104 protein-coding genes and 2 pseudogenes (1 of these 106 running past the window's edge) are annotated in these 115343 nt (G+C 34.9%); 59 read left to right on the top strand and 47 right to left on the bottom strand.

The genetic code is table 11. From position 1 onward, the window contains the following. The 8 genes from ASE21_RS07630 to ASE21_RS07595 form a co-directional block, all read left to right on the top strand. Positions 1-463 carry the 3' portion of a DMT family transporter gene (locus ASE21_RS07630; protein WP_057122006.1) on the top strand. 425 nt of this gene lie to the left of the window's left edge, so the window shows 463 of its 888 coding nt (coding positions 426-888); the start codon falls outside the window, past its left edge; its stop codon occupies positions 461-463. A gap of 181 nt (positions 464-644) precedes the next feature. Further along, on the top strand, positions 645-1352 hold the full coding sequence (locus ASE21_RS07625; RefSeq protein WP_057122005.1) for an HAD family hydrolase: 708 nt from the start codon (positions 645-647) through the stop codon (positions 1350-1352). Further along, the gene (locus tag ASE21_RS07620) at positions 1352-1984 is read left to right on the top strand and encodes a chloramphenicol acetyltransferase (RefSeq protein ID WP_057122004.1); all 633 of its coding nucleotides are present in this window, start codon (positions 1352-1354) and stop codon (positions 1982-1984) included. Before ASE21_RS07625 ends, ASE21_RS07620 begins: the two co-directional genes overlap by 1 nt. Before the next feature lie 108 nt (positions 1985-2092). Beyond that, positions 2093-3223, top strand: a complete 1131-nt coding sequence (locus tag ASE21_RS07615; RefSeq protein WP_057122003.1) for an OmpA family protein — start codon at positions 2093-2095, stop codon at positions 3221-3223. A 160-nt stretch (positions 3224-3383) separates the two neighbouring features. Continuing rightward, a complete protein-coding gene (locus ASE21_RS07610; RefSeq protein ID WP_057122002.1) occupies positions 3384-4847 on the top strand; it encodes a hypothetical protein in 1464 nt (487 codons plus the stop codon). 94 nt (positions 4848-4941) lie between these two features. Then, entirely contained in the window at positions 4942-5460 is a 519-nt protein-coding gene (locus tag ASE21_RS07605; protein WP_057122001.1) for a ferritin, read from the top strand. Between the two features lie 84 nt (positions 5461-5544). Beyond that, positions 5545-5730 (top strand): hypothetical protein, encoded by a 186-nt coding sequence (locus ASE21_RS21925; RefSeq protein WP_029271150.1) that lies wholly within the window; start codon positions 5545-5547, stop codon positions 5728-5730. Positions 5731-5815: 85 nt separating this feature from the next. Further along, positions 5816-6508: a DUF2461 domain-containing protein gene (locus tag ASE21_RS07595; RefSeq protein WP_057122000.1), complete on the top strand. Its 693-nt coding sequence runs from the start codon at positions 5816-5818 to the stop codon at positions 6506-6508. An 81-nt stretch (positions 6509-6589) separates the two neighbouring features. Here ASE21_RS07595 and ASE21_RS07590 read toward each other — a convergent pair whose 3' ends face one another. After that, positions 6590-6922, bottom strand: a complete 333-nt coding sequence (locus ASE21_RS07590; RefSeq protein WP_057121999.1) for a single-stranded DNA-binding protein — start codon at positions 6920-6922, stop codon at positions 6590-6592. A gap of 176 nt (positions 6923-7098) precedes the next feature. Between ASE21_RS07590 and ASE21_RS07585 the strand changes: the two genes are divergently transcribed. From ASE21_RS07585 to ASE21_RS07565, 5 genes are read left to right on the top strand one after another with little or no spacing between them, the layout of a single operon-like run. Then, entirely contained in the window at positions 7099-8622 is a 1524-nt protein-coding gene (locus ASE21_RS07585) for a carbon-nitrogen hydrolase family protein (RefSeq protein ID WP_057121998.1), read from the top strand. Positions 8623-8652: 30 nt separating this feature from the next. After that, positions 8653-8955 carry a hypothetical protein gene (locus ASE21_RS07580; protein WP_057121997.1) on the top strand — a complete coding sequence of 101 codons (303 nt, stop codon included), beginning with the start codon at positions 8653-8655 and terminating at the stop codon, positions 8953-8955. 34 nt (positions 8956-8989) lie between these two features. Further along, complete coding sequence (locus ASE21_RS07575; RefSeq protein WP_053473094.1) at positions 8990-9337, top strand: hypothetical protein; 348 nt, start codon at positions 8990-8992, stop codon at positions 9335-9337. A 9-nt stretch (positions 9338-9346) separates the two neighbouring features. Then, the gene (locus ASE21_RS07570) at positions 9347-11740 is read left to right on the top strand and encodes a M28 family peptidase (protein ID WP_082603447.1); all 2394 of its coding nucleotides are present in this window, start codon (positions 9347-9349) and stop codon (positions 11738-11740) included. A 22-nt stretch (positions 11741-11762) separates the two neighbouring features. Further along, positions 11763-12182 (top strand): SRPBCC family protein, encoded by a 420-nt coding sequence (locus tag ASE21_RS07565; protein ID WP_057121995.1) that lies wholly within the window; start codon positions 11763-11765, stop codon positions 12180-12182. A 41-nt stretch (positions 12183-12223) separates the two neighbouring features. Here the strand turns inward: ASE21_RS07565 and ASE21_RS07560 are convergent, their stop codons facing one another. Then, the gene (locus ASE21_RS07560; RefSeq protein ID WP_057122359.1) at positions 12224-12619 is read right to left on the bottom strand and encodes a rhodanese-like domain-containing protein; all 396 of its coding nucleotides are present in this window, start codon (positions 12617-12619) and stop codon (positions 12224-12226) included. 132 nt (positions 12620-12751) lie between these two features. On the opposite strand from ASE21_RS07560, the gene ASE21_RS07555 reads away from it, so the two are divergent. From ASE21_RS07555 to ASE21_RS07510, 9 genes are all read left to right on the top strand, one after another. Next, positions 12752-13651: a LysR family transcriptional regulator gene (locus ASE21_RS07555; protein WP_057121994.1), complete on the top strand. Its 900-nt coding sequence runs from the start codon at positions 12752-12754 to the stop codon at positions 13649-13651. Then, the gene (locus ASE21_RS07550) at positions 13639-14088 is read left to right on the top strand and encodes a GNAT family N-acetyltransferase (RefSeq protein WP_057121993.1); all 450 of its coding nucleotides are present in this window, start codon (positions 13639-13641) and stop codon (positions 14086-14088) included. The genes ASE21_RS07555 and ASE21_RS07550 overlap by 13 nt, the downstream gene beginning before the upstream one ends. 150 nt (positions 14089-14238) lie before the next feature. Further along, positions 14239-15081 carry an NAD-dependent epimerase/dehydratase family protein gene (locus ASE21_RS07545; protein ID WP_057121992.1) on the top strand — a complete coding sequence of 281 codons (843 nt, stop codon included), beginning with the start codon at positions 14239-14241 and terminating at the stop codon, positions 15079-15081. Between the two features lie 159 nt (positions 15082-15240). Then, positions 15241-15714 (top strand): methylated-DNA--[protein]-cysteine S-methyltransferase, encoded by a 474-nt coding sequence (locus tag ASE21_RS07540; RefSeq protein WP_057121991.1) that lies wholly within the window; start codon positions 15241-15243, stop codon positions 15712-15714. Positions 15715-16006: 292 nt separating this feature from the next. Then, entirely contained in the window at positions 16007-16720 is a 714-nt protein-coding gene (locus ASE21_RS07535; RefSeq protein WP_057121990.1) for a 3'-5' exonuclease, read from the top strand. A 63-nt stretch (positions 16721-16783) separates the two neighbouring features. After that, positions 16784-17857, top strand: a complete 1074-nt coding sequence (locus ASE21_RS07530; RefSeq protein ID WP_057121989.1) for a winged helix DNA-binding domain-containing protein — start codon at positions 16784-16786, stop codon at positions 17855-17857. 110 nt (positions 17858-17967) lie between these two features. Next, complete coding sequence (locus tag ASE21_RS07525) at positions 17968-19407, top strand: nucleoside recognition domain-containing protein (protein ID WP_057121988.1); 1440 nt, start codon at positions 17968-17970, stop codon at positions 19405-19407. Positions 19408-19585: 178 nt separating this feature from the next. Then, positions 19586-20047 carry an IS200/IS605 family transposase gene (tnpA, locus tag ASE21_RS07520; protein ID WP_057121987.1) on the top strand — a complete coding sequence of 154 codons (462 nt, stop codon included), beginning with the start codon at positions 19586-19588 and terminating at the stop codon, positions 20045-20047. A gap of 258 nt (positions 20048-20305) precedes the next feature. Further along, positions 20306-21910: a fumarate hydratase gene (locus ASE21_RS07510; protein WP_057121985.1), complete on the top strand. Its 1605-nt coding sequence runs from the start codon at positions 20306-20308 to the stop codon at positions 21908-21910. Positions 21911-22053: 143 nt separating this feature from the next. Here ASE21_RS07510 and ASE21_RS07505 read toward each other — a convergent pair whose 3' ends face one another. Together ASE21_RS07505 and dinB are read right to left on the bottom strand one after the other, a co-directional pair. Then, positions 22054-22554 carry a PAS domain-containing protein gene (locus ASE21_RS07505; RefSeq protein WP_057121984.1) on the bottom strand — a complete coding sequence of 167 codons (501 nt, stop codon included), beginning with the start codon at positions 22552-22554 and terminating at the stop codon, positions 22054-22056. Positions 22555-22658: 104 nt separating this feature from the next. Beyond that, complete coding sequence (gene dinB, locus ASE21_RS07500; protein ID WP_057121983.1) at positions 22659-23741, bottom strand: DNA polymerase IV; 1083 nt, start codon at positions 23739-23741, stop codon at positions 22659-22661. 140 nt (positions 23742-23881) lie between these two features. On the opposite strand from dinB, the gene ASE21_RS07495 reads away from it, so the two are divergent. The 3 genes from ASE21_RS07495 (at position 23882) to ASE21_RS07485 (ending at position 26078) form a co-directional block, all read left to right on the top strand. Next, entirely contained in the window at positions 23882-24616 is a 735-nt protein-coding gene (locus tag ASE21_RS07495; RefSeq protein WP_057121982.1) for a metallophosphoesterase family protein, read from the top strand. A 49-nt stretch (positions 24617-24665) separates the two neighbouring features. Then, positions 24666-25193: a DUF6646 family protein gene (locus ASE21_RS07490; protein ID WP_057121981.1), complete on the top strand. Its 528-nt coding sequence runs from the start codon at positions 24666-24668 to the stop codon at positions 25191-25193. A gap of 108 nt (positions 25194-25301) precedes the next feature. Next, positions 25302-26078, top strand: coding sequence for a hypothetical protein (locus ASE21_RS07485; RefSeq protein ID WP_057121980.1), 777 nt, complete (start codon positions 25302-25304; stop codon positions 26076-26078). A gap of 52 nt (positions 26079-26130) precedes the next feature. Here ASE21_RS07485 and ASE21_RS07480 read toward each other — a convergent pair whose 3' ends face one another. The 6 genes from ASE21_RS07480 to ASE21_RS07455 form a co-directional block, all read right to left on the bottom strand. Beyond that, a complete protein-coding gene (locus tag ASE21_RS07480; protein WP_057121979.1) occupies positions 26131-28908 on the bottom strand; it encodes a M4 family metallopeptidase in 2778 nt (925 codons plus the stop codon). Positions 28909-29255: 347 nt separating this feature from the next. Further along, positions 29256-29912: a 3-oxoacid CoA-transferase subunit B gene (locus ASE21_RS07475; protein WP_057121978.1), complete on the bottom strand. Its 657-nt coding sequence runs from the start codon at positions 29910-29912 to the stop codon at positions 29256-29258. A 77-nt stretch (positions 29913-29989) separates the two neighbouring features. Continuing rightward, complete coding sequence (locus ASE21_RS07470) at positions 29990-30691, bottom strand: CoA transferase subunit A (RefSeq protein ID WP_057121977.1); 702 nt, start codon at positions 30689-30691, stop codon at positions 29990-29992. A gap of 214 nt (positions 30692-30905) precedes the next feature. Beyond that, complete coding sequence (locus tag ASE21_RS07465; RefSeq protein WP_057121976.1) at positions 30906-33212, bottom strand: penicillin-binding protein 1A; 2307 nt, start codon at positions 33210-33212, stop codon at positions 30906-30908. A gap of 10 nt (positions 33213-33222) precedes the next feature. Further along, positions 33223-33702 carry a gliding motility lipoprotein GldH gene (locus tag ASE21_RS07460; protein ID WP_057121975.1) on the bottom strand — a complete coding sequence of 160 codons (480 nt, stop codon included), beginning with the start codon at positions 33700-33702 and terminating at the stop codon, positions 33223-33225. Beyond that, the gene (locus tag ASE21_RS07455; protein ID WP_057121974.1) at positions 33686-35053 is read right to left on the bottom strand and encodes a stage 0 sporulation family protein; all 1368 of its coding nucleotides are present in this window, start codon (positions 35051-35053) and stop codon (positions 33686-33688) included. The genes ASE21_RS07460 and ASE21_RS07455 overlap by 17 nt, the downstream gene beginning before the upstream one ends. Before the next feature lie 491 nt (positions 35054-35544). Between ASE21_RS07455 and ASE21_RS07450 the strand changes: the two genes are divergently transcribed. Both ASE21_RS07450 and ASE21_RS07445 read left to right on the top strand, forming a co-directional pair. Continuing rightward, positions 35545-35901 carry a hypothetical protein gene (locus tag ASE21_RS07450; protein ID WP_057121973.1) on the top strand — a complete coding sequence of 119 codons (357 nt, stop codon included), beginning with the start codon at positions 35545-35547 and terminating at the stop codon, positions 35899-35901. Positions 35902-36077: 176 nt separating this feature from the next. Further along, positions 36078-36620 (top strand): hypothetical protein, encoded by a 543-nt coding sequence (locus tag ASE21_RS07445; protein WP_057121972.1) that lies wholly within the window; start codon positions 36078-36080, stop codon positions 36618-36620. Between the two features lie 75 nt (positions 36621-36695). On the opposite strand, the gene ASE21_RS07440 is transcribed toward ASE21_RS07445, so the two are convergent. From ASE21_RS07440 to ASE21_RS07395, 10 genes are all read right to left on the bottom strand, one after another. After that, on the bottom strand, positions 36696-36926 hold the full coding sequence (locus ASE21_RS07440) for a ferredoxin (protein ID WP_057121971.1): 231 nt from the start codon (positions 36924-36926) through the stop codon (positions 36696-36698). Further along, positions 36926-38167: a peptidase U32 family protein gene (locus ASE21_RS07435; protein WP_057121970.1), complete on the bottom strand. Its 1242-nt coding sequence runs from the start codon at positions 38165-38167 to the stop codon at positions 36926-36928. The genes ASE21_RS07440 and ASE21_RS07435 overlap by 1 nt, the downstream gene beginning before the upstream one ends. A 441-nt stretch (positions 38168-38608) precedes the next feature. Then, a complete protein-coding gene (tnpA, locus tag ASE21_RS07430; RefSeq protein ID WP_057121969.1) occupies positions 38609-39046 on the bottom strand; it encodes an IS200/IS605 family transposase in 438 nt (145 codons plus the stop codon). Between the two features lie 23 nt (positions 39047-39069). Next, the gene (locus tag ASE21_RS07425; RefSeq protein ID WP_057121968.1) at positions 39070-40428 is read right to left on the bottom strand and encodes a rhodanese-related sulfurtransferase; all 1359 of its coding nucleotides are present in this window, start codon (positions 40426-40428) and stop codon (positions 39070-39072) included. A 214-nt stretch (positions 40429-40642) separates the two neighbouring features. After that, positions 40643-41053: a BrxA/BrxB family bacilliredoxin gene (locus tag ASE21_RS07420; protein ID WP_057121967.1), complete on the bottom strand. Its 411-nt coding sequence runs from the start codon at positions 41051-41053 to the stop codon at positions 40643-40645. A gap of 165 nt (positions 41054-41218) precedes the next feature. Next, positions 41219-42391, bottom strand: a complete 1173-nt coding sequence (locus ASE21_RS07415; protein ID WP_057121966.1) for a lycopene cyclase family protein — start codon at positions 42389-42391, stop codon at positions 41219-41221. An 18-nt stretch (positions 42392-42409) separates the two neighbouring features. Then, the gene (locus ASE21_RS07410) at positions 42410-42874 is read right to left on the bottom strand and encodes a thioredoxin family protein (RefSeq protein WP_057121965.1); all 465 of its coding nucleotides are present in this window, start codon (positions 42872-42874) and stop codon (positions 42410-42412) included. A gap of 257 nt (positions 42875-43131) precedes the next feature. Next, positions 43132-45393, bottom strand: a complete 2262-nt coding sequence (locus ASE21_RS07405) for a TonB-dependent receptor domain-containing protein (RefSeq protein WP_057121964.1) — start codon at positions 45391-45393, stop codon at positions 43132-43134. Between the two features lie 200 nt (positions 45394-45593). Continuing rightward, on the bottom strand, positions 45594-46502 hold the full coding sequence (locus ASE21_RS07400; protein WP_057121963.1) for an NAD(P)/FAD-dependent oxidoreductase: 909 nt from the start codon (positions 46500-46502) through the stop codon (positions 45594-45596). A gap of 11 nt (positions 46503-46513) precedes the next feature. Then, positions 46514-46867 carry a MerC domain-containing protein gene (locus ASE21_RS07395; protein WP_057121962.1) on the bottom strand — a complete coding sequence of 118 codons (354 nt, stop codon included), beginning with the start codon at positions 46865-46867 and terminating at the stop codon, positions 46514-46516. Positions 46868-46961: 94 nt separating this feature from the next. Here ASE21_RS07395 and ASE21_RS07390 point away from each other — a divergent pair, with 94 nt between their 5' ends. The 3 genes from ASE21_RS07390 (at position 46962) to ASE21_RS07380 (ending at position 50045) form a co-directional block, all read left to right on the top strand. Beyond that, complete coding sequence (locus ASE21_RS07390; RefSeq protein ID WP_057121961.1) at positions 46962-47354, top strand: Fur family transcriptional regulator; 393 nt, start codon at positions 46962-46964, stop codon at positions 47352-47354. A gap of 74 nt (positions 47355-47428) precedes the next feature. Next, positions 47429-49297, top strand: coding sequence for an Nramp family divalent metal transporter (locus ASE21_RS07385; protein ID WP_057121960.1), 1869 nt, complete (start codon positions 47429-47431; stop codon positions 49295-49297). 94 nt (positions 49298-49391) lie between these two features. Then, positions 49392-50045 (top strand): metal-dependent transcriptional regulator, encoded by a 654-nt coding sequence (locus ASE21_RS07380; RefSeq protein ID WP_057121959.1) that lies wholly within the window; start codon positions 49392-49394, stop codon positions 50043-50045. A gap of 11 nt (positions 50046-50056) precedes the next feature. On the opposite strand, the gene ASE21_RS07375 is transcribed toward ASE21_RS07380, so the two are convergent. The 7 genes from ASE21_RS07375 to ASE21_RS07345 all read right to left on the bottom strand — a co-directional run bounded on the left by ASE21_RS07375 (position 50057) and on the right by ASE21_RS07345 (position 56295). Next, the gene (locus tag ASE21_RS07375) at positions 50057-50518 is read right to left on the bottom strand and encodes a hypothetical protein (protein WP_057121958.1); all 462 of its coding nucleotides are present in this window, start codon (positions 50516-50518) and stop codon (positions 50057-50059) included. Positions 50519-50600: 82 nt separating this feature from the next. Continuing rightward, a complete protein-coding gene (locus tag ASE21_RS07370; protein WP_057121957.1) occupies positions 50601-50999 on the bottom strand; it encodes a hypothetical protein in 399 nt (132 codons plus the stop codon). A gap of 100 nt (positions 51000-51099) precedes the next feature. Next, on the bottom strand, positions 51100-51882 hold the full coding sequence (locus ASE21_RS07365; protein ID WP_057121956.1) for an enoyl-CoA hydratase/isomerase family protein: 783 nt from the start codon (positions 51880-51882) through the stop codon (positions 51100-51102). A 10-nt stretch (positions 51883-51892) separates the two neighbouring features. Continuing rightward, entirely contained in the window at positions 51893-53308 is a 1416-nt protein-coding gene (locus ASE21_RS07360; RefSeq protein WP_057121955.1) for an ATP-binding protein, read from the bottom strand. A 235-nt stretch (positions 53309-53543) separates the two neighbouring features. Beyond that, the gene (locus tag ASE21_RS07355; protein ID WP_057121954.1) at positions 53544-54092 is read right to left on the bottom strand and encodes a CopD family protein; all 549 of its coding nucleotides are present in this window, start codon (positions 54090-54092) and stop codon (positions 53544-53546) included. A gap of 118 nt (positions 54093-54210) precedes the next feature. Continuing rightward, on the bottom strand, positions 54211-55224 hold the full coding sequence (gene hemH, locus ASE21_RS07350) for a ferrochelatase (protein ID WP_057121953.1): 1014 nt from the start codon (positions 55222-55224) through the stop codon (positions 54211-54213). Between the two features lie 198 nt (positions 55225-55422). Next, positions 55423-56295 (bottom strand): AraC family transcriptional regulator, encoded by an 873-nt coding sequence (locus tag ASE21_RS07345; protein ID WP_057121952.1) that lies wholly within the window; start codon positions 56293-56295, stop codon positions 55423-55425. A gap of 227 nt (positions 56296-56522) precedes the next feature. On the opposite strand from ASE21_RS07345, the gene hemA reads away from it, so the two are divergent. The 14 genes from hemA (at position 56523) to ASE21_RS07270 (ending at position 67760) form a co-directional block, all read left to right on the top strand. Beyond that, entirely contained in the window at positions 56523-57773 is a 1251-nt protein-coding gene (gene hemA / locus ASE21_RS07340) for a glutamyl-tRNA reductase (RefSeq protein WP_057121951.1), read from the top strand. A 164-nt stretch (positions 57774-57937) separates the two neighbouring features. Continuing rightward, positions 57938-58342, top strand: coding sequence for a GxxExxY protein (locus ASE21_RS07335; RefSeq protein ID WP_057121950.1), 405 nt, complete (start codon positions 57938-57940; stop codon positions 58340-58342). Positions 58343-58489: 147 nt separating this feature from the next. After that, positions 58490-59413 carry a hydroxymethylbilane synthase gene (gene hemC / locus ASE21_RS07330; protein WP_057121949.1) on the top strand — a complete coding sequence of 308 codons (924 nt, stop codon included), beginning with the start codon at positions 58490-58492 and terminating at the stop codon, positions 59411-59413. Further along, positions 59413-60078 (top strand): uroporphyrinogen-III synthase, encoded by a 666-nt coding sequence (locus ASE21_RS07325; RefSeq protein WP_057121948.1) that lies wholly within the window; start codon positions 59413-59415, stop codon positions 60076-60078. Before hemC ends, ASE21_RS07325 begins: the two co-directional genes overlap by 1 nt. Before the next feature lie 104 nt (positions 60079-60182). Further along, positions 60183-61211, top strand: a complete 1029-nt coding sequence (gene hemE / locus ASE21_RS07320; RefSeq protein WP_057121947.1) for a uroporphyrinogen decarboxylase — start codon at positions 60183-60185, stop codon at positions 61209-61211. A 6-nt stretch (positions 61212-61217) separates the two neighbouring features. Then, positions 61218-61643, top strand: a complete 426-nt coding sequence (locus ASE21_RS07315) for a hypothetical protein (RefSeq protein WP_128414668.1) — start codon at positions 61218-61220, stop codon at positions 61641-61643. 11 nt (positions 61644-61654) lie between these two features. Beyond that, positions 61655-62032 (top strand): hypothetical protein, encoded by a 378-nt coding sequence (locus ASE21_RS07310; RefSeq protein ID WP_057121945.1) that lies wholly within the window; start codon positions 61655-61657, stop codon positions 62030-62032. 1 nt (position 62033) lies between these two features. After that, a complete protein-coding gene (locus tag ASE21_RS07305) occupies positions 62034-62579 on the top strand; it encodes a GNAT family N-acetyltransferase (RefSeq protein WP_057121944.1) in 546 nt (181 codons plus the stop codon). Positions 62580-62939: 360 nt separating this feature from the next. Further along, complete coding sequence (hemF, locus tag ASE21_RS07295; RefSeq protein ID WP_057121942.1) at positions 62940-63842, top strand: oxygen-dependent coproporphyrinogen oxidase; 903 nt, start codon at positions 62940-62942, stop codon at positions 63840-63842. Continuing rightward, positions 63833-64771, top strand: a complete 939-nt coding sequence (locus ASE21_RS07290) for a DUF4421 family protein (protein ID WP_057121941.1) — start codon at positions 63833-63835, stop codon at positions 64769-64771. The genes hemF and ASE21_RS07290 overlap by 10 nt, the downstream gene beginning before the upstream one ends. A 91-nt stretch (positions 64772-64862) precedes the next feature. Further along, positions 64863-65750 (top strand): fructose bisphosphate aldolase, encoded by an 888-nt coding sequence (locus ASE21_RS07285; RefSeq protein ID WP_057122358.1) that lies wholly within the window; start codon positions 64863-64865, stop codon positions 65748-65750. An 88-nt stretch (positions 65751-65838) separates the two neighbouring features. Then, positions 65839-66834 (top strand): porphobilinogen synthase, encoded by a 996-nt coding sequence (gene hemB, locus ASE21_RS07280; RefSeq protein ID WP_057121940.1) that lies wholly within the window; start codon positions 65839-65841, stop codon positions 66832-66834. Between the two features lies 1 nt (position 66835). Beyond that, entirely contained in the window at positions 66836-67237 is a 402-nt protein-coding gene (locus ASE21_RS07275) for a c-type cytochrome (RefSeq protein ID WP_057121939.1), read from the top strand. Between the two features lie 73 nt (positions 67238-67310). Next, entirely contained in the window at positions 67311-67760 is a 450-nt protein-coding gene (locus ASE21_RS07270; protein ID WP_057121938.1) for a GyrI-like domain-containing protein, read from the top strand. A gap of 47 nt (positions 67761-67807) precedes the next feature. Here ASE21_RS07270 and ASE21_RS07265 read toward each other — a convergent pair whose 3' ends face one another. After that, on the bottom strand, positions 67808-69865 hold the full coding sequence (locus ASE21_RS07265) for a M13 family metallopeptidase (protein WP_057121937.1): 2058 nt from the start codon (positions 69863-69865) through the stop codon (positions 67808-67810). Between the two features lie 268 nt (positions 69866-70133). Here ASE21_RS07265 and ASE21_RS07260 point away from each other — a divergent pair, with 268 nt between their 5' ends. The 5 genes from ASE21_RS07260 (at position 70134) to ASE21_RS07245 (ending at position 74788) form a co-directional block, all read left to right on the top strand. Beyond that, a complete protein-coding gene (locus ASE21_RS07260) occupies positions 70134-70799 on the top strand; it encodes an SCO family protein (RefSeq protein ID WP_057121936.1) in 666 nt (221 codons plus the stop codon). 102 nt (positions 70800-70901) lie between these two features. Beyond that, positions 70902-71141 (top strand): ferrous iron transport protein A, encoded by a 240-nt coding sequence (locus ASE21_RS07255; protein ID WP_057121935.1) that lies wholly within the window; start codon positions 70902-70904, stop codon positions 71139-71141. Beyond that, positions 71141-73240, top strand: coding sequence for a ferrous iron transport protein B (gene feoB, locus ASE21_RS07250; protein WP_057121934.1), 2100 nt, complete (start codon positions 71141-71143; stop codon positions 73238-73240). The genes ASE21_RS07255 and feoB overlap by 1 nt, the downstream gene beginning before the upstream one ends. A gap of 5 nt (positions 73241-73245) precedes the next feature. Next, positions 73246-73368 carry a FeoB-associated Cys-rich membrane protein gene (locus ASE21_RS21735; protein ID WP_128414667.1) on the top strand — a complete coding sequence of 41 codons (123 nt, stop codon included), beginning with the start codon at positions 73246-73248 and terminating at the stop codon, positions 73366-73368. A 262-nt stretch (positions 73369-73630) separates the two neighbouring features. After that, positions 73631-74788, top strand: coding sequence for a hypothetical protein (locus ASE21_RS07245; RefSeq protein ID WP_057121933.1), 1158 nt, complete (start codon positions 73631-73633; stop codon positions 74786-74788). A 290-nt stretch (positions 74789-75078) separates the two neighbouring features. On the opposite strand, the gene ASE21_RS07240 is transcribed toward ASE21_RS07245, so the two are convergent. The 4 genes from ASE21_RS07240 to ASE21_RS07220 form a co-directional block, all read right to left on the bottom strand. Continuing rightward, positions 75079-75645 carry a hypothetical protein gene (locus ASE21_RS07240; RefSeq protein WP_057121932.1) on the bottom strand — a complete coding sequence of 189 codons (567 nt, stop codon included), beginning with the start codon at positions 75643-75645 and terminating at the stop codon, positions 75079-75081. Between the two features lie 380 nt (positions 75646-76025). Continuing rightward, on the bottom strand, positions 76026-76679 hold the full coding sequence (locus tag ASE21_RS07235) for an HD domain-containing protein (RefSeq protein ID WP_057121931.1): 654 nt from the start codon (positions 76677-76679) through the stop codon (positions 76026-76028). 200 nt (positions 76680-76879) lie between these two features. After that, complete coding sequence (locus ASE21_RS07225; RefSeq protein ID WP_057121929.1) at positions 76880-77872, bottom strand: acyl-ACP desaturase; 993 nt, start codon at positions 77870-77872, stop codon at positions 76880-76882. A 45-nt stretch (positions 77873-77917) separates the two neighbouring features. Then, entirely contained in the window at positions 77918-78664 is a 747-nt protein-coding gene (locus ASE21_RS07220; protein WP_057121928.1) for a lysophospholipid acyltransferase family protein, read from the bottom strand. A gap of 126 nt (positions 78665-78790) precedes the next feature. On the opposite strand from ASE21_RS07220, the gene rnpA reads away from it, so the two are divergent. The 4 genes from rnpA to ASE21_RS07200 all read left to right on the top strand — a co-directional run bounded on the left by rnpA (position 78791) and on the right by ASE21_RS07200 (position 82533). Next, on the top strand, positions 78791-79195 hold the full coding sequence (gene rnpA, locus ASE21_RS07215; protein WP_057121927.1) for a ribonuclease P protein component: 405 nt from the start codon (positions 78791-78793) through the stop codon (positions 79193-79195). Positions 79196-79347: 152 nt separating this feature from the next. Next, a complete protein-coding gene (locus ASE21_RS07210; protein ID WP_242410236.1) occupies positions 79348-80091 on the top strand; it encodes a DUF4349 domain-containing protein in 744 nt (247 codons plus the stop codon). Further along, positions 80088-81725: a S41 family peptidase gene (locus ASE21_RS07205; protein ID WP_057121925.1), complete on the top strand. Its 1638-nt coding sequence runs from the start codon at positions 80088-80090 to the stop codon at positions 81723-81725. The genes ASE21_RS07210 and ASE21_RS07205 overlap by 4 nt, the downstream gene beginning before the upstream one ends. A 4-nt stretch (positions 81726-81729) precedes the next feature. Beyond that, positions 81730-82533 (top strand): OmpA family protein, encoded by an 804-nt coding sequence (locus ASE21_RS07200; RefSeq protein WP_057121924.1) that lies wholly within the window; start codon positions 81730-81732, stop codon positions 82531-82533. A gap of 169 nt (positions 82534-82702) precedes the next feature. Here ASE21_RS07200 and ASE21_RS07195 read toward each other — a convergent pair whose 3' ends face one another. The 7 genes from ASE21_RS07195 to ASE21_RS07165 all read right to left on the bottom strand — a co-directional run bounded on the left by ASE21_RS07195 (position 82703) and on the right by ASE21_RS07165 (position 89562). Beyond that, positions 82703-83149, bottom strand: a complete 447-nt coding sequence (locus tag ASE21_RS07195; protein ID WP_057122357.1) for a GNAT family N-acetyltransferase — start codon at positions 83147-83149, stop codon at positions 82703-82705. Positions 83150-83352: 203 nt separating this feature from the next. Continuing rightward, positions 83353-83958: a DUF6915 family protein gene (locus ASE21_RS07190; RefSeq protein ID WP_057121923.1), complete on the bottom strand. Its 606-nt coding sequence runs from the start codon at positions 83956-83958 to the stop codon at positions 83353-83355. Between the two features lies 1 nt (position 83959). Further along, positions 83960-84382 (bottom strand): hypothetical protein, encoded by a 423-nt coding sequence (locus tag ASE21_RS07185; protein ID WP_057121922.1) that lies wholly within the window; start codon positions 84380-84382, stop codon positions 83960-83962. Positions 84383-84609: 227 nt separating this feature from the next. Further along, entirely contained in the window at positions 84610-85266 is a 657-nt protein-coding gene (locus ASE21_RS07180) for a DUF1579 domain-containing protein (RefSeq protein WP_057121921.1), read from the bottom strand. Positions 85267-85401: 135 nt separating this feature from the next. Further along, positions 85402-86370: a DUF4837 family protein gene (locus ASE21_RS07175; protein ID WP_057121920.1), complete on the bottom strand. Its 969-nt coding sequence runs from the start codon at positions 86368-86370 to the stop codon at positions 85402-85404. 46 nt (positions 86371-86416) lie between these two features. Beyond that, positions 86417-88264 (bottom strand): LysM peptidoglycan-binding domain-containing protein, encoded by a 1848-nt coding sequence (locus ASE21_RS07170; protein WP_057121919.1) that lies wholly within the window; start codon positions 88262-88264, stop codon positions 86417-86419. Positions 88265-88374: 110 nt separating this feature from the next. Further along, entirely contained in the window at positions 88375-89562 is a 1188-nt protein-coding gene (locus tag ASE21_RS07165; RefSeq protein WP_057121918.1) for a phosphoglycerate kinase, read from the bottom strand. Positions 89563-90194: 632 nt separating this feature from the next. Between ASE21_RS07165 and ASE21_RS07160 the strand changes: the two genes are divergently transcribed. From ASE21_RS07160 to ASE21_RS07135, 6 genes and pseudogenes are all read left to right on the top strand, one after another. Then, positions 90195-93689, top strand: coding sequence for a hypothetical protein (locus ASE21_RS07160; RefSeq protein WP_057121917.1), 3495 nt, complete (start codon positions 90195-90197; stop codon positions 93687-93689). A 12-nt stretch (positions 93690-93701) separates the two neighbouring features. Beyond that, a pseudogene (locus ASE21_RS22250) lies at positions 93702-94075 on the top strand (DUF6443 domain-containing protein); the annotation flags it as partial. A gap of 26 nt (positions 94076-94101) precedes the next feature. Then, positions 94102-95196 carry a DUF6443 domain-containing protein gene (locus tag ASE21_RS22245; RefSeq protein WP_057121915.1) on the top strand — a complete coding sequence of 365 codons (1095 nt, stop codon included), beginning with the start codon at positions 94102-94104 and terminating at the stop codon, positions 95194-95196. Between the two features lie 70 nt (positions 95197-95266). Next, positions 95267-97198 carry an RHS repeat domain-containing protein gene (locus tag ASE21_RS22240; RefSeq protein WP_057121914.1) on the top strand — a complete coding sequence of 644 codons (1932 nt, stop codon included), beginning with the start codon at positions 95267-95269 and terminating at the stop codon, positions 97196-97198. Between the two features lie 5 nt (positions 97199-97203). After that, positions 97204-97698 carry a hypothetical protein gene (locus ASE21_RS07140; protein WP_057121913.1) on the top strand — a complete coding sequence of 165 codons (495 nt, stop codon included), beginning with the start codon at positions 97204-97206 and terminating at the stop codon, positions 97696-97698. Between the two features lie 242 nt (positions 97699-97940). Further along, positions 97941-98617, top strand: a pseudogene (locus tag ASE21_RS07135) (IS1 family transposase). Positions 98618-98925: 308 nt separating this feature from the next. On the opposite strand, the gene ASE21_RS07130 reads toward ASE21_RS07135, so the two are convergent. From ASE21_RS07130 to ASE21_RS21560, 8 genes are all read right to left on the bottom strand, one after another. After that, positions 98926-99900: a type IX secretion system membrane protein PorP/SprF gene (locus ASE21_RS07130; protein WP_057122356.1), complete on the bottom strand. Its 975-nt coding sequence runs from the start codon at positions 99898-99900 to the stop codon at positions 98926-98928. 43 nt (positions 99901-99943) lie between these two features. Beyond that, positions 99944-105040, bottom strand: a complete 5097-nt coding sequence (locus tag ASE21_RS22445) for a T9SS type B sorting domain-containing protein (protein ID WP_410503561.1) — start codon at positions 105038-105040, stop codon at positions 99944-99946. A 124-nt stretch (positions 105041-105164) separates the two neighbouring features. Next, a partial coding sequence (locus ASE21_RS07120) for a hypothetical protein (protein ID WP_206779249.1) occupies positions 105165-106259 on the bottom strand: 1095 nt, incomplete at its 3' end. Further along, positions 106202-107914: a SprB repeat-containing protein gene (locus ASE21_RS07115; RefSeq protein WP_082603446.1), complete on the bottom strand. Its 1713-nt coding sequence runs from the start codon at positions 107912-107914 to the stop codon at positions 106202-106204. The genes ASE21_RS07115 and ASE21_RS07120, both read right to left, overlap by 58 nt. Continuing rightward, positions 107869-108462 carry a SprB repeat-containing protein gene (locus tag ASE21_RS07110; RefSeq protein WP_262487408.1) on the bottom strand — a complete coding sequence of 198 codons (594 nt, stop codon included), beginning with the start codon at positions 108460-108462 and terminating at the stop codon, positions 107869-107871. The genes ASE21_RS07115 and ASE21_RS07110 overlap by 46 nt, the downstream gene beginning before the upstream one ends. Next, positions 108462-113297, bottom strand: a complete 4836-nt coding sequence (locus ASE21_RS07105) for a beta strand repeat-containing protein (RefSeq protein ID WP_057121908.1) — start codon at positions 113295-113297, stop codon at positions 108462-108464. Before ASE21_RS07105 ends, ASE21_RS07110 begins: the two co-directional genes overlap by 1 nt. 434 nt (positions 113298-113731) lie before the next feature. Continuing rightward, positions 113732-114182: hypothetical protein (locus ASE21_RS22440; protein WP_410503560.1), on the bottom strand; the 451-nt coding region annotated here is incomplete at its 3' end. Positions 114183-114568: 386 nt separating this feature from the next. Then, positions 114569-115343: SprB repeat-containing protein (locus tag ASE21_RS21560; RefSeq protein WP_206779248.1), on the bottom strand; the 775-nt coding region annotated here is incomplete at both ends.

The raw sequence follows: 115343 nt of genomic DNA, 5'->3' as shown, positions 1-115343 counted from the left end.
ATTGAATTTTGATAAAGCTTTTCTTTTTGCGGTTCTTTCTGGAATTTTATATTCGATTTATCTTCTAGTCAGCAAAAATGTTTTATCGCAAGTTGATGTTTTAACTTTTATGACAATTAGTTTAACCGCTTCAAGCATTTATTTAGGAATTATTTGTTATTGTCTGGATCAGCCTTTCGGCGGATTTTCAAATACCGGTTGGTTTGTGTTGTTGCTTCAAGCTGTAATTTGTCAACTATGTGCTTGGTTATCTATCAGTTATGCGACACAACACATGCGTGCGACAAGGGTTTCACTGAGTTTATTAAGTCAGGCTGTAATTACTTCAATATTAGCTTGGTTGTTTTTAGAAGAACAAATAACTTTACAAATGGTTTTCGGAGGCATTATTTTACTTTTTGGAATCAGAATTACTTTTTATGATAAAACGATTTCATTAAAGAGATTATTTACTGCTAAATAATTTGCTCGCAGATTTGACAGATTGAGCAGATTTAAACTGATTCTTTTATCTAAGCAAACTTTATTTCAGTGAAAATCTTTTTGATCATTTTAATCTGCGGCAAAAAAATCGCGGAAATTAGTGTAATTCGTGGCAAAAAAACCTGAAACCTGAAACAAAACAAACTTGAAACAAAAAACTTATGTTACATAAAAGCAAAATTCCAAACCTAAAAGTAATCGCATTTGATGCCGATGATACATTATTTGTAAACGAACCTTATTTTCAGGAAACTGAGCATAAATTTTGTGCTTTAATGGAAGATTATCTTTCGCATCAGGGCATTTCGCAGGAATTATTTAAAATAGAAATTGCCAATCTGCCTTTGTACGGATACGGAATTAAAGGTTATATCCTTTCGATGATTGAAGCCGCAATGAACATTTCTAACAATACTATTCCGGTTGAAGTTATCGAAAAGATAATTCAGTACGGAAAAGAACTATTGGAAAAGCCAATCGAACTTCTTGACGGAATCGAAGAAACACTGCAGGCTTTGCAGGGAAAATACAAATTGGTTGTTGCCACAAAAGGTGATTTAAAAGATCAGCATAGTAAACTGCACCGTTCTGGTTTAGGACATTATTTTCACCATATCGAAGTAATGTCAGACAAACAGGAAATCGATTATCAAAAATTATTAGGTCGATTAGATATTGAGGCAAATGAATTTTTAATGATTGGAAACTCCTTAAAATCAGATATTCTTCCGGTTTTAGGAATTGGCGGATATGCTGTTCACATTCCGTTTCATACGACCTGGGAGCATGAAAAAATAAATCACAAAGTCGAACATCAACATTTTAGTTCATTCGAAAAGATTACAGAAGTAGTCCATAATTTATTATAATGAAAACACTTTTAGACCTCGAAAACTGGAACAGAAAAGAACATTTTGCTCATTTCAGCAGAATGGAAGAACCCTTTTTTGGCGCAACGGTTGAAATTGACTGTACAAAAGCTTATGAAACCGCCAAAGAATTAAAAGTTTCTTTTTTCATTTTCTATTTACATAAAACCTTAATGGCAGTAAATGCTATAGAAAATTTTAAATACAGAATAGACGAAGGTAAAATATACATTTACGATCGTATTGATGCATCTGCCACTATCGGGCGTGAAGACGGGACTTTTGGATTCTCATTTATGGAATACAATTCAGATTTAGAGATTTTCAACCAAACGGCTTTAGCAGAAATTGAACGCATTCAAAATACAGCCGGGCTTTTTACAAGATCTTTTGAGAAAGACAATCTGATTCACTTTTCCGCTATTCCCTGGCTGAATTTTACGTCGCTTTCGCACGCCAGAAGTTTTACATTTCCGGACAGCTGTCCAAAAATATCCTTTGGAAAGATGGTAAATTCCGAAAACGGAAAACGTACAATTGCTTTATCTGTTCATGTACATCATGGTCTAATGGATGGTTTACATGTTGGGAAATTTGTAGATTTCTTTCAGGAAGAAATGAACAAAAAATAATCCTTATCTTACTTTTTGTCTTATCTTGATACTTTAATGGCTTATAGTGGATAAGTCGGGGAGCATTAAATTCGTTGGTTTGGGAAAAATTTTAAAACTCAAATTACAATGAAAAAATCTGTAATTATTCTGGCATTTGCTTTAGGCTTAACAGCTATGAATGCACAAACAGAAGCGAATTCATCAAACAATTACAATAAGTGGTCGATAGAATTTGCTGGTGGTGTTAACAAGCCTCAAAAACCATTCTCTGAAGGTTATTTTACAAGTACGCCAAGTCCTTGGGTTGGAGATCTTGGAGTTCGTTACATGTTCAATAACAAATTTGGTTTAAAAGCTGATTTTGGTTATAACAGTTTTACTGATAAAAGCAACTCTTTAAATTTTGATTCAAAATATTACAGAGTAGACTTACAGGCTGTTGCTAATTTAGGTCGTATCATGAATTTTGAAACATGGACTAATACAATTGGTTTATTAGGACATGCAGGTTTTGGTTATGCTCAGCTAAGAAACGACAGCTACAGAGGAGCTGATGAAATGGGTAACTTTATTGCTGGTGTAACTGGTCAGATAAGATTATCAAACAGAATTGCTTTAACCGGAGATTTCTCTACCATCTTTAATGCATCTCAGGATCATTCTTTTGATGGTGCTTACCTTCCGGAAAACAGAGGGTATTCAGGATTAATTTTCAACGGTACAGTTGGATTAAACATTTACTTGGGCAAAAATGCTAAGCATGCAGACTGGACAGTAATCTCTCAGGATGTTGACCTTACAGCGTATGACAACAAAATTGCTGATCTTGAAAATCAAATCAAGAACATTCCGCAAAAACAGGTTATCGTAGAAAAACCTATTCAAAACAATGTTGCTAATGACAAAGATGTTGTTAAAGATTTGATTAATGACAAGTATTATAGTGTTTACTTCGATTTCAACAAAGCAACTCCAATCGAAAATTCAACAGCTGCAATTGATGTTGTATTAACGTATTTAAGAAAAAACCCATCCGCTTCTGTAGATATTATTGGATATGCTGACCAGGTTGGAAAAGCAGAATACAACGAGAAACTATCGAATGCAAGAGCAGAGAATGTTAAAAAGATTCTGACTCAGGCTGGAATTTCTTCTTCAAGATTAAATGTTGTGCCTGCAGGTGCAGATACATCTATCGAAAAGAATTCAGATGAAGCAAGAAGATTAGCAAGAAGAGTTACTTTTAAAATAAAATAATGTTTTAAAAAGTAATGCATAAAGCCCGGAGGAGAAATTCTTCGGGCTTTTTCATTTTTAGAATATTGTAAAAAGTAACAGATTTAATTTGAACTATTAAATCCAAAAGAGATACGGTTTATTTCATTAAATTTGGAATAATATTTGCCCGTAAAAACGTATGAAAAAACTTTTACTCCTTTTGGTTTTACTGTCTAAATCAGTATTGTCAGGTCAAACGGTATTGAATTCATTTCCATTAAACTTGAATAATCCTCTTGAAGAAGGACAAATTTTAAATGTGGAAGATGTAAAAACACATGATATTTATGTTTTTGCTGCAGATAATAAAAACATCAATATTTTAAAATACAATAAATCGTTTTTTCTAACCAATCAATTTACTGATTCGATTAGAAATGCTGAAGACAGATCGTTAATAGGTCACAGTATTGGCGAAGATGGAAATCCTATATTATACTGGAATTCGCAAAACTCCAAAAATATAAGAATCATAAAATACTTCTTAGAAACAAAAACGTCAAGAGCTTTAAATTTTGATTTTCCTGAAAACAATGAATATATCATAAGCACTTTTCAGAAAAATAATATTTTTTATGTTCTGGCAAAAGAAAAAAATCAGCCGCATTTATTACTTTATGAATTTAAAAACGGAAACTGTGAAATAAAAATGTTCGATTTTTCAGACTTTAAATTCCAAACTGAAAAAGGGCAAAATATAGCTTTCAGCGCACTAATTCGGTATTATCCTATTCAAAAAATGGAATTAAATGATTTTAATTCCCTCGACAATGCATCAAACTTAAATAAAATGTATGTTCTGGATGATCATATCATTTTAACAATGGATTACAATGTAAAAAAGACACAGGTTTTTGATTTAAACATGCAAACCCTTGAGGTTACAGAGAAAAACTTTGACCTTCCGGTTTCCCAAAAATCTTCTAAGTCTTCAAATTCATTTTATAACCAAAACAAAATTTTTCAAATTAAAACCAGCAGTGATGAGCTTTTGTTTGACATAAAAGACTTTGATTCGGGAAAAACAATCAAAAGTATTGTGGTATCAAAAAATGACACCATCCGATTTAAAAATTCTCCAATATTCCTTCAGACAAACAATAATAAACCTCAGGAATTAAAGACTACAAGCAAATTTTTAAAACAACTCTCCTATCTAAGTGCCGGGATTTCTGTTTTAGAGAACAAAAAAAACAGCTACATAACATTTGGCGGTTTTGCAGAATATGTTGATTTTGATTATGCATATGGTGCAAATGAAATTTTCAATGAATCTGGTGTTCCTCAGGCCTATACACAAAGTAAAATGGTTTTCTTTGATGCCGTAATGAATGAAAACAATGATTTCATAACCACCAAAAAATCAGAGCCATTAGCAATCGACAATGTTTTTTATTATGTAAGTACCAATAAAAACATATCGCTCCAGAATATCTTAAAACTAAAAGATTATTATATTTTAAGTTACTATGATATAGTGCTAAAACAATTTATAGTACGAAAATTTACCGATGGTTTTATCAGAGAAGACAACGGAAATCCAATTAGGAATAAATCTGTATTTTCAAAACCGGCTTCTTTTGATAAAATAAAATCTTATTAAATTTATTGAGAATTAATCCAAATGTCTTAAGGTTTTCAAGGTTTGAAAAAATGGTTTGAATAATTTTTTTTAATTTTACAAAAAAGACATCATTATGCTATCACAAAATATTGAAACAGCTTTAAACAAGCAAATCCGCATAGAAGCAGAATCTTCGCAAACTTATCTTTCTATGGCTTGCTGGGCTGAAGTACATGGGCTGGAAGGAATCGCTCAATTTATGTACACACAATCAGATGAAGAGCGTGCACACATGCTTAAATTAGTTAAGTATGTTAACGAACGCGGAGGACACGCTCAGGTTACAGATCTTAAAGCGCCAAAAACAACTTATTCTACATTTAAAGAAATGTTTGAAGAGCTTTACAATCACGAACTTTTTGTTTCGAAATCTATCAACGAATTGGTACACATTACTTTTGAAGACAGAGATTATGCAACACATAATTTCTTGCAATGGTATGTTTCTGAACAAATCGAAGAAGAAGCTACAGCTAAATCTATCTTAGATAAAATCAACTTAATTGGGGATGATAAAGGCGGACTTTACCTGTTTGATCGTGATATTCAGCAATTAACAGTTACAAGTTCAATTGCAATTAATCCAAAATAAAAAAGTTAAAGTTTATTTAGAATATATAAAAATAACTTTTTTGATTTATATTTGTCTCTGTTTTTACTATAATACAGAGGAAAATTGAGCAAGAAAGAAAAAGACAAGGACAAAAAAAAGGATAAAAAGAAAAAAAAGAATAAAGATATCCTTGATAAAATTAAGAAGATTGAAAACTGTAAGTCTTCTTGCTGTGAGAAATATAAAAAGAGCGAAAAGAAACGCTGCTCACGATGTCCTATGTTTGATTTATTCAAAAAAACGGCTTAACGATATAGAAAACCCACCAGGAAATCCGGTGGGTTTTTAATTTTAATTACATTCGTATCCTGATTTTTTAAATCTTAATCTAATTATGAAAAACAGCGTTGTTATACCTCAATCCAGTCTCGATTTTTTACTTCAGCTTAAAGAAAACAATAATAAACCGTGGTTTGATGAGCGTAAATCAGAATATTTGGTCGAGTTAAATCATATCCAAAATTTTGCTGATGCCCTTCTTAAAGAACTATCCAAAACAGATGTTCTTGAAACACAATCGGGTAAAAAAAGTGTTTACAGAATTTATCGTGATATTCGTTTTTCTAAAGATAAAACTCCTTTTAAAACTTTCTGGGGAGGAAGTTATACCCGCGCTACTAGTGCAAGACGCGGCGGCTATTATTTTCATATCGAAAAAGGAAACACTTTTCTGGCAGGCGGTTTTTGGGGACCAAATGCTGCCGACTTAAAACGCATTCGAAGTGAGTTTGCACATGATCATGAATCTTTTAGAGCAATACTGAATTCAAAAACCTTTAAAAATACTTTTGGAACCCTGCAGGGCGAACAGCTCAAAACAACTCCAAAAGGGTTTGATCCGGATCACGAAGCCATCGATTTACTTCGTTACAAACAATTTTTAATTATTAAACGTTTTAGCGATGATAAAGTTTTAAGTCCGCTTTTTTTAGAACAGGCTTTAGAAGCATTCAAAAACATGAGGCCTTTTTTTGATTATATGAGTGGAGTTCTTTCTACTGATATAAATGGTGCTTCGGTTTTATAGATTTTTAGAATTATAATTTATTGCAAAAATAAACCCGACAGATTTTAAAAACCTGTCGGGTTTGGTATTATTAATCAATAATTATTTGCTAAGCAATAAAATCTCGTTTACAACAACTTCAGTAATATATCTCTTTTCTCCGTTTTTGCTATCGTAGCTTCTGTGGGTTAACTTTCCGTCAACGGCCACTTCTTTTCCCTTTACTACAAACTTTTCGATTATTTCAGCTGTTTTGCCCCAGGCTGTTATTCGGTGCCATTCTGTTTGTTCTACTTTTTCGCCTTTGTCATTTCTGTAAATTTCTTTTGTTGCAATGGTTAAATGGGCCAGTTTTTTACCATTTTCCAATGTTTTAATTTCCGGATCGTTTCCTACGTTACCAATTAGTTGTACTCTGTTTTTCATTGCATTCATGGCGTATACTATTTAAATGTTCATATAAAAAATTGCTGATTAATTTCAACAATGCAAAGGTGCGCCGGCATTGGTAACTTAATCGGTTACAAACTATTTACTTTCGGTTGTAAATATTTGTAAGCGTTTGTAAATGGAAATTATTTTTGGTACATTTGAGATAAATCGTACAATATATGCAGACAGAAATTAAAAAAGTAGAGTTACGAAACCTTGCATTTGAAGATTACAAACAATTGAAAAATTCAATGGTAGAATCGTATCCTGAAATGGCCAACTCCTATTGGAGATCAAATGATATAAAAAAATTACTCTCTATATTTCCGGAAGGACAACTGGTAATTTTGGTTGACGGCGTTGTGGTAGGCTCAGCGTTATCACTAATTGTTGATGAAAAACTTGTTGATAAAAGACACAATTACAGACAAATTGTTGGTGATTATTCTTTTTCAACTCATAATCCAGATGGGGAAATTTTATACGGAATTGATGTTTTCATTCATCCGAATTATCGCGGTCTGCGTTTGGGCCGACGCCTTTATGATGCCCGAAAAGAACTTTGTGAACAGCTGAATTTAAAAGCGATTGTCTTTGCAGGCAGGATTCCCAATTACAATCAATATGCTAAAAAGTTTTCGCCAAGAACTTATATTGAAAAAGTAAAAGACAAAGAACTTCATGATCCGGTTCTTTCTTTTCAGCTGAGCAATGATTTTCACGTACTCCGCATCATCAAAAATTATTTGGAAGGAGACGAAGAATCTAAAGAATTTGCAGTTTTGCTGGAATGGAATAATGTTTATTATGATGAAAGTCCAAAATTGATTAATTCTGAAAAGAGTATTATTCGTTTGGGATTGATTCAATGGCAGATGCGTCAGCTTAATAATGTTGAAGCCCTTTTTGAGCAGGCAGAATTTTTTATTGATGTCGTTTCTGGTTACGGAAGTGATTTTGCACTGTTTCCGGAACTTTTTACCGCACCGTTAATGGCCGATTTTAATCATTTATCAGAAGCCGAAGCAATTCGTGAACTTGCACGACATTCAGAACCAATTAGAAAGCGTTTTCAGGAATTTGCCATTTCATACAATATCAATATCATAACAGGAAGTATGCCGCATCTCGAAAATGGTGTTTTGTACAATGTTGGATTTTTATGCAAAAGAGACGGAACTTCTGAAATGTATTATAAGATCCATATTACGCCAAACGAAGTACATCATTGGGGAATGAAAGGCGGATCTGAGTTTAAAACTTACGACACAGACTGCGGTAAAATTGGAATTTTAATTTGTTATGATGTCGAATTCCCTGAACTTTCCAGATTACTGGCAGATGAAGGAATGAACATTCTTTTTGTTCCTTTTTTAACGGATACGCAAAATGCTTATACCCGTGTAAAACACTGCTCGCAGGCGCGTGCGATAGAAAATGAATGTTATGTGGCTATTGCCGGCTGCGTTGGAAATCTCCCAAAAGTAAATAATATGGATATCCAATATGCACAGGCTTCGGTTTTTACACCTTCAGATTTTGCTTTTCCGAGTAACGGGATTAAGGCAGAAGCAACGCCAAATACCGAAATGACGCTTATTGTCGATGTTGATTTAAACTTATTAAAAAATCTTCATGAACACGGAAGTGTCCGAATTTTAAAAGACAGAAGAACTGATTTGTATCAAATAAAAAAAATGTAATAATAAAAACTATTTCACAATTTATTATTAATGACAGAAAACACAAAAAAGCCATTAACTGAAATCTATGTTAAAAACAATTATTTAGTGATTAACAACAGTGAAACATTTGAAATTGAAAAAATTCTTAGTTTGGAATTAATTCGGAATTTATCTTTTTTAAATAAAATAATCCAAGTCACATTTGGTTTAATTGTCCCTGCGAAATCTAATAAACTTAGAATTAAGCTAAAAAATGGATTCAAAGATATTATGTTAGCGGATTACAATATTGAAAAAGTAGAAATTTTAATCTATGAGGTTAATCAACTTATTCTCAAAAAACAAAATTAAGAAAGCCTATTTTGAATAAATTAAAAATAAAATAATGAGAACATGTCTTGAATGCTCGGAGAAACTTGTGGGCCGGGAAGATAAAAAGTTTTGTTCAGACAATTGTCGAAATGCCTACAACAATAAAATAAATAAAGACAGCAACAATTTCATGCGAAATGTAAACAACAAATTACGAAAAAATTACCGTATTTTGTCAGAGCTAAATGTTGATGGAAAATCAAAAGCAACAAGGGAGAAAATGATTAATAAAGGTTTTGATTTTGATTTCTTTACTAATATCTTGCAAACCAAAACAGGAAATACCTACTATTTTCTGTATGACCAGGGATACAGATCTTTGGACAATGATTATTATATGCTTGTTAAAAAAGAAATTTAGTTATTCATCATGAGAAAAAACCCCACATCGATTCTGGCAATAGTCTTAATTCTAGCCATTTTAGGTATCATTTATGCCACAATGATGCCGCAGTATATTTCTAAAAATGATGAAGCACTTGCTGATTTTTCTACTGAACGGGCTTTAAACCAAGTTGAAATTATTGCACAGAAACCACATTATGTGGGTTCTACTAATCATGAATTAGTGGCTAATTATCTAAAACTGGAACTTAACAGAATTGGATTGGAAACCAGCGTACAGGAAGGTTTTACTCTTAATGATAAAGGACTTTTAGTAAAATCTAAAAATATTCTTGCCCGAATTAAAGGAACCAACAGCTCAAAAGCACTTTTATTACTTTCTCATTATGACAGTGCACCGCATTCTTTTTCCAAAGGTGCAAGCGACGATGCATCTGGGGTTGCCACGATACTTGAAGGAATCAGAGCATTTTTATATGCAAAAGAACCGCAGAAAAATGATATCATTATCCTATTTTCTGATGCTGAAGAATTAGGATTAAATGGTGCGGCACTTTTTGTAAACAAACATCCCTGGGCAAAAGATGTCGGCCTGGTTTTAAACTTTGAAGCAAGGGGAACTTCAGGACCGAGTTACATGCTGATGGAAACCAATAAAGGAAATCAGGGTCTTGTACAGGAATTTACAAAAGCAAAACCCTCTTATCCGGTATCAAACTCTTTAATGTACAGCATTTATAAAATGCTCCCAAACGATACCGACTTAACTGTTTTTAGGGAACAGGGAAATATTCAGGGACTAAATTTCGCTTTTATAGACGGGCATTACAATTATCACACACAGCAGGACGATGTTCAGCACTTAAACAAAATGACTCTTGCGCATCAGGGTTCTTACCTGATGCCTTTGTTACGATATTTTGCCAATACCGATTTAAATCAAACTTCTTCTACAGAAGATTATGTTTACTTCAGTGCTCCTTTTTCTTTTATCAGTTATCCTTTTTCCTGGGTAATGCCAATGACTTTAATTGCTTTTGGCCTGTTAATCCTTTTTATGTTTATTGGCAAAGCCAAAAGAATGATTTCTTTACGAGAAATATTTAAAGGATTTGTTCCGCTCTTAGGATCTGTTATTATAGCCGGTTTAGTTACTTTCTTAGGCTGGAAAATTATATTAGAAATCTATCCGCAGTATTCTGATCTTTTAAACGGATTTACTTATAATGGTCATGCTTACATTGGCGCCTTTGTAACTTTGAGCATTGCCATTTGTTTTGCTTTTTACCATCATTTTTCTGATGCCAAAATAACGATGAACCATTTTGTGGCGCCTTTGCTGCTTTGGATTATTATAAATGGATTTTTGGCCAATAGTCTGACCGGAGCAGGATTTTTAATTATTCCTGTTTATTTTGGAATCTTTTTGTTTGGAATCTTTGTTTTTACGCAGCATTACAGTTTAGGCGTAAATTTAATTTTCAGTATTCCGGCTTTAGCTATTATTGCACCGTTTATTGTTATGTTTCCGGTTGGTTTAGGATTAAAAATACTTTTTGGAAGTGCCATTTTAACTGTCCTTCTTTTTGGATTGTTATTGCCAATATTTAACACTTTTGCTAAAAAAGGTGCGTGGATTATGGTTTTCTTCGCAGCATCGATTGGCTTTTTTATCTACGCCGGATATCATTCTAATTACGAATACGGAAAAGCAAAATCAAACAGTTTGCTTTACATTTATAACGCCAATACAAACTCAGCGGTCTGGGCAACTTACGATTTAAATCTTGATGACTGGACCAAAACGTATTTAGGCCAAAAAAGTCAAAAAGTGGTTGGCTTAAATAGTCTTCCTATTGCGAGCAAATACAATTCTGTTTTTACATACAGCTCAACTGCTCCTGTAGTTGATGTCCCAAAACCCACTATTTCTTTCCTAAAAGACAGTGTTGTAGGCAATAACAGATATATAAAAATCAAAATAACTCCAAATAGAAAAGTTAATCGTTACGATATTTATGCCAATCCAAAAATGACTTTTTACAATTTTAAAGCAAACGGAGTTTCTGCTTCCGGCGAAAAAACAAATCGTTTCGAAAGAGAAGGAATGCGCGTTTTGTGCTATTATGTTGTTGGTAACGAACCGCTTGTTATGGATTTCTACATTCATAAATCGTCTATTTTTGATATGGATTTAATTGAAAGTTCATTCGATTTAATGACAAATCCGTTATTAAAAGTAAATCCGAGAAACGACTGGATGATGCCAACACCATTTGTTTTAAATGATGCCGTAATGATTCAGCAAAAAATAAAGAGATATACTGCTCCGGTAAATCCGCCTATTGTTCCTGCTCCGTTAAAAGACAGTACAATTGTAATAAAAGACAGTTTAATACCTGTTGTAAAACCTGAGTAAAGCATAATTTAAATTTAATCTTATGGCTATTAACATTTCTACAATTCTTTTAAATGCCTCAACAGAAAATGTCTGGAATGCATTAACAAAACCTGCTCTTGTAAAACAATGGCAATACGGAAGTGATTTAATTACCGACTGGAAAGCAGGAAATGAAATTAGATTTAGAAATGAATGGGAAGGTCAGGTTTTTGAACAATGGGGAACTGTACTTGAAGTTATTCCGAATCAGAAAATTAAATATTCATTGTTTTTTCCAAGACCAGAATTAGAAGACAAACCGGAGAATTATTTCATAATGAGTTATATTTTGTCCGAAGAAAATCAAAAAACAAAACTCGAAATAATTCAGGAAGACAATCGTCCGGGCGCGGTTCAGGAAAAACCTCAGGGAGAAGAAAATCCAATTTTACAAGCTCTCAAGGCTTTAGTAGAATCTTAAAAATAAAAAAGCAGACTTTAATCAAAGTCTGCTTTTTGTTTTTAGCAGGCACATTCGATTTTTAAACCTGTTTTATTTCCTTTTGAGCCTTCAGTCGAATATCCGTCGAACTTCCACCACTCTATTCCGCCAATTAATTCTTTCACTTTAAATCCTAATTTAGTCATATTCAAAGCACCTTTAGTCGAAGCGTTACAGCCAATTCCGTCGCAATACGTTACATACAAAATATCTTTGTCTAAATGTTTTGTAGTGTCTTCGGTCATTTCGCGATGCGGAATATTAATTGCTCCAGGAATATGTTCGGCTTCAAATCCAAAAGCTTTTCTCGCATCAAGCGCCATTACTTTTTCACCATTGTTTAAAGCATCGAACAAATCAGACGGATCCATTTCAAATGCCAGTTTATGCGCATAAAATTTAATTTGATCTTCCATAATTTTATTTTTTTTCCAAAAGTAGCAGAACATGGAATGCCATAAAAACGAAAAGAATTCATGAACGGCATTACTTTTTTTCATGCAAAAGCAAGTCTAAAATTTTGTTCCTTTGTATATAAAATCTAAAAAATGGAAATACGCCACTTAAAATTGATAAAAGCAATTGTCGAAGAAGGAAGCATTACCAAAGCAATCGACAAACTTCATTTGACACAATCGGCTTTAAGTCATCAGCTTAAAGAAGCTGAATATCAATTGGGAACGGCCATTTTTTTAAGAATGAACAAAAAACTGATCCTCACAAAAGCCGGAGAAAAAATCTATGAAACTGCGAGCGAAATTCTGGATAAACTCTCAGAAACCCAATCTCAAATCAAACAAATGGTATTTGGCGAACATGGCGAAATCAGGATTAGTACAGAATGTTTCTCAAGTTATCGCTGGCTGCCCTCGGTTTTAAAGCAATTTCATCTTTTGTATCCAAACGTCGAATTAAAAATTGTAGCCGAGGCAACTCATATTCCTTTACAAAAATTATTAGAAAATGTAATTGACGTTGGTATTGTTACCGATCAGCTAAAGGATAACAATATCAAATACATGGAACTCTTTCAGGACGAAGTTGTAATGGCCGTTTCTGAAAACCATGCGTGGGCCAATAAAAAATACGTAACCGCAGAGGATTTTAGCAACGAACATTTACTGATTCATTCACTCCCAATGGAAACGGTTACAGTGCATCAGTTTTTTCTGGCTCCGGCCAAAGTAACCCCGAAAAAAATAACACCAATGCCTTTGACCGAAGCTTCTCTCGAAATGGTAAAAGCCGATATGGGCGTTATGTCGATGGCAAAATGGGCTTTGCTGCCACATTTAAAAAATAATCCGATTAAAGCGGTAAAAATTGGCAAAAACGGTGTAAAAATAAAACACTTTATCGCGATTCGGGAGAATCAGGAATATCCAAATTATTTTCATCATTTTATTACCTTTTTGCAAAACGAAATTAACATGCAATGGAATATTTAATACGAAACTGCGAACCACATGATTTACCTAAATTGGTCGTTTTGTGCCAAAAACATGCTGAATTCGAAAAAGCTGCTTTTTCTGCTGAAGGAAAAGAAAAAAAATTAAAAGAAGCCATTTTCAACAAAAATCCAAAGCTATTCTGCTTAGTTGTTGCTGCAAATCAAACAATCACAGGCTATGTTTCTTATACTTTTGATTATTCAACCTGGGATGCAGCCGATTTTATGTACATGGATTGTTTGTTTTTGGAAGAAGAAGCCAGAAATTTCGGAATTGGAGAAGTCCTCATTGAGAAACTAAAAGAAATTGCTGCCGAAAAGAATTGTATCAACATTCAATGGCAGACACCACAATTTAATGAAAGAGCCATAAAATTCTACAATAGAATTGGGGCAAAAGGAAAGGATAAAGTTAGATTTACTTTAGCTTTGTAATTATAAATCTCGCAAAGTCGCGAAGACGCAAAGTATCTTTTATTTCAATAAATGACGCTTAAGTTTTTCAAATAGAGAAACTAAAATGACCTTTGCATCTTCGATCTCTAAATCTTTGCATCTTTAAAAAAAACTTTTGAACCTTAAAAAATGACACAAATAAGCATATTGGGCTGCGGCTGGCTGGGATTACCTTTGGCAAAAACTTTAATTGCAAAAGGAAATTCGGTAAACGGCTCAACAACTTCAGAAGATAAACTTTCAATTTTGAAACATTTTGGAATAAATCCATTTTTAGTCACCCTGAGCGAAGTCGAAGGGGCACTTGAAAGCGAAAGTGTCTCTGAAAGCATAAATGATTTTTTAGCAGAAAGCGATATTTTAATTATTGATATTCCACCGAAATTACGAGGAAACCAAAGTTTCCCGACTTTGCTAGAAATGACATTCGTAAAAAAAATTAAAAATCTGATTCCGTTTATAGAAAAATCAAATGTTTCAAAAGTTCTTTTTGTTAGTTCGACTTCTGTTTACGGAGATAAAAACGAATTTATAACTGAAGAAACAATTCCGAATCCCGATACCGAAAGCGGCAGACAATTACTTTTAGCTGAAGCGATTTTGCAAAACAATCCAGACTTCGAAACTACAATTCTCCGTTTCGGCGGATTAATCGGCGAAGATCGTCAGCCTGCAAGACATCTTTCCGGAAAAGAAAATCTCGAAAATCCCGACGCTCCGGTAAATCTAATTCACCTAAATGATTGTATAGATGTAATTCTGGAAATCATCAATCAATCAAAATGGAATGAAATTTTTAACGCCGCCGCACCGTTTCATCCTGCCCGCGAGACATATTATTGCCAAAAAGCGATTGATTTAAATTTACCGCTGCCGAAATTCAGTTCAGAAAAATCGAATATTAAAAAGATTATTTCAAGTGAGAAAGTCGAAACTATTTTAAACTATAAATTTAAATTAGAAAATTACTAAGTGTTTTTGTCTGATCAGCGAAATCTGAGTTTTTAGGTTTCATAAGCCTTCGACTTCGCTTAGGATGACATTCATTTTAACCAGCTAATAATTTATATGTTTCAAAAAATATTTGCGAACTTTGCCTAAACCTTACGCCTTTTTGGTTAATTAAAAAACATGGAACAAACAGTTTACATCAATTCTCCCCTCGGAATTACTACAATTACTGGTGATGAAGATGGTATTTCTGTTATTTCGATAATGAAAGAAGGAGAAGTTTCTGCTGAAATTCCGGAAGTTCTTAAAGAAGCAGTTCTTCAGTTAAATGAATATTTTGAAGGTAAAAGAACCAGCTTCGATTTAAAACTAAATCCAAAAGGAACCGAATTCCAGCAAAAAGTCTGGAAAGCATTACTGGAAATTCCATTTGGAAAAACGGTAAGTTATATGGATCAAACCAAAAAACTTGGTGATGTAAAAGCAATTCGGGCCGTGGCTTCTGCAAATGGTAAAAATCCGCTTTGGATTGTTGTTCCCTGTCACCGCGTTATTGGCACAGACGGATCACTTACAGGATATGCCGGAGAGATATGGCGTAAAAAATGGCTTCTGGAACATGAAAATCCTGTTAAACAGCAAAGTTTGTTTTAAGTTTTAATATTTCAATAATTAAAATAGGCCGAAAGTTATTCTTGAAAGCTGGCGCTATAGGTATAGCTTTTTATAAAGAGATATGTTAGCACTAGGAAAAGAAGCAAACTAATGCTGATAATCTTTTAGATGATATTGAAATTATTCTCTAAATTAATGATGAAAATTTGGCAAATGATTTTTTTGAAAAAGTAGATCAAGTGGATTTTAATTGTAAATTAGTCAAACAACCTTTAAAATAGTAAGAAAATTACGCATATTTGTAAAAATCTAAAAAGTCTAACCAAAAGAAATGATTGAAAAAATAAACCTTAACAACATATTATTTCTTGATATTGAAACCGTTCCGGAAGAGGAAAACTTCAATTCTCTTGACGCAGAAATGCAGTCTTTATGGGACATTAAAACCCAATACCAGCGAAAAGACGATTTTACACCGGAAGAATTCTACGACCGTGCCGGAATCTGGGCAGAATTTGGAAAGATAATTTGTATATCTGTTGGTTATTTTACAATCAAAGGAGATGTGCGAAACTTTAGGGTAACTTCTTTTTTTGGAGAAGAAAAAAAGATCCTAAAAGACTTTAATAATCTGCTGAATAATCATTTTAATCAACCGCAGCATGTTTTATGCGGACATAATGCGAAGGAATTTGATATTCCTTTTTTAGCGCGTCGAATGATCATCAATCAGATTGCTATTCCGGACAAACTGAATTTATTTGGAAAAAAACCTTGGGAAATTCCACATTTAGATACGTTAGAATTATGGAAGTTTGGCGATTATAAGCATTTTACATCTTTAAAACTGTTAACTAAAGTTCTCGGAGTTCCATCACCAAAAGGCGATATCGACGGCAGTCAGGTGGCTCATGTTTATTATGTCGAAAAAGACATCGACAGAATTATTACCTATTGTGAAAAAGATACGATTGCAGTTGCTCAGATTTTTTTACGCCTGCGTCGGGAAGATTTGCTGATCGAAGAGGAAATTATTCATGTCTGATTTGAGGTGTAAAAACTTAAGGGTTAAAACTTATATTCTTATGGTTAAATAAAATTTTTACAGATGACACATTCTGAAATTTCACATCATCGTCTTGTTTCGCAGTTGCTGTATAAAACAGCTAATCTATCTCCACCACAAATTGTACATCATTTTGGTGCAATGCAGGCTCAGGATTATGCAATGGCAAAATGGGCAATTGGTTCAAGATGTGATGCAGCTGAAAAAGAAATTGAAGAAGAGATTAATTCCGGAAAAATAATCCGAACACATATTTTGCGTCCCACCTGGCATTTTGTTTCTCCTGATGATATTTACTGGATGCTCGATGTTTCTGCTCCCCAAGTGAAACGATTTACTGCATCTGCGGCCAAAAAATATGGCTTTGACAGCAAAAAATTAGATCAGCTTAATAATTCAATTGAAAAGCTTTTATCCGGAAATAATCATTTAACCCGTGATGAAATCATGCAGGAACTCGGCATAAAAAAAACTTCTAAAGAAGATTTTCTGAGCGCAGCCATAATGATGAATGCAGAACTGGATGGTTTAGTCTGCAATGGCAGAATGAAAGGCAGACAAATTACTTATGCATTACTTGAAGAAAGAGTTAAAAAGCCAAAAATCAAACTGACAAAAGAAGAAGCTTTAAACAAATTAGCCAAACGTTATTTTGAAAGCCACGGCCCGGCCACTGTACTTGATTTTTCGTGGTGGTCCGGTTTTCCGCCCACTACATGCAAAAAAGCCGTTGATGCAATTATGTTGCAATTAGAATCTGCTGAAATTGAAAATCAAATTTATTATTTTGTAAATCAAAGCATTGATACATCTAACTTAAAGAAAAGCATTTACTTTTTACCGGCATTTGATGAAATTCTAATTTCGTATAAAACCAGAGAAGCTTCTATTTTGCCGGAAAATCATTCTAAGACTTTTACCAACAACGGAATCTTTAAACCCATAATTATTGAAAACGGAAAAGTAATCGGAACGTGGAAAAGAACAATAAAAAAAGATCACGCAAAAGTTGAAACAGCTTTTTTTGATGAAACTGAAAGTTCTAAAAAGCAGATTCTTTTTGAAGGAATTAAATCATTTGAAAACTATCTCGAGACCAAAATTATCATTGAATAATTCAGGATTTCGTTAAAATTTGTCACTTTTTAAGAAATACTTCTCGCTTACAAAGTAAAATCATTGTGCATATTCTGGCTAAATAATTACATTTACAAAAAATTATCATTATGGTATTAAGCAGATTCTGGTTAGTTATTTTTATTTCTTCGATTGTTTTTATTGTAGTCAGTTTATTTACTGCCAACACTTATACTATTGATTCTGTTTTAAATGGGAAGAAAGATGACCCTGTTTTAGTTTCAGAAAAATATATTGAAGAACTTCCTGTTTTCTTAAAAGACAGTATTAAAAAAGCACCGGATCAAACCATGATTATCAATCGTGATACGCTTAATGCCGACACGACTTATGTTTATAAAAACAAAACTGTAAAAATTTACAGCGGGCTCCAAAAATCTGATGGATTACTGCCAACTTGTAAAAGCACTTTGGTTGATTTAATTCTTCCTCTTATTGCTTATTTGGCTTTCTTCTGCGGATTAATGGAACTCCTTATCGTTTCGGGTGCATCTGGAAAGCTGGCAAAAGTATTAAGTCCGGTTTTTGTAAAAGTTTTTCCAAGTATTCCTAAAAATCACCCATCGATCTCTTATATGACGCTGAATTTTGCTGCTAATTTCCTTGGATTAGATTCGGCTGCAACGCCATTTGGTCTTAAAGCAATGGAAAGTTTACAGGAAATAAATCCGGATAAAGACAAAGCGAGCGATGCACAAATTATGTTTATGTGTCTCCATGCTTCGGGTTTAACTCTAATTGCGACTTCAATTATTGGGTACCGCGCCGCTGCAAATGCAAGTAATCCTGCAGATGTTATGCTGCCTTGTATTATTACTTCGTTCATTGGTACTATTGCAGCGTTTTTAATTGTGGGGATTAGACAAAAAATTAATTTTAAGAGTGCTTCGCTTCTTATCGTATTGATGGGATTAATTGCCGCGATTGTTGGTTTGCTGATGTATGTAAACCATTTGGATTTAATTGGAAAAAACTACTTTACTTCTAACCTTTCAGGATTAATATTAATAGCCATTATTGCTTTCACTTTAATTTTTTCATTCAAAAATGAAAAGAAATTCAGCGAAGCTAATACAACTGTTTTCGACACTTTTGTTGTCGGTGCAAATAATGGAGTCAAAACCGGAGTTACGATTTTCCCTTATGTGTTGGGAATGTTAGTTGCCATTTCTTTATTTAGAAACAGTGGGTTATTTGAAATTATTAGTGACGGAATTGCTTTTGTTTTCTCTAATATGGGAGTAAATAAGGAAATCACAAATGCACTGCCTGTTGCAATGCTTCGTCCTTTTAGTTCTGCCGGTTCTCGCGGATTCCTGATTGATTCGATGAATACTTTTGGAGCAGATTCTTTGACAGCCAGACTAAGCAGTATTTTTCAATGCAGCGCCGAAAGTACTTTTTATGTAATCGCGGTTTATTTTGGATCTGTGAATATTAAAAATACGCGCTATGCTTTAGGAACAATGCTTTTGGTTGATTTGATTTGCGTGATTACAGCAATTTTCGTGGCAACTTGGTTTTTTTAAAAAATATAAAAACATAACCCAGACTGGACTGAAGTCCAGCCCTACAATATAATTTTGAGCTCTAAATTCCGCAGGAATAATCATTTTGTAGAGCTGGACTTCAGTCCAGTTTTAATATATGATCGTTTTTTTTGTAGGTTAATTTGTATATTTACACCGGATTATACAAAATTTAAAAATGTCAAACACCTTCCATCAGGTTTATATTCAAGTTGTTTTTGCAGTTAAATACAGAGAAGCATTGATTACAAATGAATGTAAATCTAAAATATTAAGCGTTATAGGAAATTTGATAAATGAAACTGGCTGTAAAACCTTGATAGTAAACGGGACTAAAGATCATGTTCATTGCCTTCTGGGACTTAAACCAACTATTTCAATTTCCAGTTTGATGAAAGTTATAAAAGGTAAATCATCGAAATATATTAATGAACATCAATTAACAAAATACAAATTTGAATGGCAGGAAGGTTATGGTGTATTTTCATATAGCAAATCTCATATCGATGCTGTCTATAAATATATTGCAAATCAGGAAGAACATCATAAAAAACAAAATTTTAAAAATGAATATTCTTCACTTTTAGACAAATACAATGTTAAATTTGATGAAAGATGCCTTTTTGAAAATTTAATATAAATACTTCATATCAAAACTGGACTGAAGTCCAGCCCTACAATATAATTTTAAGTCATTGGCTCTAAATTCCGCAGGAATAACTGATTTTGTAGAGCTGGACTTCAGTCCAGTTCTATAGATAATTGTTATTTTTATATTTACACCGCTGGCGCGAATTTCGCAGGAAGAGCTGGACTTCATTTAATAATGTACCACACACACTCTTATTCAAATTCTTTCTTAGGTAAATAATTTTTAACTTTGTAAAAAAACAAAGAAATGATTGATTTTATATATCAGGATCCTTACCCAATTCTGAAGGATGATACACAGTACCGCAAAATTACTTCTGATTTTGTAAAAGTAGAACAATTTGGAGAACGCGAAGTTTTAACCGTTGATCCAAAAGGTTTAGAATTATTGGCTGAAGAAGCTTTAACCGATGTTTCGTTTATGTTAAGAACGACACATTTACAAAAACTACGAAAAATTCTTGACGATCCGGAAGCTACAGATAACGATCGTTTCGTGGCTTACAATTTACTTCAAAATGCTTCGGTCGCTGCCGAAGGCCAGTTACCTAGCTGTCAGGATACCGGAACTGCGATTGTAATGGCAAAAAAAGGAGAAAGCATCTTTACAGGTGTTGATGATGCAGAATGGTTAAGCCGTGGAATCTTCAACACTTACCAAAAACGTAATTTACGTTATTCTCAAATTGTTCCGATTTCGATGTTTGAAGAAAAAAATTCAGGTTCAAATCTTCCGGCACAAATTGATATCTATGCTAAAAAGGGAACTTCTTATGAGTTTTTATTTATGGCAAAAGGAGGCGGTTCTGCAAATAAAACTTACTTATACCAACAGACCAAATCGCTGTTAAACGATAAATCAATGGATGCTTTTATCCGTTCAAAAATCAAAGATTTAGGAACTTCGGCTTGTCCGCCTTATCATTTGGCTTTAGTAATTGGAGGAACTTCTGCAGAAGCAAACTTAAGCGCTGTAAAAAAAGCATCTGCAGGATATTATGATAATCTTCCAACTTCAGGAAACATGGCTGGTCAGGCTTTTCGTGATCTGGAATGGGAAGAACGTGTCCAGAAAATCTGCCAGGAAAGTGAAATTGGAGCTCAGTTTGGAGGAAAATATTTTACACATGATGTTCGTGTAATTCGTCTGCCGCGCCACGCTGCTTCTTGTCCGGTTGGATTAGGAGTATCTTGTTCTGCTGACAGAAATATCAAAGGAAAAATTACGAAAGACGGAATCTTCGTTGAGCAGTTAGAAGTTAATCCAAAACAATTTTTACCGGAAACCGCTCCGCATTTAGAAGCTCCAGTTGAAATTGATTTAGATCAGCCAATGGCAGACATTTTAGCTAAATTATCTCAATATCCTATCAAAACACGTTTAAAATTAAACGGAACCGTTATTGTAGCCCGAGATATTGCGCATGCCAAAATCAAAGAGTTATTAGACGCCGGAAAACCAATGCCGGAATATTTTAAAAACCACCCGGTTTATTATGCTGGTCCGGCAAAAACTCCGGAAGGAATGGCTTCAGGAAGTTTTGGACCAACTACTGCAGGCCGTATGGATGTTTATGTAGATGAATTTCAAAAACATGGCGGAAGTATGATTATGCTTGCAAAAGGAAACAGAACTAAACAGGTTACAGATGCCTGCAATAAATATGGCGGATTCTACTTAGGTTCTATTGGAGGTCCGGCCGCTATTTTAGCACAAGACAATATTCTTAAAGTTGAAGTTGTTGATTTTGAAGAATTAGGAATGGAAGCTGTACGTAAAATTACTGTAAAAGATTTTCCTGCTTTTATTATAACTGATGATAAAGGAAATGATTTCTTTGAGAATTTATAGTTTTAAGGATTAGAGGTCAAAGGGAAAATGCTTTACAGCCGATTTAATAAAATAAAAAACCGCCAATAAGGCGGTTTTTATTTTATTATGATTTGTATTGTATCAAGTTTGTTACTTAAGCCTCTTGGCCTTTGTCCCTCAAACTAAGCACTTTTATCTTCTTTTTCAAAAGCAATAAAATGTGAGATTTCTCCTTTCAAATTATAAACCGGAGTTGCATCGACACTGCATTTATACGATCTGCCGTCTTTTTTATAATTCTGGATTGTTTTTTTAAACGGAACTTTTAATTCTATTGCCTCTCTTATTTCGTTTAAAACAAATTTACAAGTTTCAGGACCCTGAAAAATTTTAGGTGTTTTTCCCAGAACTTCTTCTTCATAATATCCGGTCATTCTTTTAATTCTGTTTGAAGCAAAGACAATATTTAAATTTAAATCGGTTATTAAGACAACCTCATCTTTGATTCTCTCTTCTATTTTAAGGTTTTCCTGATTCCAGGTAAATTGAGTTGAAATCTTATTTACCTTTTTCATATCGGCAAAAGCAGCTTTCAATTCATTTAAATACTCATAATGAAGATCTAAGGCCAAAATAGGCACCATGGTACGATTTGATATATCTTCAGAGCTATGCTTTTTCATTTTAAATGAATTTTAGGAATCATTTCTCTCAAAGTTAAACTAAAGTTACAAAATAAATTACGGGAAAACCTCATTTAGTAAAATTTTACTAAAATTTACTAAAATTAAAATGCAAACTTCAACTGAACGACGACAGCTTTCTTCTCTTCGGTGTTTAAATTGTTTAATGAAATCCCGAGTAAGCGAACAGAATCTTTCATTTTTTCCTGATATAATAATTCTTTTACAATCTCCATAATCAGACTCTTGTCTGAAATAAAATAAGGCAGGGTTTTACTTCTTGTCTGCTGTGTAAAATCGCTGTATTTAATTTTGAGAGTAACTGTTTTACCCGAAACATTATGTTTTTTTAATCGCTTTTCTAATGAAACTGCAATTCCTTCAAGCTGTTCAAGCATAAAAATTTCTGAAGATAAATTGACATCAAAAGTATGTTCTGCTGCTACGGATTTTGCAATTTTAAATGGTTTTACTTCGCTGTTATGAATGCCTCGAACTACTTTATAATAAAAAGCCCCGGATTTCCCAAAGTGTTTTTCCAGAAATTCCAATGATTTACCTTTAAGATCCAAACCTGTAAAAATCCCCAGCTGATACATTTTTTCGGTTGTTACTTTTCCTACTCCGTAAAATTTCCTGATAGGCAATTCTTCCAGAAAAGGTATTATTTCATCGGGGTTTACGGTTTTTTGTCCGTTGGGTTTATTAATATCGCTGGCAATTTTGGCAACAAATTTATTTACGGATATTCCTGCCGATGCCGTTAATCCAACTTCATTAAAAATCCGAAGTCTGATTTCCTGTGCCAATAAACTCGCACTTGGATTTCCTTTTTTATTTTGGGTAACATCAAGATATGCTTCATCCAGCGAAAGCGGTTCTACCAAATCTGTATATTCATGAAAAATTTTATGAATTTTAGATGAAATCTCTTTATATCTTTCGAATCTTGGACGCACAAAAATAATTTCAGGACAGTATTTTTTGGCCAAAACACCGCTTATGGCACTTCTGACTCCAAATTTTCTTGCTTCATAACTCGCAGCCGCCACTACACCTCTATTTTCTGAACCTCCTACAGCAATTGCCTTTCCGCGCAGAGCAGGATTATCCATCTGCTCTACCGAAGCATAAAAAGCATCCATATCAATATGAATAATTTTGCGATATGTTGGCACATCTGACATTATGCAAATTTAAAAAGGAAAGCAATAAAAAGCCCTTGCTAATAGTTATAAATAGTATCAATTTTTAAAGATTAACAACTAAATGATTCCAAACAAATCATTTTATTTATTTTTGTAGTTACTACCCGAAATATTTAAAAATGCGAACATTTGTTATAGGCGACATACACGGCGGACTACTCGCACTTGAACAGGTATTGAAAAGAGCCGAAGTTACTACACAAGATACTCTTATATTTTTAGGCGATTATGTTGACGGCTGGAGCCAGTCGGCAGAAGTTATTGACTTTTTAATCGATCTTAAAACCAGACAAAACTGCATTTGCATTAGAGGAAATCATGATCAGCTGGCCTTAGACTGGCTTGAAAACAGACATGAAGATCTGGATGAAGAAATGTGGTACAAACATGGCGGAAAAGCTACTGTTGAAGGATATTCTAAAATTTCTCCGGAAAGAAAAAAAGAACATATTTTGTTTTTTGAATCTCTAAAAGATTATTATCTCGATGATAAAAATCGTCTTTTTGTTCATGCCGGATTTACAAATCTAAATGGTGTGGTTTGGGAATACTTTCCAAAATTATTTTACTGGGACAGAACACTTTGGGAATCGGCATTAGCTTTAGACCCAAATTTAAAACCCGATGATTTATACTATCCGAAACGTTTTACTGTTTACAAGGAAATTTATATTGGCCATACTCCTGTTACCAGAATTGGAAAAACGGTTCCAGTAAATAAAGCCTGCGTCTGGAATGTTGATACCGGAGCTGCCTTTAAAGGTCCGTTGACGATTATGAATGTAGATACAAAGGAATTCTGGCAAAGCGAACCTTTAAATGAGTTGTATTCTAATGAAAAAGGTAGGAATTGATATATAAAAATTTAAATTTGCAACAGCAAAATAATTAATATTTAAGTTTATGAAAAAAGTTATCACATTATTGTTTTTAGTATCATTTGGATTTACTCAGGCACAACAGGCTTTTAAAGGAAAAGGCGACATTAAAGTAAACGTAGGTGCTAATCTGCAAGATGGAGGTTCAGGAATTCAGGGTTCTGTAGATTTTGGTTTAGGAGAAAATTTCTCTTTCGGATTTGTTTCTACTTATTTACTTGGAGTAGACAACTTTAATGGTTACTACCACGGAGGCCCAACTTTCTATTCTGATCACAAACCGGAATTTAAGGATCGTTTTGATGCAAAAGCAAGAATTAATGCTAATTTAAGCAGTGTTATTGGTGTAGAGCAATTAGATGTTTATCCAGGTTTAAGTTTAGGTTTACACAACTTTGGCGGACACGTTGGCGGACGTTACTTTTTTACTGACGGATTTGGTGTTTTCACAGAAATTGGTTTCCCAATTGCAAAATACAGCAGCAATAATGATGTATTTGATCATTTAAACAATCAGGCAACTTTTAGTTTAGGAGCTTCTTTTAATTTGTAAAAGATTTTAAACCAAATATATTTAAAAACCATCTGAAATTCCAGATGGTTTTTTTATGCGATAATCTACAATAATGAATTTGTATATTTGTAATAAATTAACTACATTATGGTGAAGTGGTCTGCTTATACTTTTTACGGCTTTACAGCTGTCTTATTAACATCGGCTTTTTTATCCTGCAAAAATTCTAAAGGTGAAACTAAAAAAGAATCATCTGACGCATTTGCAGGCATCTGGATTGCAAAAGAATTTGCTGACAATATAATAACCGGTAATGGTATTAAAACTGTCGACAATGGTGTTACCGAAATAATTGTTCCGTCGAACATTAAAGATAGTATTGTTTTTCTAAATGAAGATTTAGAACGGGATAAACACAAGGCTGCAATTATAAAAGATACATTGATTAATTATTTATATGAAGATGTTACACAAAAAGCATTTCTAAAAAATGGCAGTTTAATACTTCTTCCTCTCGATAATCGTTATCAGACTCAGGAATATAAAAAAGGAGACAGTTCTTTAATAAAAAAAGCTAAAGAGGCGAATGTATCTGTAGTCCGGATTTTAATAAACAGGGTACTTTCTGTAAATACTTATTTTGAAAAATCTCTTAAAAGCGAAATTAAATTTGATGAAGATGGAAAAGTAAACGGTCTGCCAGATTTTAAAAGTTATTATATCAGCATAAATGGAGACGGAGCCTTTGCAGAAGATGTAACCGTAATAACCTTTAAAACTTTAAAAGGATCTGAAAAATCGCTGGGAATTGAATTCGGAAAAGACAAAGTCGAATTGTATGATCTCAAACTAATAACACAGCCAGATGAAAAACCGGCATATCAAAAAGGAAAGTTATTATACAGTTTACTCAAAACCAAATAAAAAAAGCCCCGCAAAATACTGCGGGGCCTTTCTTTTTTACTAATTCAATTCTTTATTTCTTAGCAAATTTCTTCACGATTTTTTTGTCACCGCTATTCAATTCGATAAGATAAATTCCTGTACTCAATTTACTTACATCAATTGCACCCGCAACTTGTCCAGAGCTAAGCTGCTGTCCTAATGCATTTATAATTTTGTATGAATAACCATTTTCTTCTGACAGAGAAACATTTAATTGACTTTCAACCGGATTTGGATATACCGCAAAACCAGCTGGCGCAGTAGTTTCGATTAATCCTGCTGCGATTTCCTGAGCATCAACTGTTCCCGAAGCAGTAATATTTATGGTATAATCTTCTACTTGTCCGTAAGAGAAGCTTTCACAAGCTGTTGGAACTCCATTGTATTTCATAGAAACTCTTAATCTTGTTGTTCCTAAAGCTGCAGTGGCAGGAATTGTAATAGTTCCCGTTACCGGAGTCGTTTTTGAGGCCGTTTTTGTCCATACCGTTTCTCCTGAATCTGAAAAATCTCCATCCTGGTTATAATCAATGAATACTCCGTATCCTTCGTTATAAGTTGTAGACGTCCATGAAGGTGTTATTGTAATTGTATAAGCTGTTCCTCTTGCTGCATTTGTAGAAACAGCCGTATAGTTTTCGTAACCAGTTGTTCCCGTTGAAGTATTATTAATAGTTCCAAAAACAACTTTACCAATTCTTTCATCGGCTGCGCTGTTTGCCTGAGATGAACAATAGCTTACAGAAGTCGATGTTGTTGTTACGTTTACTGTGTTACTTGCTGCAGAAATATTTCCGGCCGCATCTTTAGCTTTTACACTAAAAGTATAAGCAGTTAAAGGAGTTAATCCAGTTACAGTATATGAAGTTGTTGCAGAAGAACCTTTAAGACTTGTTCCCTGATAGATATCATAACCTGTAACAGCAACATTATCCGTAGAAGCTGTCCATGTTAAGTTTGTTGTTGTTCCTGTTGTCCCTGAAGCTGCTAAACCTGTTGGCGCAGATGGCGCAGTTGTATCACTACCTCCTCCGGAATATGCAGCACCAACTCCAACGGCATAAAATGCATTTGTTGTCGCGATAACTTCTGCAGAACCGGCTCCGTATAAATCAATCGCAGATTGTATTCCGTACGTTCTCGCATTTGCATACGTTGAGTTTGCTCCTAAATAAAAATCTTCTAAACGGAAAGCAATTTTTTCTGCTTTATCCAGCGTAATTCCTGTTACGTTATAAACATTTCCAAGATCATTTGTTCCTGATTTACCTACTGATAAAATGTAAAACCAATGGTTTAATACACCAGAATTTGTGTGTACACCACATTGATCGTTACTGTTTGTTGGTGTACAGTTTACGTTTACCCAATAAGTTCCTCCGTAAGTATCCGGCTGTCCTTCGGCATTTGGATCACTCATAGAACGCAAAGCAACGTGTCCGCTTCTTCTTTCAATATCTTCACCAACCAGCCAGATTGATTTTGTTGGCGCTGAATGATATTCAATACAAGCAGCCCAAATATCAGAGAACCCTTCGTTCATTGCTCCGGATTCTTTTTGATATGCCAGGTTTGCTGTGTAAGTACAAACCGCATGACCAATTTCATGTCCTGCAACGTCAAGTGAAGTCAGGATATCGAATCCTCCTGTTCCTGTTCCGTCACCGTATGTCATAACGCTTCCGTTCCAAAAGGCATTGTTATTACTTGAATATCCTGCAGCAACTAAATTGTAATGCACATAACTTTTAATTTTTGCACCTGCATCATCAAAACTGTTTCTCCCATGAACAGATGACCAATAATCATAAGTTTTTTCAGCACCCCAATGTGCATCTAATGCCCCATTGTCTTTATTGGTATTGTTGTATTCTGCTGCTGTCCAGTTATTATCAGCATCTGTAAAATTGGTTGTTGGATAAGACGCTGTTCTTGCAGAATTGTACGTTTGAATTCCTAAACCGCGAGATGTATCTGATAAGATATATGAGGATCCGCTTAAAGTGGTTTGGATAGTCTGTGTTCCGCTGTAACGAGTTGCTGCATTTGCTGCGACAAATGCTGCTTTTGATGCTGTTTCGTTCTTTTTAGCTGCCTCTGAGAACTTACTTCCGTGAACATTATCGCTGAGGTGTTTTATTGTTGCATTGTAAAAAAGTGCTTTACCCGTTTCGGCATCAATATAAAGGTCGCCGCGGCTTAACGGTTTTGTTGCGTAAATGTCAAATTTGTAAGCCAGACGTACTTTATCACCTGCTCTTTTTTGACCTTGCTGCTCCATATCCGGAAGTAAAACCAATTCACCTTTAGGTTTTTCATAACCCAACTCGGCAGCATCCTGTGGTTTATCCCACATATATTCTGAAGCCCGGGTGTAACTCAATGCTTTGTTAAAAGCATCTTGTGCAGAAAGTGCAGGAGAAAGTTTCACATTTTCGATGTTGTAGTATTCACCGTTCATTGAAACTAATTTTCCGTCTTTGGAATGTAAAGTATAATTGGCAAATTCTACTTTAATTCCCTGCTCATACAACTGAAATTTTTCATGCGTGTAACCTTGTTTATCAGATTCTGTTTTAATTTTAGCGAAGGATTGCGAATCTTTTAAACCAAGCTGTTCCTTGAAAACCTTTTGCGATTCTGAACTTTTGTAAGTTGAAAGCTCGTTAAACGTAATTAAGTTTGGCTGTCCGTTTTCTGAAACACTCTTCTGTTCTATGCGTTTGTCTGTTTGGACCTGCGCAAATGCAGAAAAAGAAAAACTAAGAACAATTGTGGTCACAATAATTTTTGGTAATTTTTTTTTCATAATAAGTGGGGGTTTAAGTTTAGTATAAATGATTAAAAATCAAATAAATTAAAGTAAGTAAATACTTAAATTCGAGATAAAAGTATTTTAATTTTGTTAGATAATCGATGAAATTTGCCGTTAATCGATAAAATGCAACATTTTTTACTTAAATTTCACTTTTATTTAACATTAAATAAGAATTAAGCAGCAAAAATGTGCGAAAATTTATATATCGATTATTTTTTAATGTACTGAAATACAGACAAAAGAACAAAAACAGTATACTAAGGGTATTTATAAGTCCACATTATGCCACAAAAAAAGCCAGCTTAATCAGCTGGCTTTTACTTATCATAAAAAAATCATTAAATATCCATTTCCGGAATTTCACCTTCAATTATCAATTCTGCTTCTGTTGACGCAATAATATGTTCGACAGAAACACCTGGCGATCTTTCTAAGAGTTTAAAACCCTTTTCTGTCACTTCCAGAACCGCAAGTTCTGTTACGACCTTTTTAACGCATCCTACGCCTGTTAATGGCAAAGTACATTTTTTTAGGATTTTTGATTCTCCTGCTTTGTTTACGTGCATCATGGCAACGATGATATTTTCGGCAGAAGCCACTAAATCCATTGCACCTCCCATTCCTTTAACCATTTTACCCGGAATTTTCCAGTTCGCAATATCGCCGTTTTCAGAAACTTCCATAGCTCCCAAAATAGTTAAATCTACTTTTTGACTGCGGATCATCCCAAAACTAAAAGCCGAATCAAAAAAACTTGCTCCGGGCAATGTAGTAATTGTTTGCTTTCCCGCATTAATGATATCGGCATCTTCTTCGCCGGCAAAAGGAAAAGGTCCCATTCCCAAAACACCGTTTTCACTTTGAAATTCCACTGCAATATCTTCTCTAACGTAATTAGCAACCAAAGTTGGAATCCCGATTCCAAGATTTACAAAATATCGGTCTTTTACTTCTTTTGCAATTCGTTTTGCTATATCTTCTTTACTAAGTGCCATAATAATGTGTCAATCAGAGAATTTGATAACTAGATAATTTTAAAACTATTATCTAATTGCCGAATTAACTCAATTATCTAATTTTTCGTTCTAACTGTTCGTTGTTCAATTCTTTTTTCAAATTTCTCTCCCTGAAAAATTCGCTGCACCATAATTCCGGGAATATGGATTTGATTAGGATCTAAAGTTCCAACAGGAACCAGCTCTTCAACCTCAGCAATTGTAATTTTACCGGCACCGGCCATACAAGCATTAAAATTTCTGGCTGTTCCCTTAAAGATTAAATTTCCAGCTTCATCGCCTTTCCATGCTTTTACAATAGCAAAGTCGGCTTTAAAAGCTTGTTCCATAATATGCATTTTACCGTTGAACTCGCGGACTTCTTTTCCTTCTGCAACTTCGGTTCCATAACCGGCCGGAGTAAAGAAAGCAGGAATTCCGGCCTGAGCAGCACGACAGCGTTCTGCCAAAGTTCCTTGTGGTGTAAGTTCAACTTCTAATTCTCCCGAAAGCATCTGACGTTCGAACTCTGCATTTTCACCTACATAAGATGAAATCATTTTTTTAATCTGTTTTTTCTGCAAAAGCAATCCTAAACCAAAATCATCAACGCCCGCATTGTTTGAAATACAGGTTAAATCTGAAATTGTTGTATTTACCAATGCTGCAATAGTATTTTCAGGTATTCCGCATAAACCGAATCCGCCAAACATAATTGTCATTCCGCTTTCTATTCCTTGAATTGCGTCCTGAACATTATTAACTTTTTTTGTTATCATAACAAACTGTCTTTATTACCGTATATTTTTGATAAAAATAAGATTTTTAGATTGAATTATAACGATTTCGTAAAAAATAAAATCAACATGAAATTGATTACGCTTTCTTATGGTTAAATCATGTGCTGTAGAATCTTATGCAAAAAAATCCTTTTGCCTTCTTTTCGAATATAGAAGATACAAAAGGATTTTTTTATTTTAAAATTGAATTAAGCTACAGCTCAAATTCGTCTGTATTTTGTTCTGTTTGTGTGGTGTCTTTTACAACTGCCGGCCTTTGGTAACAATCTACTTTTATAGAAAGATTTGCCGGACGTTCAAATTCAGATTTTGAAATTTGAAGGTTTTCATCTTTATAACAAAGTTTCATAAAGTAAGCCCAAACTGGTAAAGCTGCTGTTGCTCCCTGTCCGTAAGTTAAACTTTTGAAACGTGCCGAACGATCCTCACATCCAACCCAGACTCCTGTTACTAAATTTGGAACCATTCCCATGAACCAACCGTCTGACTGGTTTTGTGTTGTTCCTGTTTTACCTGCAATTGGGTTTTTGAACATATACGGATACCCTGTCCAACGGTTATCACCGCTTCCTCCGCCCTGAGTACGTAGACGTGCACCAGAACCGGTTTCGGTTACACCTTCAAGCAATTTAATTACGGCAAAAGCAATATCTTTATTTAAAACGTCATGAGATTCCGGAATTGGTTCGTAAATAACCTCACCGCTCTTATTTTCAATTCGGCTTAAAAACTGTGGTTTTACATACACTCCCTGATTGGCAAATGTGCTGTAAGCGGCAACCATATCTTCAACCGTAATATCAACAGCACCTAATGCAATTGAAGGCTGTACCGGAATTTCAGTTTTAACTCCCAGCTTTCTTGTTAAATCAACAACGGCTTCAGGACCGGTTCTGTCAATTAATTTTGCAGAAACTGTATTAATAGAATTTGCTAATCCCTGCTTTAAAGTTACCATTCCGCGATATCTGTTATCCGAGTTTCTTGGCTCCCAGTCTTCAGTAACGTGATGACGCCCTTTATGAATCATAAATGGTCCATCAAGAATAGAATCGCAAGGAGACATGTTTAATTCTTCAATAGCTGTTGCATAAACGAATGGTTTGAATGTAGAACCCACCTGTCTTGCTCCCTGACCCACGTGATCGTATTGAAAGTATTTGTAGTTAATTCCTCCAACCCAGGCTTTAATGTTACCTGTCTGAGGTTCCATAGCCATTAATCCGGATTGCAAAAAGTGTTTGTAATAACGAATAGAATCCAACGGTGTCATAATTGTATCGCGTTCTCCTTTCCAGGTAAATACACGCATTCTTGTTTTTATTTTGAAAGAAGCGATAATATCATCTTCACTTTTATCCATTTCTTTCATTTGGGCCCAGCGAACAGAATTTTTCATCGCCTGCATCATGATTCTGTCTGTTTCTGCCTGCGTAATATTTACGAAAGGCGCATTTTTATTGGTTTTCATTTCAATAAAAAATTGCTGCTGCAGATTTTTCATGTGTTCAGCAACTGCTTCTTCGGCATATTGCTGCATTCTTGAATCGATGGTAGTGTAAATTTTTAAACCGTCTTTGTAAATATCATAATCCGTTCCGTCTGGTTTTTTATTTTCAGTTACCCATTTTTTCAAATAATCACGAAGATATTCTCTAAAATAAGTAGCCGTCCCTTCGCGGTGGCTTTCTAATTTAAATTTCAATGCAATTGGTAATGCCTGTAATTTTTCTTTTTCAGCTTCGGTAATCATTTTTGCTTTTGCCATTTGCGAAAGCACAACATTACGACGGTTTTTAACTCCTTCCGGATTTCTTACCGGATTGTATAATCCTGAATTTTTAAACATACCTACCAACATTGCCGACTCATCGATTGTTAAATCTTTCGGATCTTTGGAGAAATAGGTTTGGGCGGCAGAGCTTACCCCAACAGAATAGTTTCCAAAATCGTAAACATTGCAGTACATCGCCAAAATTTCATTTTTGGTATATTGCCTTTCCAGACGAATAGCAATAATCCATTCTTTTACCTTTTGTATAATCCTGAAAGGCAGGAAACGGGAACCTTCTCCATGAAATAATTGTTTTGCAAGCTGTTGTGTCAATGTACTTGCTCCACCATTTGTTCCTAAACTAAAAACAGCTCGTAAAGTTCCGCGGCCGTCAATTCCTGAATGTTCATAAAAACGGGCATCTTCTGTAGCCACCAAAGCTTCTACTAAATTTTTAGGAAGATCAGAATATTTCAGCTGTGATCTGTTGGTTTTGAAATATTTACCTAATACAACTCCATCCGAAGAAATAACTTCAGTCGCTAAATTTGAATCGGGGTTTTCTAAATCTTCAAAAGAAGGCATTGATCCGAAAAGTCCCCAGGAAGCAAATAAAAAGAAAGCCAGAACACCTAAAAGTGAATACGCAAATATTCTCCAGAATTTCTTTTTGTAATAATTAATATCCTTAACTGTATTGGTTTGATTGTTTTTTTTAGCAGCCATAACTATTTTTCTAATCTTTTTGTTCTATTCTAAAACCTACGTCTGTAATACCTTCTAAAGCTTCAACTCCGGGAATCTTTCCAGATTCACGAACAGCCTGTTTGATATGAACTTTGTATTTTCCTTTAAACTTCACATTTTCTTTGTAGAAAAGTTTACTTTCTTTGATGTCAGTAAAACCATTTCCCATTAAACTTCCGTCAGGATTTGCCATTTGATATTCTAAAGTATCTACTTTTGTAAAACCGCTTGGCGTTTCAATAGCCACAATTAAAAATAAATTATTGAAAGGATAATTATTGTTATCTCTCACATTTACAAACAAATTGTACTTTTTGGCAGAATCTAAAACGGGCAGGTCAAAGGTTACAATACTGTCTTTGTGCCAGGCACTTCCAACAGATTTATACTCATCGAAGACTCTTTTTTTATCGCATGAAAAAAGAACTATCGCTGCCAAAAAAAGAATCACGCTATTTTTTATTCTCATTTTTTGTGATAATTATAGGTTTTCTGGGTTCAGCTGGTTTATTATCATTTAAATTCTGCTTGTTCGAATTGTTTTTATTCGGATTCTGCTTGTTCTTGTGATTTGAGTTATTTTGTTTATTTTGTTTATTCTGCTGATTTGGATTCTGATTTCCTGCTGCAGATTTGTTGTTATTATTAGCCTGTTTTGGTTTTTCAGGTGCTGTAACAACTGCATTCTCAGCATTTTTACGCTTACGGTTTGGTTTTTTCTTTCTTTTTGGCTGATCAAAACGAGTCAGACTTTCTTGCCCCATTGCATTATTAAAGTCTTTTTCAGGCTCTAAAGTAACTTCGATCGCAAAATCTTCCAATGAAGAAACCTTATTTTTTTGTTTGTTTTCGGCAATAATTTCTTTTACCTGATCAATTTTTAAAACATGCCAGTTTGCAAAATTATTGGTGTAAGCAAACCACATTAATCCTTTAAAAATATCTTGTTTCTGGCATACTGCATCTCCTTTTTCGGTTATTAATTTAGTGTCATAATCCGGAAAATCCTTTAATGCATCCATGTAAGTATCTAACTCATAATTCAGACAGCATTTTAATTTACCACATTGTCCGGCTAATTTTTGCGGATTCAGTGATAATTGCTGATAACGTGCAGCAGAGGTGTTCACACTTCTAAAATCAGTCAGCCATGTTGAGCAGCAAAGTTCACGTCCGCAAGACCCAATTCCGCCCAAACGAGCAGCTTCCTGACGGAAACCAACTTGTTTCATCTCCACTCGGGTACTGAATTCTTTAGCAAAATCTTTAATTAAAAGCCTAAAGTCAACACGGTCATTTGCTGTGTAGTAAAACGTAGCTTTAGATCCATCTCCCTGAAATTCAATATCTGAAATTTTCATTTCCAGTTTATGCTGAATTGCCAGTTCACGCGCACGAACTTTCATTGGTTCTTCACGATCACGGGCTACAGACCAAATATCAATATCTTTTTGAGATGCTTTTCTGTAAATTTTCGGCACTTCATTACTATCCGGATTTACTCCTTTTTTCTTCATTTGAATTTTAACTAATTCGCCTGTCAAAGTAACAATTCCTATGTCGTGTCCCGGCGAAGCAACAGTTGCCACAATATCGCCAATACTTAAACTTAATTTTTCTGTATTTCTAAAAAACTCCTTACGTCCGTTCTTAAAACGAACTTCAACACAATCAAAAACCACTTCGCCATTTGACGGACTCATGTTAGCAAGCCAGTCAAAAACCGTTAATTTATTGCAGCTATCGGTGCCGCAAGTCCCATTATTTTTACAACCTTTTGGCGCGCCGCCATCTGAGGTTGAACAACTTGTACATGCCATAATTATATATGTAGTGTCACACAAGTGCGACTTAAGTTCATAAACGTTTGATCGGTAAAGATAGTATTTTTTTTATTTGCGTATTTATGGATTAAATCTAAAGGGTTTGTTAAATAAAAATGTTTTGATTTACAAAATCAGTGATTTAAATCTCCATTTTAAACACTTTCCCTTGATATTGTAAATCAAATAAGAACTTATTCTGTTTATTTCATGACTTATAGAGGTCATTTTCAATATTTTAATAAATTATTTTTGCCGCAAATTTTTCTTAAATAGAAATGATAGTTGACAGCGTGAAAATAATTGATATTGATTCTGCATATGCAAATGCATAAGAAAAGCGTCAGTTAGAGCTTGAAAAATTTCTTAAGAACATCTCAAAATCAAAATCCCAAAATAAAAAAAGGAAAAACTATAAGTGAGTTACTCATTTTATTTTCAACCAAATGACGTTTAGTATTTAAACCTGACAATAAAAAATATGCACTATGGCAATAAAAGTATCATGGGAAACCGTAAAATTATTCCCTGTAAAAATTAACACACATAAATGTGGCAGTAATGACGCTATTTTAGAAATAAAAATTATTAAAGCAAAACTATTTGGATTTGTTTATTCAGAACGTGCAGGATATGCAGTGCATTGTAAAAAATGCAACGGGTTTATTATAAAAAACAAATGGCCTGAAGATGTAAAAACCTTGGCAGAAAATGAAAAAGCATTACATCAGCCAAGCTATAAAAAACGTATGGGATCTGTTTGGATTATATTGGCAGCTCTTTTTATATTTATGTTATATATAATTTTTTTGGTTATAAAAAACAGTAACAATTTAACCAATTAAAACAATGATATCTGTTTAAATATTCTATTTATTTATAACTACAACTGCCGTATTATTTACTATATTAGAGTTACTCAAAGAAGATGCTATCAAATCCTGGATGCATACTTTTTAGTGTAAAATTGAGAATTTTGAAGAAAGAGAATGAAATCTAAAAAATAATAAACAAAATAAAAATGAGTAAAATATTAAATAAATTAATTGCATTAGTAGTATTAATTTCAGGAAGTATCGCTTTTACGTCTTGTACAAACCTTTCTCCCGATAAAACTTTTGAAATAGCGGTTTTAAATACAAACTTACTTTCTCAATTTGGCAGTAAAGAAATCAATCGTAAACTGGAATCGGAACCTCAGGTTTATGATGAAACCCAGAAAAAAATGATTCCTTCTTCTTATTACGATTATTTTAAATTTGAGATAGCCAATTTAGAAACTAAACTAGAGGATATCAAGGGAATAAATGAAGATGACGATAATAGACAACTTCTTCAGGCTTCAAAAGATTTATTTACCTATGCAATTGCAAAACAAAAAGAAGGTTATCTGCCAATTGCCAAAATGAAAGACGATAAAGCATCATCTGAAGAAATTGAAAAGGCAATGATCGATTTTGATGCTTCAACGCAAAAAGAGATCGATGCTAAATTCACAAAACTGATGAATGTTGCACAAGCATACGCTGCAAAGCATAATATCGATGCCAAATTTGGAATTTAATAATTAACGATTCCAGGTTTTGATTATACCAAAAACCCTATTTGTTACGACACAAATAGGGTTTTTGTTTTTAATCTATGTTTCCTTAACCGTAATGATCTTTACCGGACAGGCTTTTGCTGCCATTTCACAACTCTCCGCAATGGCATGATTCGCCAATTTTAAAGTAAAAAATCCTTTTGCATTTTGCGAATGAATCAAAACTGATTTTCCGTCTTTCTTTGACATTTGAAAATGAATCGGATCCATTTCCACACAATAATTACAGCCAATGCATTTGTCTCTTTGTAAAGTGATGATAACCATTACGCTTCAACAATTTTATATAATTTATCAGACATTCTGATTCTAAACGGAAGTTTAAAAGTACAATCGTCTCCTTTTGTAGCTTTTTCTACAGTAGCATCATTCACAAACATTTCGTCGATAATCATTTCCTGCGCGCCTGTATTTGGACCGGTTACCAAAATTTTATCCCCGATTTTAATATCGTAAGCTTCAATTTTGAATTGCCCTACTTTAGCTTTTGGAAAATAATGGGTTCCTTTTCCAACATACACTTTTTTCTGAGTGGCGGCAGAACCCGGAATATCGCTCCATTCTCCTAATTCCTGCCCCAGATAATAGCCTGACCAAAAACCACGATTGTAAACGGTGTTTAATGCTTCCATCCAAACCTCAATTTTTTCTTTCGAAAAACTACCATCATAATAAGCATCAATCGCTTCACGATAGGTTTTGGTGACTGTCGCTACATATTCCGGCGCTCGGCCTCGTCCTTCGAGTTTTAAAACCTGAATTCCCGAATCGATAACCTGATCTAAAAAATCTAACGTGCATAAGTCTTTTGGCGACATCATGTATTCGTTATCCAATTCGATTTCAAAACCAGTTTCCTGATCAATAACCGTATATTTTTTTCGGCAGTTTTGTTTGCAGGCGCCACGGTTCGCAGATGAATTATGAGAATGCAGACTCAAATAACATTTACCCGAAACCGCCATACATAAAGCGCCGTGTCCAAAAATTTCGATTTCAACTAAATTTCCGTTTGGCCCTTTTATTTGTTCTTTTGCTATCTGAGCCGTTATATTCTTTACCTGACGTAAACTCAATTCTCTGCTTAAAACCATTGTATCGGCAAATAAACTATAGAATTTTATGGTTTCGATATTGGTAATATTCAGCTGTGTAGAAATATGCACTTCCATTGCAATAGATCTTGCCATCGCAATTACAGCCTGATCAGAAGCTATTACTGCTGTGATTCCGGCTTCTTTAGCTTTGTTCAAAAGTGTTTTTACAACCGATAAATCGTGATCGTAAATTATGGTGTTTAAAGTCAGATAACTGCGGACGTTTTTTGCTTCACAACGACTGCCAATTTCTTTTAAATCTTCAATGGTAAAATTTACTGTCGAGCGCGCGCGCATGTTCAGTTGTTCTACACCAAAATAAATAGAATCTGCACCATTATCGAGCGCAGCCTGAAGCGACTCAAAGCTTCCTGCCGGAGCCATGAGTTCAATTTTATTATTAATTGTCATTATTGATTTGTAAGTGTTACAATGGTAGAAGACCATTAGCTATATTCGTTTTTCGGATATAGTAGTTTAACAATGCGCAAAAATAATGTGGAGATAGATTACATTACTATGATTTAAATCATAGTTTATGTTTTAAAAACTATTTGCGGCATTCTCTAAACATAGCCCAAGATTTAAATCATTGGCTATATTTTATATCTTTTTGTGGTATCTTTTTTTTCAAATATAGCCCGTGGTTTTAACCATGGGGACACAAGATTGAAGATTTGCATTACGTCACAATCATTGAAATCATTGGCTATGTTTTTATATCCTTTTGTGGTATATTTTTTCAAATATAGCCCGTGGTTTCAACCATGGGAACTATATTTTGCACGCTATCGTAATATCCTCTTGAAATATTTTACATGACTGAAACAACGGGAATATATAATCTGAAATTTATTCCTTACTCAGTCCATGTAATTTTACAAATTCTTCAAATTCATCCTTTCCATTCTTTTTAAGATGGTGCTTTTTTTGATTTTTTATATAATTGAAAACAACCTCAAGCTGAGATTCGCTCACCGCAAAAGCCGCATAACCCGTTTGCCAGGCAAATTTTTCAACGATAAGATTCGCTCCATTTACAAAATGAGAAGAACTTCCCTTAATTTGTTTAAGAATATCTGAAATAGATTTTTGTGGATTTAAGAGAAAAAGTACATGTACATGATCCGGCATTCCATTTATAATTCGAACGGGACAACCAAGACTAATTAATTCATTATGAATGTAGTTATACACTTTTCTTTCAATAGAATCATTAATTAATTCCCGACGGTTCTTAGTTGCCCAAATAACGTGAACCCATAGTTTGGTAAAGGAATGTTGCGACATTGTAAATTAGGATTAAAAAAATGCTAATTTACAATTTTATACAATTTATCTGACAAACGAATACGAAATGGAACTTCAAAAGTAATCTTATCACCAACTTTTGCAGATTGAGTTTCTGCTCCATTGACGATCATTTTTTCTAAAACCAATTCTTGTTCACCAGTAGTTGGTCCGGAGATTAAGATTTTATCGCCAGCGTTTAGTTCCTGATTTTCAATAGTAAATTGTCCAACTTGAGCTTTTACATAATAATGTTCGGCTTTTCCAAGAAGTACTTTTTTGACTTTTATTTTCTGACGAATGTCTGCTTGTTTTTCGGCAGGAGCCAAAGCAGTATCTGATAACTCACCAGAATGTTTGAATTTTAAATTTTCTGATTTTCCTTTTCTGAAAACCTTATTTCCAACTTGCTTTCCGGTTCTCAATCGAACCTGATCTACCAATGGCATGTGAATAATCTCCAGACATTCTGTAGAACAGCAGTTTTCCATTGCGGCTTTACAATCGTCACATTGAATAAATAACAAATGGCAGCCGTCGTTTTCGCAATTCGTATGATTATCGCAAGGTTTACCGCATTGGTGGCACTGCGAAATAATATCTTCTGTAATTCTTTCCCCCAGACGGTTATCAAATACAAAGTTTTTACCAATAAATTTACTTTCTAAACCTTCCTCTTTAAGCTGTTTAGCATAATTAATAATACCGCCTTCTAGTTGAAACACATTTTTAAAACCCTGATGTTTAAAATAGGCACTTGCTTTTTCGCAGCGAATACCTCCGGTACAATACATTACCAGATTTTTATCGTCTTTATGATCTTTAAGCTGTTCGTTGATAATTGGTAAACTTTCTCTAAAAGTTTCAACATCTGGAGTAATGGCACCTTTAAAATGACCAACTTCACTTTCATAGTGATTTCTAAAATCGACTACAATTGTATTTGGATCATCTAAAATTTCATTAAATTCTTTGGCTTTAAGGTGAACGCCTATATTAGTAACATCAAAAGTATCGTCGTTTAAACCGTCAGCAACAATTTTGTCGCGTACTTTGATGGTTAATTTTAAAAAGGAATGGTCGTCATGTTCTACAGCTTCATTTAAACGAATGCCTTTCATAAAATCATAAACTTCAAGAGTTGCTCTAAAAGCCTCCAAATTTTCTTCCGGAATACTCATTTGAGCATTAATTCCTTCATGGGCAACATAAATTCGGCCAAGAGCATCGAGTGCGTTCCAGGCAATAAATAAATCGTCGCGAAATTTTTTAGGATCTTGAATTTTGGCATACGCATAGAAAGACAACGTTAGTCGTTGTTTACCTGCATCATCGATCATGACGGCTCTTTCTTCTGCGCTCAAAGTGTTGTACAGTTGCATGCTATAAACAGTTTTAAGTGAGAAATATTTTTTTGAAGCTACAAAGGTATAAAAAAAGGTTCTAAGATACTACGGTTCTAAGGTTCTAAGTTTTTTTTTCCTTTTGTCCATAAAAAAAGCACCTTACAGGTGCTTTTTAAATTTTTGTACTTTGTCAGTCTGAAACTAAAATCTCAGAATCTTAGCATCTCACAATCTTAGAAACTAAAAAAAATTAGCAAAACTCATTAAATGCATCTTGCAGATTTTCAGCAATCATTTCGGCTGGACGCCCTTCGATGTGGTGACGCTCTAACATGTGAACCAATTCTCCGTTTTTGAACAAAGCCATTGATGGCGATGATGGAGGAAAAGGAAACATGTGTTGTCTTGCAGCATCAACCGCTTCTTTGTCTACACCAGCAAAAACGGTAACAAGGTGATCTGGTTTTTTAGCTCCTTCTAAACTCATTTTTGCTCCCGGACGTGCATTTCTTGCAGCACAACCGCAAACAGAGTTTACTACAACTAAAGTGGTACCTTCTGCTTTGATAGCATTCTCAACAGCTTCGGCACTATGTAAATCTTGAAACCCAACAGCTGTTAATTCAGCTTCCATAGGTTTTACCATTTCTAGTGGATACATATTCTTGTTCTTTTAAAATTAACTTTTGAGTTGCAAAGTTACAAAGTTTACTCGCAACTAGTTAATTTGAAGTATAAAGTTTTGTTATAGTCCGATATTAAATTTTAGATCAAAGACTTACTAACTGATAAAACTTTTAATTAAAAACTAGCCTTAAAATCTGACTTATTTAAAAATCACCCGAAATAATGCTTTAATAAAAGGCACTTTCGGACATTTTAAAATAACCTGTAGGTCTTCGGTTATGTTAGTTTCTTCATCTAAAAACCTGAAAATTAATTGCGGATTTCCTTTTTTGAATAATGAAGAAAAAACAGAACTTCCAATTTCATTATGACGATACAGAATATCCAGAAGCAATAAATCATAAAACCAAAATCGGCTTTTCTTATGAAATTCTTTCATATTTAAAGAGTTATTATTTTTTTTCTTTTGAAGAAATTCAACCAGTTCGGCAGATTTTTTATCTGAATTTTTAAACGTATAACCTGTGCTTGCTTTTGTCCAGCCGCCGGCAGTACCGATGTTTAAAACACGTTTAGTATTTTTTTCCCAAAACGGATAACATGTCATCGGAATGCTTCCATGCTCTTTGTCTATAATTTGAAATTGAGAAATTCCGAGTTTTTCTAAATAGTTCCCAATCTCATTTTCGTATTCTTCCTTAGGAAGCAGTTTTTCCGAAAACAACGTATATTCGACTAAAGCTTCTGTTTTGGATATTGGCAAAACATACATAAAACGTGTATTCCCTTTCTGTTTTACAGAAAAATCCATAAAAGTTACTTGATCCGGATTAAAAACTTCCTTTTCTGTTTTTAAAAACCATCCCACAAAATGCTGCTGCAAAATGGGATATTTTGTCTGACTTTCGGCGAAAGCCTTAGTATAAATACTGTTGAATAAATAATTGCAGGTATATCTGTTCTCTTCTGTTCCTACGAAAACATGCGTTTCCAATTCGTTAATGTCTGTTACTTTTTCATTTAAAAAAGTAATATTTGAATGTTTAGAAAGCGTCGCAAAAACAAAATTATAAAAATCAATTCCGTTAATTTTATTGTATTGATAAGGCTTTAGTGCCAAATGACGTTTAAAATTTTCATTGGAGAATGAAGCAAAATCCCACTTTTTAGAAATAACAGAATTCCATATTGATTCTTCTTTTTCCCAAAAACACCAGGTTCTGTCATTCGTTTTTTTCGAATCCTGATCTATTAATAAAACAGACATATCAGAGAATTTTCCGGATAAAATCATTTTATAAACGGTCATTAAAGAAGACAGTCCGGTTCCTGTAAAAATATAATCGAAGTGTTTGATTTGCGAAGAATTCATTCTCAAAAATAATAAATTTTATTGTTTCAGTTTTTCTAAAAGAAACTTAAAATCCTTTGCATTTAAATAATTGCTGTATTGCAATATAATTTGATTTTCCTCATTTAAAACACACAAAACCGGATATACAATCTGGCTGTTGATTGTTCCAAGCTGCAAAGCCAATTCATGAACGCCAACATTATTCCCCGAAGGTTTGTATTGAAACAGCTGATTATTAAAAGTAATATCTCTTTTTTCTTCGGCATTAAAATCAATGAAATAGAAATCAGAATTTAGACTTTCGATAATTTCTTTGTTTTTGAAAGTTGTTGTTTTCATGCGCTGGCAGTATTGACACCAATCGGTATGAATAAAAACAATTATCTTCCGATTTTGAATACGCTGCAAACTGTCGATTTCTTCAAAAGAATGACTCTTCAACTGGCAAAATACCGAGGAAGTTATTCCGAAAAAGAAAATAAGAAGAAATAGCTTTTTCATTTTGTTATTGTTTTTGCCACAAATCGCACGGATAAAAGGATTGTATATTTTTTTGTTACAACGACATAAAATTTTCACATCATCAAACTGGACTGAAGTCCAGCTCTACAATATGATATCGAACCTATGGTTCTTAAAGTTCCAAGGGAATGAGCTATTTTGTAGAGCTGGACTTCAGTCCAGTTTGATGATGAATTGGCATATTTCAATTGCATTATATCGATTTATACGGCTAAGTATAATTTGCGGCAAAAAAATCACCTAAATGTATAACGTAATCCAAAAAATCCGCGAATAGTTTGGTTTTGACCATAAACATACGTTGTATCAAAAGTTAATCCGTACGGATTATCTGGTGTAACCAAAACTTTTCCTGCTGAATCATACTGTACATTTTTATCAAAAGGATCATTTGTTCTTGAAATCAAAAACGGATTATTTTGTTTTGGAGTAAAGTTCAGCAAATTTTTGATTCCGCCGTAAAGTTCAAAATTTTTCCAGCCTGTATATGTAAACTGAATATTCTGAATACTATGCCATGGTGAATTTGGATTTCTTGGATCGTATTCGTTCAGTAAAGGCAATTTCATCGGACTGTAAACATTTCCAGTATAATCGAGCAATAAATTCCAAGGTTGTATTTTGTATGAAATACTCCAGGTTGCAGTAAATTTTTCGGTTAAAAAAGGTCTTTCTGAAATTCCGTCCTGAACATTTTTATTGTCCAAAACCGTTGCTCCAAGGATAAATTTTAAACCATTTGTAAAATTGACATCAACATTCGTGCTGATTCCCTGACTGACAGCATAACCGTCAATATTATCATAAATGATTTTATTGGGATCTGTTTCGTAATCTGAAATAATTTTATTGCTGAATCGGGTATAAAAAGCAGTTGTTTCAATTCCTATAAATGTGCCGTTATCCAGGTTTATTTTCTGAATATAATTCAAATTTACATTTACTGACTTTTCCGGTTTTAAATCATTCTGAATCACAACTTCTCTCGAACCCGTAAGTGCGGCGTGGTCTTCGGTAAATAAATTCACCACACGAAATCCGGTTCCGGCATTTAATCGAAAAATTGTGTTTTCATTTGCTTTGAAACGATAGGCAAATCTCGGGGTAAAAATAGAACCATGAATCGAGTTATAATCGTATCGCGCTCCCAGCAAAATCTGACTTTTTGGAGAAAAAGTAATTTCATCCTGAACAAAAATTCCTGGCAGCCAGGTGCTTTCTGCGTCTTTTGTTGCCGGCGTATTATCGTCATAATAGGAATATCGATTCGCAATTCCAGCCAGAAAATCATTACGCCCGATTTTTTTATCCCATGTCAATTGCAGAAAACCAATTTTTTGATTCGCGATATAAGAGGTTGTTCCGTATCGACTATCCTGATAATGAACATTTCCCGAAAAGGAAAGCATTAATTTTTCTTCAAACGGTAATTGATAACTCCCAATTAATTCAGCTCTTTTTGTGTAAATACTTTCGCCGTAAATTTCGTCTCCGCCGCGGTATTTTTTTTCCCATCGAACGTGTCCGCCCCAACGGTCTTCGTACATTCCGCAGGCAGCAATTGTAAAAAGACGATTATCATTTCGCTGAAAGCTCCACTTATTAAAAACCGAAATGCGGTCAGAAAGTGTTACATCTGTAAAATTATCATGGTCTTTGTCAATAATCATATCGTAGTTAAAATAATTAACACCCAAAAGAACCATCGCTTTTTTACCTGCATTAAATTTCATTCCCAAATCAAGATTATTTTCTAAATACGTCGTTGTGAAATAATCTGCAGAAAATACTGGCGCATTTGTTGGGTTTTTAGTGATAATGTTAATTAACCCGCCAACTGCCTCACTTCCATACAAAGACGATGCAGGTCCTTTTACAATCTCTATTCTTTCGACAAGAGAATTTGGAATTCCGGACAAACCATAAACTGTTGAAAGGCTGCTTACAATGGGCATTCCATCAATCAAAACCAGAGTATACGGTCCCTCAAGTCCGTTTATATGAATGTCGCCCGTATTACAAACACCGCAATTAAGCTGAGGCCGGACTCCATTTATATTTTGAAGCGCATCGTAAATACTGGGTGTTGGATTTTTCCTGAAAAAAACGGGTGAATAAACCTCAACGGGAACAGCACTTTCCAAACGCTTTACTGGTTTTAAAGTCCCTGAAACGACAACTTCATTCAGCTGATTTTCATTGTCTTCTAAATCAAAATTAAGAACAAGGTTTTGCCATTTTATAACTGAAAATCTTTGTGTCACAGGTTTGAATCCAGTCGAGGTCACCTGAATTCTTCCATTTTCAATGGAAACATTTTCAAAAGAATAATAACCTAAACTATCTGAAATTGTTTTTTGGTCTGTGCCCAATAATTGCACGTTTGCGGCTTGTAATTTTTGCCCGTTTCCGGAAATGAACCCTGAGATTCTGGCCGATTCCTGAGCAAAAGAAAAGTGTAAATTAAATAATATCAATATCCAAATTGAATTTTTCATTGTTGCAAAATTAAATTTAGACAAATCTAAAAATTAAATTTGACAAATAATTAATTTAATTTTAGAAATTTATAACTCTAGCCGCATCAATATGTTATATTTCTATTTTTGATATAAAAAATTAAATAGCGTCCAGCTTTAGCCTGATGAAAATAGGGATATCGATTGAATTCACATAGAATCTCAGCATCTTAGCAACTTTAAAAAAAATCCTCATCGATAAGTTCCTTATTTATTACAGCTCCCGCAAAAGATCCGGTTGAAACGGCAATTGCTACAGATCGCATTTGTTTCGTACAGTCTCCGCTTGCGTAAACTCCGGTTATATTTGTTTTTTGCATAGCATCTGTTTTTAATAAGCCCTGCTCATTGATCTCACAGCCCAAACCTGCTGGGAGAGAACAATGTTGTTCAAAAGGGACTCTGGCATAAATGGCTTTCACCTCCACTTTTTCCTGATTTTTGAAGATGATGTTTTTGATATATCCATCTGCATGTTCAAAGGAATCGATTTCTTCTTCAAAAATTTGCACATTATGTTTTTCAAGTATTTCTGTTTCCAGTGCAGTCAGGGTTGATTTTCCATTGGTACATAATCTCAAGTCTTTTGTCCAGTTTGAAATCAGTTTTGCAAACTCAAATGCCATTTCTCCATTGGCAATAATGGCTGTTTTTTCATTTTTAACTTCATAACCATGACAGTATGGGCAATGCAAAACTGAAATTCCCCAGCATTCTGCAAAACCTTTTATTTTCGGAAATACATCTTTAACACCGCTGGCAAACAATAGTTTTCTTGCAGTAAAGATTTCACCGGATTCTGTAGAAATTTCAAATCCGGATTCTTTCTTAACAGCTTTTATGGCAAGGCCGTTATAAAAATGAACGGTTTTATAAAGATCAACCTGCAATTTGGCTTTCGCCGAAATAACAGCAGGCTTTTCACCATCCTGTGTAATAAAATTATGAGAATGAGGAGTCTGCCTGTTACAAGGTACACCGCTGTCTATAATCAAAACCTGACGCAGGGCTCGTCCTAAACTCATCGCTGCGGATAATCCGCTGTAGCTTCCGCCAATGATGATTACATCAAAATTATTTTGTTTCATAATTAATAGTTTTAATGATTTTGCTTTCTGTGCAAATAGTAATTAATCAAATGCCCGATAATCATTCCGATTCCACCAAAATAAATCAGATCTAAATGAATCTCCAGAAAAATATCAGTTAAAATACTGATCCAGATTAGACTCATGGAAACAATCAAAATCGACGAAACCAAAAGACTTGATTTTTTCGTAATTTTGAGAATTGCAAATAAGCCTGTCGAAGCAAATAATAAATCGATAAAAGGATTGTGGCTTATGCCTAAAGGAAGAATGGTTAAAAGTGGAAAAATCAAACAATGAACCAGACAAATGGCTGCGCTTGAAATTCCTAAAATATCATAAAAGGATGAGGTAATTCTCTTCATTTGTTATACATTTGTTTAATGCAATTATGTTGCAAATATACACATAAAAATCAATTGCAACATTGTTGCGTTATATTTTTTAATTCAGAATAAAATGAAAACTACACGTAACACTACAGCAAAGACAGCCGTTTTAGAGGTTTTTGAGAAATCGAAAACAGCACTTTCGCATACTGAAATTCAAAAACAATTAAACGATATTTGCGACCGGGTAACCATTTACAGAATTTTAGACCGACTTCTTAATGAAGATATTATTCATAAAATTTCAAATCTGGACGGTACTGTAAAATATGCAAAATGCAATCATTCACATCAACGTGTGCACATTCATAATCATGCTCATTTTAGCTGTGAAAATTGTCACGAAATCACTTGTCTTGAAACTGTAAAACCAAGTTATATTATGCCTCATAATTATAAGATAAACGAGATAAACTTTACTTTATCAGGTTTGTGCCCAAAATGTTTGAATTCTAACATTTAAGTTTTAGACTAGCCTAAAAATATTGTTCAGCGAATGTAATTTTTCTATATATTTGTTAAAACAATACTTTTACAATGACCAAATCTTTAGAAGAAGTAAACCAATCGGTTGCTACAGAGCATAAAAAAACGGGATTCAGGAAAATATTAGCCTTTTTAGGTCCGGCATATTTAGTCAGCGTTGGATATATGGACCCTGGAAACTGGGCGACAGATATTGCCGGCGGAAGCCAATTTGGCTACACTTTAGTCTGGGTTTTATTAATGAGCAACTTAATGGCTTTGCTTTTGCAGAGTTTAAGCGCAAGGCTTGGTATTGTAACGCAGCGGGATCTGGCGCAGGCTTCGAGAGAAACCTATTCGAAATATATCAACTACATTTTATATTTTCTGGCCGAAATTGCCATTGCTGCTTGTGATTTGGCCGAAGTGCTCGGAATGGCAATCGGGATTAACCTGCTTTTTGGAATTCCGCTTTTTGAAGGGGTTCTGATTACCGTTTTAGATACTTTCATTTTATTATTCTTAATCAACAAAGGAATTCGTAAAATGGAAGCTTTTATTATTGCCTTGGTGGCGATTATTGGTTTTTCTTTTATATTCGAAATGATATTTGCAGAACCAGAAGTTTCTAAAATCGTAGCCGGACTTATTCCTTCAATTCCAAACTCAGCTGCTTTATATATTGCAATCGGAATTATTGGCGCAACAGTAATGCCTCACAACCTTTACTTACACTCTTCTTTAGTTCAAACCAGAAAATTCGACAGAAGTCCGGCCGGAATCAAACAGGCTTTAAAATACAATTTTATAGATTCTACAATTGCGCTGAATCTTGCTTTCTTTGTTAATGCTGCTATTTTGATTTTAGCTGCAGCGACTTTTCATAAAAACGGAATGTTTGAAGTGGCCGAAATTCAGGATGCGCATCAATTTCTGGAGCCTTTGCTGGGAACAAAATGGGCGCCAGTACTATTTGCTGTTGCTTTAATCGCTGCCGGACAAAGTTCAACCGTAACGGGAACACTTGCCGGACAAATCGTTATGGAAGGTTATTTACATTTACGCATTCAGCCGTGGGTTCGCAGAATCATAACACGTTTAATTGCTATTGTTCCTGCCTTAATCGTGATTTGGGTTTACGGCGAAGGTATAACGGGAAAACTTCTGATTTTAAGTCAGGTCATTTTGAGCCTTCAATTAGGATTTGCCATTATCCCGCTGATTCACTTTGTGAGCGATAAATCAAAAATGAATGGTTTTCATATCTCCAGAACTACACAGGTTATCTCCTGGATTATTGCTTCTATTATTGTTTCTTTAAATGCCAAATTGGTTTATGATGAAATTACTTCGTGGCTTGAGAGTTCCGGTCATCCCATCATTTTATGGTTTACGGTTGTGCCGCTTGCTTTCGCCTTTGCCGCTTTGCTGCTTTATATTGTATTCAAGCCTTTTATTACAAAAGCCAAATCTAAGATTGTCAATCATTCTCCACATAATTTAAGATTACAATTTTCTCCAAAAGAGCATCAAAGCTTAAAAAACATTGCTATTTCGGTAGATTTTTCCCGTGCAGATGAAACGGCATTAAACAGAGCTTTTGAATTGGGCGGAATCGATACAGAATATACTCTGATTCATATAGTAGAAACTGTGGGCGCTTTAATGTACGGTGTTCATGCCCACGATCATGAAACTACAATTGATGAAAAATTATTATTAGAATATCAGGAAATGCTTTCACAAAAGGGTTTCAGGATTAAAACTGAACTCGGTTTTGGAAAACCAAACAAAGTAATTCCAAAGATTATAAACGAAGGAAATTTTGATATTCTGGTTATGGGAACTCACGGCCATACCGGACTAAAAGATATTCTTTTTGGCACAACAGTAGATAAATTGAGACATAAAATTTCAATACCTTTGCTGATTGTTAAATAAAGGTGCTAATTCGCTAAGGTTCTAAGATTTTTCTTGAATGCTTTAAAAGTAAACTTAGAACCTTAGCATCTCAGAACCTTAGAACCTCAAAAAAATGACTTTCTCAGAAGAAAATTATCTAAAATCAATATATCACTTAACTGCTGCTTTGGAAACTGAAGTGAGTACAAATGCCATTGCAGAAATAATGGAAACCAAAGCCTCCTCAGTAACCGACATGCTTAAAAAGCTGGCAGATAAAGATTTGGTTAATTATAAAAAATATCAGGGTGTTTCGTTAACTGAAAACGGAAAGCTTGCTGCCAAAATGATTGTGAGAAAACATCGTTTATGGGAAGTTTTTCTGGTGGAGAAATTAAATTTCAGCTGGGATGAAGTTCATGATATTGCAGAACAGCTTGAACATATCAAATCTGAGCAATTGATTAATCGTCTGGATGATTTTCTGGGAAATCCAACTGAAGATCCGCACGGCGATCCAATTCCGGATGCTAACGGCCGAATTATTAAAATAGAAAAACAGCTTCTTTCTGAATTATCAGACGGTCAAAGCGGAATTTGCGTTGGTGTAAAAGATACTTCTTCAGAATTCCTTAAATATTTGGACAAACAGGGAATCGCTTTGGGATCTACAATTGAGTTTTTATCTAAAGAATCCTTCGATTTATCGGTAAAAATTAAAGTGGATGAAAGAGAACTTTCTATTTCAAATAAAATTGCTTCTAATTTGTTTGTAAAGCTGCTGTAAATATATCTCGTTTAGAAATCCAGATTTGTAAAACGCATTTCCAGATTGCGCATTAAATTATTAACCCGATCCAGACTAAAAAGATTTACAGCAATTCGTCGTTTCTCATTAGAATCTGTAATGATGTAAAGCATAAAATGGTTGGTTTTATAGCCTTTAATATCATTAAATTTCAATTTCCGGGTACTAAAGATATTTTTTGAAATAATCGCGTCGCTTGTAAATATTACTCTTCTTTTAAAAGTATCGATTAACAGCGCTGCGCAAAAAATGACGACGGTAAGAATAAGCAAAACGATTAAAGCATTCAAATAAATTGATGAACAGCAAAAACTGTACAATTTAAGCACTTTGGAATCTGTTGGTAAAGTAATAAACGGAACTAATAATAAACTTCCGGAGATCAGTATTAATGATATTGAAAAAAAGAAAACAAAAGCTCTTAATCGGTTAGTCACTGTATAAACGTTCATCTGAAATATCTTAAATATAAAAATTTCAGCAAAAATAAGGTGTTTTTCTTACAAAATGATAACGAGTGCCGATTTTAACAATCTAAATAATCTTTTTCTCAATCATCTCCAGCATTACTGGCGAAGCATTTTTAAATGTTGGCGGTTGTTCGATAATACTTCCGGCATTCTTTTTATTTACTTTAAAACTGACATCGTTGTCTGTAGTAAATAATAGTGCCGTCAAAAAAGGTTTTTTAATATAAGATCCCAAAACCAGTAAAGCTTCATCCAAGGTATGAATGCTTTCTATCTCTTCTGTTTTATAACGAGAGGTCAATGAAACTGAAAAGGAATTATCTTCATTTAAAACCAAACGAAAATAGATATTTTTAAGTTCGGTATCGCCCATTGTTTTGGCCAAAGTTAATTTTGCAAAAGTTCCCGCCTGAATACTTTCTTTGACACGCTCACAAAAAAGGGCAAATATTGGTTCGTACATTTTTTTTAAGTTACTAAGATTCTGAGAGACTTAGATTCTAAGTTTGCTCTCTGTATATTATTTCCGTATCACGACAGTAGTCGCGATACGGTTGAGAAGATTATTTTCCTGTAAATTCCGCTTTACGTTTTTCTAAAAATGCTGTGGTTCCTTCTTTAAAATCTTCAGTTCCAAAACATTTTCCGAAAGATTTAATTTCAGTGTCAAATCCGTTTTTCCCGTCTGTAAAGTTTGCGTTGATTGCTTTAATGGCTTTACCAATTGCAAAAGGAGCATTTTTAATGATTTTTTGAGCAATTACATTTGTAAACGACAAAAGTTCTGCCTGTGGTACAACATGGTTTACTAAACCGTATTGCTTTGCTTCTTCTGCAGAAATCATTGCCGCAGTCATGATCATTTCCATCGCACGTCCTTTTCCAACCAATTGAGGTAAACGCTGTGTTCCTCCATAACCCGGAATTAATCCTAAAGTTACTTCCGGAAGTCCCATTTTTGCATTGTCTGAAGCTACTCTAAAATGACACGCCATTGCCAGTTCTAATCCGCCGCCCAGAGCAAATCCGTTAACGGCTGCGATAACCGGTTTTTTGAGATTTTCGATATAATCAAACAGGGATTCCTGTCCTTCAGATGCCAATTGTGCGCCTTCAACAACAGTATAATTTGAAAATTCCGAAATATCGGCTCCGGCTACAAAAGCTTTTTCTCCGCTTCCGGTTAAAACAATAACACGAACCTCATCACTTTTACCTAATAATTTAATTGCATTACTCAAATCGCTGATTGTTGCTTTGTTTAAAGCATTCAGTTTCGTAGGTCTGTTAATTGTTATGGTAGCAACTTTTTCTTCAATAGAAATTAAGATGTTTTCGTAGTTCATGATACTGAATTTAAGAGTTTGTAATAGGTAAGGAAACTCTAAATGTAGTTCCTTTTCCGTATGTTGATTCAAAGGTAATTGTTCCTTTGTAATTTTCTATAATGTTTTTGATAATTCCGAGTCCGAGTCCCATACCGCTGGTTTTGGTAGTAAATTTTGGTTCGAATATCCTTCCGATATCTTGTTTCTGGATTCCGATTCCGTTGTCTTTTACAGCAATTTCAACGTTGTTGTTTCTTCTTTTTACAGTGACAACTATCGATTTTTGAAACTGACTTTCGGGAATAGCCTGCGTTGCGTTTTTAACCAGATTCGTAATAACACGAATTAATTGTGTACGATCCATTTTGGAGATGATTTCGTCTTCATCTTTTTCAAAAACGATATAATCTTCATTAAAAATATCCAGCGCCAGTTCTACAACCTCAACCACATTTAAAGTTTCATTTTGCTGGGCCGGCATTGATGCAAAATTCGAAAATGCCGAAGCTACCGCTGTCATAGTATCAATCTGCTGAATTAAAGTTTCAGAGTAATCGTTCATCTTTTGTTTGACATCGGGATCATTCGGGTCGAATTTTCTCTGAAAACTCTGAACCGTCAAACGCATTGGTGTCAACGGATTTTTAATTTCGTGTGCTACTTGTTTTGCCATTTCGCGCCAGGCCTCTTCACGTTCACTCTGCGCCAGTTTTATTGCACTGGTTTCGAGTTTATCGACCATTCCGTTGTAGGCTTTGATCAGGAAGTTGACTTCTTTGCTATTGGCTTCTAAAACAATTTTCTCATTTTTTTGATCCAGATTGGTTTCTTCCAGTCTGTCAGAAATCGTTTTTAACGATTTTGTGATATAAGTCGAAAGGAAATACGCCAATGCAAAAGCTACAATCAGCATAAAAGAATACACCTGGCTTAAGCGAATCAGGAAAGTATTTAACTCATTATCGTAATAACCGTCATCTTCTAAATAAGGAAGATTTAAAATTCCGAGTGGTTTGAATTTTTCATCTTTTATTAAACTGTATGACGATCTGTTTTTAACTCCGTCGATTGTTTTAATGTCTACAAAACGCTTTTCAATAGAAGAGCGAACTAATTTCAGAATATATTCCGGAATTGGCGGCGCGATTTTATCAACTGCAAATGATTCTTTGGAAGATTTGAGCAGTTTTCCATCAAGACTATAAATGTTGATTTCTATTTTGTGAATCTGTGCCAGTTCGTGGATTTTATCTTTGAAAATCAAATCCAGATTTTGCGTTTTCAGCGGATAAGTAGTTGTAGAAAGCACATAATTAATGTGTTCTTTTACCGCATTTTCTTTTCGTTCAAGTCGCTCCTGATGGTATTCTTTTGCCTCAGTCTTAAACTGAATAATAGAAATAGATGCCAATAAAAAAGATGCCACAACAATCAATACAATCATCGACAGGAAAATCCTGGTACGAAGTGAAAGCATTGACATTTTGAAGTTTAGCATCTGAGTTTTGTTTTTTTGTTGCCACGAATTTCACGAATTTACGCGAATTCTATTAAAAGTTTTGCCACAGATTAAAAGGATTTTAATGATTTTCAAATTATGCTTAAAAAATCATTAAAATCCTTTTAATCTGTGGCTAAAAAAATTAGTGCCAATTCGTGAAATTCGTGGCAAAAACTTTTTATTTTTTTTCGCGGATTCGTTTGTAAAATCGGAATCCCAGCATAATTAAAACCGAGAATAAAATAATTCCGATTACACCAAAAATCCAATTGATGGCGCTTTTTAAAACTACTAAAAATACAACCGCAAATAGAATAATCGTTGCGCCTTCATTCCATAAACGCATGAAGTTGTTGGTATATTTTACTTCATCGTTTTGCAATTGTTTAAAAATCTGATGGCATTTTCCGTGATATAAATATAAAAGGAAAACGAAACATAATTTTACGTGCATCCATGGCATTTGAATCCAAATATGCCCTGCTTCTGTAAAAAACAGCATCCAAAAAGCAAAAATACTCGCCAAAACCGCCGATGGCCACGTAATAATGTACCACAAACGGTAGGCCATAATTTTGTATTGCGCCTGCAGAATTTCTTTTTCCGGCGAAGGTTTTTCACTGGCTTCAATTTGATACACAAACAAACGCACAATGTAAAACAACCCTGCGAACCAAGTGATTACAAAAATCAAATGCAGAGATTTTAGATAATTGTAGTATTCCATTTATTATTTGTTTCAGGTTTTCAAGTTTCAGGTTTTCAAGTTTCAGGTTTCAGGTTTCAGGTTTCAAGTTATGCTCAACTTTGAGAAGAACTTGAAACCTGAAACTTGAAACAAAATATTACTTAGCCCAGTCGTTAATCCAGTTAGAAACCGTTTGACACCATTCGTCGTCATCATTCAAACATGGAATTGCCAAAAACTCTTCTCCTCCTTTTGCTTCAAAATCTTCTTTGGCGCGCATGGCGATTTCTTCCAGCGTTTCCAGACAATCAGATACGAAAGCCGGAGTTACAACCGCCAGTTTTTTGATTCCTTTTGCCGGCATTTTATCAATTTCGATATCGGTATAAGGTTCTAGCCATTTATCTCCTGCTAATCTTGATTGAAAAGTCAGACTGTATTTCTCTGCTGGAATATCTAATAGTTTTATAACCTGTCTTGTGGTTTCATAACATTGGTGACGGTAACAAAAATCGTGCGCCGGAGATGGCGTGTTACAGCAAGAGCCGTCAATTTTACAATGTGATTTGGTTACATCTGTTTTGCGGATATGGCGTTCCGGAATTCCGTGGTACGAAAACAATAAGTGATCATAATCAAATCCAAGTAAATGTTTTTTGATGGAATCAGCCAGGTTTTTGATATAATCCGGTTTGTTGTAAAATGCAGGAACATCGGTAAAAGTCATTTCAGGGAATTTCTTTTTTCTGATTTCCTCGGCTTTAACTAAAATCGTCAAAGTCGAAGCCATTGCATATTGCGGATATAAAGGGAAAAGCAAAACTTCTGTAACCCCTTTATCTTTTAATTCCTGAAGTCCTTTTTCGATAGTCATGCTTCCGTAACGCATTGCAAGTGCAACAGGAACATTAACTAAAGGCTGTACTTTTTTCTGCATTCTTTCAGAAAGCACAACCAATGGCGAACCTTCATCCCACCAGATTTTTGCATACGCATGTGCAGATTCTTCCGGCCTTTTTCTAAGGATAATACCGCGAACTAATAATGCTCTTAATAAATATGGAACGTCAATTACATATTTATCCATTAAAAATTCGTCTAAATATGGTTTTACGTCTTTTGGAGTTGGACTTTCAGGAGAACCTAAGTTTACTAATAATACGCCTTTCATTATGTTTTTTTGCTTTAAGCTTTTTATTTGTTTTTAAATTTTCGGCAAAAGTAAGTTGTGTACTTTATTCGAAATATCATATTTATTACTTTTTATTTATTGTTGAATGTGAAAAATCAATGTATTTAATTTTCGCGCAGATCAGAGATTAAGCAGATTTAAAAATCCGGTTAATTCGTGAAATTAGCGGCAAAAAAACTAAACATTCGCATTAATCGACATTAAGTACTTTTTTGGAGTTGTCCCGAATTTCTTTTTGAATGCCGCAATGAAGTGACTTCCGGTGCTGTAGCCAATTTTCAGTCCAACTTCATTTACATTATAAGAACCGCTGTCCAATAGTTTTCGGGCGAAATCCATTTTATAATCGAACAAGAAACCGTAAACAGTGTCGCCGTAAATTTGTTTGAAACCCATTTTTAGCTTTTTCAGATTCAGGCCAATTTCATCTGCTAATTCCTGCAATCCCGGCGGTTCGGCCATATTGGCAATCACAATTTCTTTCGCTTTTCTGATTTTCAAAACATTATCTTCATCAATCAAAAACGGACATTGTTCTGCGTTTGGATCTTCAGTTCGGTTAAAATACAAACTCAATAATTCGTATCCTTTTCCTTTATAATATAAATTTTTAATGGATGGATGAAGGTTGTAATGAAACAGCTGACTCAGAACAATTGCCATTGACGGACTGATATTTCCTTCGTTATAATATTTCTTGTCCTTATTATCTGCACTTAAAAAAGTGATATAATCAGCTTCGGCAGAAAATAATGCGTGAAATTTTTTGATAGAGACAATTACCGAGATTGCCCAGGAGTTTGGAGCCAATTCTAAATTCAGCGGTAATTCTTTCTGCGGATTATACAAAAGCAGCGATTTTTCTTCTTTCAGTTCTAAAGCGTAATTGCCCTGATTGAACAAAAATTTTGCATTGCCTTTTATCCCGAAGTGAAACTGTATCAGGCCTGTACCTATTTCGTGCTGTGCATAAAATGGTTCGGCACCGTCGTTTTGAAAACGGATCAGCGTAAAGTCGTCTTCAATTTTTATAATTTCCTGAGAACCCATAGCGATATTTTTTTGAAACGAAAATCAAAACAAAGTTGCAATGTTATTTAGAATCACTCTAAACTAATCACTTCAAATGAGTTGATTTTGCTACAAAAGTAGGCTTTTTTACTCAAAAACACCTATTTAGGTTCAAAAAAACATACAGCGACACAAAAAGTACTTTTAGCGTTATTTTTATCAATGCTATAGTAATAATTTTGTTGCACTTTTATGAAAGTGAATTTATGGAAAACAATAACGTACCGAAACATCTTTACTTTTACTCAGTTGGTCTGAGTTATAAAAAAGCCGATGCTGAGGTCAGAGGTCAGTTTAGTTTGGATGCCGTTGCAAAAACGCGTTTACTGGAACAGGCTAAAAATGAAGGAATAGAAAGTTTAATTGTCACTTCTACCTGCAACAGAACCGAAATTTACGGTTTTGCAGAACACCCTTTTCAATTAATAAAACTAATATGTGATAACAGCAACGGTTCTGTTGATGCTTTTCAAAAAGTTGGTTTCGTTTATAAAAATCAGGAAGCTATTAATCATTTATTTCGCGTAGGAACAGGATTGGATAGTCAGATTCTGGGCGATTTTGAAATTATATCTCAAATTAAAACCAGTTTTTCGCACTCAAAATCAATGGGATTGGCCAATGCTTTCATGGAAAGACTGGTTAATGCAGTTATTCAGGCGAGCAAAAGAATTAAAACAGAAACTGAGATTAGTTCTGGTGCGACTTCGGTTTCTTTTGCATCGGTACAATACATTCTTAAAAATGTAGAAGACATCAGCAATAAAAACATTTTACTTTTCGGAACCGGAAAAATCGGAAGAAATACTTGCGAAAATCTGGTAAAGCATACAAAAAACGAACATATTACTTTAATCAACAGAACAAAAGACAAAGCCGAGAAACTGGCCGGAAAACTAAATCTGATTGTTAAAGATTATTCTGAATTACATTTAGAACTTCAAAAAGCGGATGTAGTGGTTGTTGCCACAGGCGCGCAAAATCCAACTGTTGATAAAGCAATTCTGAATCTTAAAAAACCTTTATTGATTCTGGATTTATCAATTCCGAAAAACGTGCATGAAAATGTAGAGGAATTAGAAGGCGTTACTTTGATTCACATGGATTATTTGTCTCAATTGACAGATGAAACTTTAGAAAACAGAAAACTGCATATTCCTGCAGCCGAAGCAATCATTGAAGAAATTAAGGAAGAATTTGTAATCTGGATGAAAGGACGCAAATTTGCTCCAACCATCAATGCTTTAAAAGAAAAACTGAATGCAATAAAGAATTCAGAATTAGATTTTCAAAGCAAAAAAATCAGAGATTTTAATGAAGAACAAGCGGAAATCATCAGCAACAGAATCATTCAGAAAATCACTACTCATTTTGCCAATCATTTAAAAGACGACGATACAATGGTGGACGAAAGCATCGAATGGATCGAAAAAGTCTTTAAAATAAAAGCATCATAGTTTTACCATTAAGATATTAAGAGAATTAAGTCAAGCTTTATCAAGATAATTAAGCTTTGTGAAAAACATTTAACTTAAAAAGTTTTGAATCTTAATTTTACTAAAAATTAAACATAAAACTTAATGAATCTTAATATCTTAATGGTGAAAAAACAATAATTTCTATGACAAAAAAAGAGGTTACACAATTGGCTTATGAAATTACAGGGTATGCAATTAAAGTACATAAAACTTTAGGACCCGGACTTTTAGAAAGAATTTATGAAAAGTGCCTCAAATATGAATTAGAACAAAACGGATATGACGTCAAACAGCAATTATCTGTTAAAATAGAATATTACGATCTGGAATTTGAATCGGATTTAAGAGTCGATTTATTAGTAAACGATTGTGTTGTGGTTGAATTAAAAGCGATAGAAAATCTTTTACCAATTCACGAAGCTCAATTATTAACGTATATGAAATTATTACAAAGACCTCAGGGTTTATTAATTAATTTCAACACAACAAACATAACAAAATCAATGAAATCGCTTGTAAATGATTACTTTGCAAGATTAATTGATTAAAAATAAAAAAATTAACCATTAAGAGATTAAGAAAATTAAGTCATACTTTGTCAAGAAAATTAAGCGTACAACGCATTGAAACTTAATGATCTCAGCTTTAACACAAAGCTTAATGTATCTTAATTTCTTAATGGTAAAAACAAAAACATGGCTGAAAAAACAATCAGGATAGGAACGCGTGACAGCGAATTAGCACTTTGGCAGGCACATACTGTTGAGAAACAACTTAATGATTTAGGTTATAAAACTTCGATTGTTGCGGTAAAATCCCAGGGCGACATTATTCTGGATAAACCGCTTTACGAATTGGGAATTACCGGCATTTTTACCAAAACGCTTGACATTGCTATGATCAACGGTGATGTTGATATTGCTGTTCATTCTATGAAAGATGTTCCGACGGCTTTACCAAAAGGAATTGTTCAGGGAGCAGTTTTAGAAAGAGCAAATGTTCTGGATATTTTAGTTCATAAAGGAAATCCTGATTTCTCTAATCCGAGCACTATTGCAACCGGAAGTCTGCGTCGTCAGGCACAATGGTTCAATAAATATCCGAATCATACTGTAGTTGACTTACGTGGAAACGTCAATACACGTATGCAGAAATTGCAGGACAATAACTGGGATGGAGCCGTTTTTGCGGCGGCTGGTTTAGAGCGCATCAACCTAAAACCAGAAAATGTCATTAATCTGGATTGGATGATTCCGGCACCGGCACAAGGAGCAATGCTGGTTGTGGCAATGGAAAATGACAATTTTACGTTGGATGCTTTATCGCAACTGAATCATATTGAAACTGAGATCTGTACTTATATTGAACGCCAGTTTTTAAGAACGCTGGAAGGCGGCTGTACGGCGCCAATCGGAGCTTTGGTAAATTATAATGAAGACGAAGACACGCTTGATTTTCAAGGTGTTTTACTTTCTGTTGACGGAAAACAAAAACTGGAAATCAATAAAACTGTTGATATTTCTGAATGGAAGAAACTAGGTTTTCACGCTGCTCAGGAAATTTTAAACAATGGCGGAACTGAACTGATGCAGTCTATTAAAGAATCTTTAAAGAAATAATGGCAAATCCAGTTCAAATAGTATCTACTAAAATATTATCCCCTCTTCATAAACAAGAGCTGATGAAATACGGTATTGAAGTAATCGAAGCCGATTTCATTAAAACCGAAAACAAACCTTTCGAATTAAAAGACCTCAACGAAAGTCTGATTTTTACAAGTCAGAATGCCGTTCAAAGTGTTTTAAAAGATCCAAATGTTGAAAAACTAAAAAGCAAAAACGTATACTGCGTTGGACTTAAAACCAAAACTTTATTGACAGATAACGGATTTAATGTTGTGGCTTACACAGGTTATGCTTCGGATTTGGCTGAAATTATTACTTTGATTTACAATCAGGAAAGTTATACTTTCTTTAGTGGAAATTTAAGAAGAGATACACTTCCGAATGCTTTAAAAGATGCCGGAATAAAATTTAATGAAATTCAGGCTTACGAAACTTCTTTGACTCCACATAAAATTAAAACTCCTGCAGATGCTATTTTATTTTTCAGTCCATCTGGAATAGAAAGTTATCTGAAAGAGAATACAATTAAGAAAGAAAACTGCTTTTGTATTGGAGAAACCACTGCCGAAGCTTTACATAAAATTACAAAAAACATCATTATCGCAGATCAGGCGACGGTTGAGAATGTGATTGAAGATGTTATCAACGAATATAAATAATTGATTCCGATTCCTGCAAGGTTTTCAAAACCTTGTAGGTCTAAATAAAATAATAACAATACCTACAAGGTTTTGAAAACCTTGCAGGAGAAACAACACGAAACATGTTAAAAAACGACCTATTTTTAAAAGCATTAAAAGGAGAAACAGTACAACGTCCGCCAGTATGGATGATGCGCCAGGCCGGAAGATATTTGCCGGAATTTAGAGAACTACGTGACAAATATGACTTTTTTACACGCTGCGAAACTCCGGAATTAGCAGCTGAAATTACAGTACAGCCTATTCGCAGAATTGCTCCGGATGCGGCGATCTTATTTTCGGATATTTTAGTAGTTCCTCGCGCGATGGGAATTCACGTAGAATTAAAAGACAATTTAGGTCCTATAATTCCAAATCCAATCCGCTCTTTGGCAGATGTTCACAGAGTTTATGTTCCGGATGTTAATGAAACATTAGGTTACGTTTTTGATGCCGTGAAATTAACTAAGGAAATGCTGAATGACGAAGTGCCATTAATTGGTTTCGCAGGTTCACCATGGACAATTTTCTGTTACGCTGTTGAAGGTAAAGGTTCTAAGAGTTTTGATACTGCAAAAGGTTTTTGCTTTTCAAATCCTGCTGCGGCACACACTTTATTGCAAAAAATTACGGATACAACAATTTTATATTTAAAAGAAAAAGTAAAATCGGGAGTAAATGCCGTTCAGATTTTTGATTCGTGGGGAGGAATGCTTTCGCCTGTTGATTATCAGGAATTTTCATGGAAATACATCAACCAGATTGTTGATGCTTTAGCAGATATTACACCGGTTATTGTTTTCGGAAAAGGATGTTGGTTTGCGCTTGGCGATATGGGCAAAAGCCGCGCTTCTGCTTTAGGAGTTGACTGGACTTGTTCTGCAAGAAATGCACGTTATTTATCTGGTGGAAATATTACTTTACAAGGAAATTTTGATCCTTCAAGATTGCTTTCTCCAATTCCAACCATCAAAAAAATGGTTCACGAAATGATCGACGAATTCGGAAAAGACAAATATATTGTAAATTTAGGTCACGGAATTTTACCAAATATCCCTGTAGATCATGCAAAAGCGTTTATTGATGCTGTTAAGGAATATCATGCGAAATAGTAATTTATGAGATACCTTATTTTAATAGTAGTTGTAATTAATTTCCTTATGATTGGTTGTAATCGAAAAAAGGAAAAATTCAATAATTATCAGATTAAGAATACCTCAAATGAAATTGAAAATTTTAACGAATTCAATATTCGTTTTCATACTGATTCCATTTTTCAATTGGCAAGAGTAAATTTTCCAATTGGAGGAAAATCAATTAATGGCTTTAAAAAGCATGATTGGACATTGAAAAATTGGGAAATGATGAAAAATTTAGTTGTTGAAACAAGTCAAATGAAAGATTATAAACATAGTTTGACTAAATCAGATACATTAATTGTAGAAAAATTTTGGATTCCAGAAAGTGGATTTGAAGTTGAAAGAAAGTTTAAAAGAATAAATAATAAGTGGTTTTTAATTTATTATAATGATGTAAATCTTTAATAAACTTATAAATGCTCAACAAAGGCTTAAGAGACGAAGAAAAAATCAGAATTGATAATGTCCTCAAGACGTTACAAACTCTTGTTTTTGTACCTCAGTCTTTAAGCAACATTCAAAAAGAAGATATTGAAAATCAACTCAAAGACTTCGGATTAAATATCGAAACTCTAGTGGATTATTCAAATGAAGAATTAATTTCATTATTGGTTCGGCTTCATTTTGATTTTGATCATTTAGAACAATTTGCTGATTTTCTGATGGAATTTTCTAAAGCTGAAGATTATGATTTTCACAATAAAGTTTTAGCTCTTTATCAATATATCCAGCAAGAAAGCAAAGTTTTCTCATTTGGAATAAATACTAAAATCGCTTCTGCTAAAAACAAATAAAATGAGTTTTACAGATTGGAAAATAGACCGAATTGAAAATATTCTTCCCGAAGAGTTCTATGAATTAATCGATAAGAATAGAAATCATATTGCAAAAACTTTTCCTTTAACACTCACCAATTCTGATTCTTTAGCGAAAACAAAAGATTTTATTGCCTTCAATTCTGATAAAGAGAAAAACAAAGAAGGCTTTTTCTTTTTTGCCAGAAACATAAAAACAAACGAACTGATTGGTTATTTATGTGTCAAAACAATTGACTACAGAATTTCTAAATGTGAATTAGGCTATTTTGTTGATGAAGGTTTTCAGGGAAAAGGAATTACATCTGCGATGGTTTCAGACGCGATAGATTTTTGTTTTAATGAATTAAGGTTAAACAAGGTTTTCATCTGTACATCTGAAATTAATATTGCAAGTCAGCGAATTGCATTAAAACATAACTTTAAACAAGAAGGAATTTTACGGGACGAGTTTAGAAACGGCGATGGCGAATTGCAAAACTCAGTTTATTTCGGGCTGCTTAAATCAGAATACAAACAATCATGAAAGATAAATTAACTTTCAATAATGTGGCTGGACTTATTTATAATGCTTCGGAAATAATCAAAGTCTTATTCAAAATCTCATTTTTTGGATTATACTATTACTTTGTAATTTATAATGTAAAGTTTTATTTTTTTTCAGAGCTTGCAAATCAAACATCAAGTAGAGCCTGTGCTACAGGTTTTATTACTTTTTTTTATCCAATATTTATAATTATACTTACAATTGTATATTTAGTTTCTATTTCAGTTTATTCAAAAAACCTCAGAAATAAAATTCTATATTATAAATTAATACTAATTCCTCTTATTATACTAACTATAGCAGTTTTTATTGAAGAATATTTTTTTTAGAAAATAAAAAATGAAAGATAAATTTTACGCCTACATACAACAATTACAAGACCAGATCACAGCCGGATTAGAAGCGGTTGACGGAACAGCAAAATTCCGTGAAGATTTATGGAAACGCCCGGAAGGCGGCGGCGGAAGAACACGTGTTATTGAAAATGGTGCTGTTTTTGAAAAAGGCGGTGTAAACATTTCAGCCGTTCACGGACAACTTCCGGAAACGATGCAAAAAATGTTTGGTGTTGGTGAAGCTGATTTCTTCGCTTGCGGATTAAGTTTAGTAATTCATCCGAAAAACCCAATGGTTCCTACAGTTCATGCTAATTGGCGTTATTTTGAAATGTATGATGAGTCCGGAAATGTTATCCAGCAATGGTTTGGCGGCGGACAGGATTTAACGCCTTATTATTTGTTTGAAGAAGATGGAATTCACTTTCACCAAACCTGTAAAACGGCCTGTGATAAACACAATCCGGAATTTTATCCAAAATATAAAAAACAATGCGATTCTTATTTCTGGAATGCGCATCGTAATGAAGCCCGCGGACTTGGCGGTTTGTTTTTTGATTATTGCAAAGCAAATGAATCAATGTCAATGGAAAACTGGTATGCTTTTGTAACCGAAGTTGGTAACAGTTTCCTGGAAGCCTATGTGCCGATTGTAGAAAGAAGAAAAAATCTTCCTTATACTCCAGAACAAAAAAATTGGCAGGAAATTCGCCGTGGCCGTTACGTTGAATTCAATTTAGTTCATGACAAAGGAACTTTATTCGGATTAAAAACCAACGGAAGAATCGAAAGTATTTTGATGAGTTTACCTCCGCATGTTCAATGGGTTTACGATCATCATCCTGAAAAAGGAAGCGAAGAGGAGAAATTAGTAAATGTATTAGAAAATCCGCGCGAATGGATTTAAAACTGATTTATATAACTTTTTTTGCTGGCAGCTTTGGGTGTTTTGCCCAAAACGATTCTTTGCAAAATCCTTATTTTAAATCATATAATGATAAAATTACCGCCAGCGTTTATTATCTGGATACTTCTAACAGTTTTGAAATTGCCTCAGATAATGAGGATCCTAAGATATTTGTAAATCTTATTCCAAATCGAAGAGAACAGATTGGTTTTAATCTGAATTATAAAATCATTGATGTTACCATTGGTTTTGCCCCAAAATTTCTTAGCAGTAATAAAGGCGATTCTCATTCTAAACATTTTAATTTCAATACTCGTTTTTATTATAAAAAATGGATGCAGTCGTTTACTTTTATCAATCAGAAAGGGTTTTATATTAGTGATGACAATATAACGGCCCAATTGCCAAACATGCGTACAACAAAAATTGGCGGATCGACATCTTATATTTTTAATGATAAATTCTCTTTTAAAACATTAGTAAGTCAAAATGAATGGCAGACAAAAAGTTCAGGAAGTTTTATTCCGACTTTCTCATTTTACTATACCAATCTAGATTTAAACACTCCTGATTCGTCTCCGGGGGATTTTTATGTTTTTACATTGGCCCCGTCATATTTTTATAATTTCGTAATCAGTGACCGTGTCTTAATTGGAACCGGAATTGCTTTAGGTGCCGGAATTAATGATATGGACGGAGATACATCAGCATTATTTCAGGCAGATTTTAATTTAAAACTAGCCTACAATAAAGATCGTTTCTTTGGTTTTGCAACTCTTAATACTGTAAGTTTTGCTCAGGATGAAAAGGTTGATCCGAGGTTAAACGATAATATCGCCACTTTAAAACTTTCTGTAGGTTATCGGTTTGATCCTCCTGCCAAAGTCAAAGAAGTATACGATAAAGTAAATGATAAAATCGGACTATAATAACTCCAGGCTTCATAAACAATAAATTACGAAAAAAAATGCTTAAATTAACGGGACTTTACACCAACTAAATTTAATTATTATGGCAAATCTGAATAACGAACAATTAAATCGTATGCATTCCGGAAAAGGATTTATTGCCGCATTAGATCAAAGCGGCGGCAGTACTCCAAAAGCATTATCGTTATATGGCGTTGTAGAAAGCAATTATACAAATGACGAAGAAATGTACACACTTGTACATGAAATGAGAACCAGAATTATTAAAAGTCTTGCTTTTGACAGTCAATATATCTTAGGTGCTATTTTGTTTGAAAACACAATGGATCGCAAAATTGACGGAGAATGGACTGCTGATTATTTATGGGAGAAAAAGAAAATAGTTCCGTTTTTAAAAGTAGATAAAGGGCTTGCAGATCTTTCAAACGGAGTTCAGTTAATGAAACCTATTTCTAATTTAGATGAATTGCTGGATCGAGCCGTTGCGCGAAACATCTTTGGAACCAAAATGCGTTCGGTTATTAAAGAAGCCAATCCGCAAGGAATTCGCGATGTTGTAAAACAACAATTTGAAGTTGGTAAACAAATCTTTGCAAAAGGACTTGTTCCAATTATCGAACCTGAAGTTGATATTTACAGTTCTGATAAAGAAAAATCGGAACAGATTCTGAAAGAAGAAATACAAAAACAGCTTGATGCTTTGGATAAAGATGTAAAAGTAATGCTGAAACTTTCGATTCCAACTGTCAATGATTTTTATAAAGAGCTAATAGACGATCCGCATGTAGTGCGTGTTGTGGCATTATCTGGCGGATATTCAAGAGAAGATGCAAATGATAAGCTATCGCAAAACCACGGATTGATTGCCAGTTTTTCAAGAGCTTTATCTGAAGGGCTTTTTGCCAATCAGTCTGATGAGGAGTTTAATAAAGAATTGACCTCAACAATTAAAGGGATCTATGACGCTTCGATTACATAAATTTCAAATAAATAAATAAATAAAACAAATTACAAAATGGAACTGAAGATAACATCTACAGTTCCAAATCTAAAAATCTAAAATTATTATGTTCCCATTACACAGAGGCAGAAGATTAAGAGTAAATGAATCCGTTCGTTCTTTAGTACGCGAAACCAGTTTAAGTCCGTCAGACTTTATGTTTCCGATGTTTATTGCTGAAGGCGAAAATGTAAAAACTGAAATTCCTTCTATGCCCGGAATCTTTCGCAGATCAATAGATTTAACGGTTGAAGAAGTAAAAGAACTTTTTGCTTTAGGAATTCGTGCCGTAAATATTTATGTAAAAGTCAGCGAAAACCTAAAAGACAATACCGGAAAAGAAGCATGGAACAAAGATGGATTAATGCAGCAGGCTATTCGTGCTATTAAAACTGCCTGCCCGGAAATGATAGTGATGCCGGATGTAGCTTTAGACCCATATTCTGTTTATGGCCACGACGGAATTATCGCAAACGGTGATGTCGAAAATGACAGCACAGTTGAAGCTTTAGTAAAAATGGCCGTTTCGCACGCACAGGCCGGAGCCGATTTTGTTGCTCCAAGCGATATGATGGATGGCAGAGTTTTACGCCTTCGCGAAGGTTTGGATGCTGCCGGATTTCAAAATGTTGGAATTATGAGTTATTCTGCAAAATATGCATCTGCATTTTATGGCCCGTTCAGGGATGCTTTAGATTCTGCTCCAAGAGAAGCTGATGTTCTTGTTCCAAAAGACAAAAAAACATACCAAATGGATTACGCCAATCGCATTGAAGCAATAAAAGAAGCCTTGCACGATGTCGAGGAAGGAGCCGATATGGTTATGGTAAAACCGGGAATTGCATATTTGGATATTGTTCGCGAAGTAAAAAATGCGGTTAATGTTCCGGTAACGGTTTATCATGTTTCTGGAGAATACGCAATGATTAAAGCCGCTGCAGAAAGAGGCTGGCTGGACAATGACAAAATCATGATGGAACAATTAATGTGTATTAAGCGTGCAGGTGCAAGTTTGATTTCTACTTATTTTGCTAAAGAAGCAGCAATACTTTTAAATAAATAATATGAAAAAGGTAATATTCCTATTTGCTGTTTTAGCATTTGCATCATGTAAAAAAGAAGTTTCAGAAAACACAAATCCAACTACAGAATCGTATTCAGAAGGAGAATCGGCGAAAGCTGCAACACCTGAAGCTTTAGGAAAAGAAATTTTTGAAGGAAGAGGAAATTGTACTTCATGCCATCAGCCTGATCAAAAAATTATAGGGCCGAGTATTAAGGAAATTGCCCAAATCTATAAAGACAAAAAAGGAGACATTCCCACTTTCTTAAAAGGAAATGCGGATCCAATTGTAGACCCAAGTCAGTTTTCAGTAATGCAGACTAATTTTGGGATAACCAAAGCAATGTCTGATGAAGAATTAAAAGCAATTGAAACTTACATTTACAGTCATTTAAGCAAGTAATATTTTACTGCTGACATACCTTTGTCACTACCTGATTCTAAATTTGGACTTAAATTTAAAATTTTAAGTAAAAATGAACATTCAAAAGTTTAGCATTATTGGAATCTCAGTTAGAACTACTAACGAAAATGGACAATCGGGACAGGATATTCCTGCGCTCTGGAACAAATTTTTCGCAGAAGGAATCGCAGAAAAGATTGAAAACAAATTAAGTAACGATATAATCTGCGTTTATACCGATTACGAAAAAGATCATACTAAACCGTATACTACTATTTTGGGCTGTGTAGCAGAAAATTTAGATTTGATTCCGGAAGGCTTTACAGGCATAACAATTGAAGGTGATCAATATGAAAAATTTACTGCAAAAGGTGACCTTTCAGATGGAGTTGTTTATAAGGAATGGCTGAAAATTTGGAATTCAGATTTAAACCGAAGCTTCACTTATGATTTTGAAGTTTATGGAGAAAAAGCTCAGGATCAGAAAAATGCAGAAGTAGACATATTCATTTCTATTCAATAAGATATAAAAAAACGGCGCTGAAATCAGCGCCGTTTCTATTTATAGTTTTACCAGATTTTAACTCGTTTTTCCGGACTTACAAACATTTTGTCTCCATCTTTAATTTTGAAAGCTTCATAAAAAGCATCCACATTTTGAATTGGAACATAAGCTCTGTACATTCCCGGCGAATGCGGATCTGTTTTTACCTGATTTTTAATCGCTTCATCTCTGCTTTTAGTTCTCCATACCGTTGCCCAGGAAATAAAGAAACGCTGTTCCGGAGTAAATCCGTCGATTAATCCCGGATTTCCGTGCGCTTTTAAATATAATTGCAAACCATCATAAGCAGCGTTAATTCCGCCTAAATCTCCAATGTTTTCTCCTAAAGTAAATTTCCCGTCAACATGAATTCCTGGTAATGGCTCCAGTGCGCTGTACTGATCTGCCAATTCAGAACCTAATTTTGTGAACTGCTCCAAATCCTGCGGTGTCCACCAGTCAACCAGATTTCCTTCTGCATTGTATCTTGCTCCGGAATCATCAAAACCATGTGAAATTTCATGACCAATTACCGCTCCGATTCCACCATAATTTACAGCTTCATCTGCCTGATAATTGTAGAATGGCGGCTGTAAAATTGCTGCCGGAAATACGATTTCATTATACGACGGGTTGTAATACGCATTTACAGTTTGCGGCGACATTCCCCACTCTGTTTTATCAACCGGCTTTTTCAGTTTTTCAATATTTTTCTTAAACCTCCATTTTGATAAATTTTTTGAATTTTCAAAATAACTTCCGCCGTCTGCAATGCTTTTAATTTCAAGTGCCGAATAATCTTTCCATTTATCAGGATAACCCACTTTAATAGTTATCTTATTCAGTTTTTCGATTGCTTTTGCTTTTGTGTCTTTAGACATCCATGTTAAATTATTAATACGGTTTTGATACGCCGTAATAACATTATGAATCATGTCCAGCGCTTTGGTTTTTGCTTCAGCAGGAAATACTTTTTCTACATATAATTTTCCAAGAGCTTCACCAATACCTCTGTTTACAACCTGCAAAGCTTTTTCTTCACGAGGTAATTGTTTAATTGCGCCTCTTAAAGTTTTGCTGTAAAAATCAAAACTGGCTGTTTCAATATCAGTTGTTAGTTTTGAAGAGGCTGTATTTAATAAATCCCATTTCAAATATTCTTTCCAAACCGCTACTTTATTTTCAGAAAATACAGTTTGCAAAGCTGTCATGTATTTTGGCTCAGTAACAATAACCGTATCTAATTTTGCCAGACCAATTCCGGTAAAATAACTGTCCCAATTAATAGCAGGAGTTAACTTTTGAAGTTCAGTAACTGTCATTGGGTTATATTGCAAACGGCTGTCTCTGCTTTCAACGCGATTAAATCTTGGTTTAGATAATTCTGTCTCAAAAGCTAAAATCTCTGCTGCGCTTTGTTTTGCCTTTGCCGGAGATTCTCCAATAAACTCAAGCATTCTTGCAACATGCAATTCATATTTTGCACGTTTTTCTTTAGAATCTTTATCTTCAGATATATAATAGTCTTTGTCTGGCAATCCTAACTGGCTTACGGCCAGACTCACAGAATTTTTAGAACTGTTTTTATCATCGGCTCCAATATAAATTCCGAAAAAGCCAGAACCGCCTTCCGGTTCCATTTCTACCAGATATTTTTGAAGATCTGCAACATTTTTAATGGCGTCAATCTTTTTTAAATACGGTTTTAAAGGAGAAATTCCTGCTTTGTTTCTTCCAACAGTATCTAAAACAGTAAGGAACAAGTTAACAGCTTTTCCCTGATCTGTATTTGATTTGTACTGTGGATTTTTTGATGCATCTTTTAAAATAGACGTTACATCTTTGTCTGTTTTTTTGATTAGTTCATTAAAACTTCCCCAAGTTGTACGGTCACTTGGAATCTCTGTTTCATTCAGCCATGTTCCGTTTACATATTGGAAAAAATCCTGGCTTGGACTAATTTTAGTATTCATGTACGATACATTAATACCAGGCTCTTTTGGAGTATTTTGCGCATCAACTGCTGTAAATGACAGCATTACAGAAAAAGCACAAAACAAAGGTTTACTTAGTTGTTTTTTCATTTTTAATAGGTTTCGAGTGTGTATACAAACATATCGTTAAAATTTGTAACTCTATGTTAAAATTTTTCCAATAATATGTAAGGATTATTTCTTTGAATTATTTTTATGCTGCAAAGGGACAAAATCGCAAAATTTATTTAAAAAAGCTCAAATAAAAACCTGTTCATCCGTGCAGCCTGCTGATTATCAAAAAACCTGCGTTGTTAAAAAGCGTTATAATTGTGACATTTAAAATGCTCTTTTTGTACTTTTGCGCCAAATTATTTTTATGAAATCGTTTCTTTATAAATACCGCAAATTCTTCCTTGTATTAATTGTTTTTTCTGTAGTTACTATATCTTTATTTTATTCTGCTTTAAAGCCGCAAAAAACACTGCCAATTTACAATCCTGCTGATGTAAATCCTGAATTGGTAGACAGTACGATTCAATACAAAAGTAAATACCATACTATTGCCGATTTTTCGTTTATAAACCAAAATGGCGATACCATTACCCAAAAAAATTACGAAGGAAAAATTTATGTTGCCGATTTCTTTTTTACAACCTGTGGCTCAATTTGTCCAAAAATGTCGACGAATCTTGTTGATGTTCAAAAGGCTGTTTTAAATAATCCAAAAGTTATGCTGCTTTCCCATACTGTTTTTCCAGAAGTTGACAGTGTTTCTGTTTTAAAAGCGTATGCCGTAAAATACGGAGTTGTTGACAGCAAATGGAATCTGGTTACCGGAGATAAAAAAGAGATTTATACTATGGCCAGAAAATCGTACCTAGCTGTAAAACTTGGCCGCCCGGATCAGCTGTATGATATGGTTCATACGGAAAATTTTGTTTTGGTAGATCAAAAACGCCGTGTTCGCGGTTTTTATGACGGAACAAATAAAGAGGAAATCAAACGCCTTCTGGAAGACATTGATTTTCTTTGTAAAGAATAAAAAGTCTTTTTTAGAAACATTTAGCATTTGTATATGTGTTAAATGATTTTATATATAGAATAATTGCCTATTTTTGCAATCTAAATTCAATCTAAATAAGCTTTGCAAGATACAATTCATACTCTAAAAAAAGGCGAGAAAGCCATTATCAAGGATTTTGATATCGAACTTATTCCTCTTAAATTATTAGAAATGGGTTGTTTGCCGGGCAGTCAGGTACAATTACTGCAGATTGCTCCTTTTGGAGATCCTTTGTATTTAGACATTAACGGTTCTCATGTGGCCATTCGTATTGAAACCGCTCGTGAAATTGAAGTAGAACTTATCCAAAACAATTTGTAATGAGCGTTGAGAATATTAATGTTGCCCTTATCGGGAATCCTAATACAGGAAAAACTTCTGTTTTCAACCAGCTTACAGGACTTAATCAGCAGGTAGGGAATTATCCTGGAATTACTGTAGAGAAAAAAATAGGATTTTGTAAACTTCCACATGGAATAAAAGCCAATATTTTAGATTTACCCGGCACATATAGTCTGAACGCCAGTTCTATGGACGAAAGTGTGGTGATTGAACTTTTGCTTAACAAAAACGACAAATTATATCCTGATGTTGCAGTAGTTGTAACTGATGTTGAAAACCTGAAAAGAAATTTACTGATTTACACGCAGATCAAAGATCTCGAAATTCCGACGATTTTGGTTATTAATATGGCTGATCGTATGGAAACTAAAGGAATAACTCTGGATATTCCGCTTCTTGAAGAAAAGCTAAAAACTAAAATTGCCTTAATCAGTTCCAGAAAAGGTACCGGAATTGAAGAACTGAAAAACTTAATTGTTTCTTATAAAACCATTCAGCATGAAGCTTGTTTGAATACATTTGATATAGATCCTGATTATTTTAATTCTTTACAGCAATTATTTCCAAACCAGTTGTTGTACAAATTATGGCTGGTTATTACACAAGATATCAATTTCTCCAATTTAGACCGAAATGAAATCCGTAATGTTTTTACCAAATCCCATTCAGAGTTAAAACGACTTCAGCAAAAAGAAACTATAAAGCGTTATCAGTTCATTAATAATGTTTTAAAAGACGGATTAAAAATTGATGCCTCATCTGCAAAAGATATCAGGGCAAGACTGGACCGCGTTTTAACACACAAGGTTTGGGGTTATGTAATTTTCTTAGCAATTCTGTTTTTAATTTTTCAGTCCATTTTTAGCTGGTCGACAATTCCTATGGATTTCATTGACAGCACTTTTGCGGCATTGAGCAGCTGGGCTGCTGCAGAACTTCCAAGCGGTATCCTGACTGATTTACTTTCTCAGGGAATTATTCCGGGAATTGGCGGGGTCATTATTTTCATTCCGCAAATTGCCTTTTTGTTTCTCTTTATTTCTATTCTGGAAGAAAGCGGTTATATGAGCCGTGTTGTTTTTCTCATGGATAAAATTATGCGCAGATTCGGGCTTTCGGGAAAAAGCGTCGTGCCTTTGATTTCAGGAACTGCCTGCGCAATTCCGGCAATTATGGCAACACGAAATATCGAAAACTGGAAAGAAAGACTTATTACTATTTTGGTTACACCCTTTACGACTTGTTCTGCCCGGCTACCGGTTTATGCCATTATTATTTCATTAGTAATTCCGAGTAAACGCGTTTTAGGAATTTTAAATCTACAGGGATTAACATTAATGTTCCTGTATGTTTTAGGTTTTGGAACCGCCATCTTATCTGCTTATATTTTAAATAAAGTATTAAAATTAGATACCAAAACGTATTTCGTTGTCGAAATGCCAAGCTATAAGTTGCCACTTTTTAAAAATGTCGGAATCAATGTTGTAGAGAAAACAAAAGCATTTATTGTTGGTGCAGGTAAAATCATCCTGGCAATATCTGTTATTTTATGGTTTTTGGCCTCTTACGGACCCGGAAAAGATTTTAATGAAGCTGAGACTATCGTTAAAGAAAGAACAGCCGGAAAACAATTGTCAGAAATTCAGCTGGAAAACGAAATCGCTTCTCAAAAATTAGAGAACTCTTATATTGGATTAATGGGGCGCGCTATCGAACCGGTCATTTCGCCTTTAGGTTACGACTGGAAAATCGGAATTGCGCTTATTAGCTCTTTTGCGGCACGTGAGGTTTTTGTTGGAACATTAGCTACTATTTACAGTGTTGGAGACAGTGATAATGAAGCAACTATAAAAAGTAAGATGCAGGCAGAAGTAAATCCTTCAACCGGTGAAAAGATATTTAATTTTGCCACTGGAATATCTTTATTGTTATTTTACGCTTTTGCGATGCAGTGCGCCAGTACACTTGCTATTACCAAAAAAGAAACCAATTCATGGAAATGGCCTGCAATGCAATTGATTTTCATGAGTGGCCTGGCTTATATAACGGCATTGATTGCCTACCAAATTTTAAAATAAATACCATGATACAAGAAATTATAGCTTTCGCCATATTAGGATTTGCTGTTGCTTTTCTGATCAAAAAGTTCTTTTTTAAATCTAAAAAGAAAAAAGACTGCGGCGACGGCAGCTGTGGATGTTCTTAAGTTACACTTAAGATTCTAATTTTTAAGCTTCATAAAAGAATATAATTCTTTATGAAGCTTTTTTTTGCGTATTACTGCGGAAGAAAAAAACATATTTAGTGCATTTTCACTTTAGTAACTCACTGAATTACAACAACAAAAACACCTTTTTCTTACAAACCCACCTTAATTTGATAATTTAAAAACTTTTGAAGGCAATTGAATGCAAAACTTCAGAATAATTTTGCCTGTTGAAATTTAATTCTACTCAAATAATTGTATTATGAAAAAGATTGCATTCTTGCTATTAATAAATTGCGGATTGATGTGTGCACAAACTAAAACAGTAGTGACTCCAAACGGAGAAAAAGTAACTATTAATCCTTATGTAAACAATGGATTGAGTACTGTTAACGGATATATTCAGCTGGGCGGTGCTTTAACAAAACGTTCCGTTTTAACAACAACAGACACCTTTACACTTGGCTTCTCCGGACTACAAACAGGTTTGGGAACTGACAATGTGCTTGTTACAGATGCATCTACAGGCGTTTTAAAAATGATTTCCGCTTCAGCATTTACTCCTTACTATTGGGGCGTAAAAGGAAACCCGGGAACAAATTCTTCTACAAATTTTCTTGGAACTACTGATTCGAACGATCTGGTTTTTAGAACAAATAATATAGAGAGAGTCCGCATTAACGGTAATGGGTATGTAGGTATAGGACTGCCTTCAAATAGTGGTGGTTATGGTTCTACACCTAATTACGCACTTGATGTAGTGAATGACATTCATATTATCAGCAACAGGGTTAACTACACTTCAGGGCGCCTTATATTTGAAAACCAGCAGGTTGACTGGGGAGGAGCTCAGGGCAGTGGAATGTATATGCTTGATGGGCAGGACAATGGATCAAGAAGAGAGTGGTTCTTTGGAAAACCATACGATAATACTGGTACTGGCGGAAAAAGTTCTTTTGTTTTAAAATCTATGCAAACTGACGCGCTAAATTATGGTCTGGCTCAAAATGGTACCGGATCTTACCATCTTTACGTAGATGCTATTAACAATCGTATTGGTATTGGAACCATTACTCCATCTACTGCGCTGGAAGTTTCTGCTGCTGCAAATCCAATTAAATTAAACGGATTACAAACTGGTACTTCATCAGATCAAATGCTGACTGTAGACAATACAGGTGTTGTGCGCAAAATGCCTATTATCAAAGGGCGTGTCTCCTGTACCAACACAGCATCTCAGGTAATTAATGATGTAAATGTTACTTCAAACGCCGTTATAATGCTTACTTACGAAACTCCTTCAAATGGAAGTATTGTTAGTCTTGCAGTAGGAACGCGTACGGCAGGTTCTGGATTTACAGTTCTGTATAGCACAGCACCTCCTGTCAATTCATACATAAATTATACTATACTACCATAGGTTTATTATTTTCAGTCACAGTTTTTAAGTTCTTTAGAAAAGTATAAAATCACATCTAAGGAACGTATTTATAAATAAGTTGAAGCCCAAGCGGAATCGAATTATCACCTGCTTGGGTCTTTTTATTTTCCCTATGATGTTCTATAATTTGTTATCCAATAAGCATCCAAACTCTTATGGAGCCACTTATCTAATTTTCTATTAAGCAGAATTTTCAAAATAAAAAATCATACTTATTAAAACTCAAAAAGCCTCATATTTGGTGTATGGGGCTTTTTGTATTTATAAATTTATTTCTTTTTAGCCGGCGTTGTTTTAGCAAAATAATTCTGAGAAATTTCAATGTTGTTCCGTTCTAAATATTCGGCATAATAATCCAGTTTTAACTTGGTATCGTATTCATTTCCATCTACCGGAATATCGGCATACCATTCTAAAAGAACCACGTGTTTTGGCAGAACATTTGTAATTCGGTAATAATATCTTGGATCATCAACATTATAACGTCTATGAAACAAGGTAGTACGATTGTCAATTTTCTCATAAAAACATTTATCAATCGCAGGGTTGCATTCATTGTGGATATAATACTCGCAAACCTCATCCGTATAAATAATTTTATCGGCCACTGAGGAAATTTTTAAAATCACTCCGCTCGATGAAGCAACCGGAACACCTTCAAGCAGAGCAAATTTCCACTCAGGAGTACTGGTTACAGTTACGAGGTCATTCCCAAATCTGATTTTTGTAGTACGAATTGAATCTCCGTCTTTAATAGACAATTCCTCTTTAATAGTAGTTTGCGCAGTGCACATCATACTGAATAAGAGGATCATAATAAAGTATATTTTTCCCATTTAAAATTTTGTTTTTGGTTTGGACACAAATATATCACAAAACGTATCAGGAAAATACTACTATTTAAAAATAGTATATTTTGGCTTTTGCTGAGTATTTAGTGTTCAGTCTCAGTTTTCAGTCTCAGTATTCAGTCTCAGTATTCAGTCGCAAAGTCTAAATGGCATGAAATATACAAATGTTCAAGCATATTTATAGAGCTTATCAACAAGCAACATAAAGCCTCAGCGGGGTCGATATATTTAATAGCAATTTTTTATGAAATCGTTTTTTTAAATATATCGACACCGCTGGGACATTTTCGTATATAAATACCGCCCTAATGGACTGCAACTGAAAACTGAGACTGAATACTGAGACTGAATACCGAGACCAAACCCTACTTCACTCCTTCCCACTCCGCATAAAACTGGGCAAGAAATAATTCCATAAAATGATGTCTTTCGGCAGCGATTTGTTTTCCTTTTTCGGTGTTCATTTTATCTTTTAGAAGCAAAAGCTTTTCGTAGAAATGATTAATTGTCGGCGCATTATTTTTTTTATATTCTTCTTTAGTCATATTAGTTACGGGTGCGATTGCAGGATTATACAAAGCACGGTTTTTGAAACCTCCGTAATTAAATGCTCTTGCAATTCCAATTGCCCCAATTGCATCCAAACGATCTGCATCCTGAACAATGTCTAACTCGACAGATGCAAATTTCTTTTCGAAATTGCCGCCTTTGTAAGATATATTCTCAATGATATTGACAACATGTTGGATTATTTCCTCAGAAACATTTTCAGACTCTAAAAATAACCGTGCTGTTTTCGGACCTATGGTTTCATCTCCGTTATGAAATTTACTGTCTGCAATATCATGAAGTAAAGCCCCTAATTCGACAACTGCTTTATCGCAGTTTGTATCTGCAGCTATTAAAAGTGCATTTTTATAAACACGCTCGATATGAAACCAGTCATGTCCGCCTTCGGCATCGTTTAATTTTTGTTTTACAAAGGCAATTGTTTTGTTTATTAGTTCTGTATGATTCATAAGTTCTTGTATATTCTGACTACTTTTTTATTTTCCAGAAAATTGGATTATAAGGTTGAAATTTGGAAAAATGCAAATTTGATAAAAATAAAAATGTTGATTGTCAAAGATTTACCAGCTTTTCCAATCAACATATTTTTTTATTTTAAAAACGCAACTTTGTGGCGTTTTAGGAAAATCTACATTCTAAACTCTAAAATTTAAAGTTTCGCAGGTTCAACCCATTTAAAGATATGACCTTCAGCAGGAATTACTAACCTTTCAGAAATTCTTGCCATACGAGCCGGTAATTTCATTAAGTAATCACGCGCTTTTTCTGCTTCATCAGTTAAGTTTGTGATCTTATCAATTTCCCATTTGGTGATTAGTTTTTGCATAATATCGACATAATCGTTTGCAGTATAAACACCAATTCGCTGGGCAGAATCAGAAAACTGTTCAAAAGCAGAACTTATTTTTTGACCCGATTCTCTTAAAAAATGAGCCGGCATAACGATTTTTTGTTTCATCATGTATTGAAACGCCAGCATCATTTCGCTTGGATCAACCTGAAAAATACGTGTTACAAATTCGCTGTAAGCATGATGGTGGCGCATTTCATCACCAGCAATCATTTTACACATTTTCGACAATTTATTATCACCAAATTTCTTAGCCATCTGAGCTACTCTGTTGTGCGATACATAAGTTGCTAATTCCTGAAAACTAGTGTACACAAAGTTTTTGTACGGATCAGATCCGGTTCCAATATCAAAACCGTCGTTAATTAAATGCTGTGTCGTCATTTCGATTTCACGCATATTAACACGACCAGACAAATACAGGTATTTATTTAGTAAATCACCATGTCGGTTTTCTTCTCCGGTCCATTGCCTGATCCATTTTGACCAGCCATTACCGCCATTTTCAATCTGGTCAACACCTTCCACATCCATTAACCAGGACTCGTATGTAGGCAAAGCTTCTTCGGTAATAGTATCACCTACAAGGGTTACCCAAAAATCGTATGGTAATTCTTTAGCAATTTCACGCAGTTCCTTTACCTCCTCAAAGAAGTTCTCTCCTTCAGAATTAGGCAGGAAATCTGACGGCTGCCAAATCTTTTCTACAGGAATTAAATACTGTTCAACGAAGCTGTCAACGTTTTTTTCCAAAAACTGCATCACTTCTAATCTAATGTTTTTTATAGACATTACTTATTTTAAATTTGGGATTTATATTTTAGCTCGGACTAAAATTTAAACCTGTTTATACTCGTTTACTCCTTCAACAACTGCCTTTTCTGTTAATTCCATTAATTGGGCAAAATCATAATCTTTTACTGCCATTGCTTTGTGTGCCGTAAAAGTAAGATGGTTTCCTAAACCAACCGGAAACATACCGTAACGAACCATTTTCCAGGAATTATTAATGCTTACCGGAACAACATACGCTGATGGCGCATATTTACACAGAATTTTCAAACCGCTTTGGGCAAATTCTTTAGGTTTACCTGTTTTACTGCGGGTTCCTTCCGGAAAAATAACAGCAGATCTTTTATTTTTTTCTATATATTCAGACAAGCCTTTGATTACGGGAATCGCTTGTTTAGGGTCTTTACGGTCAATTAAAACAGATCCTCCGTGGCGTAAATTAAATGATACGCTCGGGATTCCGCTTCCTAACTCCTTCTTACTTACAAATTTACAATGAAAACGTCTAAAGTACCAAATCATTGCCACGATATCGTACATACTTTGGTGATTTGACACAAAAATAATTGGAACGCCAGTTGGAATTGTCTCTACACCGGTAACTTTATAAGTCGTTCCTACCAGATTTGTACATCTTAAAAGGCAGAGATTTAAATAATCGACACTTTTTTTGTGAGCCTGATAACCAAAAAGATTAAGGCAGATCCATTGTATTGGGTGAAAAACAGCCAAACACAATCCAAAACATAAATAATAAATTACGGAAATTGGATATGAAATTATCTTTTGCATGCTTGAAAAAATTTGAGGTCAAAAGTAATAAATATATTTTTAGCGTTAGAAAAATTGAAAACAATAACTGTTTTTATGGTTTAATTGTACCTTTGCCCCTAAAATTGCAACTTTTTTCTGAATTAAATGAACTTCACCTACGGTAAAAATGAACGCTTAAAGAGCAAAACGACGATTGGATTATTGTTTTCCGAAGGTAAATCGGTTTCAAAATATCCGCTTCGTCTGGTTTACCGTCAAGCGGAAGAAAACATTCAGGAGAATACAAAAGTCGGCGTATCGGTTTCTAAAAAGTATTTTAAGAAAGCCGTAGATCGAAATTACTTCAAAAGGGTTTTAAGAGAAACCTATCGATTAAACAAACAGCTGCTTTTAAACAATCTGGATCAGCCTTACTCGATTATGCTTTTTTACCAGACAAAAGACAGATTATCTTACGAAGAAATCAATACCAAAACAATTCAGCTGTTTGAGAAATTTGTGCAGCAGATAAACAAAACTCAGGATTCTGAAATTAAAAAGGATTTATAAAGCTTCAAAGTCAACTTTGTACGCTAAATCAGATAAAAAATTATAAAAAAATTGTAGTTTTAGCACTAAATTGAAATTTTATGCGATACATTTTCTTTTTATCTGTAATTCTTCTTGTTTTTTGTGGTTGTAATAAACAAATGGAGCCAGAAATGATGGCAATAGAATCGGCTGCTGCTCCATCGGCTGCCAATAAAAATGCAGATAAAAACATCAATCCTGCGTCGCCTGAAATTCCTCAGAAAATTATAAAACAAGCATCTCTTCGATTTGAGACCAATGATTTAGAAGAAACATATAATCAGATTCAAAGTGCCATTAAAAAGAATCAGGGAAAAATTCAAAATGATTCTGAAGGTAAGGATTATGGAACAATTTTTCACAATATAACCGTCCGGGTACCAAGCCAGAATTTTGATAACTTTATCAATACGATTTCAAAAGGAGTTTCATATTTCGAAAGAAAAGAAATTACAGCAGAGGATGTTACAGAACAATACATTGATCTGACTACCAGATTAAAAACAAAAAGAAAACTGGAAGAACGCTATCTGCAGATTTTACAAAAGGCAGTTAAGATTAGTGAGATTTTAGAAATTGAAAAACAAATTTCAATTATCCGCGAGGAAATCGAAGCCAAAGAAGGCCAATTAAAATATTTAGAAAGCAGGGTTTCTGAAAGCACCGTAACAATTGAGTTTTATAAAAATCTTCCGGAGCAGGAAGCCGTGCAGTTATCTTACGGATCAAAAGTCTGGACAGCTGTTAAATCAGGATTTTTTAGTTTGTCAAGCTTCTTCATATCAATTATCAGCGTTTGGCCGTTTGTAATTATATTTTGTGTATTAGCCTATTTTATTAGAAAAAGATTAAAAAGAAAAAAACAACAATCATGAATCGTTATTTCAAAAAGAAATTCATTATACCAACTGTTGCGACGGGATTATTATTTATTGGAACCAGTTTCAAAGAAGACTTTTTTGAGATAGCCAAGCAAATAGAAATCTTTACAACACTGTTTAAAGCGGTGAATACCAATTATGTTGACGAAACAAATCCGGGTGACTTGATGGACAAAGCTATTAAAAGCATGTTAGCAAGTTTAGATCCCTATACGGTTTACTTTAATGAACAGGATGTTGTTAATTTTAAAATTAACAACACGGGAGAATATACCGGAATTGGCGCTATGATTGCCCGCAAAAAAGATCGTTTAATTGTTCGTGAACCTTATAAAAATTATCCAGCTGATAAAGCCGGACTAAAAGCGGGTGACGAAATTATACAGATTGGCGATGTTTTAATTGCCGATTTTAAAGACGATGCGTCGCAACTATTAAAAGGAACTAAAAACACTAAAATTGCCATAAAATACCTGCGTCAGGGAAAAACTTACACAACCGAACTGGTTTTGGATGAAGTAGATATTAAATCGGTTCCTTTTTATGGAAAAATTGATGAGAAGACCGGTTATATTGTTTTGGCACATTTTAGCAGAAAGGCTTCCGCAGAAGTAAAAGAGGCTTTAGAAAAATTAAAAGCTGATGGCGCAAAGCAGATTGTTTTGGATTTAAGAGGTAATCCCGGCGGATTATTAAACGAAGCTATTGATATCTGTAACTTGTTTGTCCCTAAAAATGAAGTTATTGTAACTACAAAATCGAGAATTGAAAAACATAACAATACTTACAAAACGACTAAAGAACCAATTGACACAGAAATCCCGCTTGCTATTTTAGTAAACGGGAGGAGTGCGTCTGCTTCTGAAATTGTTTCAGGAGCTTTGCAGGATTTAGACCGCGCCGTAATTTTGGGAAGCCGCAGCTTTGGAAAAGGTCTTGTGCAGCGTTCTGTTGACCTGACTTACGGAACTCAGTTAAAAGTAACGATTTCTCGTTATTACACGCCTTCCGGAAGATGCATTCAGGCATTAGACTACGCTCACAAAGATAAAAACGGCGTTGCCCAAAAAACAGATGCCAAAAACTTCAATGCTTTTAAAACCCGAAAAGGAAGAACAGTTTATGACGGTGGAGGTGTATTGCCAGATATCGAACTGGAAGAGGCAAAAATGAGTCCAATTACCTCAGCACTTTTAAAAAATGACGGAATCTTTGATTACGCTACTACGTACTATTATAAAAACCCAAATTTAGGCGATAAAATTCCTGTCGTTACAGACGCTGACTATTCAGGATTTAAACAGTATTTAAAAGCTAACAAAATCACTTTTGATACTGAAACTGAAATCGCCCTGAAAAATACTTTGGCAGCAGCCAAAACTGAAAAAATTGACGAGACCATTGCTCCGGAATATCAACAATTATTAGCCGCATTAGAAAGAAGTGAAAATACTTTACTGGACAAAAACCAAAAAGAAATAAAAGGTTTAATTCAGGAAGAGCTTATCAAAAGATACCAATACCAGGAAGGTTTGTATCAGTTTTATATCAAGAACAATTCAGAAATCAAAAGAGCAGTAAACGTATTAAATAATCAAACTGAATATAAAACGATTTTAAAAATGTAGAAAAATGAAACTTTCCCGGGTCCTGTTTTTGTTTATTATTTACAATATATCGGCGCAGCAAAAACCAATCGAAACCGTTTACTTTGATTTCGACAAGTACGATCTTACTGAACCGCAGAGCAGAGTTGTAAATAATTTTATAAAATCGATAGACACCGCAAAAGTTGAATCTATACAAATCTACGGCTATTGTGATGATCGCGGTACTGACGATTACAACTTCAAATTATCTCATGACCGCGTTAATACCATACAAAATTTACTGATTTCTTCCGGATTAAGACAAAGCAAAATTGTTATTTTAGAAGGTAAAGGCCGGGTTGTAGTCCGGCCCGATACGGTTGAAAATTTATACGAAACCCGTTTAAGGAACCGACGGGTTGATTTGATCGTTGTAAAACGAAACAGTTTCTTAATAGAGGGTTATACTTCTTTTAAAGACAAATTGAAGGTTGGTGATAAAATTTATCTGCAAAATATTCTTTTTGAAATGGGAAGTGCCCGACTAACTTATAATTCTAAAAAAGAACTTGACAAAATCGCTCAAATACTCCAAAAGCAAAAAAATATACAATTCGAAATCAGAGGTCATGTTTGCTGTACACCAAACATCTATCAGGATGCCATTGACAAGGATACAAAAGAAAGAAAGCTTTCATGGAACCGCGCTAAAAATGTTTTTTATTATTTAAATACCCGAAAAATTTCTAAAAGCAGAATGCGCTATCAAGGCTGCGGCAATAAATTTCCCTTAAAAAGAGGCGACAGCTTCGACAGACGTGTTGAATTTTTAATTACGAAAATCTAAATTTTCTATATCAAACTAAAACACAAATACTTCAACAATAACTTTAAAAAATAGTAATTAATTGATTGAATATGAATGTTTTATTTCATTCTTAAAGAATTATAGAAAATTTACAAAATACATTATTGCAACATTGTTTCGTTTTTTTTTAAGTAAAACACAAAAAAATCTATTCCCGAATCATTTCAATATGTTCAATATCATCTTCCAGATACATTTCGCTGGACTGAACAAATCCATGACTTTCATAAAACTTTTTTAAATATAATTGTGCGCCTATTGTGATTTTATCTTTACCGAAATTAGATTTGATTCCGGCAATTGCTTCACGCATTAAATCGTGTCCCCATTTTTTATCACGATAATTTTGATCGACTACCACTCTTCCAATTGAAGCATTATCGAAACTTATTCCTGCATCGAATAAACGTGAATAGGCTACAACTTTACCATCGTATTCCCCAATTAAGTGTAAAGCTTTTTTGTCTTTACCGTCAATATCCAAATAAACGCAGTTTTGTTCCACTACAAAGATTTCACTTCTTAGTTTGAGTAAATCATATAGTTCATTTACCGTTAATACTTCAAACGGCTTTATTTTCCATTTTAATTCCATTCTTATTTTTGTTGTTAATTCACGATGATTTTCATAATCGGCAAAAAACAAAATTACGGCATTATTCTCAAATAAAAATCCCGATTACAGATTGTAAACGGGATTTTATTCTTTGGCGATTTCAATAATATTATTCCGAAGGTTCAACTCTGAGAACACATTAGATAATCGTATAAGCTTTGAATGCGGTATTTAAAACAATTTTAACCTACTATTTTTCCTAAAGTATGTTTGCAGCTTTCCGGATAAGAATTTCCATTATCCATCCAGAGTTTAAATTTCATGTTATTAAACAAATCTGACGGACTTATTCCGAAGTCTTTTATCTCGACTTTACGTTTTAAAACTTTTGGAACAATTTCATTTAAAAACCAGGAATTGTGAGTTAATAAAAGAGATTTTATTGAACCTGTAATACTAAGCGGCGATAAAAGCAATTCCATAAGTTCCTGATCATCCTCATAACTTTCTGCAAACTTCTTAAAATCATAATTTGAAACAGCTTCGTCGTCAATCGCATTTACAAAATCTGACAGATTAGGAATAAACCTGTTTTGGTAATCCGGCAGAATATGGTCTTGTTCACACATATCTTTCACGTTAATCTGTTTATCATTGGTATTGATAATAGTGTGGCCAAAAATGGGAACGATAACCCTTTTGATTCCCCACATAGTATGAAGGATTCTGTGCCTGTTGTCGCTGCAGAGTTCTTTTGTACTATCCATAAAATCATGGATTTTAAGATAATCTTCCACTACGCCTCCGCGTTTTCGAACTGATATTTGAGAATGTAAAACTGCATTCATATTAAAATTCTATTTGATCGTAATCTTCAAAATCGGCTGGATCTTCATCATCTTCATATTCCATTATATAATGAAACTTTACATTCAGAATTTCCATGAATTTTTTCGCCTGTTCTTCAGAGATTGTATCCGGAAAATTAAAATGTTCGTCTTCAGAAATTTCTAAGTTAAAATCGGAAAGATAAAATTTCTTCAATTCTTCAAAAACTTTTTGCTGATTATCTTCCTCGTAATAGAATTGTTTCACATCAAAGCCGGATAATTTTTTCATCGAAATAATATCCTGTTTTTCCTTTTCTGCTTTTGCTTCATCCAAATTATTGAATGTCGCTACAACGCTTCCTCTTACTTCTTCCTCTGGTAATATTATCAATGAATCATCTGTAAAAAAGAAACTTACTTTGTGAATTACGTATTTTGCCATGCTTTATTAATTTATTTTTATACTTTAAGTTTGATTACAACTTTTCCTAAATCATAATCTTTCAGAATGAAGTCGTTAAACTTAATTTTACAAATGTAAGTTTTTATTTACTTTTTATGTTGATTCAAAACATAGAATTCAAAAAAAATCCTGATTACAAAATGCAATCAGGATTATATTAGAAATATTGAAAACAACAAGGCTTTAAAACCTTGCAGGAAACATTATCATTTCTTTTTCATTATAATTTCCATGCTTTTGTATTCTTTTCCGTTTTTCATATCAAACATTTCTATTTTACGTGTAGCAGGATCAACAATAGTATAAATTTCTCTATAAGGAGATTTTTTTCCATTTACAGGATCCACCATTTCACCTTTGTACTCAATACTTTTTGTTCCATCATTATATTTTCCGCTACCAACCATCATTCCGGTTCCCATATTATCGATAAAAGTCGTGGTGAATTCTTTACTGGCGTTGTTATAAGCAACTGTACTTTTTCCTTCAAATGGTGCTCCCATAATTTTTCCCTGATAATTTGATTCCTGATAGCGTCCGCCCAAAATCATTTTAATGCTGGCTACAGAAGTTGATTTTTCAGGTTTCCCGTCAGGTTCACTCCAAAACGTCATTTCGCAATTCCATGTACCAGCTTCATCGGCCAATAATTTATGAGATGCTCCGGGAGTGGCGTATTCCTGCCAGGCTTTTACTTGCGCAGCAGAATCTACCGGGGCTTCAGTAGTTGCTTCTTCCGTTTTTACGCTGTCTGATTTTATACTATCAGAAACGGTTACTGTTCCATTTTCAGTTTTTACCTCTTTTTTACAAGAAATAAAACATAGTGCAATAATTACTAATGTTGTGGTTAATTTTTTCATAAGTATTTGTTTTTAGGTTTGTTACAAAAACAAAAGTAAGAAAAATATTAATGGCTTTACTTCAGGTTTCAAACTTCAGGCTGATGGTTCGCATTCAATTTGAAACTTCAATTTTGATACTGAAACAAAAAAAACTCACCGTTTATCTATTTTAACAGATTTTATAATAGCTTCGAGATCGAACATTAAATCCCGTTCCTGGTTTGAAGGCGAATAACAAAATCCTTCAATAACTAAAATCCGATTGTAAACCGGATCAACAATTGCATAATTAATGAAAGGCCCGGCCATAAAATCATTTTTAAGCTCCCATGTTCCTTTGGTTTCAAAAGCTTCTTTTCCGTCTAGAGTTGTATTCGAAAAATAAGGCGCATAAGCTTCTCCCGTAATCATTCTCGTTTTGGGTTCTCTTCCTTTGATGTAATAGCCAATAGAATCCCGCATTGCAACAATATTGCCTACAACATTACCGCGGGTTTTGAAATTATGAAGTGGAATTTGATAGATTAATAAACTTGTGTTTCCGCTGATAATATCTTTTTTCAGCCAGATAAAGTTTTTTTTATGAAGCATATATTCATATCCGGTTGGAATTTGGATATCAATATGGAATTTGTTTTTTATAACGGCAGGATTTAAAAGTGATTTGCGATTATCTTCCTGAATTTTTTCGATCTCTGCGTCTCGAATCATTTTGATGATTTGTGCCGAATTTAGTTCGATACTGCAAATTATATCATCAACAGACTTTCCGTAAATACGAAAGGTGTTGTGCGGCAAAGATTTATTATGGATTATTTCAAACTTTTCTACAGCTGATTTTTTAACTACAATTATGCTTCGGCTGTCGGTTACGAATCCTTCGAGAAGTTTAGCGGGATATTGATTGATTGTAAAAAGCGGCTCTTCCTGTGTTAAGCCTAAAACTGGAGATGCAAATTTATTTCGGATACTGTCGCCTACTTCTCCATACCACAATTGATCGTCGATAATTATAGAAATGGTATTTGTTTTTCCGGAAACAGGCTGTTGCTGTTTATCTGTCTTTAAACAGGAAATCAGCAGAAACGGAAGTATTATAAATAAAAAATGGGTTTTATTCATTTTCTTAATTTATGAAATAAAACCCAAATTTAAATAAGATTTTGAATTATCCGTTTATTTTAAGTTTCATTCCGGGTTTGATATCTTCATCTTTAATACCATTCCATTTTTTTATATCTGAAATTGTTACTCCAGGATATTTTTTAGAAATACTGTATAAAGAATCACCTTTTTTAACGTAATAATCTTCTCCCAGTGATTTTGCAGAAGCAGATTTCTTTTTAAAAGAATCTACGGCAGGGTTAACAGAGGCAATAGCAGTCGAAACAGGCTCCTGGATCTCTGTAACCATTTTAGAAACCACTAATGTTTTTCCTAAACCAATATTATTAGAAGTAAGGTCATTTAACTCTTTTAAGTCCGCAATAGTCGTACCGAATTTTTTAGCAATACTTCCTAAATTGTCTCCGGCTGCTACAACATACTCAACAGTTTGTATTGAAACTTTATCATTATCTTCTGCAGAAGCAATTGCTTCTCCGGTATTTTTCTCTACAGCAGGTAATGTTTTTGGTTCTTTAACTGCTTTTGCCGAAGAATCAATATCTGATTTAATTTTTAATGTTTTGCCTAATGCAACTGCATTTGATTTAAGATTATTCCATTTTTTTAAGTCCGAAATATTTACGTTATACTTATCAGCAATAGAACCTAAATTATCTCCTTTTTTAACTTTATAAAATTCGATATCTTTTGAAACTTCTAAAGATTTAGTGTCTTTAAGAGGTCTTCCTTTTGGTGCAATTTTCGCTGCTAAACGAGTTGGAATTGTTTTGAAATCTGCTTCATGTTTTACGTAAGCATAGATTTTATCTTCATTTGAAACAAAAGCGGCTATTTTGTCTTTTGGTAAGCGAAGAAAATTCTGCTCTCCATGATAAGCAGGCACAACATTTAATTTATAAGAAGGATTTAAAAGCTGAAGCTGTGATTGAGGCATGTCTAACAAATCTGCAATTTGTTTAAATGACATTTCATTTTTAATGGCGACCGTATCTGTCTCAAAGTTTTTCACGACAGCTCTTTCAGGGTTTATTCCGTGTTCTTTATGGTATTCAAAAAGATACATTGTGGCATAAAATGCCGGAACATAACCTTGAGTTTCTTTTGGAAGATAATTACGAATGTCCCAGTAACCTGTTTTACCGCCAGAACGACGAATTGCTTTAGTTACATTTCCGGGACCTGAATTATAAGAAGCCAAAACAAGTTCCCAGTCATTAAAAATGTTAAACATTTTTGCCATATAATCTGAGCAGGCTGCTGTAGCTTTAAGAGGATCGCTTCTTTCATCGATATACGAATCAATTTTTAAAGCGTATTGTTTTCCGGTTCCATACATAAACTGCCAAAGTCCGGTAGCGCCCATTTTAGAAACTGCTTTAGGATTTAAAGCAGATTCTACAACGGCTAAATATTTTATTTCCAAAGGAACTTTTTCTTTGGCGAATGTTTCCTCAAATATTGGAAAGTAGTATTCTGATAAAGCCATTAATCGTGAAAATGATTTTCTGCGATTTTTTAAAAATGACTTAATTACATTTTCTAACCCCTGATTGTATTCAATCTCAAAGGGAGATTTTGCATTCATTGCCGCCAGACGCTCTTTAAGCAATTCTGTTGGCAATTCTTCATCAACAGTAACATCCTTGTTAATGGTTTGAATATCTTTTGTCAAATCATCGTAGATATCTAAGCTTACTAACTCATTCATCCAAAGACTGTCTACTTTTGTCGCCAGATCATCTTTTTTGAATGTGCTTTTAATAGAATCTAAGTAAGACAACTTTACTTCGGACTTTATTTCTTTTGAAAGTTCGGCAGAAGACTGCTGTGCGAACATCGTTATGGAAAATAAAGTAGTTACCGCTAATGAAATTTTCTTTACAATCATATAACATTTTTTTAAAATTCTATAAATCAAATAATTATAGAACTGTTATTTTTGCAAACTTAAAAAGTTTAAGGCTTAAATATACGCAAAAAAATGTTAATTGTGATTTTTTAGTCTAAAATTGCTGCAATTCCAGGTAAAACTTTACCCTCAAGCATTTCAAGCATTGCCCCGCCGCCAGTAGAAACGTAGCTCATTTTGTCCTCAAAACCAAATTGTTTTACTGCAGCAACAGAATCTCCTCCTCCAACTAATGAAAAAGCACCATTTTTAGTTGCTTCTGCAATAAAATCTCCTAATGCAATAGTTCCTTTTGAGAAAGTTTCCATTTCAAAAACTCCTAACGGACCATTCCAAAGAATAGTTTTTGACTCTAAAATTACTTTTTTGAAGTTTTCTAAAGATTTTGGACCTGCATCAAGACCCTGCCATCCGTCCGGAATTGCATTTACATCTACAATTTGTGTATTTGCTGAGTTTGAAAAATCATCTGCGGCCACAACATCAACAGGAATATGAACCTGAACATTTTTTTCTTTTGCTAATCTTAAGATTTCCAGCGCTAAATCAAGTTTATCATCTTCACAGATTGATTCCCCAATTTTTCCACCTTGTGCTTTGATGAAAGTAAAAGTCATTCCTCCGCCAATAATCATGTGGTCTACTTTATCCAGGATATTTTCGATAACGGTAATTTTAGAAGAAACTTTAGAACCTCCCAAAACTGCTGTTACCGGTTTTTCACTATTTTTAAGTACTTTGTTTAAGCTTTCAATTTCTTTTGCCAGTAATGTTCCGAATGTTTTATCGTTTGGAAAAAACTGTGCAATAATTGTAGTCGAAGCGTGCGCTCTGTGTGCAGTACCGAAAGCATCGTTTACATAAATGTCTCCAAGTGAAGCCAGTTCTTTTGCAAAATCAACATCTCCGCCTTCTTCTTCAGAGTGAAAACGTAAATTTTCAAGTAACAAAACTTCTCCCGGCTGTAAATTTTTAGCAGCTGTCTGAGCTGGTTCGCCAACACAATTTTCAGCAAACTTAACCTCAACACCTAAAATTTCAGAAGCTGTTTTTAATATATGTTTTAAAGAATATTTTTCTTCAGCACCTTTTGGTCTTCCTAAATGTGACATTAAGATTACACTACCGCCTTGTGATAAAATAGTATCTATGGTTGGTTTTGCAGCTTCAATACGTGTTGTGTCTGTTACATTAAAATTCTCATCCAACGGCACGTTAAAGTCTACACGGATTATTGCTTTTTTATTTTTAAAATCGAAATCGCTTAAAGTTTTCATTTGATATTTTTTTAGATTTTTAGAAAGAAAAACAAATATAGGACTTTTAAAGTACTAATAAATTCGAATAAACTAAAAAAGAGGAAGCAAAATGAACGAAAACGTTATAAATTCACAAATAAATTGGTTTATTAAGTATTAAAAACAATTTTAGATAATAATTTAATAGGTGTCGGAATAAAAAACCTTATTTAAAATTTAATGGATTAACAAAATAATATATAAAATATACTTATTGTCTAATTTCAAAAATGAGTTATCTTTACAAAAAGAAAGAAATATCTTAAAATTTGTTTTTATTTTAAGCATTTAATCATATATCTAATACGTTTATTACAAAACTCCTGAATAATCTTATTCGGAAAATTTCAATTTCCACCGCTAGTACAAAAAACAAATCTTCCAGTATTTTCTCGAATAAGTCTTTTTATAAATGGTTGTACTATCATTTTTACAGAATTATTAATCCTTGAGCAGCTTTTTTAAGGTGGTTTTTAATTCTGCAATAGTTTTCTGACGCATATAGAAAATGTGGCAAAAAATCATCAAAAAGGTATAAACACTTAGAGATATACCACATCTACTGCTTAGATTTGCACACCAATTTCAATTAAATATTCTAACTAAAGCCAATGAAAAAATTCTTTCCGTTGTTTTTTTTAAGATCGTTTTTTGTTCTAAAAAGCAATCTTAAAAACCCATTTCCTGTATTACTATGTTTTATTGCATTTTTAATTACAGTTTCTTTAAAAGCACAAATATCCGAAAATGACCCCAGTAAATATGTACCAAATATAATACCTCCTTCTCCAACAGCTTATGGTTTAGGAACATATGGAAACACTCCGATTGGTCTATTTACAGGATCGCAAAACATCAGCATACCTCTTTATACTTATAAAACTGCTAATCTTGAAGTCCCTCTTACTATGTTCTATAGTTCTAACGGAATTAAAGTAGATGAAATTTCATCAAATGTTGGACAAAGCTGGAACCTTAGTTTCGGCGGTGTTATTACAAGAATCGTAAGGGACAAACCGGATGAAACCAGAGGAGATTTTCCTATTCCAATTTCAATAACAGAAGTAATGGGACGCTACTCTCCTCCTGCTTTAAATTTCTACCAATATATTGGTGAAAACGATGTTGATAGTGAAGCTGATATTTTTAATTTCAATTTTGGAAAATATTCCGGTAAGTTTATCATTAATAATGAAGGGGGCGTCATTTTAATGCCGGCACAGGAATTACAAATTGAATATACATTAACCTCAGAAAGTATAAATTTTGTAGTTACAACACCTGATGGAGTCAAATATTATTTTGATAATCAGGAAACCACAACCCAAAGAGTTTTAGGAGGCGGTCATTCCATTCCTAATATAACAGTTTCATCCTGGTATTTAAGCAGGATCGTTCACCCAAAAGGTGATGAGATCTTGTTTACCTTCAATGATGCTGTTTCTACTTATACCACATCAAAGTCGCAAACTTACAGAATGCTTTACCCTCGTATTCAATACGATGCGGCAGGTAATCTTGAGCAGCCCTCAGGAGGGTTAAGTCCTATGTATGAGCACACTATAAATCTGACAGGCAAAGCAATAAAGTCAATTAAAAGTACGAATCCTGCTTATGGGGAAGTTGCATTTACTTATTTATCAGCTTCAAGTGCAGATGTAACATCCGGCAATAATAAAATAGCTCAGATTACGATAAAGGACAATGCTGCCGCAGAAATTGACCGTATCAATTTTACATACACTACAACTCCAAATAACAGGGTCTTTTTGGATAAAATCCAGTTTAAAGATGTGAACCAAAACTATCAGTTTGAATACAATAGCAGAAATAGTTTTCCGGCAAGATTATCTTTAAGCCAGGACCATTGGGGTTATTATAATGGAAAAACTAATACTAATATCATACCTGCTGTTACAGCTTATGAATTAGGATCTGTAAATTATAACGGTGCCAATAAAGAGCCCGATGGGAATTTTGCTAAAATAGGTTTATTGACTAAAATAACGTATCCAACAAAAGGATATACCACATTTGATTATGAACCTAACGATTATTACGGCCAAATCACGGTTCAGCCGAGCAGACTTTATCAGTCTATGAGTGCCGTTACTTTAGAAGATTCAAACAGTGCTTCATCGCAGTCTATATATACTAACGGCGCTAACGCACAAAAGATACCCATTATTGCCGCTACAAGTTTCTACTGCTCAGATCCGGATTTGAATGTAGGCAAAAACAAGGCCACTATAAGTGTTTATAATATTACTGCAGGCACATACGAACCCCTTTTCAGAACCGATAATAATGCTGATATAAGTTCAGGCTTTTATAGCATAACCCCAAATACAGCTGCTGCGCTTAAAAATTTCTATTTTTCGGCTGCAGCAAATCAAACGTATCGTATAAGTTTAAGTTCTGACTGGTTTTGTACTTCATCAACACTAAATTACAGCTACTTACCTGAACCTGTTATTACTCCCGGCAATGTTGTTACAGGAGGAATAAGGGTGCAGCGTACCTCAGATTATGCTTCTGCCTCATCAGCTCCGGTAATCAAAAGGTTTTGGTATGCGAAAAAGGACGATCTGAACAAATCAACCGGTAGCAAAGGACAGGATCCTTATTATATTGATCTTTATAAAGTTGAGAAAACCATAGGATCCGGAGGTGCAGGAATGCAGGGTGTGATAACTACCGCTACTTATTTAAATTTATCTTCAAGCAGTTTGTCATCATTATTTGATACGGGAAGTTCAAATGTATTTTATAATTATGTGACGGTTTCCTATGGATCAGATTCTTTTTTAAACGGAGGAGAAGAACACGAATTTATTGTTCACCGTGATGGCGGCGACGGTTTTGTCGTAGGAATGTATGATATAAGAAGTGTTCCTCTATCTAACCTGGGCTGGGATAATGGTCTTGAAAAAAAAGCAACCTATTTTAATAAAGATCTTAAAACCATTAAGCAGACCATAAATGAATACGAAGAAAAAACAGCTTTAAGAAAAGAAGCCATATCCTACAGCGCCAGAAAAAATTATGAAAAAATTGCTTCGGCAGGTGTTACGTATGAATGTACAACTGCAGATCTGACCAAAAGAACACCCTATTCGTCCTGTGTTGCAAATCACACACATCAAATACTGATGAATGAAATATTTTTCGGAGATGGTTACACATGTATCGCGCCTGGCCATGACAACAGGACTATATATTTCGAGCATCCTTGTTATGGGGCTACACTTCCAAAAACCATTACTAACCTAGCCGCAATTGACAACCTGAGCATTGTGTCATACAAAAACTATGGGTTCTGGCATTACTTAAAATCGACTCAGGATATTACTTATGATACTAATGGAAATAATCCCGTAACTACAACTACAAATTATAATTACAGGGGGATTAACCATACCTTATTATCATCACAGACATCCACTAATTCTAATCTGGAAACACTGGAAACCAAATATTTTTATCCAAAAGATGCTGAAATGGCCGCTGAACCATTCGTAAGCGAGCTAATAGCTGCTAATATGACTGGAATGCCGCTCGATACACAAAATTTCAGAAACACAGCAAAATTATCCGAACAAAAAACGGTTTACGAAAAAAGCACAAACACAAGTAATATATTACTGCCAAGGTATATGTATGCCAACAAAGGAACTGCTGCTTTGGTCACTGCAGATAAAAAAATCACTTTTGACCAGTATGATACTAAAGGGAACATATTACAATATACTCTTGAAAATGGTATGCCAACAGCAATTATCTGGGGATATGGACAGACAAAGCCTATTGCCAAGATTGAAAATGCTGCTTACAGCGAGGTTACTTCATATGTAGCAAACCTGCAGGCAAAGTCTGACTCAGGAACCGAAGCTGACCTGATCACGGCACTAAACGCATTAAGGTCTGCACTTCCAAATGCCATGGTTACTACTTATACACATAAACCGCTTATAGGGGTAAGCACAGTAACAGACCCAAAAGGGTTTACGGCCACTTATCAGTATGACAGTAATAACAGACTGGAACTGGTTAAGGACAATAAGGGCAATATCCTTTCAGAAAATCAGTACAACTACAAACCATAAACCAAAAGCACTATGAAAAATTTCCTAAAACTTCTTTTGGTTTTGTTTCCTTTTATGGCAAACAGCCAGACACAAACGGAGAATTACATCAAAACCGTTACTTATAAAACAGCAAGTACCATAAAAATAACAGCACCAACGATTACACAGGCCGCACAGACTGTAACCTATTTTGACGGATTGGGAAGACCGGTGCAGAAAATAGATTATCAGCAGTCCCATTCAGGAAAAGACATCGTGACCCATATGGAATATGATAGTTTTGGAAGACAGGCCGAAGAATACCTGCCTTTTAAGGCCGAAACTTCTGCCATGGCTTTTGATGCTGCCGCCAAAACAAAACTGGTATCTTATTACGGAAGCCCTAACCAGGCGGTAAACGGAAANGCCTTTTAAGGCCGAAACTTCTGCCATGGCTTTTGATGCTGCCGCCAAAACAAAACTGGTATCTTATTACGGAAGCCCTAACCAGGCGGTAAACGGAAATCCTGCCCTTGAAGCCACAACAAACCCTTTCAGCCGAAAAGAACTCGAGTCTTCTCCCCTAAGCCGTGTCCTGAAACAGGCTGCTCCTGGAAATGACTGGAAATCAGGATCAGGACATGAGATAAAAATCGATTACCAGACCAATATTGCCAGCGATGTAAAACTTCTTACAGCCACAACTACATGGAATTCTGCTTCCGGACTATATGATATTTCATTTGTAAACGGCGGGTATTATGCCGCTGCACAGCTTTTCAAAACCGTTACTTATGATGAAAATACTGCTGCTTCTCCCCTTGAAATCAACGGATCGACGGTAGAGTTTAAGAATAAAGAAGGACAGGTTGTTTTAAAAAGAACTTACGATGCGGGGGTCAAACATGATACTTATTATGTCTATGACATTTACGGAAACCTGACTTATGTAATTCCTCCAAAAGCAGACGGCACTATTACCGCTGCCGTACTTAATGATTTATGTTATCAGTACAAATACGATAATGAAAACCGACTGGCGGAGAAAAAACTGCCGGGAAAACAATGGGAATTTATTGTGTATGATAAACTGGACCGTGTTGCGGCAACAGGTCCTGCCAATTCCCCTTTTTCAGATTTAAGCACTGTGGGATGGCTTATTACCAAATACGATGCTTTTAATCATCCTGTCTATACAGGATGGTCAACAACTACGGCAGCAACAGCTGCCGGAAGGATTACCCTGCAGACAGCCCAGAATAGCGCGTCGGTAATTAACGAAAGTAAGCAGACCAGCGGGACTATAGACGGTATTGCCGCATATTATACCAATGCTGTGGCGCCAACGGCTTTTAAACTGCTTACTGTTAATTATTACGACAACTATACTTTTCCAAGCACCCCTCTTATTGGTGTGCCTTCATCTGTAGAAGCACAGACTATATTAACATCAGCACAGATAAAAGGACTTGCCTCTGCCTCATGGACAAGGGTTCTTACCACCAGCACCGCTGCACTKRGGAGGTTATACGTATACAGACAGTAAACTGGACTTTTTAGGCAAACCACAATATAGTATCACCAGACATAAAAGGCTCAGCACAGATACCGAGCTTATGACCAAAGATGTCTTTACTTATTCTGCCCAGGACAGGCTGCTTACACAAACCCATCAGATCAATTCTGGCACCATAGAACTTATGGCCGGCAACAATTATGACGAACTGGGACAGCTGGTTTCTAAAAAAGTAGGAAATACTGCCGCAGCACCAACGCAGAATGTAAATTATACGTATAATATCCGTGGCTGGCTTACAGCAATTAATAATGTAAATGCACTGAGTATAGCGGGAGACCCTAAAGATCTTTTTGCTTTTAAATTAAATTATAACACTGCCACAACTGCGGGCGTAAGTGCTTTATATAATGGAAATATTTCAGAAACCTACTGGACAAGCAATAACTCAGAGACGCTGATAAGAGGATATGGTTATGTATACGATAATCTGAACCGTTTAAAAACGGGTATTTCTAAACAAAACGGAACTGTAAATAATTATTATGATGAAACTTTAACGTATGATAAAAACGGAAATATCTTAACTCTGGCTCGTAATGGTGACCCTGCAGCTATAAAACAGATTGATAATTTAGCCTACAGTTATGGCACCGGCAACAGTTTAAACCAGCTTACAAAAGTAGTAGACAATGCGACAACTTATAAAGCAGGCGGTTTTGTAGACAGTGCGGCCAATACGGTAGATGATTACAGCTACGACGCCAATGGTAATATGACCAAAGACAATAACAAAAACATAACGGTCATAACGTATAACCATTTAAACCTGCCGACCAAAATAACTTTTGCCACAACAGGAAACATTGTATATCTTTACAATGCAGGTGGACAGAAAGTTCAAAAGATCGTAACAATAACAAGTCCGTCAAGTGTTACAACAACAGATTATCTCGGAGGATATCAGTACGATAACGGCTCTTTGAAATTTTTTCCAACGGCTGAAGGGTATGTAGAGCCTGTATCGGGTTCTTATAAATATATTTATCAGTACAAAGATCACCTAGGCAACATTCGTGTGAGTTATGATAAAACACTTGCTATTAAAGAAGAAAGTAATTTCTACCCTTTTGGATTGAAACAGGAAGGGTATAATTCTGTTAAAACTGGTGTTGAGAATAAGTTCAAGTATAATTCGAAAGAATTGCAAGATGAGCTGGGGCTTAACTTCTATGACTATGGTTGGAGAAATTATGACCCTGCAATTGGTCGTTGGATGAACACTGACCCGTTAGCTGAATTTTATGTTGGAATAACACCGTATTCTTATACATTTAATAATCCTGTGAGGTTTATTGACCCAGACGGGAGATATGTTGATGATTCATATATTTATCAAAAATATACTAGTGGTAAGCATAAAGGAGAGTATAAAAACCCTAATTTAGTTAAAGCTTGGGAAGCATTTGCCAGTTCAAAAACTGGAATTGCATTTTTAGCTAATTTTGCAGAAAAGAATCAAGTTATTGCTGGTCATAAATATGAAGAAAGTGGAAAATATGACAAAAATAATACAGATTTGAATTTTGGAAGTTTAGAGAAGGGTGATGTTGCGAGTGGAAGAACTAGTCATGAACAAAAAGGAAAGCACCTTCAACTTACCATTATGGTAGATGCTAGTGATGTTTCTAGTAAAATTTTCCCTGAAGCAATTGCTTTTGAAATTGATAATATAGCACATGAATCTTTTGCTCATGTTGATAGTTATGCTGAAGATTTTTTTGATGATGGTAATTTAAATTTTTCAAATGTTCTTCCTGAATATGTCAAAGCTGTAAATGACCAAATAAAAAGTGACCCAGCTAAAGGTCGAAAAGGAAGAAGTAACGTTTTACAACATTGGATGGAACAATATAACCAGACATTCAATAAGAAAACTTTTCCAATTTTGAAGGAATTTTATAAAAATGCTAATATCAAAAAAAGTGATGCTGATATTAAAAGAATGATTAATACATATCAAGAAAATTAAAAAAAATGAAATTAAATATTATGTTAATTTGTTTACTGTTTTTATATAGTTGTAAGCAAGAAGAAAATAAGTCATACAATTTAGATTTAACAATTAAATATAATGCATTTTTAAATTCTTTCAAAATTGATAATGAAGGGAATGCAATTGTCTTAATTAATGAAAAAGGACAACAACCAAAAATTTATAAAGCCTCCTTTAGTAAATCAGAAATGAATTTCATTAATAAATCAATACAAAATATAGATTTTACAAAATGTGATTCAATTGAAAGTGACTATGCAGATGGAACACGCTACATATTAATGTTAAAAAATGTTGAGACAAACAAAGATATTGTTGTGTTAAGCGATTATTGTGAAGAGCAAAAACCATTAAATAAGCTAGTTTTTTACATTTCAAGAACTTTTGAAAAGAAGAAAAAAGAAGATTTTTATAAAAGTGTTAGCGGTTTAGTATTTGTAAAACCAGACCTTTTAAATGTCCCTTTAAAGAAATAAGGTAGTGTTACAGATTAGGTGTTTTTATAATTTAACCACTTGACTTACTGAAAAAGAATATTAAATTTTATTTATTGCATAGAAAAGAGACGACCAGCAGGTCGGGTAATGTATCACATGTGTTGGTGGCTAATTATGCATCAAACATTGACAGAAAATCAGATATTTACATTAATATAGCATAAAAATTAAAACAGCCTTTGGGCTGTTTTTTTATTTTATAATGCTTTAAATCGAAAAAAATGGAGTCAAACCAGACTAGGTGTTGCAGATGTGTTGATGATATTCGAAAGATGATAAAATATGGAAAGACAAAGTCTGGTACTCAAAGATATATTTGCAGAGCATGCGGGAAAACTAAAGTTGAAAATTATGCATATCTTGCTTATAAGGCAGAGATAAACCAGAATATTATCCAATTAACCAAAGAAGGTTTAGGGATAAGAAGCACGGCAAGAATATTAAAAATATCAACGACAACACTATTAAAAAGAATCATTTTAATTGCCAGAAACATCGTTAAGCCGATTATCAGCAGAGGCAAAACGGATGAAGTCGATGAGCTGTGCACTTATGTTAGGCATAAGAAAAATTACATCTGGCTGGTTTATGCTTTGGAAAAGAATTCTAAAACAGTTGTGAGTTTTAATGTTGGAAAACGAACCAATAAAACTCTGAACCTTGTTTTGGAAACTCTGAAATTATCAGAAGCAAAAAAGATCTTTACGGACAGGCTTAAAAACTACAGATACTTAATTGACGAGAAAATGCACTCAGTAAAACGTTTTGTCACCAATCACATCGAAAGGAAGAATCTGACACTCAGAACCCATCTAAAAAGATTAAATCGCCGGACAATCTGCTTCAGTAAAAGCTTAGTGTTTTTAATGCTGTTTTGAAGATTTATTTTTGGAGTTGAAAATAAAACCGAATAGCCTTCTGTATGAATGTAGCAGATAGACAAATTTTGCTGAACCGAAAACATTATTATTTGTTTCATATTCATTAGTAAAAAAAGCGAGGCACAGAACTATATGTTTTCCATAAAGTGAAAATTTTGCTTTCATGAATCAAATTTGATATATACAGTTTTGACGACCAAAATGATATATTCAAATTTAATGCTATTGCATATTATTTCAAATTATTGCGGTAAAACACAAAATGCTGCGACTCGCTTTATACTATATTGACTTTTCAGTCTTTTAGATTAATCGTTTTTTGTAATTAATCGTGTACCGGACTCTGTGTACAAGGACAGTTACTGATAGCCTGTAAGAAATCAAATCCGATGGTTACAACGTGTGTACCTGAATTATAGGCTGATAAATCGTTAAACATAATCTGGTATGAATATCCGAAATAAAACTTAGACTTCATGAAACCAACCATAGGTCCAACTGATAATGGTTTTGGAAACTGGTCGTTTAAGAAACGATAGGAAACTCCTGCCCAATAGTAGTCTTCGTAACGATTGTATCTTCTGTATTTGAAGTTGATATCGGTTGTTGAACGTTTATCACTTGCAAAATACTGAAAGAAAACTGATGGTTCATATTCGACACGATTGTTTTCGGCATCATGAAAAACCATTCCAGTATAAACCTGATAATTTGAAAGTAAATCTGGTTCTACACCTCGATACTTATCGGTATTTTTCTTTAAGACGTTATTAGCATTAAAACTCACATAGAAACCTTTATTTCGGTACAAGGCACTAATATCAAAGTTGTTGTTGGCATTGTATCTATTGTCTGTAACTGTTGGATCTATAACAGGATGTTCGATAGTGGTATTAAACTCATCCGTATCAATTCTAAATGTATTGAAGTTGTATGAAATACCAAAAGATAAATACTGCTTAGAATAATAATCCAGAATAAGGTGATGTGCAAAGGAGACTTTAGCTCCTGTTTGTCTGGTATATCCGTTTTTATCGTTGTACAACGAAATACCCACACCTGAACGATCTAACACTCTAAAGTCGGCATAAAGTGACTGATTTATTGGTGCGTCTTTAATTCCAACCCATTGTATTAAACCATTGGCTCTAATTCTAAGGTTATCACCAATACCTGCATAGGCAGGAGAAAGCACAAAAGGGTTATCAGCTAAATACTGAGTAAAAACTGGTAGGTTTAACTCTTGGCTGTAACTTGTTGTTACAGCCATGAGTACTAAGGATAAAATAAACTTTTTCATTGTATTAATTTTTTTAGATAACATCATAGGGGCTATTATTTTGTTATCTGTATAAAGTGAAATGTCCAACAAACTCTCTTGCATCATTCACGTCATTAAGTTTAAGAACATACCAGTAATCACCTGTTGGTAATTCCTCGCCATTGTATCTACCATCCCATTTTTGACCATAATGATATTTAGCAATCTGACGTCCGTATCTATCGAAGATCGCAAACTCAAGATTCGTGTAAATATTTGTACAACCAGGTCCCCAACCATCGTGAGTTCCGTTTGGTGTAAAGTAATTGTCAAGACAAACATCAATGTAAGTCATTGGAACCGTAATTGTGTCTGTACAACCATTCTGATCTCTTACCGTAATTACATAATCTCCAGATTTGTAGATTTTGAATTTAGTATCAGATGTAAACGGACCTCCGTTGAAACTGTATTCGTAATCAGGTCTTCCACCAATTGCAGTTACAGAAATTACATTCATCTCCGGCTGTCCTGCAGCTAATTGAATATGTAATTTATCAAATGCCTGAATATTGAAACTTGCTGTTGGCTGGATACATCCGTTAGTATGTCTTGCATAAATTACGTGATCCCCAGGAACAAGATCTTTAAATACATTTTCTAACTGGAATGGACCAGCATTAGAATCTAAAGCATAATCAACATCAGCTGCATCTACAGATGGATCGATAGTTACCGTTACTGTATTTGTTTCGCAACCGTATACAACTTCTGCTTGTGGATCGATGTCAACTGCTAATGGTACAAGAACATCAATTTCGAAGTTACATCCGTTTGCATCTCGAACGAAAGCTGTATGGTTACCTCCTGCAAGACCATCAAATGTATGCTGAGCTCCGGTAATCGGATCAAAAGGACCATTTGGTAAATCTAGACTCACAGTGTATGGAGCTGTTCCGCCAGTAATATCAATTGTAAATTCTCCATTTAAGTCTCCTTTACATTGTTCTCCTAATATTGAGTTAGGCGTAATTGTAACGATAAGCGGTGCTGCCGGCTGCGTGATTATTACATCAGTCATTACGTAACATCCGTTTTCGTCTTGTGCAATTACTGTATATGTTCCTGCCGGAAGTTTATCAAACACACTGATTGTATCAAACTGATTCAAGTCTGGTGAAATTGCATATTTAATAACTCCTGTTCCTCCTGTTGCTGTTACAACAATTTTACCATTGTTTTCACCGAAACATGAAACGTTTGTTGGAGTAAACTGCGCTTGTAAAGCAACTGGCGGTTCATTGATTGTAATTACTGCTGACGTATCATCACAATCTCCGCTTTCTACTTTAACTACATAATCTCCAATTACTAAGTCTTCGAAAATACCGTTATCTTTTGGACCCTGGATAATATTTCCAGCTGTATCTTCTAATCTGTAGATATAGTTTCCTAATCCGCCTTTGGCCTCAGCTACAATAACTCCTGTAGCTTCACCTGTACATTTTACAACTGCGTTTGTAACATCAACATCGATATCTAGTGGTTCCAGCGGATCGATTACGATCTCATTAGAAACATATCCAACACATCCTGCTGCATCTTTTACATAGTAGCTGTATTTACCAACAGCAACCGGGAAGGTAACTGAAGATGTAAATGTTCCTATAGTTGTTCCAAAATTAGCATCAATACTATAAGTGTAAGGAGCTGTTCCGCCTACTGCACTTAAAGTAAGTGTTGCCTGAGTTAAACATGTTTGTGAAGTAGTTTCAACTAAAGTTGGAATAACTTCTGTTGGCTCACTGATCACAATGTTTGCTGAAGTTGCAGAACAACTAAATCCGTCTGTAACAGTGATACTGTAAGTTCCGGCACCTAATCCGCTGAAAATTGGGCTAAGCTGTGGTCCAGAAACAACTACTGGATTTGCCGAAAGAATATTTAAAGTATACTGATAATTACTTCCTTGTCCGCCTGTTGGAGGAGCAACTGTAATAACTCCTTTTTTATCTCCGAAACATGTTAATGTTGTAGATGCTGCTGATGCATTAACCAAAATTGGTGCAGGAACAACTAATACTTCTGTTGCTGTAGCGATACATCCAACATTATCTCTAACGTTAATTGTATAGTTTCCTGCTGATAATCCAGACCATACATATTGAGCTGAATAATCTACTAAAGTAGTTCCGTTTAATACCAATTGGTATTCGTATTTATTATCCCATCCGCCAGCTGCAGAAGCAGTGATTTCTCCGTCGTTATTTCCTTTTACACAAGTAATATCAGACTTAGCAGTAGTTACAGAAAGAGCTGCTGCCGGCTGTTCTATTGTAAACAATGTATTTACTGTACAGAAAGGGTTATTCACTAAAGTTGCCACCACTGTATACTGACCTGCAGTTAAGTTAGAAATTCTAACCGGACCTGCATTTGCAGAAGTTCCGTTACTAGGAACCGGACCTGTAATTACATAGTTGAATGGACCTGCATCATCTGTAGGATTCAATTGATTATCTACAAAAGTTAAGTCAACACTTCCGTTTGCAGTACCGTAACAGATTTGTCCGTTAACCGCAACTGCGTTAATCTGGAATGTATTAGGGTCATTCACATAATGTGCCTGTTCAATTGAACATCCTGTTGCAGGATTAGTAACGGTAATAATGTAATTTCCTATCGTTAATCCTGTGAAGACACCACTTGTATTTGTTTGGTTAAATGTGTTTCCATCAGTTCCTGCAACTGTATAGTTTAATAATGCCGGCGTTCCTCCGATTGATGTTACAGTTACTGTAATATCTTCATTAGAAATACAAGTTACGGCAGTATTTACAGCTACATTTATTTCATCTAAACGAATGAATGGATTAACAGTTATTGTTCCTGTGCTTGATCCCATACATCCTTTATCATCGTAAACATTTACAGTGTAGTTTCCACCTGTGAAGTCTGATTCACTATAAGCATTACCAGCTCCTTTTTGAACTGAAACGCCATTTTTGAAGAACTCATAAATTGTATAAGTTCCAGAACCACCTGTAACACTATTTACTGTAATAACTGCATAGTTTGGAACATTTGTTCCAGCTGTACAATTGTATTGTGTAATAACTGGTGCATTAACTGTAATTACATTTGGCTCTGCAATTCTAATATCTTCAGAATCAACACAACCTCTTCCAGAAGTTACTGTTACGGTATAATCTCCAGCCGCAAGGTTTTCAAAAATGTTTTGAGTCTGAGCTGGTCTGTTAACAGCTGCTCCTAAAGCAGTAGTTCCTGTTAATGTATAAGTATAAACCGGATTATCGTTTACACCTGGAGCACTTGGAGCTATATTAGCTGTGATAGATCCATCAGTATTTCCTTTACAAGAAACATTTGTTCCGTTTAAAGTAAATCCTGTAATTACTGTTGCCGGATCGATTACAATAGTAACATTAAAGTCACAAGTTGTCAATACGTCTCTTACTCTGATAACGTGTGTACCAGGGGCAACGTTGTTAAATACAGCCGGTGTAGTATTTACGATTACACCTCCGTCTAAAGTATATCTATAATTAGCTGTTCCTGAACCTCCTGTTGCAGTAGCAGTAATTACACCATTATTAAATGTACAGCTTGGCAATGTTGTAACTGTAGTCTCTAACTGTAAAGCCGGAGTGATAGTTACCGCAGCTGCTGCTGTTGCTGTACATCCGTTTGCATCTCTTACTGTTACATCATATGTTCCTCCAGCGTTTACAGTAAATGTAGGGCTTGTCTGGAAACCTGCTCCAATACTGTATTCGTAAGGCGCAACACCAGAACCAACAGTAACTGTAAATGTATATTCGCCTGCTGCCGTAGGACATTGGCTTGTAACATTAGCTGTTATTGCACTTGGTAATGGATCTACTGCAATTGTAATTGGAATAAATGTTTCACAACCTTTAGAATCTAATACGTATGCTCTCCAGTTTAGGTTAACAGCCGGATCTAAAACAGCATTGCTGCTATTTGTATAATCTGCCGCTGTTGGAGTTCCCGTTCCGGCAATGAAAGCATATTGGTAATCTGGCGTTCCACCTGCAGCAGTTACGCTAACCTGAGCACCTGAATTACAATTCGCATTTACATTAGCTGTCTGTGTTAATGTTAACACTGCAGGCTCACCAACTGTTACAGAAGCTGAATTTTTACATCCTGTTGTAGTATCTGTAACTTCAACTGTATACGTACCAACTGGTAAATTTGTTAATGTTACAACTTTTCCAACCTGAGTTAAAGTTCCTGTTGTTGGTCCTCCAATTAAAGCAGCTGTATAAGCTCCGTTGAAATTGTCAACATCAAATTTCACTGATCCATTTGAACCTCCATTACAACTTACGTCATTAATTAACTGACCTGCTGCTGTAATGTTTAATAACGGATCAACTGTGTAATACACATCGTCTTTACATCCGTTTGCGTCAGTTACCTGGAATAAATAAGTATCTGCTGTTAAACCTGTAAAGATTCCGTTTGCAGCACCAGAAACATTTGTAACTGCGCTGGCAGGAGAAAGAATCTCGTAGTGTAATGCACCAACACCATGTGAAACAGTTACAGTAACTGTGCTTGTTGTGTTAGCAGCTGGTGTACACCAAATATCTGTTCCTGTTACAGAATCGATTGTTGGAGGATCCAGTGCCGGAATTGTAACACTTACTGGTACAGCAATTATACAGTTATTAGCATCTTTTACATAAGCTGTAACTGTTCCTGCATTATAAGTAGTGTAAGTATTTACAGCACTATAATTCGTTCCGCCATTGAAACTGTACTGATAAGGCGCTGTTCCTGTTCCAGCATTTACATTGATTGTAACAACTGCTGGTTGAGTGGCATTACCTGTACCACAAGTTAAACTTTGAGTTAATACCGCAGTTGCAGCAAGAGCAGCTGGCTCCGTAATTGTAGCTTGTACGCTTACTGAAGAACATTGTTTAGCATCTCTAACTACAATATTGTAAGTTCCCGCAGTTAATCCTGTGAATATATTTGAAGCCTGGAATGCTCCTCCGTTGATACTATACTGATATGGAACAACTCCATTAGCAGCCGTAACAATAATACTTCCGTTATTTCCTCCAATACAGCTCACATTTGTTTGTGTAAATGTTGCCGATGGAGTTGTTGTAGGTGTTACTATTACCGGAATAGAAACTGCCTGACATCCCTGGCTGTCTGTTACTCTGAAAGTATAAGTTCCAGCAGCTGCAGCCGTGTAAGGTGATGTTGCAGGGAAGTATCCTCCTCCATTAAAGTCAACTTCNTCCCTGGCTGTCTGTTACTCTGAAAGTATAAGTTCCAGCAGCTGCAGCCGTGTAAGGTGATGTTGCAGGGAAGTATCCTCCTCCATTAAAGTCAACTTCGAATCCTGTGTAAGTATGAGTACCCTGAGTTGCCAATAATGTGATAACAGCTGATCCTGCACAAGTTAAATCTTGTGTTAAAGTAGCCTGTAATAGTAATTCCTGATTTAATGTATACGGACTAGAAACGATACATCCGTTGCCATCTTTAATATAGAATACATAGTTTCCTGGTGCATTCAATACAAAGTTAGGGCTTGACTGGTATCCGTTACCTATACTGTATGTTGGAGTTCCAACATAAGTTCCTGTAATTGTAATTGGAACCGGACCTCCCGTGTAACAATATAATCCTGCTGATGAATTGATTGTTGGCAATGCATCTGTAGCAATTGTTACATCGATTTTAGTAGTACATCCGTTTGCATCCATTGCATAAACATCCCATTGTGTATTTACAGTTGGGTCTAATACAGCACTTGCAACAGTATCGTAATCTAAAACATTTGGTGTAACTCCGTCCTGAACGAATACATATTTGTAAACTGGAGTACCGCCAGAAGCAAGAACTTCAACTTTAGCTCCGAAATTACAATTTGCATTTATGTTGCTTACAACATTAAGACCTAGAGCTGTTGGTTGCGCTACAACTACTGAAGCAGTTGCTGTACATCCTGTAACTCCGTCAGTAATAAGAACTGTGTAAGTTCCCGGAACTAATCCTGTCACGTTTACAGTATTTCCTGTTTGAGTTAGTGTACCTGTTCCTGCAGTTAATACTGCTGTGTAAGTTCCTGTGTAATTTGCAACTGTAAATTTAACAGCGCCATTTGACTGTCCATTACAAACTACATCACTTACTAATTGACCAGAAACTGTAATATTTGTTACCGGGTTAATAGTATATGATTCCTGGTAAGTACAACCGTTAGCATCAGTCACCTGGAATAAATAAGTGTCTGGAGTTAATCCTGCAAATACTGCTGAAGTTTGTTTCGCTACAACAATTGGAGAAAGAATCTCATAGTACTTGTTGTACTTGCCGCCGGAGCACAATAAATTGGTGTTCCTGTAATATCCATATTTGTCGGCGCATTTAACGCTGGGATAGTAATAGTAACCGGCGTTGCAATAATACAGTTGTTAGCATCTTTTACATAAGCTGTAATTGTTCCTGCATTATAAGTAGTCAACGTATTTACCGCGCTGTAATTTGTTCCTCCGTTGAAGCTGTACTGATAAGGCGCTGTTCCTGTCCCTGCTGTTACATTGATTGTAACAACTGCTGGTTGAGTTGAATTACCTGTACCACAAGTTAGAGCTTGTGTCAACGTAGCTGTTGCTGCAAGAGCTGTCGGCTCAGTAATCGTAGCTTGTACGCTTACTGAAGAACATTGTTTAGCATCGCGAACTACAATGTTGTATGTTCCCGCAGCTAATCCTGTGAATATATTTGAAGCCTGGAATGCTCCTCCATTGATACTGTACTGGTATGGAGTGATTCCATTAGCAGCAGTAACAATGATACTTCCGTTATTGCCTCCTATACAGCTCACATTTGTTTGTGTAAACGTTGCTGTTGGAGTTGTTGTTGGCGTTACTACTACCGGAATAGAAACTGCCTGACATCCCTGACTGTCTGTTACTCTGAAAGTGTAAGTTCCAGCAGCAGTTGCAGTATAAGGTGATGTGGCAGCAGCATATGCTCCGCTGTTAAAGGAAACTTCAAATCCTGTGTAAGAAAGAGTACCCTGAGTTGCTAATAATGTGATACTAGCTGATCCTGCACAAGTTAAATCTTGTGTTAAAGTAGCTTTTAGTAACAATTCCTGACGTAATGTATAAGGGCTTGAAACGATACATCCGTTACCGTCTTTAATATAGAATACATAGTTTCCTGGCGCATTCAATACAAAGTTAGGGCTTGACTGGTATCCGTTACCTATACTATATGTTGGAGTTCCAACATAAGTTCCTGTAATTGTAATTGGAACCGGGCCTCCTGTGTAACAATATAATCCAGTTGATGGATTGATTGTCGGCAATGCATCTGTAGCAATTGTTACATCAAGTTTCACTGTACATCCGTTTGCATCTTTAGCGTAAACATCCCATAGAGTGTTTACAGTCGGTGCTAATACTGCATTTGCACTATTTGTATAATCTCCAGCAGCTGGTGTAACTCCATCCTGAACAAATGCATAAGTATAGTTTGGCGTTCCTCCATTTGCTAAAACAGTCACTTTAGCTCCGAAATTACAATTTGCATTTACGTTGCTCACTAAGTTAAGGTTTAGAACTGTTGGCTGAGTCACAACTACTGAAGCAGTTGCAGTACATCCTGTTGTTCCATCAACAACCTGAACTGTGTATGTACCAGGAACTAATCCTGTCACGTTTACAGTATTTCCTGTTTGAGTTAATGTACCTGTTCCTGCAGTTAATGTTGCAGTATAAGAAGTTCCATAATTAGCAACAGTAAATCTAACTGCACCATTTGTATTTCCGTTACAAGTAACGTTACTTATTAATTGACCTGCAACTGTAATGTTAGTTACTGGTAAAACAGTATATGATTCCTTGTAAGTACAACCATTAGCATCAGTCACCTGGAATAAATAAGTGTCTGGAGTTAATCCTGCAAATACTGCTGAAGTTTGTTTCGCTACAACAATTGGAGAAAGAATCTCATACTTGCCGCCGGAGCACAATAAATTGGTGTTCCTGTAATATCCATATTTGTCGGCGCATTTAACGCTGGGATATTAATTGTAAGCGGTACCGCAATAATACAGTTGTTAGCATCTTTTACGTAAGCTGTAACTGTTCCTGAATTATATGTAGTAAATGTATTTACTGCGCTGTAATTTGTTCCTCCGTTGAAGCTGTACTGATAAGGAGCTGTTCCTGTTCCTGCTGTTACATTGATTGTAACAACTGCTGGTTGAGTAGCATTACCTGTACCACAAGTTAAACCTTGTGTCAACGTAGCTGTTGCTGCAAGAGCTGTCGGCTCAGTAATCGTAGCTGTTACAGTCACTGAAGAACATTGTTTAGCATCGCGAACTACAATATTGTAAGTTCCCGCAGCTAATCCTGTGAATATATTTGAAGCCTGGAATGCTCCTCCGTTGATACTGTACTGGTATGGAGTAATTCCATTAGCAGCAGTAACAATGATACTTCCGTTATTGCCTCCAATACAGCTCACATTTGTTTGTGTAAATGTTGCCGATGGAGTTGTTGTAGGTGTTACTATTACCGGAATAGAAACTGCCTGACATCCCTGGCTGATCCCTGGCTGTCTGTTACTCTGAAAGTATAAGTTCCAGCAGCTGCAGCCGTGTAAGGTGATGTTGCAGGGAAGTATCCTCCTCCATTAAAGTCAACTTCAAATCCTGTATAAGAAAGAGTACCCTGAGTTGCCAATAATGTGATAACAGCTGATCCTGCACAAGTTAAATCTTGTGTTAAAGTAGCCTGTAATAATAATTGCTGATTTAATGTATAAGGAGCTGAAACGATACATCCGTTACCATCTTTAATATAGAATGTGTAATTTCCTGGTGCATTCAATACAAAGTTAGGGCTTGACTGGTATCCGTTACCTATACTATATGTTGGAGTTCCAACATAAGTTCCTGTAATTGTAATTGGCACTGGACCTCCTGTGTAACAGTATAATCCTGCTGATGAATTGATTGTTGGCAATGCATCTGTAGCAATTGTTACATCGATTTTAGTAGTACATCCATTTGCATCCTTAGCGTAAACATCCCATAAAGTGTTTACTGTAGGATCTAATACTGCACTTGCACTGTTTGTGTAATCTCCAGCAGCTGGAGTAGCTCCATCCTGAACAAATGCATAAGTATAGTTTGGTGTTGCACCTGAAGCAATAACTTCAACTTTTGCACCAGAATTACAATTTGCATTTACGTTGCTCACTAAGTTAAGGTTTAATACCGTTGGCTGAGTAACCACAACTGAAGCAGTTGCTGTACATCCTGTAACATTGTCTGTAACCAGAACTGTATATGTTCCAGGAACTAATCCTGTTACATCTACTGTATTTCCTGTCTGCACTAATGTACCTGTTCCTGCAGTTAATGAAGCTGTGTAAGTACCGCCGTAATTTGCGACAGTAAATTTAACCGCTCCATTTGCATTTCCATTACAAATTACATTATTCACTAACTGACCTGCAACTGTAATATTAGTTACCGGATCAACAGTATATGATTTTTGATCTTTACATCCGTTAGCATCTGTTACTTCAAATAAGTAAGTATCCGGAGCCAGAGAAGTAAATATTCCGCTGGAAGCACCTGAAACATTTGTAGTTGCACTAGCTGGTGATAAAATAGCATAAGCTAAAGTACCAACACCATTAGTTGTTGTTATAGTAACTGTACTTGTAGTGTTTGCAGCAGGAGCACAATAAACAGGTGTTCCAGTAATATTTGTAATCGTTGGCGGGTTTAATGCTGGAATATCAACACCATTTGTTAAAGTGAAAATACATCCTTTTGCATCTTTAACTAAAACATTAAATGTTGTTCCGGCAAATGCTTCGTATGTATCTGTACTTGTATATGTTGTGCCACCATCAAAACTATATAAATATGGAGCAGTACCTCCCGCACCAGTTACTGTAACTACAGCTTTAGTCGGCACATTTCCGGCAGCACATGTTAATGCTGTCGTAAGAGTAGAAGTAGCTGTTAAAGCACTTGGCTGAGCAATAATAATTGCTGAACTTGGGTATAAACAAGATTTAGCATCTCTTACCGTAATAATATATGAACTTCCTGCTGTTAATCCTGTGAAAACGTTAGAAGTCTGGAAAGCTCCACCATCTAATTGATATTCGTAAGGACCAACTCCTGAAGTAACATTTACAGTAATAGTTCCATCTGCACCACCGTTACAGCTAACATCTGTTTGAACTGTAGTGAACACAGTAGGCTGGATAGGATCTAATGTTAAAGTAGTAGTAGCCTGACATGCTGTTGGCAGTTTAGCGTCACTAACTCTAAATGTATAATTTCCTAAAACACTAGTTGATAAAACATTTGATGCCATTAACGTATATGAAAAACCACCATCGGTAGAATATTCATAAGTATATGCTGTATTGTAACCTCCTGTAGCTGTTAATGTAATTTCAGCATTTGGAGTTGCTGTACAATCTAACTCTTTAGTTAATAAAGCATTTAATTGTAATTGTGGTTTAACTTCATAAGTAGTGGTAGCCGTACAACCGTTACCATCTTTAATTACTAAAGTATAAATACCAGAAGCGTTAAACGTAAAGTTTGGACTTGTCTGGAAAGTACTTCCGTTTACGCTATAAGTAGCTCCTCCAACAATTGCAGGATCAACAGTTCCTGTAATTGCTATTGTAAATGGATTACCATCATAACAAATTTCAGCAGGTGCTGTAATTGTTGGGTCAGCATCTTTATTTAATGTAACAGCTGCAAATTTAATACATCCATAAGCATCTTTTGCATAAGCAATATAGCTTCCTGCATTTCTGTTAAACGTATTTACAGAAGCCCATCCAGCAGTAGCTGCTGTTGGTGCAGGATCTGTCGATAATAATAACTGATAAGTATATGGTCCTGTTCCGTCTTTTGCAATTGCTGTAATTATACCAGAGTTTGGATTACAATTTGCATTTTTAGTAACAGAAGCTGTAACTGATAAATCAATAGCCGATTCAGTAATATTAAATGTATTTGTAGCAACACTACATCCAGCGTTGGTAGCACCTGCAGTTTCTTTAATTACAACAACGTAATTTCCAAAACCTAATGCCCCGATGTTGTTAAGTGAAAGTGAACCGTTAGCCGGAACAGTTCCTGTACCAGTAACTCCGGTAGTTACCATAGTTAAAGAGTTGAATATCTCATAACTAATTGGTGTTGCGATTGGATATGTACTGTTTATTGTAAGTGAAACATTTCCATTGTTACTTCCTTTACAAGTAACATTATTAGCTGTTAATCCGGTTACAGTTAAAGTAGAGTTCGTTGGAATAGGGAATTGAGCTGTTTCATAATAGTAACAACCTGTAAGTCCGTCATGTACGATGAATGTATATTTAACACCCGGCAATAAATTAGGAATAGACGTTTTCTTACTTCCCGGAGCATCTTCATCATACCATGGAAGTGCTGTAGGTGCAGTATAAGTCATTCCAGGACCTGTGTAAACAGCGAAATGGAAAGGACCAGGACCTGTGATATTAGTTGATCCCGCACCAATAGCTACAACTGCTGAACCTAATGAAGAACAATCAGCCGGTGGTGGTGTTACTGTAATATCAAGATCATCTGGTGGAGATGCAACAAATACATTTTGTTCAATATTTGTACAACCATTTGCGTCTGTAATTATGATTTGATATAAACCAAAGTCAACTACTTCAAAAACAACAGTAGCTCCTGTTTGATTAGTAATTTGTTTATTATAACCATTTACTCCTGTTACGTGGTAAATATAATTTGGAGTTCCTCCAGAAACAGAATTGATTGTAATAGCTCCTAAAGAAACACCTCCAGCACCACAAGTAATTGGAGTAACCGTTCTGTTAACAACAATTGGTGTTGGCTGTGTAATGTTAATATTGTCTGTGTCTGTACAACCTTTTGCGTCAGTTACAGTAATCACGTAATTACCAGCTGCTAGGCCAGATGTTTGTGAACCGTAATTAACTCCAGTTGTTGTATTTAAAACTGTATATACAAATGGTGCCTGACCTTTTGTATTATCAATAGTAATAGCAATAGCCGCTGTAGCATCACCATTACAGTTTATACTTTGAGTTTGTGTAACTCCTGTAATCTCAGGTAATACTGGTGTAGTAATGATAACTGCAGAAGATGCAGCAGTACATCCTCTTGAATCTGTTACTGTGAAAGTATATGAACCAGCAGTACCAGTTGTAAATACATTTCCGGCAAATGTTCCTGTATTAGGAGAGCTTGTATAAGTAAATGGTCCGCTTCCTCCCGTTGGCGTCAAGGTAACCTGAGCAGCAGTTGGAACTGAACATGTAATATCTTTATCTAATACAGCATTCAATGTTAATGCGTTATTAACAATAACAACATTACTATCTGCAGTACATCCGTTACCGTCTTTAATTTTAACCGTATAACTTCCAGGAGTAGTAACAACAAAAGTGTTACCAGCCTGATAAGAAGCTCCGCCATTAATACTATAGCTTAATGGTGCCACTAACCCTGTACCAGGTGTTGCAGTAATTGTATAACTTCCTACACCAAAACACTGACCGGCAGCAGATGCTGTAACAGTCGGCACTGGATCTTTAGAAATTGTAATGTCTAATTTAGTAGTACATCCATTAGCATCAATTACATATACATCCCAGTTTAAGTTAACTGCTGGATCTAAGTTTGCTTTATTATTGTTAGAATAAGCTCCAACTGCAGCACCATCCTGAACGAATGAATATCTGTAGATTGGTGTTCCTCCCGCTGCAGTAACAGTTACTGCAGATGTACTAACAAAACAGTTTGCATTTACTGCAGCATATGTTGCAGATAAAACAGCAGCAGGCTGATTTATTGTGATTGAAGTATTTGCTGTACAACCTGTTACCTCATCAGTAACAACAATTGCATAAGTATTTGCTGTTAAGTTTGGAAGAGTAACTGTTGAAGTGCTTACTCCAGTTACAGCAGTCCCGCCGTTAACTGTATAAGAATAAGTAGATCCGAAACCAGAAACATTTAATCTGATAGATCCAGTATTTCCTCCATTACACAATACATCACTTAATTTACTAGCAACAACTGTAATTGGTGTTACCGGATTTACTTTAAATGATTCTGTATAATAACATCCGTTTGCATCTGTAACTTTAAACATATAAGTACCTGGTGCAAGGTTTGCAAAAGCATTAGATGTTTGTTTAGCGATGATTACCGGAGACGGTGCAATTGTTTCATATTGTAAAGTTCCAACTCCGTTTGTTGCTGTTAAAGTAACAGTCGTTGTTGTAGCCGTACAAGTAACTGCCGGAGCAGCAAAAGTTAAATCTGTTGGAGGGTTTAATCTCAATAAAGTTCCTGAACCTGTTACCGGACAGCCTTTTGCATCTCTAACTGAGTATGTATAGGGCTGGTCAGCTCCATTATCATTTTTAATGTTAAAACATTATTTGAGCTGTATCCGCTTCCATTAAAGCTGTATTCGTAAGGGGCAGTTCCTGTTCCTGCTGTTACATTGATAGTAACTGTTCCTGCAACTTTTCCATTTGAAGTGTTACAAGAGAATGGAACAACTGTAGTTGTAGCAGCTAATGTTACAGGCTGTGTAATGGTAACCGCTACTGATCCTGTACAGTTTTTACTGTCTTTTACATAGAAAGTATAAGTTCCTGCTGCTAATCCTGTAAATACCGGATTAGTTGTAAACGGCCCTGCAACATTGTTGCTGTATGTAAATCCGCCTGATCCTCCAGCACCTGTTAAAGTAACCGAACCATCAGCAGNTAAATACCGGATTAGTTGTAAACGGCCCTGCAACATTGTTGCTGTATGTAAATCCGCCTGATCCTCCAGCACCTGTTAAAGTAACCGAACCATCAGCAGCTCCGTTACAGCTTGCATTTACCTGAGCAGCTGTAACTGTTGGGTTCGTAATTGGAGAAACAGTAACAACTGCAGTTTTTGTACAGCTGTTAGAATCTGTAATTACAAATGTATAAGTATCTGCATTGGCAGGTGTTACTGTATAAGTAAACGTTGGTCCAGCAATTGGAGCACTTGGTGCACTTGGTGTACCTGCACCTTTTTGTACTGTATAAGTATAAGTAGATTTACCACCGCCAATCGTAACTGTAATTGTTGCGTTTGGAGCAGCTGTACAATCTAATTCTTTTGTAACAGTTCCAGCAGCCGTTAATTGCGGATAAACTACTGTTGCAGCCGGAGCCGAAACAATACATCCGTTTTTATCTTCAATCTAATTCTTTTGTAACAGTTCCAGCAGCCGTTAATTGCGGATAAACTACTGTTGCAGCCGGAGCCGAAACAATACATCCGTTTTTATCTTTTACATACACTGTATAAGTTCCTGCAGCGACTGTAAATGTATTTGATGTTTGGAACGTTCCTGTTGGACCGCCAATTCCATATGTTAGTGGTGCTAATCCTGTCGCAGTTGCAGTAATGGTAAATCCGCTTCCTGAAGCTGTACATTGGTTATTAACCGTCACATTTGTGATTGCCGGCATTGAATCCAGAATAACGGTAACAGTTGATTTAGCTGTACATCCATTGGCGTCTTTTACATAAACATCCCAAACTAAATCAGCTCCCGAATTAGTNTGGCATTGAATCCAGAATAACGGTAACAGTTGATTTAGCTGTACATCCATTGGCGTCTTTTACATAAACATCCCAAACTAAATCAGCTCCCGAATTAGTGTCTACAGTTAAAACTGAACTGTTGCCATAAGTCGATGATGGAACAGTTGACGGGCTTTTCGCGAAAGCGTAAGTATAATTTGGTGTACCGCCTGTTACTGTAACTGTAATTTGTGAATTATCGTTATTACAATTTACGTTTGTAGCGACCGCTGTTGTAATTGCTAAAGCAGCAGCTGGCTGGCCAATAACAATACTGGCAGAATTATTACATCCTGTAGCAGTATCAGTTACCTGAACAGTATATGTTCCTGCTGCAACATTTGATAATGTTAATGTATTTCCTGATTTTGTTAATGTTCCTGAACCTAGAGTKCCTGCTGTTAAAGTAAATGTATAAGCACCAGCTACAGCATTTCCAGAAACAGTATAAGTACCTGATCCTGTGTTACCGCCTCTACATAAAACATCACTTGTTTTATTTCCTGTAAYKGCAATCGGAATAACCGGATTTACAATGTAAGGCTCTGTATAATAACATCCGTTTGCATCTGTAACTCTGAAAGTATAAGATCCAGGAGCTAAGTTWGCAAATGAATTAGAAGTTTGTTTTGSAATAATTGCYGTTGATGGAGCAATTGTTTCATATTGTAAAGCTCCAACTCCGTTTACGGCTGTTAATGTAACTGTTGCTGTTGTAGCCGTACAAGTAACCGCTGTTGAAGCAAAAGTTAAA

This window comes from Flavobacterium sp. Root901, from assembly GCF_001429765.1.
Classification (GTDB): Bacteria; Bacteroidota; Bacteroidia; order Flavobacteriales; family Flavobacteriaceae; genus Flavobacterium.
Note: the sequence above shows the minus strand (reverse complement) of the source record. Positions and strands in the feature narration are given on the sequence as shown.

Coding starts and splice junctions, on each gene's coding strand:
- ASE21_RS07625 (WP_057122005.1), top strand. CDS start 645: ATGTTACATAAAAGCAAAATTCCAAACCTAAAAGTAATCGCATTTGAT.
- ASE21_RS07620 (WP_057122004.1), top strand. CDS start 1,352: ATGAAAACACTTTTAGACCTCGAAAACTGGAACAGAAAAGAACATTTT.
- ASE21_RS07615 (WP_057122003.1), top strand. CDS start 2,093: ATGAAAAAATCTGTAATTATTCTGGCATTTGCTTTAGGCTTAACAGCT.
- ASE21_RS07610 (WP_057122002.1), top strand. CDS start 3,384: ATGAAAAAACTTTTACTCCTTTTGGTTTTACTGTCTAAATCAGTATTG.
- ASE21_RS07605 (WP_057122001.1), top strand. CDS start 4,942: ATGCTATCACAAAATATTGAAACAGCTTTAAACAAGCAAATCCGCATA.
- ASE21_RS07595 (WP_057122000.1), top strand. CDS start 5,816: ATGAAAAACAGCGTTGTTATACCTCAATCCAGTCTCGATTTTTTACTT.
- ASE21_RS07590 (WP_057121999.1), bottom strand. CDS start 6,922: ATGAATGCAATGAAAAACAGAGTACAACTAATTGGTAACGTAGGAAAC.
- ASE21_RS07585 (WP_057121998.1), top strand. CDS start 7,099: ATGCAGACAGAAATTAAAAAAGTAGAGTTACGAAACCTTGCATTTGAA.
- ASE21_RS07580 (WP_057121997.1), top strand. CDS start 8,653: ATGACAGAAAACACAAAAAAGCCATTAACTGAAATCTATGTTAAAAAC.
- ASE21_RS07575 (WP_053473094.1), top strand. CDS start 8,990: ATGAGAACATGTCTTGAATGCTCGGAGAAACTTGTGGGCCGGGAAGAT.
- ASE21_RS07570 (WP_082603447.1), top strand. CDS start 9,347: ATGAGAAAAAACCCCACATCGATTCTGGCAATAGTCTTAATTCTAGCC.
- ASE21_RS07565 (WP_057121995.1), top strand. CDS start 11,763: ATGGCTATTAACATTTCTACAATTCTTTTAAATGCCTCAACAGAAAAT.
- ASE21_RS07560 (WP_057122359.1), bottom strand. CDS start 12,619: ATGGAAGATCAAATTAAATTTTATGCGCATAAACTGGCATTTGAAATG.
- ASE21_RS07555 (WP_057121994.1), top strand. CDS start 12,752: ATGGAAATACGCCACTTAAAATTGATAAAAGCAATTGTCGAAGAAGGA.
- ASE21_RS07550 (WP_057121993.1), top strand. CDS start 13,639: ATGGAATATTTAATACGAAACTGCGAACCACATGATTTACCTAAATTG.
- ASE21_RS07545 (WP_057121992.1), top strand. CDS start 14,239: ATGACACAAATAAGCATATTGGGCTGCGGCTGGCTGGGATTACCTTTG.
- ASE21_RS07540 (WP_057121991.1), top strand. CDS start 15,241: ATGGAACAAACAGTTTACATCAATTCTCCCCTCGGAATTACTACAATT.
- ASE21_RS07535 (WP_057121990.1), top strand. CDS start 16,007: ATGATTGAAAAAATAAACCTTAACAACATATTATTTCTTGATATTGAA.
- ASE21_RS07530 (WP_057121989.1), top strand. CDS start 16,784: ATGACACATTCTGAAATTTCACATCATCGTCTTGTTTCGCAGTTGCTG.
- ASE21_RS07525 (WP_057121988.1), top strand. CDS start 17,968: ATGGTATTAAGCAGATTCTGGTTAGTTATTTTTATTTCTTCGATTGTT.
- tnpA (WP_057121987.1), top strand. CDS start 19,586: ATGTCAAACACCTTCCATCAGGTTTATATTCAAGTTGTTTTTGCAGTT.
- ASE21_RS07510 (WP_057121985.1), top strand. CDS start 20,306: ATGATTGATTTTATATATCAGGATCCTTACCCAATTCTGAAGGATGAT.
- ASE21_RS07505 (WP_057121984.1), bottom strand. CDS start 22,554: ATGAAAAAGCATAGCTCTGAAGATATATCAAATCGTACCATGGTGCCT.
- dinB (WP_057121983.1), bottom strand. CDS start 23,741: ATGTCAGATGTGCCAACATATCGCAAAATTATTCATATTGATATGGAT.
- ASE21_RS07495 (WP_057121982.1), top strand. CDS start 23,882: ATGCGAACATTTGTTATAGGCGACATACACGGCGGACTACTCGCACTT.
- ASE21_RS07490 (WP_057121981.1), top strand. CDS start 24,666: ATGAAAAAAGTTATCACATTATTGTTTTTAGTATCATTTGGATTTACT.
- ASE21_RS07485 (WP_057121980.1), top strand. CDS start 25,302: ATGGTGAAGTGGTCTGCTTATACTTTTTACGGCTTTACAGCTGTCTTA.
- ASE21_RS07480 (WP_057121979.1), bottom strand. CDS start 28,908: ATGAAAAAAAAATTACCAAAAATTATTGTGACCACAATTGTTCTTAGT.
- ASE21_RS07475 (WP_057121978.1), bottom strand. CDS start 29,912: ATGGCACTTAGTAAAGAAGATATAGCAAAACGAATTGCAAAAGAAGTA.
- ASE21_RS07470 (WP_057121977.1), bottom strand. CDS start 30,691: ATGATAACAAAAAAAGTTAATAATGTTCAGGACGCAATTCAAGGAATA.
- ASE21_RS07465 (WP_057121976.1), bottom strand. CDS start 33,212: ATGGCTGCTAAAAAAAACAATCAAACCAATACAGTTAAGGATATTAAT.
- ASE21_RS07460 (WP_057121975.1), bottom strand. CDS start 33,702: ATGAGAATAAAAAATAGCGTGATTCTTTTTTTGGCAGCGATAGTTCTT.
- ASE21_RS07455 (WP_057121974.1), bottom strand. CDS start 35,053: ATGGCATGTACAAGTTGTTCAACCTCAGATGGCGGCGCGCCAAAAGGT.
- ASE21_RS07450 (WP_057121973.1), top strand. CDS start 35,545: ATGGCAATAAAAGTATCATGGGAAACCGTAAAATTATTCCCTGTAAAA.
- ASE21_RS07445 (WP_057121972.1), top strand. CDS start 36,078: ATGAGTAAAATATTAAATAAATTAATTGCATTAGTAGTATTAATTTCA.
- ASE21_RS07440 (WP_057121971.1), bottom strand. CDS start 36,926: ATGGTTATCATCACTTTACAAAGAGACAAATGCATTGGCTGTAATTAT.
- ASE21_RS07435 (WP_057121970.1), bottom strand. CDS start 38,167: ATGACAATTAATAATAAAATTGAACTCATGGCTCCGGCAGGAAGCTTT.
- tnpA (WP_057121969.1), bottom strand. CDS start 39,046: ATGTCGCAACATTCCTTTACCAAACTATGGGTTCACGTTATTTGGGCA.
- ASE21_RS07425 (WP_057121968.1), bottom strand. CDS start 40,428: ATGCAACTGTACAACACTTTGAGCGCAGAAGAAAGAGCCGTCATGATC.
- ASE21_RS07420 (WP_057121967.1), bottom strand. CDS start 41,053: ATGTATCCACTAGAAATGGTAAAACCTATGGAAGCTGAATTAACAGCT.
- ASE21_RS07415 (WP_057121966.1), bottom strand. CDS start 42,391: ATGAATTCTTCGCAAATCAAACACTTCGATTATATTTTTACAGGAACC.
- ASE21_RS07410 (WP_057121965.1), bottom strand. CDS start 42,874: ATGAAAAAGCTATTTCTTCTTATTTTCTTTTTCGGAATAACTTCCTCG.
- ASE21_RS07405 (WP_057121964.1), bottom strand. CDS start 45,393: ATGAAAAATTCAATTTGGATATTGATATTATTTAATTTACACTTTTCT.
- ASE21_RS07400 (WP_057121963.1), bottom strand. CDS start 46,502: ATGAAACAAAATAATTTTGATGTAATCATCATTGGCGGAAGCTACAGC.
- ASE21_RS07395 (WP_057121962.1), bottom strand. CDS start 46,867: ATGAAGAGAATTACCTCATCCTTTTATGATATTTTAGGAATTTCAAGC.
- ASE21_RS07390 (WP_057121961.1), top strand. CDS start 46,962: ATGAAAACTACACGTAACACTACAGCAAAGACAGCCGTTTTAGAGGTT.
- ASE21_RS07385 (WP_057121960.1), top strand. CDS start 47,429: ATGACCAAATCTTTAGAAGAAGTAAACCAATCGGTTGCTACAGAGCAT.
- ASE21_RS07380 (WP_057121959.1), top strand. CDS start 49,392: ATGACTTTCTCAGAAGAAAATTATCTAAAATCAATATATCACTTAACT.
- ASE21_RS07375 (WP_057121958.1), bottom strand. CDS start 50,518: ATGAACGTTTATACAGTGACTAACCGATTAAGAGCTTTTGTTTTCTTT.
- ASE21_RS07370 (WP_057121957.1), bottom strand. CDS start 50,999: ATGTACGAACCAATATTTGCCCTTTTTTGTGAGCGTGTCAAAGAAAGT.
- ASE21_RS07365 (WP_057121956.1), bottom strand. CDS start 51,882: ATGAACTACGAAAACATCTTAATTTCTATTGAAGAAAAAGTTGCTACC.
- ASE21_RS07360 (WP_057121955.1), bottom strand. CDS start 53,308: ATGATTGTATTGATTGTTGTGGCATCTTTTTTATTGGCATCTATTTCT.
- ASE21_RS07355 (WP_057121954.1), bottom strand. CDS start 54,092: ATGGAATACTACAATTATCTAAAATCTCTGCATTTGATTTTTGTAATC.
- hemH (WP_057121953.1), bottom strand. CDS start 55,224: ATGAAAGGCGTATTATTAGTAAACTTAGGTTCTCCTGAAAGTCCAACT.
- ASE21_RS07345 (WP_057121952.1), bottom strand. CDS start 56,295: ATGGGTTCTCAGGAAATTATAAAAATTGAAGACGACTTTACGCTGATC.
- hemA (WP_057121951.1), top strand. CDS start 56,523: ATGGAAAACAATAACGTACCGAAACATCTTTACTTTTACTCAGTTGGT.
- ASE21_RS07335 (WP_057121950.1), top strand. CDS start 57,938: ATGACAAAAAAAGAGGTTACACAATTGGCTTATGAAATTACAGGGTAT.
- hemC (WP_057121949.1), top strand. CDS start 58,490: ATGGCTGAAAAAACAATCAGGATAGGAACGCGTGACAGCGAATTAGCA.
- ASE21_RS07325 (WP_057121948.1), top strand. CDS start 59,413: ATGGCAAATCCAGTTCAAATAGTATCTACTAAAATATTATCCCCTCTT.
- hemE (WP_057121947.1), top strand. CDS start 60,183: ATGTTAAAAAACGACCTATTTTTAAAAGCATTAAAAGGAGAAACAGTA.
- ASE21_RS07315 (WP_128414668.1), top strand. CDS start 61,218: ATGAGATACCTTATTTTAATAGTAGTTGTAATTAATTTCCTTATGATT.
- ASE21_RS07310 (WP_057121945.1), top strand. CDS start 61,655: ATGCTCAACAAAGGCTTAAGAGACGAAGAAAAAATCAGAATTGATAAT.
- ASE21_RS07305 (WP_057121944.1), top strand. CDS start 62,034: ATGAGTTTTACAGATTGGAAAATAGACCGAATTGAAAATATTCTTCCC.
- hemF (WP_057121942.1), top strand. CDS start 62,940: ATGAAAGATAAATTTTACGCCTACATACAACAATTACAAGACCAGATC.
- ASE21_RS07290 (WP_057121941.1), top strand. CDS start 63,833: ATGGATTTAAAACTGATTTATATAACTTTTTTTGCTGGCAGCTTTGGG.
- hemB (WP_057121940.1), top strand. CDS start 65,839: ATGTTCCCATTACACAGAGGCAGAAGATTAAGAGTAAATGAATCCGTT.
- ASE21_RS07275 (WP_057121939.1), top strand. CDS start 66,836: ATGAAAAAGGTAATATTCCTATTTGCTGTTTTAGCATTTGCATCATGT.
- ASE21_RS07270 (WP_057121938.1), top strand. CDS start 67,311: ATGAACATTCAAAAGTTTAGCATTATTGGAATCTCAGTTAGAACTACT.
- ASE21_RS07265 (WP_057121937.1), bottom strand. CDS start 69,865: ATGAAAAAACAACTAAGTAAACCTTTGTTTTGTGCTTTTTCTGTAATG.
- ASE21_RS07260 (WP_057121936.1), top strand. CDS start 70,134: ATGAAATCGTTTCTTTATAAATACCGCAAATTCTTCCTTGTATTAATT.
- feoB (WP_057121934.1), top strand. CDS start 71,141: ATGAGCGTTGAGAATATTAATGTTGCCCTTATCGGGAATCCTAATACA.
- ASE21_RS21735 (WP_128414667.1), top strand. CDS start 73,246: ATGATACAAGAAATTATAGCTTTCGCCATATTAGGATTTGCTGTTGCT.
- ASE21_RS07245 (WP_057121933.1), top strand. CDS start 73,631: ATGAAAAAGATTGCATTCTTGCTATTAATAAATTGCGGATTGATGTGT.
- ASE21_RS07240 (WP_057121932.1), bottom strand. CDS start 75,645: ATGGGAAAAATATACTTTATTATGATCCTCTTATTCAGTATGATGTGC.
- ASE21_RS07235 (WP_057121931.1), bottom strand. CDS start 76,679: ATGAATCATACAGAACTAATAAACAAAACAATTGCCTTTGTAAAACAA.
- ASE21_RS07225 (WP_057121929.1), bottom strand. CDS start 77,872: ATGTCTATAAAAAACATTAGATTAGAAGTGATGCAGTTTTTGGAAAAA.
- ASE21_RS07220 (WP_057121928.1), bottom strand. CDS start 78,664: ATGCAAAAGATAATTTCATATCCAATTTCCGTAATTTATTATTTATGT.
- rnpA (WP_057121927.1), top strand. CDS start 78,791: ATGAACTTCACCTACGGTAAAAATGAACGCTTAAAGAGCAAAACGACG.
- ASE21_RS07210 (WP_242410236.1), top strand. CDS start 79,348: ATGATGGCAATAGAATCGGCTGCTGCTCCATCGGCTGCCAATAAAAAT.
- ASE21_RS07205 (WP_057121925.1), top strand. CDS start 80,088: ATGAATCGTTATTTCAAAAAGAAATTCATTATACCAACTGTTGCGACG.
- ASE21_RS07200 (WP_057121924.1), top strand. CDS start 81,730: ATGAAACTTTCCCGGGTCCTGTTTTTGTTTATTATTTACAATATATCG.
- ASE21_RS07195 (WP_057122357.1), bottom strand. CDS start 83,149: ATGGAATTAAAATGGAAAATAAAGCCGTTTGAAGTATTAACGGTAAAT.
- ASE21_RS07190 (WP_057121923.1), bottom strand. CDS start 83,958: ATGAATGCAGTTTTACATTCTCAAATATCAGTTCGAAAACGCGGAGGC.
- ASE21_RS07185 (WP_057121922.1), bottom strand. CDS start 84,382: ATGGCAAAATACGTAATTCACAAAGTAAGTTTCTTTTTTACAGATGAT.
- ASE21_RS07180 (WP_057121921.1), bottom strand. CDS start 85,266: ATGAAAAAATTAACCACAACATTAGTAATTATTGCACTATGTTTTATT.
- ASE21_RS07175 (WP_057121920.1), bottom strand. CDS start 86,370: ATGAATAAAACCCATTTTTTATTTATAATACTTCCGTTTCTGCTGATT.
- ASE21_RS07170 (WP_057121919.1), bottom strand. CDS start 88,264: ATGATTGTAAAGAAAATTTCATTAGCGGTAACTACTTTATTTTCCATA.
- ASE21_RS07165 (WP_057121918.1), bottom strand. CDS start 89,562: ATGAAAACTTTAAGCGATTTCGATTTTAAAAATAAAAAAGCAATAATC.
- ASE21_RS07160 (WP_057121917.1), top strand. CDS start 90,195: ATGAAAAAATTCTTTCCGTTGTTTTTTTTAAGATCGTTTTTTGTTCTA.
- ASE21_RS22240 (WP_057121914.1), top strand. CDS start 95,267: ATGACCAAAGATGTCTTTACTTATTCTGCCCAGGACAGGCTGCTTACA.
- ASE21_RS07140 (WP_057121913.1), top strand. CDS start 97,204: ATGAAATTAAATATTATGTTAATTTGTTTACTGTTTTTATATAGTTGT.
- ASE21_RS07130 (WP_057122356.1), bottom strand. CDS start 99,900: ATGAAAAAGTTTATTTTATCCTTAGTACTCATGGCTGTAACAACAAGT.